Origin of the sequence: Ancylobacter mangrovi, assembly GCF_024752335.1 — a bacterium.
Taxonomy (GTDB): domain Bacteria; phylum Pseudomonadota; class Alphaproteobacteria; order Rhizobiales; family Xanthobacteraceae; genus Ancylobacter; species Ancylobacter mangrovi.
Genome location: NZ_JANTHY010000001.1, coordinates 113,587 through 225,679 on the forward strand (window position 1 = coordinate 113,587; position 112,093 = coordinate 225,679).

General features: G+C 69.6%; 99 protein-coding genes, 1 tRNA gene and 2 riboswitches (2 of these 102 running past the window's edge). Of the genes, 56 read left to right on the forward strand and 44 right to left on the reverse strand.

Annotated features, from left to right (window positions below; genetic code table 11):
• From NVS83_RS00495 to pdxR, 3 genes are all read left to right on the forward strand, one after another.
• Window positions 1-615, forward strand: the 3' portion of a protein-coding gene (locus NVS83_RS00495) for an ABC transporter permease (protein WP_258737574.1). It extends 246 nt beyond the left edge of the window; the window shows 615 of its 861 coding nt (coding positions 247-861); its start codon lies beyond the left edge, outside the window; the stop codon is at window positions 613-615.
• A 2-nt stretch (window positions 616-617) separates the two neighbouring features.
• Window positions 618-1,439, forward strand: coding sequence for an ABC transporter permease (locus NVS83_RS00500; protein WP_258737575.1), 822 nt, complete (start codon window positions 618-620; stop codon window positions 1,437-1,439).
• 83 nt (window positions 1,440-1,522) lie between these two features.
• Entirely contained in the window at window positions 1,523-3,031 is a 1,509-nt protein-coding gene (pdxR, locus tag NVS83_RS00505) for a MocR-like pyridoxine biosynthesis transcription factor PdxR (RefSeq protein WP_258737576.1), read from the forward strand.
• Window positions 3,032-3,052: 21 nt separating this feature from the next.
• Here pdxR and NVS83_RS00510 read toward each other — a convergent pair whose 3' ends face one another.
• On the reverse strand, window positions 3,053-3,958 hold the full coding sequence (locus tag NVS83_RS00510) for a LysR substrate-binding domain-containing protein (protein ID WP_258737577.1): 906 nt from the start codon (window positions 3,956-3,958) through the stop codon (window positions 3,053-3,055).
• A gap of 190 nt (window positions 3,959-4,148) precedes the next feature.
• Between NVS83_RS00510 and NVS83_RS00515 the strand changes: the two genes are divergently transcribed.
• The 8 genes from NVS83_RS00515 to phnX all read left to right on the forward strand — a co-directional run bounded on the left by NVS83_RS00515 (window position 4,149) and on the right by phnX (window position 12,848).
• Window positions 4,149-5,351, forward strand: a complete 1,203-nt coding sequence (locus NVS83_RS00515; RefSeq protein ID WP_258737578.1) for a 2-aminoethylphosphonate--pyruvate transaminase — start codon at window positions 4,149-4,151, stop codon at window positions 5,349-5,351.
• Window positions 5,352-5,482: 131 nt separating this feature from the next.
• Window positions 5,483-6,844 carry a (R)-1-hydroxy-2-aminoethylphosphonate ammonia-lyase gene (gene pbfA, locus NVS83_RS00520; RefSeq protein ID WP_258737579.1) on the forward strand — a complete coding sequence of 454 codons (1,362 nt, stop codon included), beginning with the start codon at window positions 5,483-5,485 and terminating at the stop codon, window positions 6,842-6,844.
• Between the two features lie 43 nt (window positions 6,845-6,887).
• On the forward strand, window positions 6,888-7,898 hold the full coding sequence (locus tag NVS83_RS00525; protein ID WP_258737580.1) for an NAD(P)-dependent oxidoreductase: 1,011 nt from the start codon (window positions 6,888-6,890) through the stop codon (window positions 7,896-7,898).
• A 214-nt stretch (window positions 7,899-8,112) separates the two neighbouring features.
• Window positions 8,113-9,138 (forward strand): 2-aminoethylphosphonate ABC transporter substrate-binding protein, encoded by a 1,026-nt coding sequence (locus NVS83_RS00530; protein WP_258731371.1) that lies wholly within the window; start codon window positions 8,113-8,115, stop codon window positions 9,136-9,138.
• Entirely contained in the window at window positions 9,138-10,292 is a 1,155-nt protein-coding gene (locus NVS83_RS00535; RefSeq protein ID WP_258737581.1) for an ABC transporter ATP-binding protein, read from the forward strand. The genes NVS83_RS00530 and NVS83_RS00535 overlap by 1 nt, the downstream gene beginning before the upstream one ends.
• Window positions 10,285-11,172 carry a 2-aminoethylphosphonate ABC transporter permease subunit gene (locus tag NVS83_RS00540; RefSeq protein ID WP_258737582.1) on the forward strand — a complete coding sequence of 296 codons (888 nt, stop codon included), beginning with the start codon at window positions 10,285-10,287 and terminating at the stop codon, window positions 11,170-11,172. Before NVS83_RS00535 ends, NVS83_RS00540 begins: the two co-directional genes overlap by 8 nt.
• Window positions 11,156-11,953, forward strand: coding sequence for an ABC transporter permease subunit (locus NVS83_RS00545; protein ID WP_258737583.1), 798 nt, complete (start codon window positions 11,156-11,158; stop codon window positions 11,951-11,953). Before NVS83_RS00540 ends, NVS83_RS00545 begins: the two co-directional genes overlap by 17 nt.
• A 76-nt stretch (window positions 11,954-12,029) precedes the next feature.
• Window positions 12,030-12,848, forward strand: coding sequence for a phosphonoacetaldehyde hydrolase (gene phnX / locus NVS83_RS00550; RefSeq protein ID WP_258738451.1), 819 nt, complete (start codon window positions 12,030-12,032; stop codon window positions 12,846-12,848).
• Window positions 12,849-12,896: 48 nt separating this feature from the next.
• On the opposite strand, the gene NVS83_RS00555 is transcribed toward phnX, so the two are convergent.
• From NVS83_RS00555 to NVS83_RS00565, 3 genes are all read right to left on the reverse strand, one after another.
• A complete protein-coding gene (locus NVS83_RS00555; RefSeq protein ID WP_258737584.1) occupies window positions 12,897-15,593 on the reverse strand; it encodes a bifunctional diguanylate cyclase/phosphodiesterase in 2,697 nt (898 codons plus the stop codon).
• A gap of 35 nt (window positions 15,594-15,628) precedes the next feature.
• The gene (locus tag NVS83_RS00560; protein WP_258737585.1) at window positions 15,629-16,729 is read right to left on the reverse strand and encodes a TRAP transporter substrate-binding protein; all 1,101 of its coding nucleotides are present in this window, start codon (window positions 16,727-16,729) and stop codon (window positions 15,629-15,631) included.
• Between the two features lie 101 nt (window positions 16,730-16,830).
• Complete coding sequence (locus NVS83_RS00565) at window positions 16,831-17,607, reverse strand: sulfite exporter TauE/SafE family protein (RefSeq protein ID WP_258737586.1); 777 nt, start codon at window positions 17,605-17,607, stop codon at window positions 16,831-16,833.
• A gap of 288 nt (window positions 17,608-17,895) precedes the next feature.
• Here NVS83_RS00565 and NVS83_RS00570 point away from each other — a divergent pair, with 288 nt between their 5' ends.
• Window positions 17,896-20,223, forward strand: a complete 2,328-nt coding sequence (locus NVS83_RS00570; RefSeq protein ID WP_258737587.1) for a mechanosensitive ion channel domain-containing protein — start codon at window positions 17,896-17,898, stop codon at window positions 20,221-20,223.
• A 90-nt stretch (window positions 20,224-20,313) separates the two neighbouring features.
• On the opposite strand, the gene NVS83_RS00575 is transcribed toward NVS83_RS00570, so the two are convergent.
• On the reverse strand, window positions 20,314-21,006 hold the full coding sequence (locus NVS83_RS00575) for a GntR family transcriptional regulator (RefSeq protein ID WP_258737588.1): 693 nt from the start codon (window positions 21,004-21,006) through the stop codon (window positions 20,314-20,316).
• 197 nt (window positions 21,007-21,203) lie between these two features.
• Here NVS83_RS00575 and NVS83_RS00580 point away from each other — a divergent pair, with 197 nt between their 5' ends.
• The 6 genes from NVS83_RS00580 (at window position 21,204) to NVS83_RS00605 (ending at window position 28,659) form a co-directional block, all read left to right on the forward strand.
• Window positions 21,204-22,832: an ABC transporter substrate-binding protein gene (locus NVS83_RS00580; RefSeq protein WP_258737589.1), complete on the forward strand. Its 1,629-nt coding sequence runs from the start codon at window positions 21,204-21,206 to the stop codon at window positions 22,830-22,832.
• A 105-nt stretch (window positions 22,833-22,937) separates the two neighbouring features.
• On the forward strand, window positions 22,938-23,951 hold the full coding sequence (locus NVS83_RS00585; protein WP_258731358.1) for an ABC transporter permease: 1,014 nt from the start codon (window positions 22,938-22,940) through the stop codon (window positions 23,949-23,951).
• An 11-nt stretch (window positions 23,952-23,962) separates the two neighbouring features.
• Window positions 23,963-24,844, forward strand: a complete 882-nt coding sequence (locus NVS83_RS00590; RefSeq protein WP_258737590.1) for an ABC transporter permease — start codon at window positions 23,963-23,965, stop codon at window positions 24,842-24,844.
• Between the two features lie 12 nt (window positions 24,845-24,856).
• Window positions 24,857-26,599: a dipeptide ABC transporter ATP-binding protein gene (locus NVS83_RS00595; protein WP_258737591.1), complete on the forward strand. Its 1,743-nt coding sequence runs from the start codon at window positions 24,857-24,859 to the stop codon at window positions 26,597-26,599.
• Window positions 26,600-26,688: 89 nt separating this feature from the next.
• Window positions 26,689-27,669, forward strand: coding sequence for an HlyD family secretion protein (locus tag NVS83_RS00600; protein WP_258737592.1), 981 nt, complete (start codon window positions 26,689-26,691; stop codon window positions 27,667-27,669).
• Window positions 27,670-27,672: 3 nt separating this feature from the next.
• The gene (locus NVS83_RS00605; RefSeq protein WP_258737593.1) at window positions 27,673-28,659 is read left to right on the forward strand and encodes an FUSC family protein; all 987 of its coding nucleotides are present in this window, start codon (window positions 27,673-27,675) and stop codon (window positions 28,657-28,659) included.
• A 7-nt stretch (window positions 28,660-28,666) separates the two neighbouring features.
• On the opposite strand, the gene scpA is transcribed toward NVS83_RS00605, so the two are convergent.
• The 4 genes from scpA to NVS83_RS00625 are packed head-to-tail and all read right to left on the reverse strand — an operon-like array spanning window position 28,667 to window position 36,283.
• Entirely contained in the window at window positions 28,667-30,847 is a 2,181-nt protein-coding gene (scpA, locus tag NVS83_RS00610; protein WP_258737594.1) for a methylmalonyl-CoA mutase, read from the reverse strand.
• Entirely contained in the window at window positions 30,844-32,715 is a 1,872-nt protein-coding gene (locus NVS83_RS00615) for a methylmalonyl-CoA mutase family protein (RefSeq protein ID WP_258737595.1), read from the reverse strand. The genes scpA and NVS83_RS00615 overlap by 4 nt, the downstream gene beginning before the upstream one ends.
• Window positions 32,716-32,725: 10 nt before the next feature.
• Window positions 32,726-34,741, reverse strand: coding sequence for an acetyl-CoA carboxylase biotin carboxylase subunit (locus NVS83_RS00620; RefSeq protein ID WP_258737596.1), 2,016 nt, complete (start codon window positions 34,739-34,741; stop codon window positions 32,726-32,728).
• A 9-nt stretch (window positions 34,742-34,750) separates the two neighbouring features.
• Entirely contained in the window at window positions 34,751-36,283 is a 1,533-nt protein-coding gene (locus NVS83_RS00625) for an acyl-CoA carboxylase subunit beta (RefSeq protein ID WP_258737597.1), read from the reverse strand.
• Between the two features lie 250 nt (window positions 36,284-36,533).
• Here NVS83_RS00625 and NVS83_RS00630 point away from each other — a divergent pair, with 250 nt between their 5' ends.
• Window positions 36,534-37,967: a helix-turn-helix domain-containing protein gene (locus NVS83_RS00630; protein ID WP_258737598.1), complete on the forward strand. Its 1,434-nt coding sequence runs from the start codon at window positions 36,534-36,536 to the stop codon at window positions 37,965-37,967.
• A 55-nt stretch (window positions 37,968-38,022) separates the two neighbouring features.
• On the opposite strand, the gene glnT is transcribed toward NVS83_RS00630, so the two are convergent.
• The 5 genes from glnT to NVS83_RS00655 form a co-directional block, all read right to left on the reverse strand.
• A complete protein-coding gene (gene glnT, locus NVS83_RS00635) occupies window positions 38,023-39,327 on the reverse strand; it encodes a type III glutamate--ammonia ligase (protein ID WP_258737599.1) in 1,305 nt (434 codons plus the stop codon).
• A gap of 86 nt (window positions 39,328-39,413) precedes the next feature.
• Window positions 39,414-40,751 (reverse strand): FMN-binding glutamate synthase family protein, encoded by a 1,338-nt coding sequence (locus tag NVS83_RS00640; RefSeq protein WP_258731346.1) that lies wholly within the window; start codon window positions 40,749-40,751, stop codon window positions 39,414-39,416.
• 11 nt (window positions 40,752-40,762) lie between these two features.
• The gene (locus tag NVS83_RS00645; RefSeq protein ID WP_258737600.1) at window positions 40,763-41,488 is read right to left on the reverse strand and encodes a GltB/FmdC/FwdC-like GXGXG domain-containing protein; all 726 of its coding nucleotides are present in this window, start codon (window positions 41,486-41,488) and stop codon (window positions 40,763-40,765) included.
• Window positions 41,485-42,366, reverse strand: coding sequence for a class II glutamine amidotransferase (locus tag NVS83_RS00650; protein WP_258737601.1), 882 nt, complete (start codon window positions 42,364-42,366; stop codon window positions 41,485-41,487). The genes NVS83_RS00645 and NVS83_RS00650 overlap by 4 nt, the downstream gene beginning before the upstream one ends.
• A gap of 143 nt (window positions 42,367-42,509) precedes the next feature.
• Window positions 42,510-43,190 (reverse strand): helix-turn-helix domain-containing protein, encoded by a 681-nt coding sequence (locus NVS83_RS00655; protein ID WP_258737602.1) that lies wholly within the window; start codon window positions 43,188-43,190, stop codon window positions 42,510-42,512.
• Window positions 43,191-43,348: 158 nt separating this feature from the next.
• Here NVS83_RS00655 and sthA point away from each other — a divergent pair, with 158 nt between their 5' ends.
• Entirely contained in the window at window positions 43,349-44,743 is a 1,395-nt protein-coding gene (gene sthA, locus NVS83_RS00660; RefSeq protein WP_258731342.1) for a Si-specific NAD(P)(+) transhydrogenase, read from the forward strand.
• A 36-nt stretch (window positions 44,744-44,779) separates the two neighbouring features.
• On the opposite strand, the gene NVS83_RS00665 is transcribed toward sthA, so the two are convergent.
• Window positions 44,780-45,700, reverse strand: coding sequence for an SDR family oxidoreductase (locus tag NVS83_RS00665; protein WP_258737603.1), 921 nt, complete (start codon window positions 45,698-45,700; stop codon window positions 44,780-44,782).
• 86 nt (window positions 45,701-45,786) lie between these two features.
• Here NVS83_RS00665 and NVS83_RS00670 point away from each other — a divergent pair, with 86 nt between their 5' ends.
• Complete coding sequence (locus NVS83_RS00670) at window positions 45,787-46,398, forward strand: TetR/AcrR family transcriptional regulator (protein WP_258737604.1); 612 nt, start codon at window positions 45,787-45,789, stop codon at window positions 46,396-46,398.
• A gap of 187 nt (window positions 46,399-46,585) precedes the next feature.
• Here the strand turns inward: NVS83_RS00670 and folD are convergent, their stop codons facing one another.
• The 6 genes from folD to NVS83_RS00700 all read right to left on the reverse strand — a co-directional run bounded on the left by folD (window position 46,586) and on the right by NVS83_RS00700 (window position 53,591).
• Entirely contained in the window at window positions 46,586-47,464 is an 879-nt protein-coding gene (folD, locus tag NVS83_RS00675; RefSeq protein ID WP_258737605.1) for a bifunctional methylenetetrahydrofolate dehydrogenase/methenyltetrahydrofolate cyclohydrolase FolD, read from the reverse strand.
• An 11-nt stretch (window positions 47,465-47,475) separates the two neighbouring features.
• Entirely contained in the window at window positions 47,476-48,345 is an 870-nt protein-coding gene (gene purU / locus NVS83_RS00680) for a formyltetrahydrofolate deformylase (RefSeq protein ID WP_258737606.1), read from the reverse strand.
• A gap of 127 nt (window positions 48,346-48,472) precedes the next feature.
• A complete protein-coding gene (locus NVS83_RS00685) occupies window positions 48,473-49,066 on the reverse strand; it encodes a sarcosine oxidase subunit gamma (RefSeq protein WP_258737607.1) in 594 nt (197 codons plus the stop codon).
• Window positions 49,067-49,108: 42 nt separating this feature from the next.
• Window positions 49,109-52,081 (reverse strand): sarcosine oxidase subunit alpha family protein, encoded by a 2,973-nt coding sequence (locus NVS83_RS00690; RefSeq protein WP_258737608.1) that lies wholly within the window; start codon window positions 52,079-52,081, stop codon window positions 49,109-49,111.
• Window positions 52,078-52,341, reverse strand: coding sequence for a sarcosine oxidase subunit delta (locus NVS83_RS00695; RefSeq protein WP_258737609.1), 264 nt, complete (start codon window positions 52,339-52,341; stop codon window positions 52,078-52,080). The genes NVS83_RS00690 and NVS83_RS00695 overlap by 4 nt, the downstream gene beginning before the upstream one ends.
• The gene (locus NVS83_RS00700) at window positions 52,341-53,591 is read right to left on the reverse strand and encodes a sarcosine oxidase subunit beta family protein (RefSeq protein ID WP_258737610.1); all 1,251 of its coding nucleotides are present in this window, start codon (window positions 53,589-53,591) and stop codon (window positions 52,341-52,343) included. The genes NVS83_RS00695 and NVS83_RS00700 overlap by 1 nt, the downstream gene beginning before the upstream one ends.
• A 117-nt stretch (window positions 53,592-53,708) precedes the next feature.
• Here NVS83_RS00700 and NVS83_RS00705 point away from each other — a divergent pair, with 117 nt between their 5' ends.
• Window positions 53,709-54,698: a LysR family transcriptional regulator gene (locus NVS83_RS00705; protein WP_258737611.1), complete on the forward strand. Its 990-nt coding sequence runs from the start codon at window positions 53,709-53,711 to the stop codon at window positions 54,696-54,698.
• Here the strand turns inward: NVS83_RS00705 and NVS83_RS00710 are convergent.
• From NVS83_RS00710 to NVS83_RS00725, 4 genes are all read right to left on the reverse strand, one after another.
• Entirely contained in the window at window positions 54,686-55,900 is a 1,215-nt protein-coding gene (locus NVS83_RS00710; RefSeq protein ID WP_258737612.1) for a beta-ketoacyl-[acyl-carrier-protein] synthase family protein, read from the reverse strand. The genes NVS83_RS00705 and NVS83_RS00710 overlap by 13 nt on opposite strands.
• Window positions 55,900-56,205 carry an acyl carrier protein gene (locus tag NVS83_RS00715; protein ID WP_258731333.1) on the reverse strand — a complete coding sequence of 102 codons (306 nt, stop codon included), beginning with the start codon at window positions 56,203-56,205 and terminating at the stop codon, window positions 55,900-55,902. Before NVS83_RS00715 ends, NVS83_RS00710 begins: the two co-directional genes overlap by 1 nt.
• A 141-nt stretch (window positions 56,206-56,346) precedes the next feature.
• Window positions 56,347-57,771, reverse strand: a complete 1,425-nt coding sequence (locus NVS83_RS00720) for a GH1 family beta-glucosidase (RefSeq protein WP_258737613.1) — start codon at window positions 57,769-57,771, stop codon at window positions 56,347-56,349.
• Between the two features lie 17 nt (window positions 57,772-57,788).
• Window positions 57,789-59,120, reverse strand: a complete 1,332-nt coding sequence (locus NVS83_RS00725) for a GntT/GntP/DsdX family permease (RefSeq protein ID WP_258737614.1) — start codon at window positions 59,118-59,120, stop codon at window positions 57,789-57,791.
• Window positions 59,121-59,274: 154 nt separating this feature from the next.
• Between NVS83_RS00725 and NVS83_RS00730 the strand changes: the two genes are divergently transcribed.
• The gene (locus NVS83_RS00730; protein ID WP_258737615.1) at window positions 59,275-60,513 is read left to right on the forward strand and encodes a glycoside hydrolase family 5 protein; all 1,239 of its coding nucleotides are present in this window, start codon (window positions 59,275-59,277) and stop codon (window positions 60,511-60,513) included.
• Between the two features lie 15 nt (window positions 60,514-60,528).
• Here the strand turns inward: NVS83_RS00730 and NVS83_RS00735 are convergent, their stop codons facing one another.
• Window positions 60,529-60,804 (reverse strand): metal-sensitive transcriptional regulator, encoded by a 276-nt coding sequence (locus tag NVS83_RS00735; protein WP_258731534.1) that lies wholly within the window; start codon window positions 60,802-60,804, stop codon window positions 60,529-60,531.
• A gap of 75 nt (window positions 60,805-60,879) precedes the next feature.
• On the opposite strand from NVS83_RS00735, the gene NVS83_RS00740 reads away from it, so the two are divergent.
• The 3 genes from NVS83_RS00740 to NVS83_RS00750 all read left to right on the forward strand — a co-directional run bounded on the left by NVS83_RS00740 (window position 60,880) and on the right by NVS83_RS00750 (window position 64,944).
• Window positions 60,880-63,552, forward strand: coding sequence for a heavy metal translocating P-type ATPase (locus tag NVS83_RS00740; protein WP_258737616.1), 2,673 nt, complete (start codon window positions 60,880-60,882; stop codon window positions 63,550-63,552).
• Window positions 63,553-63,623: 71 nt separating this feature from the next.
• On the forward strand, window positions 63,624-64,073 hold the full coding sequence (locus NVS83_RS00745; RefSeq protein ID WP_258737617.1) for an RrF2 family transcriptional regulator: 450 nt from the start codon (window positions 63,624-63,626) through the stop codon (window positions 64,071-64,073).
• A complete protein-coding gene (locus NVS83_RS00750) occupies window positions 64,066-64,944 on the forward strand; it encodes an NAD(P)/FAD-dependent oxidoreductase (protein WP_258737618.1) in 879 nt (292 codons plus the stop codon). The genes NVS83_RS00745 and NVS83_RS00750 overlap by 8 nt, the downstream gene beginning before the upstream one ends.
• A gap of 52 nt (window positions 64,945-64,996) precedes the next feature.
• On the opposite strand, the gene NVS83_RS00755 is transcribed toward NVS83_RS00750, so the two are convergent.
• Window positions 64,997-66,292 carry a D-amino acid dehydrogenase gene (locus NVS83_RS00755; RefSeq protein WP_258737619.1) on the reverse strand — a complete coding sequence of 432 codons (1,296 nt, stop codon included), beginning with the start codon at window positions 66,290-66,292 and terminating at the stop codon, window positions 64,997-64,999.
• A gap of 90 nt (window positions 66,293-66,382) precedes the next feature.
• Window positions 66,383-66,512: riboswitch (glycine riboswitch) on the reverse strand.
• A 1-nt stretch (window position 66,513) separates the two neighbouring features.
• Window positions 66,514-66,615, reverse strand: a riboswitch (glycine riboswitch).
• 594 nt (window positions 66,616-67,209) lie between these two features.
• Here NVS83_RS00755 and NVS83_RS23515 point away from each other — a divergent pair.
• Window positions 67,210-67,434, forward strand: a complete 225-nt coding sequence (locus NVS83_RS23515) for a S24 family peptidase (protein WP_374115000.1) — start codon at window positions 67,210-67,212, stop codon at window positions 67,432-67,434.
• Window positions 67,435-67,443: 9 nt separating this feature from the next.
• Window positions 67,444-67,935, forward strand: coding sequence for a hypothetical protein (locus NVS83_RS00760; protein WP_258737620.1), 492 nt, complete (start codon window positions 67,444-67,446; stop codon window positions 67,933-67,935).
• A gap of 205 nt (window positions 67,936-68,140) precedes the next feature.
• Here NVS83_RS00760 and nadC read toward each other — a convergent pair whose 3' ends face one another.
• The 3 genes from nadC to nadA form a co-directional block, all read right to left on the reverse strand.
• Window positions 68,141-69,007 (reverse strand): carboxylating nicotinate-nucleotide diphosphorylase, encoded by an 867-nt coding sequence (nadC, locus tag NVS83_RS00765; RefSeq protein WP_258737621.1) that lies wholly within the window; start codon window positions 69,005-69,007, stop codon window positions 68,141-68,143.
• A gap of 108 nt (window positions 69,008-69,115) precedes the next feature.
• Window positions 69,116-70,645, reverse strand: a complete 1,530-nt coding sequence (locus NVS83_RS00770; RefSeq protein ID WP_258737622.1) for an L-aspartate oxidase — start codon at window positions 70,643-70,645, stop codon at window positions 69,116-69,118.
• 11 nt (window positions 70,646-70,656) lie between these two features.
• Window positions 70,657-71,718, reverse strand: coding sequence for a quinolinate synthase NadA (gene nadA, locus NVS83_RS00775; protein ID WP_374115001.1), 1,062 nt, complete (start codon window positions 71,716-71,718; stop codon window positions 70,657-70,659).
• Window positions 71,719-71,917: 199 nt separating this feature from the next.
• Here nadA and NVS83_RS00780 point away from each other — a divergent pair, with 199 nt between their 5' ends.
• Complete coding sequence (locus tag NVS83_RS00780; RefSeq protein WP_258737623.1) at window positions 71,918-72,352, forward strand: GNAT family acetyltransferase; 435 nt, start codon at window positions 71,918-71,920, stop codon at window positions 72,350-72,352.
• A gap of 154 nt (window positions 72,353-72,506) precedes the next feature.
• Here NVS83_RS00780 and NVS83_RS00785 read toward each other — a convergent pair whose 3' ends face one another.
• A complete protein-coding gene (locus NVS83_RS00785; RefSeq protein ID WP_258731323.1) occupies window positions 72,507-72,632 on the reverse strand; it encodes a hypothetical protein in 126 nt (41 codons plus the stop codon).
• A 166-nt stretch (window positions 72,633-72,798) separates the two neighbouring features.
• Window positions 72,799-73,851 carry an NUDIX hydrolase gene (locus NVS83_RS00790; RefSeq protein ID WP_258737624.1) on the reverse strand — a complete coding sequence of 351 codons (1,053 nt, stop codon included), beginning with the start codon at window positions 73,849-73,851 and terminating at the stop codon, window positions 72,799-72,801.
• A gap of 231 nt (window positions 73,852-74,082) precedes the next feature.
• Here NVS83_RS00790 and NVS83_RS00795 point away from each other — a divergent pair, with 231 nt between their 5' ends.
• On the forward strand, window positions 74,083-74,919 hold the full coding sequence (locus NVS83_RS00795; protein WP_258737625.1) for an aldo/keto reductase: 837 nt from the start codon (window positions 74,083-74,085) through the stop codon (window positions 74,917-74,919).
• 4 nt (window positions 74,920-74,923) lie between these two features.
• Here the strand turns inward: NVS83_RS00795 and NVS83_RS00800 are convergent, their stop codons facing one another.
• Entirely contained in the window at window positions 74,924-75,427 is a 504-nt protein-coding gene (locus NVS83_RS00800) for a MarR family winged helix-turn-helix transcriptional regulator (protein ID WP_258737626.1), read from the reverse strand.
• A gap of 63 nt (window positions 75,428-75,490) precedes the next feature.
• Between NVS83_RS00800 and NVS83_RS00805 the strand changes: the two genes are divergently transcribed.
• The 19 genes from NVS83_RS00805 to NVS83_RS00895 all read left to right on the forward strand — a co-directional run bounded on the left by NVS83_RS00805 (window position 75,491) and on the right by NVS83_RS00895 (window position 96,878).
• Window positions 75,491-75,982 carry a carboxymuconolactone decarboxylase family protein gene (locus NVS83_RS00805; protein ID WP_258737627.1) on the forward strand — a complete coding sequence of 164 codons (492 nt, stop codon included), beginning with the start codon at window positions 75,491-75,493 and terminating at the stop codon, window positions 75,980-75,982.
• A gap of 84 nt (window positions 75,983-76,066) precedes the next feature.
• The gene (locus NVS83_RS00810) at window positions 76,067-76,789 is read left to right on the forward strand and encodes an energy-coupling factor ABC transporter ATP-binding protein (protein WP_258737628.1); all 723 of its coding nucleotides are present in this window, start codon (window positions 76,067-76,069) and stop codon (window positions 76,787-76,789) included.
• Between the two features lie 13 nt (window positions 76,790-76,802).
• On the forward strand, window positions 76,803-77,426 hold the full coding sequence (locus NVS83_RS00815) for an energy-coupling factor transporter transmembrane component T family protein (RefSeq protein WP_258737629.1): 624 nt from the start codon (window positions 76,803-76,805) through the stop codon (window positions 77,424-77,426).
• A gap of 16 nt (window positions 77,427-77,442) precedes the next feature.
• Window positions 77,443-78,000 carry a biotin transporter BioY gene (locus tag NVS83_RS00820; protein ID WP_258737630.1) on the forward strand — a complete coding sequence of 186 codons (558 nt, stop codon included), beginning with the start codon at window positions 77,443-77,445 and terminating at the stop codon, window positions 77,998-78,000.
• Window positions 78,001-78,078: 78 nt separating this feature from the next.
• Window positions 78,079-79,518 carry a class I adenylate-forming enzyme family protein gene (locus NVS83_RS00825; RefSeq protein WP_258737631.1) on the forward strand — a complete coding sequence of 480 codons (1,440 nt, stop codon included), beginning with the start codon at window positions 78,079-78,081 and terminating at the stop codon, window positions 79,516-79,518.
• Window positions 79,519-79,687: 169 nt separating this feature from the next.
• Window positions 79,688-80,473 (forward strand): DeoR/GlpR family DNA-binding transcription regulator, encoded by a 786-nt coding sequence (locus NVS83_RS00830; RefSeq protein ID WP_258731311.1) that lies wholly within the window; start codon window positions 79,688-79,690, stop codon window positions 80,471-80,473.
• Between the two features lie 162 nt (window positions 80,474-80,635).
• Window positions 80,636-81,595 (forward strand): aldo/keto reductase, encoded by a 960-nt coding sequence (locus NVS83_RS00835; RefSeq protein WP_258737632.1) that lies wholly within the window; start codon window positions 80,636-80,638, stop codon window positions 81,593-81,595.
• Between the two features lie 48 nt (window positions 81,596-81,643).
• Window positions 81,644-83,380 (forward strand): adenine deaminase, encoded by a 1,737-nt coding sequence (gene ade / locus NVS83_RS00840; protein WP_258737633.1) that lies wholly within the window; start codon window positions 81,644-81,646, stop codon window positions 83,378-83,380.
• Window positions 83,381-83,459: 79 nt separating this feature from the next.
• A complete protein-coding gene (locus NVS83_RS00845; protein WP_258737634.1) occupies window positions 83,460-84,191 on the forward strand; it encodes a lysophospholipid acyltransferase family protein in 732 nt (243 codons plus the stop codon).
• The gene (locus tag NVS83_RS00850; protein WP_258737635.1) at window positions 84,188-85,414 is read left to right on the forward strand and encodes an NAD(P)/FAD-dependent oxidoreductase; all 1,227 of its coding nucleotides are present in this window, start codon (window positions 84,188-84,190) and stop codon (window positions 85,412-85,414) included. Before NVS83_RS00845 ends, NVS83_RS00850 begins: the two co-directional genes overlap by 4 nt.
• A gap of 92 nt (window positions 85,415-85,506) precedes the next feature.
• Window positions 85,507-86,418, forward strand: a complete 912-nt coding sequence (locus NVS83_RS00855; RefSeq protein WP_258731305.1) for a LysR family transcriptional regulator — start codon at window positions 85,507-85,509, stop codon at window positions 86,416-86,418.
• Window positions 86,419-86,558: 140 nt separating this feature from the next.
• Window positions 86,559-87,734, forward strand: a complete 1,176-nt coding sequence (locus NVS83_RS00860; RefSeq protein ID WP_309486162.1) for an ABC transporter substrate-binding protein — start codon at window positions 86,559-86,561, stop codon at window positions 87,732-87,734.
• Window positions 87,735-87,884: 150 nt separating this feature from the next.
• A complete protein-coding gene (locus tag NVS83_RS00865; protein ID WP_258737636.1) occupies window positions 87,885-88,928 on the forward strand; it encodes an ABC transporter ATP-binding protein in 1,044 nt (347 codons plus the stop codon).
• A gap of 41 nt (window positions 88,929-88,969) precedes the next feature.
• Complete coding sequence (locus tag NVS83_RS00870; RefSeq protein ID WP_258737637.1) at window positions 88,970-89,917, forward strand: ABC transporter permease; 948 nt, start codon at window positions 88,970-88,972, stop codon at window positions 89,915-89,917.
• 33 nt (window positions 89,918-89,950) lie between these two features.
• Window positions 89,951-90,751 carry an ABC transporter permease gene (locus tag NVS83_RS00875; RefSeq protein ID WP_258737638.1) on the forward strand — a complete coding sequence of 267 codons (801 nt, stop codon included), beginning with the start codon at window positions 89,951-89,953 and terminating at the stop codon, window positions 90,749-90,751.
• An 11-nt stretch (window positions 90,752-90,762) separates the two neighbouring features.
• A complete protein-coding gene (locus tag NVS83_RS00880; RefSeq protein WP_258737639.1) occupies window positions 90,763-92,214 on the forward strand; it encodes a gamma-aminobutyraldehyde dehydrogenase in 1,452 nt (483 codons plus the stop codon).
• A 176-nt stretch (window positions 92,215-92,390) separates the two neighbouring features.
• Window positions 92,391-93,509: an efflux RND transporter periplasmic adaptor subunit gene (locus NVS83_RS00885; RefSeq protein WP_258737640.1), complete on the forward strand. Its 1,119-nt coding sequence runs from the start codon at window positions 92,391-92,393 to the stop codon at window positions 93,507-93,509.
• A 9-nt stretch (window positions 93,510-93,518) separates the two neighbouring features.
• Window positions 93,519-96,593 (forward strand): efflux RND transporter permease subunit, encoded by a 3,075-nt coding sequence (locus NVS83_RS00890; protein WP_258737641.1) that lies wholly within the window; start codon window positions 93,519-93,521, stop codon window positions 96,591-96,593.
• Window positions 96,594-96,804: 211 nt separating this feature from the next.
• Window positions 96,805-96,878, forward strand: a tRNA-Gly gene (locus NVS83_RS00895).
• A 287-nt stretch (window positions 96,879-97,165) separates the two neighbouring features.
• Here NVS83_RS00895 and NVS83_RS00900 read toward each other — a convergent pair.
• The 11 genes from NVS83_RS00900 to NVS83_RS00950 all read right to left on the reverse strand — a co-directional run bounded on the left by NVS83_RS00900 (window position 97,166) and on the right by NVS83_RS00950 (window position 105,203).
• Window positions 97,166-97,675, reverse strand: coding sequence for an MgtC/SapB family protein (locus tag NVS83_RS00900; RefSeq protein ID WP_258737642.1), 510 nt, complete (start codon window positions 97,673-97,675; stop codon window positions 97,166-97,168).
• Window positions 97,676-97,747: 72 nt separating this feature from the next.
• Window positions 97,748-98,671 (reverse strand): non-homologous end-joining DNA ligase, encoded by a 924-nt coding sequence (ligD, locus tag NVS83_RS00905; protein WP_258737643.1) that lies wholly within the window; start codon window positions 98,669-98,671, stop codon window positions 97,748-97,750.
• Window positions 98,672-98,801: 130 nt separating this feature from the next.
• Entirely contained in the window at window positions 98,802-99,074 is a 273-nt protein-coding gene (locus tag NVS83_RS00910) for a DUF2188 domain-containing protein (RefSeq protein WP_258737644.1), read from the reverse strand.
• A gap of 248 nt (window positions 99,075-99,322) precedes the next feature.
• The gene (locus NVS83_RS00915; RefSeq protein ID WP_258737645.1) at window positions 99,323-99,766 is read right to left on the reverse strand and encodes a type II 3-dehydroquinate dehydratase; all 444 of its coding nucleotides are present in this window, start codon (window positions 99,764-99,766) and stop codon (window positions 99,323-99,325) included.
• A gap of 27 nt (window positions 99,767-99,793) precedes the next feature.
• Window positions 99,794-100,426 (reverse strand): glutathione S-transferase, encoded by a 633-nt coding sequence (locus NVS83_RS00920; RefSeq protein ID WP_258737646.1) that lies wholly within the window; start codon window positions 100,424-100,426, stop codon window positions 99,794-99,796.
• A complete protein-coding gene (locus tag NVS83_RS00925; RefSeq protein ID WP_258737647.1) occupies window positions 100,423-100,866 on the reverse strand; it encodes a GlcG/HbpS family heme-binding protein in 444 nt (147 codons plus the stop codon). The genes NVS83_RS00920 and NVS83_RS00925 overlap by 4 nt, the downstream gene beginning before the upstream one ends.
• Before the next feature lie 7 nt (window positions 100,867-100,873).
• Window positions 100,874-101,551 carry a DUF1028 domain-containing protein gene (locus NVS83_RS00930; protein ID WP_258737648.1) on the reverse strand — a complete coding sequence of 226 codons (678 nt, stop codon included), beginning with the start codon at window positions 101,549-101,551 and terminating at the stop codon, window positions 100,874-100,876.
• Between the two features lie 14 nt (window positions 101,552-101,565).
• Window positions 101,566-101,988, reverse strand: a complete 423-nt coding sequence (locus NVS83_RS00935; RefSeq protein ID WP_258731265.1) for a RidA family protein — start codon at window positions 101,986-101,988, stop codon at window positions 101,566-101,568.
• Between the two features lie 21 nt (window positions 101,989-102,009).
• Window positions 102,010-103,257 (reverse strand): acetylornithine deacetylase, encoded by a 1,248-nt coding sequence (argE, locus tag NVS83_RS00940; RefSeq protein WP_258737649.1) that lies wholly within the window; start codon window positions 103,255-103,257, stop codon window positions 102,010-102,012.
• Window positions 103,258-103,260: 3 nt separating this feature from the next.
• Window positions 103,261-103,752, reverse strand: a complete 492-nt coding sequence (locus NVS83_RS00945) for a flavin reductase family protein (protein ID WP_258731263.1) — start codon at window positions 103,750-103,752, stop codon at window positions 103,261-103,263.
• A complete protein-coding gene (locus tag NVS83_RS00950) occupies window positions 103,749-105,203 on the reverse strand; it encodes a 4-hydroxyphenylacetate 3-hydroxylase family protein (RefSeq protein WP_258737650.1) in 1,455 nt (484 codons plus the stop codon). The genes NVS83_RS00945 and NVS83_RS00950 overlap by 4 nt, the downstream gene beginning before the upstream one ends.
• Window positions 105,204-105,293: 90 nt before the next feature.
• Here NVS83_RS00950 and NVS83_RS00955 point away from each other — a divergent pair, with 90 nt between their 5' ends.
• From NVS83_RS00955 to NVS83_RS00985, 7 genes are all read left to right on the forward strand, one after another.
• Window positions 105,294-106,238, forward strand: coding sequence for a LysR family transcriptional regulator (locus tag NVS83_RS00955; protein WP_258731260.1), 945 nt, complete (start codon window positions 105,294-105,296; stop codon window positions 106,236-106,238).
• A gap of 202 nt (window positions 106,239-106,440) precedes the next feature.
• Window positions 106,441-107,031 (forward strand): HutD/Ves family protein, encoded by a 591-nt coding sequence (locus NVS83_RS00960; protein WP_258737651.1) that lies wholly within the window; start codon window positions 106,441-106,443, stop codon window positions 107,029-107,031.
• A gap of 230 nt (window positions 107,032-107,261) precedes the next feature.
• A complete protein-coding gene (locus NVS83_RS00965) occupies window positions 107,262-108,197 on the forward strand; it encodes a 2-hydroxyacid dehydrogenase (protein WP_258737652.1) in 936 nt (311 codons plus the stop codon).
• 60 nt (window positions 108,198-108,257) lie between these two features.
• Window positions 108,258-109,277 (forward strand): ABC transporter substrate-binding protein, encoded by a 1,020-nt coding sequence (locus NVS83_RS00970; protein ID WP_258731256.1) that lies wholly within the window; start codon window positions 108,258-108,260, stop codon window positions 109,275-109,277.
• A 67-nt stretch (window positions 109,278-109,344) separates the two neighbouring features.
• A complete protein-coding gene (locus tag NVS83_RS00975; protein WP_258737653.1) occupies window positions 109,345-110,202 on the forward strand; it encodes an ABC transporter permease in 858 nt (285 codons plus the stop codon).
• Between the two features lie 11 nt (window positions 110,203-110,213).
• Window positions 110,214-111,005, forward strand: a complete 792-nt coding sequence (locus NVS83_RS00980; protein WP_258737654.1) for an ABC transporter permease — start codon at window positions 110,214-110,216, stop codon at window positions 111,003-111,005.
• Between the two features lie 70 nt (window positions 111,006-111,075).
• Window positions 111,076-112,093 carry the 5' portion of an ABC transporter ATP-binding protein gene (locus tag NVS83_RS00985; protein WP_258737655.1) on the forward strand. Its footprint extends 89 nt past the window's final position, so the window shows 1,018 of its 1,107 coding nt (coding positions 1-1,018); its start codon is at window positions 111,076-111,078; its stop codon lies beyond the right edge, outside the window.

The window sequence follows — 112,093 nt, forward strand, 5'->3', positions numbered from 1 at the left end:
TGGCCGATCGCCTATGGCATCATCCTGTATGGCGGGCGCTACCGCCTGCTGCTCTCACTCGCCTTCGCCGTGCCGTTCCTCACCGGCGAGGTGCTGCGCATCATCGCGCTGCAGGGGCTGCTGGGGCCGATCGGCCTGCTCAACGGGGTGCTCATGTCGCTCGGCGCCGCGCCGCTGAGGGTGATCATGTACACCAACTTCGCCAGTGCCATCGGCCTCATCTACCTCTATCTGCCGATTGTCGTGACGGTGATCTATCTCTCGCTGCTCAATTTCGACCAACGGCTGATCGATGCCGCCAAGATCTTCGGCGCCAGTCCCGCGCGCGCCTTCTTCGAGGTCACCTGGCCGCTGAACCTGTTCGGCACGCTGATCGGCTTCGCCCTGTGTTTCATCCCCTGCCTGTCGGCGACGCTGGCGCCGCGCTTTCTCGGCGGGCCGAACGGCACGCTGTTCGGCATGGCGATCGCCCAGCAATTCGCCGAGAGCGGCACATGGGCGCTGGGGGCGGCGATGGGTGTCGTGCTGTTCGCCGTCTGCGTGCTGCTGGTCGCGGTCGTGGCGCGGCTGCTCGACCTGCGCCGCACCGGCTTCACCGGCTTCGGGAGGGGATGAGGATGCGCTTCAGGCCCGCAAGGACGCTGCTGCTGGGGACGGTGGCGCTCTGCTATCTCTTCCTCTACCTGCCGATCATCCACATCGCGCTCGCCAGCTTCGCGCGGAACTACACCTTTCCCTATCCGCCGAAATGGACGCTCACCATCATGGGGCGGCTGTTCTCCAACTCGCTCTACCAGGCGGCGCTGGGCAACAGCATCATCATCGGCCTGTGCGCAGCGGCGCTCTCGACTCTGCTCGCGGGGCTGGCGACCATCGGCCTCCTGCGCCATGCGGGCCGCCGCGCGCCGCTCTACCTCGCCCTGTTCGTCGCCCCGCTCTTCGTCTCGGAGGTGCTGCTGGGCATCTCCTCGCTCATCTTCAACGGGCTGTTCCTCGGCCTGCCGGGCAATCTCGGCTCGGCGATCCTCGCCAATGCGGTGCACTGCTTCAGCTACGCGCTGCTGATCATCGCCACCCAGCTCTACCGCTACGACTGGCGGCTGGACGATGCGGCGATGGTGTTCGGCGCCAGCCCGATGCGCACCTTCTTCGAGGTGACGCTGCCGCTGGTCTGGCCCGGCCTGTTCGGGGCCTTCATCGTCACCTTCATCATGTCCTTCAACAATCTGGAGATTTCCTTCTACCTGCTGGGGGCGACGCCGACCCTGCCGTCGGCCGCCTGGGGCGCGCTGCGCTACGGGGTGAAACCGGAGCTCTACGCGCTCGCCACCTGCGTCAACCTGGTGGTGTTCTTCCTGCTCGCGGTCATGTTCGTCCTCATGCTGACCGGCACCGTCACCTTCGGGCACCGGCCGGAGCGCGAACGCAGCGCCGTGTGAGAGGGGCGGAGAGGGCCGTCGTGGCGCGGGCAGGCGTGGCGCGAATCTTGCGTTTCGGCGGCCACCCAGATCGTGGAGGCGCCGTGCATCTCCTGGATTCGCTCGCTCTCGACATCGAGAGAGGCACCGACCTCCCGCTGCACCGGCAGCTCTATCACCGGCTGGTCGGCGAAATCTCCGCTGGATCGATCAAGCCGGGCGAGAAGCTCCCCTCGACCCGGGACTTCGCACGCCTGCTCGGCGTCTCCCGCAATACCGTGCTGCTGGCCTTCGACCACCTGATTTCCGAAGGCTTCCTGCAGCCGATGACGGGGTCGGGCACCTATGTCGTCCACGACCTGCCCGAGCAGCTTCCGGCCAAGGCGCCGGCGCGCATCAATCCCGCCATCGAGGCGGCCGGCAACATGAACCGCTGCTTCGCGCCGGATTCCGCGATCACCCACGCGCCCTCCACGCTGCGCCATATGCGCCGGCCGGTGCCGTTCCGCGCCAATTTCCCCGCCGTCGACACCTTCCCGGTCCGCCGCTGGGCAAGCCTCGCCGCCAATCTCTACCGCGAGCTCGATCCCGGCGCGGCCGGCGAACTGCTGGGGGAGGGCGACCCGCAGGGCTACGAGCCGCTGCGCGTCGCCATCGCCGAGCATGTCGCGCTCAGCCGCGGGCTGACCTGCCGGCCGCACAACATCGTCATCTTCGCCGGCGCCCAGCACGCGGTCGACCTCGCCTGCCGGATCCTGCTCACCCCGGGCGAGCAGGTCTGGTGCGAGGACCCCGGATATGACGGCATCTATGCCTCCGCGACTGCCGCCGGCGCGGTTCCCATACCGCTGCCGGTCGACGAGGAGGGCCTCGTTGTCGCGCAGGGGCTGGCGCGCGCGCCGAATGCCCGCCTCGCCTATGTCTCGCCCTCCAAGCAGTTCCCGCTCGGCATGGAGCTGAGCCTCGAGCGGCGCCACGCGCTGCTGCAATGGGCCAGCGCCGCCGGCGCCTGGATCCTCGAGGACGACTACGACACCGAGTTCCGCTATGGCGGACGGCCCATGCCGGCGCTGCACGCGCTCGACCGCGAAGGGCGCGTCCTCTATTTCGGCACCTTCAGCAAGATGCTGTTCCCGGGCCTGCGTCTCGGCTTCGCGGTGCTGCCCGACGCGCTGGTCGAAGCCTTCGTCTCCGCCCGCGCCATCGTCGGGCGCTATTCGCCGATGCTCGAACAGGCGCTGGTCGCGCGCTTCATGGATGACGGCTATCTCGCCGCCCATGTCCGGCGCATGCGCCGCCTCTACGCGCACCGGCAGGAGCATCTGCTGGACTGCCTGGAGCGGCGGCTGTCCGACTGGCTGCGGGCGACGCCGACCAATACCGGCATGGAGGTGATCGCCGAGCTCGCCGAAGGGCTGAGCGGGCGCAGGCTGGCGGAGGCGGCGGCGCGGCGCGGGCTCGAGATCCTGCCGATCTCGGCACTCGCCCGCGAGGCGCAGGTCGATCACCTGATCACGCTCGGCTTCAGCGCCTTCAGCGAGGAGCAGATGGACGAGGGGGTCGAGGTGCTGCGCTCGATCTTCACCCGCACGCCCGGCGCCTTGCGCGACTGACCGCGCGAAGGCCGGCCGGGGTCACGTGCCCGCGCGTCGGCGTGACGGCTGCGGGGCCTCGCGCGGCGCGAGCGTGCGCGCGAGGTCGAGGAAGGCGCGGATCGTCTTCGCCTGGCTGCGCTCGCTGAGGCAGATCAGCGCCTCTTCCATCAGCACCGGCTCGCCGCGAATCGGGATCTTGACGAGGCGCGGGTCGAGCCCGAACTCGGCTTCCGAGACGAAGCCGACGCCGAGGCCGGAGGCCACGATCTCGCGCACCGCCTCGCGGCCCTCGGCCTCGATCATGAAATTGAGCTGCACGCCGTCCCTGGCCGCGCTCTCCTCGAGGCGACGCCGGGTCTTGGAGCCGACCTCGCGGCCGACCAGCGGCAGAGTGGCGAGCTCGGCGAAGGAGAGCGCGTCGCGGCGGGCCAGCGGGTTGTCGCGCGCGGTGAAGGCGGTGATCGGGGTCGCGTCGAGGCGGATGATGTCGAACTCCCGGCTTGGATTGAGGTCGCCGAGCACACCGATATCGGCCTCGTAGTTCAGAAGGTTCTCGACCACGGTCTCGGTGTTGCCCGAGCGGATCGTGACCATTACGCCGGGATATTTCTCGCGGAAAGCGTGCAGGATGTGGAGGATGTGGTGCGCCGCGTCGGCGACGATGCGCAGCACGCCGGCGCGCAGCGCGCGCGATTCCGACAGCAATTCCAGCGCCTGGTTCTCGGCGTCGAACATGCGCCGCGTGATCTGCAGCAGGTTCTCGCCCGCGGGGGTTAGCGTGACCTGCTTGCGCTCGCGGTTGAACAGCAGGATGTCGTATTCGGATTCCAGCTTGCGGACCTGGTCGGAAATGGCCGGCTGGGTCAGGAACAGCTCGGCGGCAGCGCGCGAGAAGCCGCCGGAGATCGCGACATAGTGGAAGGCACGAAGCTGCACGTAGCGCATGGCGTCGCGGGCCTGTGCTGGGCGGCAGGAAGCCGCGGGTCGCGGGAAGGACGGTTCGCGAGCGTGCCGGCCGGATGACTGGCCGATCATCGCTCCAGTTTATATATGGATACAAAATAACGATTTCTCAAATGAAACCTGCGCACGCCATCATGACGGGACGATGAATGTCCTTTCGTGAGGCCCGGCCATGTCCGATGGCACGATTGACGACGCCGCGACGGCCTTCGAGCCGCCGATGCTGGGCGAGCCCTATCTTCTGACGCCCGGCCCGCTGACCACTGCGGCCACGGTGAAGCAGGCGATGCTGCGCGACTGGGGTTCATGGGACGGCGATTTCCGGGCGCTGACGGCAGAGCTGCGCCGCCGGCTTCTGGCGCTGATCGACGACCGCGACGGCGCTTTCGACTGCGTGCCGATGCAGGGCAGCGGCACGGCCTGCGTCGAGGCGATGCTGGGCACGCTGGTGCCGCGCGAGGGCAAGGTTCTCGTGCTCGCCAACGGCGCGTACGGGCTGCGGGCGGCGCAGATCCTGCGCTATCTCGGCCGCGCCCACACGCTGATCGACAAGGGCGACTACCTGCCTCCGCGCGGCGAGGAGGTGGCGGCGGCGCTCGACGCCGACTCGGCGATCACCCATGTGCTGGTCATCCATTGCGAGACCAGCTCGGGCATCCTCAATCCCGTCCGGGAGATTTCCGAGGCGGTCTACGCTCGCGGACGAAAACTGCTGGTGGATTCGATGAGCGCCTTCGGCGCCGTCCCGGCGGATGTGAACGCGCTGCGCTACGAGGCGCTCGTCTCCTCGGCCAACAAGTGCATCGAGGGCGTGCCCGGCTTCGGCTTCGTCATCGCCCGCAAGAGCGAGCTGGAGGCGGCGCAGGGCAACTGCCATTCGCTGAGCCTCGACCTGCACGACCAGTGGAAGGTGATGGAGAAGACCGGCCAGTGGCGCTTCACCCCGCCCACCCATGTCGTCGCCGCCTTCATCGAGGCGCTGCATCTGCATGAGGCCGAGGGCGGCGTCGCCGGCCGGGGCGCGCGCTATGCCAACAACCGCGACGTGCTGGTCGCCGGCATGCGCGCGGCGGGCTTCGAGACCCTGCTGGCGGAGCGCTGGCTCTCGCCGATCATCGTCACCTTCTTCTGCCCGGCGGACCCGAACTTCTCGTTCCCGCGCTTCTACGATTTGATGAAGGCGAAAGGCTTCCTGATCTATCCGGGCAAGCTGACGGCGGTCGAGAGCTTCCGCGTCGGCTGCATCGGCCATTTCGACGCGCATGTCATGCGCGCGGTGGTCGAGGCGGCGTGCCGCTCGCTGGAGGAGATGGGCGTCGCCTCGGCGGCGCCCGCGCCCCACGTTCTGGGCGAGCGCGCGCGGCTCGTCGCCTGATCGTCCTGAACGGGTGCTATCCACCTGCCGGTCCGTAAGGTTCGCCGCAGCGCCTTCGCACTGCCGCCGCACCGGCCGGCGCTCACATGAACAGTCGGCGCCCGCCGCGCGCCCTGCCAGGAGACGCCTGAATGCCGCCCCGCCCGCTGTCGCTGGTCCACACCGAAGGGGAATCCAACACCTCGGCCGCCCGCGCCGCGTGGACGGCGCGCCAGCAGGATGCCGCCACGCGCGACCTGCTGGCACGCGATTCCGACGCCTTCCTGCACCAGAGCCTGTCCAGCCCCTGCGTCGCCGCGATCGCCAAAGCCGAAGGGATCTGGATCGAGGACACGACCGGCCGGCGCTACATGGATTTCCATGGCAACAGTGTCCACCACATCGGCTACGGTCATCCGCGGCTGAAGGAGGCGATCAAGGCGCAGCTCGATGAGCTGTGCTTCGCGCCGCGGCGCTTCACCTGCGAGCCGGCGGTGGAACTTGCCGAGACGCTGGGCCGGCTGGCGCCGGGCACGCTCGACAAGGTGCTGTTCACCACCGGCGGCTCGGACGCGGTGGAAGTGGCGCTGAAGCTGGCGCGCGCCGCCACCGGCCGCTTCAAGACGCTGTCCTTCTGGGACGCGTTCCACGGCGCGGGCTTCGGCGCCTCCAGTGTCGGCGGCGAGGCGACGTTCCGCTCCGGCATCGCCGGGCCGCTGTTGCCGGGCGCCGAGCATGTCGCGCCCTGGGCCAGTCATGGCTGCGCCTATGGCCACGACAACCTCGAGGATTCCGCGCGCGCCTGCGCCAACATGATTTCCTACGTGCTCGGGCGCGAGGGCGATTTCGCCGCCTTCATCGCCGAGCCGATGCGCGCCACGCCGCTGGTGCCGGCGCCCGGCTTCTGGAAGGCGGTGCGCGAGGCCTGCGACCGGCACGGCACGCTGCTGATCTTCGACGAGATCCCGACCGGGCTCGGCAAGACCGGGCGGTTCTTCGCCTCCGAGCATGACGGGGTGACGCCGGACATCATCGTGCTCGGCAAGGCGCTGGGCGGCGGCATCCTGCCGATCGCCTCGGTGATCGCCCGCCACGACCTCGACGTCGCCGGCGACTACGCCATCGGCCACTACACGCATGAGAAGAACCCGGTCACGACCCGTGCTGCGCTCACCACCCTCGCCATCATCCGCGAGGAGGGTCTCGTCGAGCGGGCGGACGAGCTCGGCGCGCACGCGATGGGCCGCATGCGCGACCTGATGGCCCGCACGCCCCATATCGGCGACGTGCGCGGGCGCGGGCTGCTGTTCGGCGTCGAGATCGTCACCGACAGGGCCGAGCGGCGCCCGGACCTCGCGCTCGCCGAGACGGTCTATTACCGCTGCCTGGAGGCCGGGCTGAGCTTCAAGATCAGCCAGGGCAACGTGCTCACCCTGTCGCCGCCGCTGGTCATCTCGAAACAGGATCTCGACCGGGCGCTCGACATCGTTGAGTCCGCCATTCTGGCCGGCTGACCGCCTCTCCCGTCCCCCATCCGCCATTTCCGGAGCCACGCGCATGAAGGCCGTTCGTACCGATGCGGAGCTCGAATGTCCGGGCATCGACGCTGGGCTGCTCGCACGGGGCGTCGACCTCGTGACGCTGCCGGACGGCATCTGCGAGCAGGCGCTGGCGGAGGCGGTGGCGGACGCCGACCTGCTGCTCATGTGCTACACGCCGGTCACCGCGCGCGTCATCGCCGCGGCGAAGAAACTGCGCGGCATCGTCAAATACGGGGTGGGGATCGACGCGATCGACATCCCGGCCGCGATCGCGCGCGGCATCCCGGTCGTGAACGTTCCCGAATATGCCGAGGAGACAGTGGCCGAGGGTGCCTTCGCGATGATGATCGCGCTGGCCAAGCGGCTGCCCGAGATCGGGCGGGCGATGCAGGAGGAGGGCTGGATCTGGCCCGCCCAGCGCTGGCTCGGGCGCGACATCGCCGGCTCGGTGGTCGGTCTTGTCGGCGTCGGCAAGATCGGGCGCAGCATGGCGCGCATGGCCGGGCAGGGCTTCCGCGCGCAGGTGCTCGGCTTCGATCCGAATGTCGACCGGGAGACCATGGCGCGGGCCGGCGTCGAGAAGGTCGACGATCTCCACGCCATGCTCGCCGGCTGCGATTTCGTGTCGCTGCACTGCGTGCTGAACGCGCAGACGCGCCATTTGATCGGCCGGGCCGAGCTCGCCCGTCTCAAGCCCAGCGCGGTGCTGGTGAACGTCTCGCGCGGCGCGCTGATCGACGAAGCGGCGCTGGTGGAGGCGGTGCTCGCCGGCCGCCTCGGTGGGGTGGCGCTCGACGTCTTCTCCAGCGAGCCGCTGGCGCGCGAGGGGCACCTGATGAGCCCGCTGTTCGGGCGGGATGACGTGATTCTGTTCCCCCATCTCACCTTCTTCACCCACGAGGCGATGGCGCGGCTCGAAGAGGACACGCTGGCGCGCTGCTTCGAGATCATCGAGGGGCGGCCGGTCACCATCCGCTCGCGCGATCCGCGCCTGCTGGCGCAGTCCCGCGGCGTCGCCTTTGCCTGATGCTTCCCTAAGGGCTGTCTCCGGACCGACATGCAGCGGGCCGATGGTCGCGTGCGGCGATTCACGACCTATAAGCGTGACCTCTATGACCATAAGACGAATAGATTTTACTTATCGGCGACGCGGCAAGATCATTTTTTGGTCAGTTCGTAAGTCGCCTAATTAATGGTCGGAAGGCCGCCTCTCGCCTGGCACCCAAAAGGGAACCCGTTTGATGAAAGCCTCCATCCTTTCCGTGCTGCTCCTCGCGGCAGCCACGACGCCGTCCTTTGCGGATTCGGGCGTCGTCACGATCTACAGCGCCGACGGTCTCCACGACGGTTCGCCGAGCTGGTACGGCAAGCATTTCGACGCGTTCACCAAGGCGACCGGGATCAAGGTCCAGTTCGTCGAGGCCGGTTCCGGCGGCGTCGTCGACCGCCTGTCCAAGGAGAAGTCGAACACCCAGGCCGACGTGCTCGTGACCCTGCCGCCGTTCATGCAGAAGGCCGCCAGCGAAGGTCTGCTGCAGGCCTACACCCCCGCCGGCGGCGACATGATCGAGGCCCGCGACAAGGATGCCGGCGGCCTCTATGCGGCGATGATCAACAACTACCCGAACTTCATCTACAACGCCTCCGTGCTGAAGGAAGCGCCCGCGAGCTACGAGGCGCTGCTCGATCCGAAGTTCGCCAAGAAGCTCCAGTATTCGACGCCCGGCCAGGCGGGTGACGGCACCGCGCTGATGCTGCAGACCTTCCACGTCTTCGGCGGCAAGGAAGCGGGCCTCGCCTACCTCAAGAAGCTCGAGGCCAACAATCTCGGCCCCTCCGCTTCCACCGGCAAGCTGACCGCCCTCGTCAACAAGGGCGAGCTCTATGTCGCCAATGGCGACATGCAGATGAACCTGGCGCAGTCGGCCAGCAACCCGAACATCAAGATCTTCATTCCCGCCGGCCCGGACGGCAAGAAGAGCACCTTCGCGCTGCCCTATTACATCGGCCTCGTCGCCAACGCCCCGGACGCGGAGAACGGCAAGAAGCTGATCGACTTCCTGCTGAGCAAGGACGCGCAGGAAGACGTCAGCTCGGTTGCCGGCGGCTTTCCCGTACGCACCGACGTGAAGCCGGACGACGAGAACTTCAAGAAGCTCAACGCCATGCTCGACGGCGTCGAGATCTGGTCGCCGGACTGGACCAAGGTGCTGGACGGCCTGAAGGCCGACGTCGCCGCCTACAAGCAGGCGATCTCGGGCAATTGATGGTCGACATAACCGCCCAGGAAATCGAGCGATGCGCGCCCCTCGACGGGGTGCGCACTGCCTCCCGGACGTCGGGCAGCCGGATCGGATTCGAGGACGTCTCGGTCGCCTATGGCGGGCTGACCGTGCTCAAGTCGTTGACCCTGACGGTCCATCCCGGGGAGATCGTGGCGCTGATCGGCCCGTCCGGCTCGGGCAAGACCACGGCGCTGCGCGTCGTCGCCGGCTTCGTGCGGCCGAACTCCGGCCGCATCATGATCGGCGACCGCGACGTGACCGACCTCGCGCCCTATGACCGGCAGATCGGGATGGTGGTGCAGAACTACGCGCTGTTCCCGCATATGCGGGTCGAGGATAACGTCGCCTTCGGCCTCCAGGCGCAGGGCGCACCGCGGGACGTCGTCCGCCAGCGCGTGCCCGAATGCCTCGCCATGGTCGGCATGTCGGCCTATGGCAAGCGCTACCCGCGCGAGCTCTCCGGCGGCCAGCAGCAGCGCGTCGCCATCGCCCGGGCGCTGGCGCCCAAGCCCCAGGTGCTGCTGCTCGACGAGCCGCTCTCCGCACTCGACACCCAGATCCGCCGCGCCATGATCGACGAGATCGCCAAGCTGCATCACGACCTGCCGGACCTGACCGTGCTCTATGTGACGCACGACCAGACCGAGGCGCTGACGCTCGCCAACCATATCGGCATCATGCGCGACGGCGAGATGCAGGCCTTCGGCGAGGCGCAGGCGCTGTTCCGCCACCCGCCCACGCGCTTCGCCGCCGAGTTCCTCGGTCGGGCGAATCTCCTTTCCGTCGGCGGGCTGACGGCGGCCGGGCCGGGCGAGGCGCGGGTGCGGTTCGGCGGCGCCGAGCTGCTCGCGCGCAATCCGCACAACCTGCCCGAGGGCCGCGACTGCCTGCTCTGCGTGCGCCCGCATCACATGCGTTTCGCCGGCGAGGGCGAGGTGGCCAATGCGCTGACTGGCGTGGTGCAGAGCGTCCAGTGGCAGGGCGACGTGCACAACATCACGCTGACGGCGGAAGGCGAGAGCCTGCGCATGACCTGCGTGCCGATGGCGGTGCCTCCTGCGCTGGGCGATCAGCTGCGCGTCTGCTTCGATCCGTCCGAGGTGACGCTGGTGCCGGAGGACGCGCCCCGTGGTTGACCTCGCCGCCCACACCGTCGCATCCCCGCGCCCGGGGCGGAGCTTCCGGGCCGGCCTGCTATGGGTGGTGCCGCCGCTGCTGGTGCTGCTGGTCCTGTTCTTCTACCCGCTCAGCCTGATCGTGCGCGAGGCGCTGGCGCCGGAAGGCGAGGGCGCCTCGCTGCTTCACATCGAGACGGTGCTGCGCTCGCGCGAGTTCGTCAGCGGGCTCTACCACACGGTCGTCATCGCCGGCAGCGCGACCGCGGGCTGCCTCGTGCTCGGCTTCGTGCTGTCGCTGGTGATCGCGTTCATCCCGTTTCCCGGCGCGCCGATCGCCGGCCGGCTGATCGACATGATCATCGCCCTGCCGACCTTCCTGATGACGCTGGCTTTCACCTTCATCTACGGCTCGGCTGGCCTGCTGAACGGGCTGCTGGTGGACGCCTTCCATCTTGAACAGCCGCCGGTCGACTTCCTCTATTCCCAATGGGGCGTGATCCTCGCCGAGATCACCGTGTTCACCCCCTTCGTCATGCGCCCGCTGCTGGCGGCGTTCTCGACCATCGAGCCGGCCCAGCTCGAGGTGGCGAGCAGCCTCGGCGCGCGCCCGTTCCGCGTCATCCGCCAGATCATCCTGCCGGCCTCGCTGCCCGCGCTGCTCGCCGGCGGCAGCCTGTGCCTGCTGCTGACGGTGAACGAGTTCGGCATCGTGCTCTTCATCGGCGCCAAGGACGTCATCACCCTGCCGATGCTGGTCTACGCCAAGGCGATCCAGGAATTCGACTATACGAGTGCCTGCGTGATCGCGGTGGTGAATGTCGTGCTCTCGCTCGGGCTCTACGGCCTCTATCGGGCCATCATCTCGCATTTCGGAGGCGGCAATGCTGGCAGGGTCTAGGGCCTGGCGCCTCGCCGTCTGGGCGGTCGTGCTGCCGCTCTTCGCGGTGCTCTACGGGCTGCCGATCGCGGTGATCGTGCTGGCGAGCCTCGCGCGGACCTGGAACGGCGCCCTGCCGGGCGAGTTCACGCTCCTCCACTACGCCGAGGCGTTCCGCAGCGATTCGCTCGACGCCCTCGTCACCAGCCTGATGACCGGCGCCATCGCCAGCAGCGCCGCGCTCGCCTGCGGCACCTGGGCAGCGCTCGCGCTGCGCCGCCGCGTCAGGCTGCCCGCGCGGCTTCTCGAGGCGGTGTTCTTCGTGCCGAGCGCGGTGCCGTCCGTCTCGGTCGGGCTCGGCCTGCTGGTCGCCTTCAGCCAGCCGCCCTTCCTCTTGAACGGCACCCGCGCCATCGTGCTGATCGCCCATTTCGTGCTGGTGTTCGCCTTCACTTTCGGCAACGTCACCGCCGGCCTCGCCCGCGTGCCGGCCGAATGCGAGCAGATTGCCGAGAGCCTGGGCGCGCGGCCATTCTATCGCCTGCGGCGGGTGACGCTGCCGCTGCTGACGCCCTATCTCATCGCCGCCTTCAGCCTGAGCTTCGCGCTGTCGATGGGCGAGCTCGGCGCGACCATCATGGTCTATCCGCCCGGCTGGGTTACCATGCCGGTGCGGATCTTCGCCCTGTCCGATCGCGGCGCGATCTTCGACGCGGCGACGCTGACCACCATTCTCGGCGTCGCGACGCTGATCGTGCTGACCGTCCTGTCCCGCGTGTCGAGCAGGGCCATGCTGCGCTGAGGCGGGACGGATCTTCCTGCCGCGACGCCTCGAGGTCGGCTCAATGACCACCGGCGGCGCGGCGCTCTTCAACCGGATGAATGCCATGTCACTGTCCCACCTCAAGGCCATCGTCTTCGATTGGGCCGGAACCGTCGTCGATTTCGGCTCGCTCGCGCCGATGGGCGCCTTCGTCGAGGCGTTCGGCGAGTTCGACGTCGAGATCAGCATCGACGAGGCCCGCGTGCCGATGGGCATGGCCAAGCGCCCGCATGTGGCCGCGCTGCTCGCCATGCCGCGCGTCGCCGCCGAGTGGCAGAGGGTGCACGGCCACGCGCCGACGGAGGCGGACATCGACGCGGTCTATGCGGTGTTCGTGCCGAAGAACCTCGCGGTGGCGGCAAGCTTCGCCGACCTCATTCCCGGCGCGGCCGAGACGGCGGCGGCGCTGCGCGCGGCAGGCGTGAAGATCGGCAGCACCACCGGCTACACGCGCGAGATCATGGCGAAGATCACCCCGCGCGCGGCCGAGCAGGGCTTCGCGGCCGACGCCATGGCCTGCACCGGCGACGTGCCGGACGGGCGCCCCACCCCCTTCCTCATGTGGAAGGTGCTGACGGACCTACAGGTCTATCCGGCCTGGTCGGTGGTGAAGGTGGACGACACCGAGGTCGGCATCGGCGAGGGGCTGAACTGCGGCGCCTGGACCGTCGGCGTCGCCGTCACCGGCAACGTGTTCGGCCTGTCGCGCGGCGACACCGCGGCGCTGTCCCCCGAGGCCTTCGTCGAACGCCGCGCGAAGGCGGTCGAGAAGCTGACTTCGGCCGGCGCGCACTACGTGATCGACGGCGTCGCCGATCTCCTCCCCGTGCTGGCGGCGATCAGCGGGCGCCTGGCCCGCGGCGAGCGCCCCTGACGGGCGGCTGCGGCGCTCCATCGGCAAGCACGATCGTCCAGGCGCGGCTCAGATTGCCTTCGGCGCCTTGAAGCAGGGATGGTCGGGCAGGGTGGCGACGTGCAGCGCCCCCTCGATCGGCAGCGGCTTGCCCAGCAGGTAGCCCTGCGCCTCCGTGCAGCCGGAGGCGCGCGCCACCTCCCACTGATCGGTGGTCTCGATCCCCTCCGCCGTCGTCGTCATGCCGAGCCGCGAGGCGAGCCCGGCAATGGCCTCGACGATGACGGCGCTCTTCGAGCGCACGGTGCTGTCGCGCACGAACAGCCGGTCGATCTTGACCTTGTCGAGCGGGAACAGATGGAGATGGCTGAGGCTCGAATAGCCGGTGCCGAAATCGTCGAGCACGATCCGCACGCCCAGCAGCTTGAGCCGCCTCAGTACCTCGAGATTGCGCTGGTCGTTGCTGAACAGCGCCGTCTCCGTGATCTCGAGCTCCAGCCGCGTCGGGTCGAGCCCGGTGTCGCGCAGGGTCTGTGCCACGCTTTCGACGATGTCGCCGAAGGCGAGCTGGATCGGTGACAGGTTTATCGCGATCCGCAGTCCGTCCGGCAGGCGCAGCGCGTCGACGCAGGCCCGGTGCAGGATCCAGTTGCCGATCTCGACGATGAGCCGCGTGTCCTCGGCGACCGGGACGAACGCCGCCGGGCTGACCAGCCCGCGCGTGGGATGGTGCCAGCGCAGCAGCGCCTCGAAGCCGCGCAGCCGCCCCGAATTCAGATCGTAGATCGGCTGGTAGACGAGCTCGAACTGCTCGCCCGGCAGGGCGAGGAGCAGGTCGGCCTCGATGGCGAGGCGGTCGCGCAGATGCGCCTCCATGCCCGGCTCGAAGACGCAGAGCCGGGCGCGGCCCTTGCCCTTCGCCTCGTAGAGCGCGAGGTCCGCCTGCTTGAGCAGCCCGTCCGCGTCGTTGCCCTGCCGGTCGGCGACCGCGATGCCGATGCTCGCGCTCATGCCGATCGTGTGGCCGAGAATGTTGTAGGGCCGGCCGATCTCCTCGATGATCCGGGTGCTGAGGTCCTCGGCGCTTTCCGGCTGCACCTCGGCCAGGCTGACGACCGCGAACTCGTCGCCGCCGAGACGGGCGACGCGCTCGGGATCGTTGACGCAGGCGCTGAGCCTCGCCGCCACGGCCTGCAGCAGCGCGTCGCCCACCGGGTGGCCGAGCGTGTCGTTCACGTCCTTGAAGCGGTCGAGGTCGAGATAGAGCAGGGCGAGCTCCTCGCCCCGGGCCGCGGCGCGGTTGAGCGCGGAGGCGACGCGGTCGCGGAACAGCACCCGGTTCGGCAGCCGCGTCAGGTCGTCATGATGGGCGAGGAAGCGGATGCGGCTCTCGCGCTCGGTCAGCGCCGCGTTCTGGCGCCGTGCCTCGGCGGCCGCCTCGTTTGCCCGCCGATTGGCCTCGCCGAGCTCGCCCAGCATGGTCTTGAGCTGGGTGATATCGGTGCGCGTGCCGACGGTCCCGCCATCGGCCGTGCGCCGTTCCTTCATCAGCACCCAGCGTCCGTCGGGGAGCAGGCGCTCCTCCGAGCCGGTTCCCTCGGCGTGCAGCGCCAACATGCGCGCCACGAAGCCCTCGGCATCGCCAGCCGCTTCCGGATACTGCCCCTCCTCGACGCCCTTGCGGACGATCTCCTCGAAGGTCGAGCCGGCGATCATGAAGGGCGCGCTGATGCTGTAGAGGTCGCGATAGCGCTCGTTGCAGGTGACGAGGCGGTCATGCTCGTCCCACATGACGAAACCGTCCGACATGGCCTCGACCGCGTTGACCAGCACCGCCTGCGCGCGGGCACGTTCCGCATCGGTCTTCTCGCGCTGGCGCAGCGCCACCAGCAGCGCCGCGGAGAAGGCGGCGATCAGGAGGGTGCCGATCGTGGCGATCATGATGGTGGCGTCGCGGTCGCGCCGCCAGTCGGTCAGCATCGCGTCGAGCGGCGCGGTGAGCACCACTCGCGCATCGCCATAGAGCGAGGCGCGCACCACCGAGACCGTGCTCTGGCCGGTGGCGGCATTGACCGAGATGAACGCCCTGCCGTCCGGCGCGCTTCTTCCGAGAGCTGAAGGACGTATGCGGCCGGTCTCGAGCTCGTCATGCGGCAGCGAGGCGATGAGCTGCCCGTTGGGGCGCTCCAGCAGAAGCCGGACACCCGGCAGCGTACCGGTCTCGGCGAGCAGCTTCATCAGCGTGGGAATGGGCACCTCGGCGACCGCCGTCACCCCGTTCCAGCCGGAAATGGAGCGGGTGACGTAGATCGACCAGTCGCCGGTGATCGCATTGCGGACCGGCCCGACCAGCGCGGTCGGGCCCTGCTTCAGCTCATCGGCGTCGAAGGGAAGGTGCCGGCCCACGGGACGCTGGCGGGCCGATCCGAGGATCGTGCCCTGGGAATCGACCAGCAGCAGGTCGCGATAGGCGAGGGTCTGGAAGTTCAGCCCGCTCAGCAGGTCGTCGACCACCACCGGGTCCATGGGCGTGACCCTGGCGGCCCTGAACAGCGTGGGCAGACTCGCGAGCGCGCCATGGACCTGGAGGAGCTGGCGGTTCAGCGCGTTCTCGACCGCCTGGGCCGAGCGCTCCAGCGAGATCTCGACCGTCGCCGTCGCCGTCCGCTCGGCGCGGTCGAGAAGCGCGGCCGTTCCCGCCACGATAATCAGCAGGATGATCGCCGTCCCGCTCGCGACAATCAGCTTGAGACGGTGCCAGATCATGGGCTGTCATCGACTGCTAGGGCTACGCGCAAGGCTCACTCGGCGGATACCGTTATGGAATGGGTGGGGGCGAGATAGGTGTTCCAGGCCTGGACGCAGGCGAGGCCGCAGCGCGCGATCCAGCGCGGTAGCACGACGTCCTCGAGGAGATGCCGGCGCCGCGACGCGTCGGCCTTCGACAGCGGCACGATGGTCATGGGCTCGCTCGGCGGCTCGCCACAGGAGGCGGCTCCGGCATTGCAGCTGAGCCCGCGCTCGGTGTCGGCGCCCGCCTGCAGCCAGATGCGGCGTTCGAGCTCGGCCACGCCCGAGCGGATGGTCGAACGCACGTCCGCAGGCAGGCCGTTCCATGTCGTCCGATTGGCGCCGAACACGGAAAGCCCCCAGCTGATCGCCATGTCATGCACATGGGTGGTCACGTCCGGCAGCCCGATCTCGTAGCCGCTGAGCGTTCCGGTGATCGCGCAATCCGTGACGCCCTCGCGCAGCGCCGGCACGATCTCGGCGAACGGGACCAGCACCGGAATCGCGCCGAGCGCCGCCATCAGCTCCGACTGACCGACCGAGGAGGTGCGCACCTTGCGCCCGACCAGGTCGTCGAGCCCTTTGAACGCGCTTTTGCAGAAGAGCACCTGCGCCGGGTAGGTGTAGACGCCGAGAAGCTCGATGTCGTAGCGCGTGCGCAGCACGTCGGCGAGATGCTGGCGGAACGCCGCCACCGTGCGGCGCAGGGTGGCGATGTCGGGGTTGAGCACCGGCAGGTCGATGGCGTTCAGCTCCGGCTCGTCCCCGGCGACGACCGAGAGCAGCGCGGTCCCGAACGAGACCACGCCGAGACGCAGGAGCTGCAGCATCTCCTGGCCGCGCAGCCCGCCGCCGTCGAGCGGGCGGATGGTGGCGGAGATGCGCCCGTTGGACATCTCGGCGATCTCGGACTGCCAGAAGGGCTGCTCGAGCTTGGTGTACTGGGTGAGGCCCGCGAGGCCGCCGACGACGTTGAGCTTCACCGTGCCGCCGGCGGTGGATTGCGCCTGCGCGGCGCCTGCATACAGGCCGATCAGGCCGGCGACCACGATCGCGCGAAACCGGTTCCTTTCCGGCCGTTTGACGGGAGCATCGCCCGATTGCCCTGCCATGCGCCTGCCTTCACGCTTCAGTTGACCCGACGATAATCGCGATCGCAGGCGGGCGGAATGCCCTCCGTCATAACAACGTTACCCTAAAAGTCGGAGAAAACTCAGCGCAGTAGCAGCTTGATACCGGCAATCAGCAGCACGACGGTGATCAGGACCCGTACCAGCCGGTCGTCGAGGCGCGAACAGGCCAGGGCGCCGATGGCGACGCCGGGGATCGAGCCGATGAGGAGCAGGCCGAGCAGGGCGAGGTCCACATTGCCGAGGAAAAGATAGCCGATCCCGCCGATGATGGTCAGCGGCACGGCGTGGGCCGTGTCGGTCCCCGCGATCTGCCGCGCGGCGAGGCCGGGATAGAGGGCGATGAGGAACACCGCCCCGAGCGCGCCGGCGCCGACCGAGGTCAGGGTCACCAGCCCGCCGACGAGGCAGCCGCACAGCACCGTGCCGGCGTCGCGGAAAAGGGTGAGACGATCGAGCCGGTGGCTGTTGCGGGCAGCGGCCCGGCGGATGCGCTCGCGAAACATCATGGCGATCGATGTCGCCACCAGCACCGCGCCGAGGATCCGCGTCGTGATCGCGGGATCGAACGCCAGCTGCGAGTGGTACAGGCTGGCGATGACGATGATCGAGGTCGGAATGCTGCCGAGCCCGAGCAGCATCGCGATGCGCAGATCGAGGCTGCCGAAGCGGTGATGAAAGGTCGAACCGACGATCTTGGTAACTGCCGCGAACCACAGATCGGTGCCGATGGCGGTGGTCGGGGCCACCCCGAAAAGCAGGATCAGCATGGGCGACATCAGCGAGCCGCCGCCCACCCCGGTGAGGCCCACCAGGGCGCCGACGAGAAACCCCGAAAGTATATAGGTAAAATCGATCATTTGCGTGCAGGCACCCCGGAGCGGCCGTTCCCGGGACGTCATTGAACACCAGTCGCGGCGCCTTGCCGAGGCCCGCCGTGCGGCCGGCCACAATTCCACGACGGTAGAGACCGGGGCAGGGGAGGAACCTGCCCTGCGTCCGGGCGGGTTGCCGCATCGCGGCAAATCTGGAACCCTTGGGAGGAACAAGCGCCGGCGTGCCGCGTTGGCGATGGCCCGCCTCCTGCCGCTCGCCCGTGACATGCGTTGCGACTCGGGCGCTCGTGATCAAGAACGACGGGATCTCTTATGCCGCCGCGCGCGTTACCCAGCCTTCTCCTGCTCGCCTTCTGCCTTCTCTTCACCGCGCCGGCCTTCAGCCAGGTGCCGGCTCCCGCCGCTTCGACGCCCGCCTCGACCACTGCGACGGAGACGACGCCCAATCTGCGCGCGCTGCTCGATACGTTGAGCAACGATGCAACCCGCAAGGAGTTCCTCGACAAGCTGCGCGCACTGGTCGACAGCGGCGCCGTCGCCGAGGAGCCGGTCAAGCGCGAGGACTGGCTGTCGGGCGCCACCGAATCGCTCGGAGCCTTCTCCGGGGCCGTGCTCGGCATCCTGAGCGAGATCGAGACGCTGCCCACCGAGGCGATGCAGCTCTTCGAGAATCTCACCGACCCGTTCGTGCTTCAGCGCATCGGCTGGGCGGTGAGCATGGTGATCGCGGTACTGGTGGCGGCGATCTTCGCCGAATACGCCGCCAAATGGCTGCTGTCGCGCCCGCGGCGCGCCATCGAGGCGAGGGCGACGCATTCCTTCATCGCCAAGCTGCTGATGCTCATCATGCGCACCATACTCGACGTGGTGCCGATCGCCGTCTTCGCGGCGGTGGCCTATGGCGTGCTGGCGCTGGTCGAGCTCAGCTTCATCGTCCGGCTGGCGGTGGTGACAGTGATCAACGCCAACGTCCTGGCGCGGCTGGTGATCGTCGCCGCGCGGGCTGTGCTGACGCCGGATGCGCCGCAGATGCGGCTGTTCAGGCTCGACAATGAAAGCGCGGCCTATGGCTATCTCTGGGTCCGGCGCTTCACCCACACGGCGATCTACGGCTACTTCATCCTGCGCGCGGCCTGGGTGCTCGGGCTCTCCCGCGCGGCCTACGTGTTCTTCGGCGACCTGCTCGCCCTGCTGCTCGCGGGCATGAGCGTGGTCCTGATCCTCCAGGTCAGGAACGGCGTCGGTCGGCGCCTGCGCAGGCTCGGCTCGCGCGATAGCAAGCTCGCCCGGGTGCGCGATACCGTCGCCGAGTTCTGGCACGTGCTGATGATCGCCTACATCTCCGTGGCGTATCTGGTGTGGGTGCTCGACATCGGCCGCGGCTTCGATTTCCTCGCCCGCGCGACCCTGCTCTCCATCCTCGCCGTGACGATCGCGACGCTGGTCGGGATGGGGCTCATCCGCGCCTTCGACCGGGTGTTCCGGCTCAATCCGGAGCTGCACGCCCGCTTCCCGCTGCTCGAGGTGCGCGCCAACCGCTACATCCCCATCCTCCGCACCGTGCTGAAATGGGTGTTCATCGCCTTCGTCTTGCTGGTGCTGCTGGAGATCTGGGGCGCGCAGCCCTTCGTATGGCTGGCCTCGGAGTCCGGGCAGGGGCTTGTCGGCCGGATGATCTCGATCGGCATCGTGCTGGTGATCGGGCTCGTCCTGTGGGAGATCGCGGCCGCCTTCGCCGAGCGGCTGCGCCTCACCAACCCCAATTCGACGCGGCTGAAGACGCTTCTGCCCTTCGTGCAGAACGCGTTCCGCGTCGTGCTGCTGACGCTGGGCGGACTGATCCTGCTGTCGGAGGTTGGCGTCGACATCGCCCCGCTGCTGGCCGGTGCCGGTGTCCTCGGCCTCGCCATCGGCTTCGGCGCCCAAACTTTGGTCAAGGACGTCATCACCGGCGTGTTCATCCTGATGGAGGACACGCTGTCGGTGGGCGACGTGGTCGAGGTGGGCACTCATGCCGGGCTGGTGGAGAAGATCACCATCCGCACCGTCCACATGCGCGACTTCGACGGCAATGTGCACTCGATCCCGTTCGGCGAGGTGCAGACCATCAAGAACATGTCGAAGGACTTCGCCTATGCGGTGGTCGACGTCGACATCGCCTATCGCGAGAACATCGACGATGCGCTGGCGCTGATGGCCGAGGTCGCGGCGGACATGGCCTCCAAGGGGCCGCTGGCGGAGACCATCGTCGAGCCGTTCGAGGTGGTGGGCGTCGAGGGACTGAAGGAGTCCAGCGTCTGGCTGCGCGGGCGCTTCAAGACCCGACCGCTCGGCCAGTGGAACGTCAAGCGCGAGTTCTACCGGCGCATCAAGGCGGCGTTCGAGGCGAAGGGGATCGAGATCCCGTTCCCGCATCGCACCATCTACATGGGATCCGACAAGAAGGGGCTGGCGGCACCGCTGCGCGTCGTCAACCAGCGTCCCGAGGATATCGAGATGCCCGCGCGCCGCCGCGCCGACGCCGCCCGCGCGGCGCGCACGCCCGGGCCCCTCATCGAGGAGCATCCTGGTGCGCGCGAACGTTCGGACGATGAGGACGGGTCGATGCTCCCCACGATCGAAGAAAAGGACCCGTCCTGACGCGCAACGAGCAGGGCTGGCGGCAAGCTTCGGCGGCGATGGCGACATCCATGGCCGTCGAACGTCCCCGCCATTCGCTTTGGGAGACGGTCAGCCGGCCTTCGCCCGGTGGGGGGGAGAGCCCGGCGCTTCCATCGCCGTCGCGACGAGCTGCTCGAAGGCGTCCTCGACCAGACTGACATGGTGCAGCATGGCGGCGTGAGCCGCGGTGGCATCGCCGCCGAGCACGGCACGCACTACCGTCCCATGCTCGGCATGGGACAGGGCGAGCCGGCCCGGGGCGCGGAACTGCGCCCGCCGGAACGGCCCGACGCGCCGGCGCAGCCCGGCCGTCATCTCCGCCAGCACGGGATTGTGGGTCCCGGCATAGAACATGGCGTGCAGCGCCGTATTGGCGGCGGTGTAGGCGGGGACGTCGTCCTGCGCCACCATCTCGCCCATGGAATCGTAGAGCGCGCCGAGGCGCCGGCGCTCGATCGGCGTCATGCTCATGGCGGAGAGCCGGGCGCAGGTCGCCTCCAGTTCGCCCATGGCGACGAACAGCATCTCGAGTTCGTCCGAAGTCACCTGCGCGACGATGGCCCCGCGGCGCGGGCGCAATTCGATCAGCCCGGTGGTCGCGAGCTGGCGCAGCGCCTCGCGGACCGGGGTGCGCGAGGTGCCGTAGCGGGCGGCCAGCATATGCTCGTCGAGGCGGCTGCCGGGCGCCAGCGTGCCGTCGAGAATGGCATCGGCGATCTCGCTCGCCAGCTTCTCGGTCCGCGTCTGCCGGTCGTCCGACATGGGTGGGCGCCTATCCTGCTGCATTCGCCGAAAGAACACCGCCTATCCTTGCCATGAATCGAGAATTGCATACAGGCCAGAATTTGAGCAAGCGTGAAAACAATTTGAGCACGCAAATTCACGAAATTGCATGCACAGTATCGGCCAGAGAATGCAGGGGTACCTTCCATCCGACATTGCCCGGAGCTCGGCCTTCCATGAACCGTCGTGAATTTCTGAAGTCCGCCACCGTTGTTTCCTCCGCCGCCGCTACCGGCGTCGCCGCCCCGGCCGTGTGGTCGTCGGCGAGCGCGCAGTCGGCGCGGCAGGAGACTCTGCTGCTGGTCAGCGAGTCCGGTCCGAACAATCTCGACATCCATGGCGTGGGTACCAACCGTCCCGGCTACGAGGTGGCGTGGAACTGCTACGACCGCCTGATGAGCTACGGCACCAAGACGATGCCGGACGGCACCCAGAGCTACGACCGCGACAAGCTGGTGCCGGAGCTTGCCGAGGAGTGGGACCTCAAGCCGGACTCGGTCACCTTCAAGCTGCGCAAGGACGCGACCTTCCACGACGGCTCGCCGGTGACGGCGCAGGACGTGAAGTGGTCCTTCGACCGCGCGGTGTCGGTCGGCGGCTTCCCGACCGTGCAGATGAAGGCCGGCTCGCTGGAGAAGCCGGAGCAGTTCGTGGCGGTCGACGACCACACCTTCCGCGTCGACTTCATCCGCCCCGACCGGCTGACCATGCCGGACCTCGCGGTGATCGTGCCGTCGGTGTTCAACTCCAGGCTGGTGCAGTCCAAGGCCACCGAGCAGGACAAGTGGGGCCTCGAATACACCAAGCAGAACACGGCCGGCGGCGGCGCCTACAAGGTGACGAAGTGGCAGTCCGGCACCGAGGTGCTGTTCGAGCGCAACGATTCCTGGAAGTGCGGCCCGATGCCGGCGCTGAAGCGCGTGGTGTGGCGCATGGTGCCTTCCGCCGGCAACCGCCGGGCGCTGATCGAGCGCGGCGACGCCGACATCTCCTTCGACCTGCCGGCCAAGGACTTCGTGGAGCTCGACAAGGAAGGGAAGGTGAAGGTCATCTCCAACCCGATCTCGAACGGCATCCAGTATATCGGCATGAACGTCACCAAGCCGCCCTTCGACAAGCTCGAGGTGCGCCAGGCGGTGGCCTATGCGCTGCCCTACCAGAAGATCATGGACGCGGTGCTGTTCGGCCTCGCCAAGCCGCTCTACGGCGCCAAGTCGAACACGGTCAGCGAGCCGGTCTGGCCGCAGGCCCACGCCTACGACACCGACATCGCCAAGGCCAAGGAACTGATGGCGAAGGCCGGCTATGCCGATGGCTTCGAGACCACGCTGTCCTTCGACCTCGGCTCGGCGGCGATCAACGAACCGCTCTGCACGCTGGTGCAGGAGAGCCTCGGCCAGATCGGCATCAAGGTGACGCTCAACAAGATCCCGGGCGCCAACTGGCGCGGCGAGCTGATCAAGAAGGAGATGCCGCTCATCTCCAACTTCTTCTCGGGCTGGCTCGACTATCCCGAATACTTCTTCTTCTGGTGCTATCATGGCCAGAACACGCTGTTCAACACGATGAGCTACAAGAACCCGGCCATGGACAAGCTGATCGACGGCGCCCGCGCCGCGGCGGCGGCGGCCGACTGGCCGACCTACAACAAGGACGTCGACGGCTTCATCGACATCGCCTTCGCCGACGTGCCGCGCGTGCCGCTCTACCAGCCCTATCTCAGCGTCGCGATGCAGAAGCCGATCACCGGCTACCAGTACTGGTTCCACCGCCAGCTCGACTATCGGACCCTGAAGAAGGGCTGAGGGTAGCGCGACGCGCGCCGGCGGCGGCGCGGCGATGTGCGGACCACGGCGACGGCCGCCGTGGTCCGAAAGGACGGTCGTACTCTCAACCGCGGAGGGTTGCGCGTGCTTGCCCAGATAGCCAGGCGTCTTGCGACGGCGATACCGAGCATCATCGGGGTCATCATCGTCACCTTCCTGCTGACCCGGGTGCTGCCGGGCGACACGGCGGCCTATTTCGCCGGCCCGGCGGCGACGCCGCAGGCGATCGAGGAGATCCGCGCCAAGCTCGGCCTCGACAAGCCGCTGCCGGTGCAGTTCGTCGCCTATGTGAAGGACCTCGCCACCGGCAATCTGGGCAATTCGCTGACCACCGGCCAGCCGGTGCTCGACGATCTGCGCGCGCGCCTGCCGGCCTCCGCCGAACTGACCCTGCTCGGTCTGCTGCTCTCGATCCTGATCGCCGTGCCGCTCGGCATCCTCGCCGCCGTGCGGCAGGGCTCGTGGATCGACCATCTGTGCCGGATTGTGGCGACCGCCGGCGTGTCGCTGCCCGTCTTCTTCACCGGCCTGCTGCTGGTTTATGTCTTCTATTTCCGGCTCGGCTGGGCGCCGGCGCCGCTGGGGCGGCTCGATTTCTTCTATTCCGCCCCGCCGGACATCACCGGCTTCTATCTGATCGACAGCCTGGCGACCGGCGATTTCGAGACCTTCCGCGCAGCCTTCTCGCAGATCTGGCTGCCGGCGGTGACGCTCGCCATCTTCTCGCTGGCGCCGATCGCGCGCATGACGCGCGCCTCCATGCTCGCCGTGCTCGCCTCCGACTTCGTGCGCACGGCGCGCGCGAGCGGGCTGAAGCCCTCGAAGATCGTGCTCGGCTACGCCTTCCGCAACGCGCTGCTGCCGGTCATCACCACGCTCGGCATGGTGTTCTCCTTCCTGCTCGGCGCCAACGTGCTGGTGGAGAAGGTGTTCGCCTGGCCGGGCATCGGCTCCTATGCCATCGAGGCGCTGATCACCTCCGACTATGCGCCGGTGCAGGGCTTCGTGCTCGCCATGGCGATCCTCTACGTGCTGCTCAACCTCGCCATCGACATTCTCTACGGCCTCGTCGATCCGCGCGTGCGCATCGAAGCGTGAGGAGATCCGCCATGAGCCTCGCCACCGCGACCGACGCCCCGCCCGCCCGGGACAACCTGTTCTCCCATGCGCGCCACATCATGGCCGAAAACCCGGTCACCGGGATCGCCTTCGCGCTGTTCGCGCTGCTCGTCGTCGCGGCGCTGATCGGCCCCTATGTCGTGCCGTACGACCCGCTGGCGAGCGACACCGCCGCCGCGCTGCAGCCGCCGAGCGCCGCGCACTGGTTCGGCACCGACCAGCTCGGGCGCGACATCTTCTCGCGCGTGGTGGTGGCAACCCGGCTCGACATGACCATCGCCGTCGCATCCGTCGCGCTGGTGTTCGTGGGCGGCGGTTTCGCGGGCCTCGCGGCCGGCTATTTCGGCGGCTGGACCGACCAGATCGTCGGGCGCGTCTCCGACACCATCATGGCCTTCCCGCTGTTCGTCCTCGCCATGGGCATCGTCGCGGCGATGGGCAACACGGTGACGAACATCATCATCGCCACCGCGATCATCAACTTCCCGCTCTATGTCCGCGTCGCCCGCGCCGAGGCGAACATCCGCCGCGAGGCCGGCTTCGTGCAGGCGGCGCGGCTGACCGGCAATTCGGAGCTGCGCATCCTGCTCGGGCAGATCGCGCCCAACATCCTGCCGATCATGATGGTGCAGGTCTCGCTGACCATGGGCTACGCCATCCTCAACGCGGCGGGCCTGTCCTTCATCGGCCTCGGCGTGCGCCCGCCCACGCCCGAATGGGGCATCATGGTCGCCGAGGGGGCCTCCTTCATCATCTCCGGCGAATGGTGGATCGCCTTCTTCCCGGGCGTGACGCTCATGCTCGCGGTGTTCTGCTTCAACCTGCTCGGCGACGGCCTGCGCGACCTCGTCGATCCGCAGCGGCGCACCTGAGGAGAGCGGGCCATGAACATCCGCACCGACATCGCGCACGGGGCCAACCACATGCAGCCGCCGCTTCTCGACGTGCAGGACCTCACCGTCGAGTTCGCCACCCGGCGCGGCGCGGTGCGGGCGGTGGAGAAGGTGAACCTCACCCTCGGCCGGGGCGAGACGCTCGGCATCGTCGGCGAATCCGGCTCCGGCAAGTCGGTCACCTCCTACACCGTGATGCGCATCCTCGACCGCGCCGGACGCATCGCCGAGGGCACGATCACCTTCGGCGGCGTCGATGTCGGCAACGCCTCGGAGAGCACGGTGCGCGCCCTGCGCGGGCGCGAGATGTCGATGATCTTCCAGAACCCGCGCGCGGCGCTGAACCCGATCCGCAAGGTCGGCAAGCAGATCGAGGACGTGCTGATCGAGCACGTGCAGGCGCAGCCGAGCGATGCCCGGGAGAAGGCGATCGAGGTGCTGAAGGCCGTGCGCATCGCCCGGCCGGAGGAGCGCTACCACGCCTATCCGTTCGAGCTGTCGGGCGGCATGTGCCAGCGCATCGTGATCGCGCTGGCGCTCGCCTGCCGGCCGCAGCTCCTCATCGCCGACGAGCCGACCACCGGCCTCGACGTCACCACCCAGAAGGCGGTGATGGACCTCGTGGTCGAGCTCGCGCGCGAGCGCAACATGGCGACCATCCTCATCACCCACGATCTCGGGCTGGCGGCCGCCTATTGCGACCGGGTGATGGTGATGGAGAAGGGCAAGGTGGTGGAATCCGCCACCGCCGAGGCGATCTTCCGTGCCCCCCAGCACGTCTATACCCGCAAGCTGATGCGCGCGACGCCGCGTCCCGGCATCGGCCTGCGCGACCTGCTGCCGGAGGGCACGGTGCCCGAGGCGGCGCCGCCCATGCCCGCGGCGACGCCGGCAAAGACGGGCGAGCCGCTGCTGGTCGTCGAGAATCTCGTGAAGGAATATCCGCGGCAGGGAAACGGCGGTGGGCTGGCCAAGCTGTTCGGCAGGAGCGCGGACGCCGAGGCGGACGCACCCTTCCGCGCGGTGGACGGCATCAGCTTCGAGGTCGCGCGGGGCGAGAGCCTCGGCCTTGTGGGTGAATCGGGCTGCGGCAAGTCCACCACCTCGATGATGGTGATGCGCCTCGCCGACCCGACCTCCGGGCGGATCCTGTTCGACGGCGAGGACATCGGCGCCATGCCGGCGCGCCGCTTCGCCCGCTCGTCCTTCCGCCCGCGCATCCAGCTCGTGTTCCAGGACCCGACCGACAGTCTCAACCCGCGCTTCACCGCCGCCCGCGCCATCGCCGATCCGCTGATGCGCATGGGCACGGGGCTCGGCGGCGGCGCCCTGCGCGCGCGGGTGGAGGAACTGGCCGGGCTGGTCGGCCTTCCCACGCAGTTTCTCGACCGCTTCCCGCACCAGCTCTCCGGCGGGCAGAAGGCGCGCGTGGGCATCGCCCGGGCGATCGCGCTCGATCCCGATCTCGTCGTGCTCGACGAGCCGACCGCCGCGCTCGACGTCTCGGTGCAGGCCGTGGTGCTCAACCTGCTGCAGGATTTGAAGGTACGGCTCGGCATGAGCTACATCTTCGTCAGCCACGATCTCGAAGTGGTGCGCATGCTGTGCGACCGCGTCATCGTCATGCGCGCGGGGCGTATCGTGGAGGAGGGCCGCACCGCCGAGGTGATGGCGGCGCCGAAGGCGGACTATACGCGCGAGCTTCTGTCCTCGATCCCGCATCCGCCGCTGTGAAGAGCGCGTGCGGGACGGATTGAGGACCGCCCGCAAAACCGCGATGATGCCGGTAACCGCCGCGCGGGATGCGGGAGATTCGTGGTTACATGCTGAGCCGCCTGCTGCGCCATCCGGTGACGCTGATCGTGGGCGTGGCGATCGCGCTTTTCGCGCTCTACGAGATCAGCGTCCGCTTCTTCGCCTACACCTCCGACGCCTATGTGATGAGCGACATCGTCGTCATCTCCTCGCAGATCGAGGGCCCGGTCTCCCGCCTCGCGGTGCAGAACGACCAGCCCGTCGCGGCGGGAGACCTGCTGTTCGAGATCGAGCGGACCCCGTTCCAGCTCAAGCTCGAGGAGACGCAGGCCGCGCTCGCGCAGGCGAAGGCCGATCTGGAGCTCGCCCACGACGAGGTGACGGCGGCGAAGGCGAACGTCACCTCGGCCGAGGCGGTGCAGACCAATGCCCAGGCGACGCTGGGGCGGGTGAAGTCGCTCTCGACCGAGGGCTTCTCGACCGAGGCCAATCTGGACGTCGCCACCCGCGACGTCGCCACCGCCGGCGCCAATGTGCTGATGGCGCAGGCCCAGCTCAGCGTGGCCGCGCGCCGCGTGACCGTGGCGCAGGCGAACATCGCCGCCGCCAATGCCGCGCTCGACAAGGCGCAGTACGATCTCTCCAAGACCACCGTGTCCGCACCCGAGCCGGGGCATGTGGCACCCTTCACCACAAGGCAGGGCGACTATCTCGAGCCCGGCACCAAGGTGCTGGCGTTGGTGACGGAGCGGCGCCGTCGCATCGTCGCGAACGTCGCCGAGCGGCATCTCGCCCGGCTGCAGGTCGGCCAGAAGGTGTGGCTGACGCTCGGCTCCGACCCCTGGGTCATCCATGAAGGCCATGTCAGTGGCATCGCCACCGGCGTGGCGCGCTCGCCGGACGTGCCGGAGGTGGTGCCCTATGTGGCGCCGACGACCGACTGGGTGCGGCTGCCACGGCGCTTCCCGGTCGAGGTCACGCTCGACGACTGGCCCGAGGGCCTGCGGCTGTTCAACGGCGCGGATGCCCGCGTGCTGATCTGGTTCTAGGCGATGGACGACGTCGCCCGACAGGCCTTCGCCACTGCCTCGGGCGTACTCGTCGCGGTCTACATCGCCCTGTGGATGGGGCTGGCCGAGCCCTACTGGGCCGCGCTCAGTGTGATGATCATCGCCAACACCGATCGCGACGCGCTGTTCACCAAGGGCGTGCTGCGGGTGACGGGCACGCTCATCGGCGTGACGCTCGGCTATTTCGTCGGCCAGTGGATGGAAGGGCTGCCGGTGCAGCAGGCGGTGCTGGTCACCGCCTCCGCCGCCCTCGGCACCTATGGCCGCCAGCGCAGCGCCTATGGCTATGCCTGGTTCTACGGTGCGCTGACCTTCATGCTGGTCATGCTCTACACCATGGTCCAGCCGCAGGACCTCTACGACTTCGCCTTCGACCGCTGCTACGAGATCATGATCGGCGTGGTCTGCGGCACGCTGTCCAACTGGGCGCTCGGCCCGCGCGCGGGCGAACTGCCGGCGCATCTGGTGGCGCAGCCGAGCGCCGCCACCCCCGAGAACGCGCTGCGCCAGGCGCTGATCGCCGGGCTCGGCACCATCATCATCGTGCTGATCTGGGCCTATTTCGACCTGCCGCAGCTCCCCCAGGTGCTGATCTCCAGCCTGATCGTGGTCGACAGCGACCCGATGGCGACGCGGCACCGGGGCTTCCAGCGCATTCTCGGCTGCATCATCGGCGGGACGGCGGGGCTCATCGTCATCGGCATCGACGCCTCCGACCCCTGGTGGTGGACCGCCGCGCTGTTCTTTGGCGTGTTCACCTTCGCCCGGCTGCACCTCGCCAAGTCGCCGAACGCCTATATCGGCACGCAATCGGCGATCGCCTATCTGGTGACGCTGGTGGGCGCGGGGCCGCCGACCTCGCTCGACCCGCCGGTCGACCGGCTGGTCGGCATCGTGATCGGGGTGAGCATCATGACCGTGCTGGTCTGGGCGTTCAATCCGCTCAAATCAGCCCAGAAGCCGGCCTGAGGCGGCGCTATTCCGCCGCCTGCTTGTGGCCGAGACGGCCGGAGAGCTTGGCGAGCAGCTCGGCCGCCGCGTCGGCGATGACGGTGCCCGGCGGGTAGATCGCCTCCGCGCCGGCCGCGTGCACCGCGTCGTAGTCCTGCGGCGGGACGACGCCGCCGACCGCCACCATGATGTCCGGCCGGCCCTCCGCCGCCAGCGCCGCCTTCACCTGCGGCACGAGGGTGAGGTGCCCGGCGGCGAGCGAGGAGATGCCGATGACGTGCACGTCGTTCTCCACCGCCTGGCGGGCGGCTTCCTCGGGCGTGGCGAAGAGCGGGCCGATATCGACGTCGAAGCCGAGATCGGCGAAGGCCGAGGCGATCACCTTCTGCCCGCGATCGTGCCCGTCCTGCCCGACCTTGGCGACCAGGATGCGCGGGCGCCGGCCTTCCTCGTGCTCGAACATGTCCACCATGGCGCGGACGCGGCTCACCTTGTCGGTCATCGCTTCGGCCTCCCGGCGATAGACGCCGGAGACCGCGCGGATTTCGGCGCGGTGCCGGCCGAAGACGCGCTCCAGCGCGTCGGAGATTTCCCCCACCGTCGCCTTGGCGCGGGCGGCGTCGATGGCGAGCGCGAGCAGGTTGCCCTTGCCCGCCGCACCATTCTCCAGCGCGGTCAGGGCGGCCTCCACCGCCTTCGGGTCGCGCTCGGCCTTCAGGCGCCTCAGCTTCTCGAGCTGGGCGGCGCGCACGGCCGAATTGTCGACCCTCAGCACGTCGATCGGGGTCTCGCGCAGGGGCCGGTACTTGTTGACGCCGACCACGCTCTGCGCGCCGCCGTCGATCCGCGCCTGGGTGATGGCGGCGGCTTCCTCGATGCGCAGCTTCGGGATGCCGGCCTCGATCGCCTTGGCCATGCCGCCGAGCTCCTCGACCTCGGCGATGTGGCCGAGCGCGCGGCGGGCGAGATCGGCCGTCAGGCGCTCGACGTAATAGGCCCCGCCCCAGGGGTCGATGGCGCGCGTGGTGCCGCTCTCCTGCTGCAGCAGGATCTGCGTGTTGCGGGCGATGCGGGCGGAGAAGTCGGTCGGCAGCGCCAGCGCCTCGTCGAGCGCGTTGGTGTGCAGCGACTGGGTGTGGCCCTGGGTTGCCGCCATCGCCTCGACCATGGTGCGCATGACGTTGTTGAACACGTCCTGCGCGGTCAGGCTCCAGCCCGAGGTCTGCGAATGGGTGCGCAGCGGCAGCGACTTCTCGCTCTGCGCGCCCAGTTCCTTCATCAGCTTTGCCCAGATGAGGCGGGCGGCGCGCAGCTTGGCGACCTCCATGAAGAAGTTCATGCCGATCGCCCAGAAGAAGCTGAGCCGCGGCGCGAAGCTGTCGACCGGCAGGCCCGCCTCGCCGCCCGCGCGCACATATTGCACGCCGTCGGCCAGCGTATAGGCGAGCTCGAGGTCCTGCGTCGCCCCGGCTTCCTGCATGTGGTAGCCGGAGATCGAGATCGAGTTGAAGCGCGGCATCTCCTTGGAGGTGAAGGCGAAGATGTCGGAGATGATGCGCATCGAAGGGCCGGGCGGGTAGATGTAGGTGTTGCGGACCATGAACTCCTTGAGGATGTCGTTCTGGATGGTCCCGGAAAGCTGGGCCGGCTTCACGCCCTGCTCCTCCGCCGCGACGACATAGAGCGCGAGCACCGGCAGCACCGCGCCGTTCATGGTCATGGACACGCTCATCCGGTCCAGCGGGATGCCGGAGAACAGGGTGCGCATGTCGAGAATGGAATCGATCGCCACCCCCGCCATGCCGACATCACCGGCGACGCGCGGATGGTCGCTGTCATAGCCGCGATGGGTGGCGAGGTCGAAGGCGACCGACAGGCCCTTCTGACCCGCCGCGAGGTTGCGGCGGTAGAAGGCGTTGGAATCCTCGGCGGTCGAGAAGCCGGCATATTGCCGGATCGTCCACGGCCGGGTCGCGTACATGGTGGGATAGGGCCCGCGCAGGAACGGCGCGATGCCCGGATAGGAATCGACGAAGCCGAGGCCCTCGATGTCGTGCGGTCCGTAGACCGGCTTCACCGCGATGCGCTCGGGCGTCTGCCACGCCTCGGCGGCGGCCGCCGGCGTGGGAGGCCGGGGTGCCGTCCATTCGATGGCGGAAAAATCGGGGATGCGGCTGGCGCCGCCGGTCGTCCTGCCCGTGCTCATGACGTGACCTCCCGTGTGGCATCGATGCCGAGCCGGCGGTGGGCATCGGCGAGAAAGGCGATGAGATCGTCGCCCGCCGCGAGGAAGACCTCGACCCCGGCGGCGCGCCAGGCGTCCTCGTGCTCGCCCGGGCGTCCGGCGAGATAGAGCGTGCCGGCACCGGCCGCGTGCAACGCCCGCGCCGCCTCGACCGCTGACGTGGCGTAGACCTCGTCCGAGGAGCACAGGCAAGCGATGCCCGCACCGGAGGCCCGGAAGGCCTCGGTGAGCGCGCTCCAGTCGGTGAAGCCGTCATTGGAGAGGGCGGCGATGCCGCCGACCTCGAAGGCGGCGCGGGCGAAGCCCGAACGCGCGGTGAAATCGGACGGCGTGCCGAGATTGGCGAGGAAGACGCGGGGCGCCGGCTTCGCCGCTTCGCCCGCGGCACGGAGCCGCTCGAACGGTTCGGCGAGGCGATGGCCGGCGAGCGGCTCGCAGCTCAGCGCGCCCTCGCCCCCCGGGGCGGGCACGGGGCGCGGCGGCGCCAGGACCGGCGGCACGCTCTCGCCGAGCAGCGGGAATTCCGAGGTGCCGGTGAGCGGCAGGCGCCGCGTCGCCACTTCCTTCGCCCGCACGGCGCTCGCGGTGGCGAGACGGCGCTGCCAGGTGCCGGCGGTGAGGGCTTCCACCATGCCGCCCTCGCGCTCGACGTCGCGGAAGATGTCCCATGCCGCCGCGGCGAGCTTCTCGGTGCGTTCCTCGATCGCGCCCGCCCCGGCGCCGGGATCGGCGACGCGGTGGATGTTCGATTCCTCGATCAGCAGGATCTGCGTGTTGCGGGCGAGCGGGCGCGCGGCGTCGTCCGGCAGGCCGAGCGCTTGGGTGAAGGGCAGCACGGTCAGGCTGTCGGCGCCGCCCGTGCCCGCCGCGAAGGCGGCGACCGTGCCGCGCAGCAGGTTCACGTAAGGATCGTGCCGGGTGAGCGTGCGCCACGCGGTCTCCATGTGAATGGCGACCGGAACCGCCTCCGCGCCGCAGGCGCCGAGCATCGCCGCCCAGAGCTGGCGGAAGGCGCGGGGCTTGGCCTGCGTACCGAACTGGTCGACGTCCGCGGTCAGCGTCACTTCGATCGCGGCGGCCGCCTCCTCGAGCGTCAGGCCCGCGGCCTCCAGCGCGCGCAGATAGGCCGTCGCCGTCGCGAGCACGGCGGCGAGCTCCTGCGCGTCCGTGGCGCCGGCATCGTGATGGATTCGCCCGTCCGCGCGCAGCATGGGCGAGGTGAAGCCGCGCCCGCGCAGCGTGCCGGCGGTCTGGCCGAGCCGGGCGGCGAGCGCGTCCCACTCGATCGGCGCGCTGCCGAGCGCTGCCAGATCGCCGATCGGGTCGAGGCCGAAGCGCAGGTCGAGCCGCGCCGGGTCGTGCTTCTCGAACAGCCGAGCGAGGGCGAGGGCGATGTCGCGCCCCTGGAACTGGCCCGCCTCGACCCGCAGGGTGATCAACTCCGGCATCACCCCCTTCAGCACCGCCACCAGTTCCTCGTGGCGCACGGGCAGGCCGAAGCCGCGGGCGGAGGGGGCGGAGGCGAAGACGAGGCCGATGCCGTCGGCCCCGCCGTCGAGATCTTCCAGAATCTGCTCGTGGGCAAGGGCGGGGTTGTCGTGGTCGATCCGGGAGACGATGTGCCATGGCGCGCCGGCCGGCCGTCCGGCGAGCGGCACCGCATCCCGGCGCCGCTCGGGCAGGGCGTCGAGCGTGTAGCCGTCGGGGGTGCGCGTCACCATCCGCCTGTCATAGGGCGCGCCCTTCAGCACGCCCTCGACCAGCTTCAGCCAGTCCGCCCGGCTCGCGGGCGGGAAGGAGGCGAGGTCGAGATCGGTGAGCGCATCCATGAGGCCCTCCTCAGGCGAATTCCAGGATGACGGCGTCCACGGCGAGACTGTCGCCGGCCTTGGCGAGGATACGGGCCACGGTGGCGTCGCGTTCCGCCCGCAGCACGTTCTCCATTTTCATCGCCTCGACCACGGCCAGCGCCTCGCCGGCCTTCACCTCCTGGCCCTCGGCCACGGCGATCGAGACCACGAGGCCGGGCATCGGGCAGAGCAGCTGCTTGCCGCTGCCGGCCTCCAGCTTCACCGGCATCAGCGCGGCGAGTTCGGCCTCGCGATGGGTGTAGACGAGGGCATCGACCGCGACCCCGCGATGGGCGAGGCTAACGCCGTTGAGGCGCGGGCGCACCTGCACGCTGATCGCCTCGTCGTCGAACACGCCGTTCCACACCGGCTCGCCCGGCTGCCAGCCCGAGCGCAGCTCGTGCGTGTCCTGCGGCTTCCCGTCGGCGCCGAGGAAGGTGACGATGAAGCCGCCCGCGGCGCGGTCGACCTCGCAGGGGATGGCGAGTTCGCCCAGCCGGACCATGCGCTGGTGCTCGAACATGACCGGCCGGCCGGCGATCTGGCCGCTGATGCCGCGCTTGCGGGCATTGCCGACATTGTCGATCACCGCCGCCACGGCGGCGAGCCGGCGCGCCAGCACCGGGCTCGGTGCGGTGGCGTGGAAGCCGTCCTTGTACTCTTCGGCGATGAAACCGGTGGAGAGACGGCCCTCGCGCCAGCGCGGATGCGCCATCAGAGCGGAAAGGAACGGGATGTTGTGCTGGATGCCGTCGATGGCGAAGGCGTCGAGCGCGTCCGCCTGTGCCTCGATCGCCTGCTCGCGGGTGGGCGCGTGGGTGATCAGCTTGGCGATCATCGGGTCGTAATAGAGCGAGATCTCCCCGCCCTCGTAGACGCCGGTGTCGTTGCGCACCGTGACGCCGTCCTTCATCGCTTCCGCCGGCGGGCGGTAGCGCGACAGCCGGCCGATGGAGGGCAGGAAGTTGCGGTAGGGGTCCTCGGCATAGACGCGGGATTCGACCGCCCAGCCGTTCAGCTTCACCTCGGCCTGGGTCATGGCCAGCTTCTCGCCGGCGGCGACGCGGATCATCTGCTCGACGAGGTCGATGCCGGTGACGAGCTCGGTGACCGGGTGCTCCACCTGCAGGCGGGTGTTCATCTCGAGGAAGTAGAACGAGCGGTCCTGCCCGGCGACGAATTCCACCGTGCCGGCGCTGTCGTAGTTCACCGCCTTCGCCAGCGCCACGGCCTGCTCGCCCATCAGCCGGCGGGTCGCCTCGTCCAGCAGCGGGGAGGGGGCTTCCTCGACCACCTTCTGGTTCCGGCGCTGGATCGAGCATTCGCGCTCGCCGAGATAGATGACGTTGCCGTGCTTGTCGCCGAGCACCTGGATCTCGATGTGCCGGGGATCGACGATGAACTTCTCGACGAAGACGCGGTCGTCGCCGAAGGAGGACTTCGCCTCCGAGCGCGCGCGGTCGAAGCCGTCCTTCACCTCGTCGCGCGAATAGGCGATGCGCATGCCCTTGCCGCCGCCACCGGCCGAGGCCTTGATCATCACCGGATAGCCGATCTCGTCGGCGATCTTGGCGGCATGGTCGGCATCCTCGATGACGCCGAGATGGCCGGGGACGGTCGAGACGCTGGCGGCGGCCGCCGCCTTCTTCGACTCGATTTTGTCGCCCATGGCCTCGATCGCGCCCGGGTTCGGGCCGATGAAGACGATGCCCGCCGCCGCCAGCGCCTCAGGGAAGGAGGCGCGCTCGGACAGGAAGCCGTAGCCGGGATGCACCGCCTCGGCCCCGGTCTGCCGGCACGCCTCGATGATCTTCTCGGCAAGCAGGTAGGACTGCGCGGCGGGCGCGGCGCCGATAGGCACCGCCTCGTCCGCCATGGCGACGTGGAGCGCGTCCTTGTCGGCGTCGGAGAAGACGGCGACGGTCTTGATGCCCATCTTCCGCGCCGTCTTGATGACGCGGCAGGCGATCTCGCCCCGGTTCGCGATGAGGATCTTCTTGAACATGCGTGAGCCTCACAGCGGCAGGTTGTCGTGCTTCTTCATCGGCGCCTCGATCTTCTTCGAGGCGAGCAGGGCGAGCGCCCGGGCGATGCGCTTGCGCGTCGAGCGCGGCGTGATCACCTCGTCGATATAGCCGCGCTCGGCCGCCACGAAGGGCGAGAGGAAGCGCGCCTCGTATTCCGCGGTGCGCTCGGCGATCTTAGCCGGGTCGTCGATGTCGGCGCGGAAGATGATCTCCACCGCGCCCTTGGCGCCCATCACCGCGATCTGCGCCGTCGGCCAGGCATAGTTCACGTCGCCGCCGATATGCTTGGAGGCCATCACGTCATAGGCGCCGCCGAAGGCCTTGCGGGTGATGATGGTGACGAGCGGCACGCTCGCTTCCGAATAGGCGAAGAGCAGCTTGGCGCCGTGCTTGATCAGCCCGCCATATTCCTGCGCCGTGCCGGGCAGGAAGCCGGGCACGTCGACGAAGGTGACGATCGGGATTTCGAACGCGTCGCAGAAGCGCACGAACCGCGCCGCCTTGCGCGAGGCGTCGGCGTCGAGCACGCCGGCGAGCACCATGGGCTGGTTGGCGACCAGCCCGACGGTGCGCCCCTGTATGCGGCCGAAGCCGGTGATGATGTTGCGCGCGAAGGCTTCCTGGATCTCGAAGAAGTCGCCCTCGTCGACGGTCTTCGCGATCAACTCCTTCATGTCGTAGGGCTTGTTGGGATTGTCCGGCACCAGCGTGTCGAGCGAGGCGTCGAGCCGCTCGGCATCGTCGAAGCTCGGCCATTCCGGCACGCCGTCGCGGTTGTTGGCCGGCAGGAAGTCGATCAGCCGGCGCATCTGCAGCAGGCACTCGACGTCGTTGTCATAGGCGCCGTCGGCGACCGAGGACTTGGAGGTGTGCACCTTGGCACCGCCGAGCTCCTCCGAGGTCACGCTCTCATTGGTGACGGTCTTCACCACGTCCGGCCCGGTGACGAACATGTAGGAGGTGTCGCGGACCATGAAGATGAAGTCGGTCATGGCCGGCGAATAGACGTCGCCGCCGGCACAGGGACCCATGATGACCGAGATCTGAGGGATGACGCCGGAGGCGAGCACGTTGCGCTTGAACACCTCGCCATAGCCGCCGAGCGCGGCGACGCCCTCCTGGATGCGCGCGCCGCCGGCGTCGAACAGCCCGATGACGGGCGCGCGGGTCTTCAGCGCCATGTCCTGGATCTTGGTGATCTTGGCCGCATGCGCCTCCGAGAGCGAGCCGCCGAAAACGGTGAAGTCCTTGGCGAAGACGAAGACCTTGCGCCCGTTCACCGTGCCCCAGCCAGTGACGACGCCGTCGCCGGGGGTCTTGGTCTTCTCCATGCCGAAATCGGTGCAGCGGTGTTGCACGAAGGTGTCGAACTCCTCGAAGGAGCCGGTGTCGAGCAGGAGTTCGATGCGTTCGCGGGCGGTGAGCTTGCCGCGCTTGTGCTGCGCGTCGATGCGCCGCTCGCCGCCGCCCATGCGGGCGCCGGCGCGGCGCTGTTCGAGCTCATCGAGAATGTGCTTCATGGCGGTCCCTCGAACGCATCGTCTCGTCGTGGCGGCAGCGGCGTACCGGCCGCAGTTCGCCCTCGGCTTCATGCCCCGGGCGCCCGACGGGAAGCCGCCGGCGATGCCCGTCATCGCGCGCCGCGTTCGCGCATCCTGCACGTCTTCCCGGCACACGTCGTGTCTTAGGCGCTTGCGGGACAAAAGATAAGCTGTGAAAATGCGGATCGTGAAATTGTAAAATTTTCACAAAATCGAAGGTCCGCCGTTCATGTCGAAGAAGGTCTATGCCGGTCACGCGGTGCGCAACGTGCGCGAGCGGCTCGGCCTGACGCAGATCGACTTCGCCCGTCGCCTGTCCCTGTCGCCAAGCTACATCAATCAGATCGAGAGTAACCAGCGTCCCGTGACGGCCGCCGTGCTGCTCGCGATCAGCCGCACCTTCAATCTCGACATCGCCCATTTCGGCGCTGACGATCTCGACCGCGTGGTGACGGATCTGCGCGAGGCGCTGGCGGATCCCGTCTTCAAGGGACTGGAGCCGAGCCTCCAGGACCTGAAGAACGCGACCACCCACGCCCCCGCCTTCGCCCATGCCTTCCTGCGGCTCTACGGTGCGCTGCGCCGGCTCGAGGAGCGCCGCGCCGCCCATGACGACGCGGTGACGTCGATCGCCACCGAGCTCGACGGCGAGGCGCGCAACCTCGCCCCCTATGAGGAGGTGCGCGACCACTTCCACTACATCGACAACTATGTCGACGGGCTCGACCGCGCGGCCGAGGAGCGCAGCGCCGCGCTCGACCTGTTCGCGCGCGACGACGCCCCCGCCGTGCTGGTCGAGCATCTGCGCCGGCACCACGGCATCACGGTCGATGCCGCGCCGGCCGACCAGCCCGACGCGCCGCTGCTGCATTTCGACCGCCACCGGCGGACCGCGACGCTCTCGCGCACGCTCGATCCGGCGAGCCGCAGCTTCCGCCTCGCGGCGCTGATCGCCCGCTTCGAACAGAGCGAGCTGATCGACCGGCACGTGCTGGATGCGGGCTTCCGCAGCGCGGCGGCGCGCGAAGTGTGCCGGCTGTCGCTGCAGAACTATTATGCCGGCGCGCTGATCCTGCCCTATCGCCGCTTCGCCCGCCTGGCGCGCGAGACGCGGCACGACCTCGACCTCCTCGGCGCCATGACCGGGGCGAGCCTGGAGCAGGTCTGCCATCGGCTCTCGACCCTGCAGCGGCCGGGCGAGAAGGGAGTGCCGTTCTATTTCCTGAAGGTCGACCGCGCCGGCAACGTCATCAAGCGCCACAGCGCCACGCGCTTCCAGTTCGCGCGCTATGGCGGCGCCTGTCCGGTGTGGAACGTCCACGAGGCATTCGAGCAGCCCTCGCGCATGCTGATGCAGCTCGGCGAGATGCCGGACGGGGTGCGCTATCTGTGCCTCGCGCGCAGCACCTGGAAGCCGCCGACGCGCCACGGCCAGCGCGAGCGCCGCTATGCGCTCGGCATCGGCTGCGAGGTCTCCTATGCGGGCGAGGTCGTCTATGCCGACGGGATGGACCTGAAATCGGCCAGCGTGTCGCCGCTCGGCGTCAATTGCCGCATCTGCCCGCGCGTCGCCTGTCCCGAGCGCGCCTTCCCCCCGCTGGACCGCGAGATCATGCTCGATCCGGACCGGCGCGGCGTGGTGCCGTTCACCGTGCGCGATTGAGAAAGGGCGCGAGCGGCCGGGTCAGTCCCCGGCCGCTGCTGTCGTCGGGCGCCGCTCAGATGTCGAGCGTGTTGGCGCGTTCCCATTCGGTCAGGTGGTGGGAATAGGCGTTCCACTCCTCGGTCTTCAGCTTGATGTAGCCGTCGATGAGCGGGGCGCCGAGCGCGCTGCGCAGGATGTTGGACTTCGCCAGCGCACGGGTGGCGTCGAGCAGGTTGAGCGGCAGCTTCTTGGCGCCGCGCACCTTGTGCCCGTCCGTGTACATGTTGATGTCGAGCCGCTTGCCCGGATCGCGCTGGTTCTGGATGCCGTCGAGGCCGGCGGCGAGCACGGCGGCGGGCATCAGATAGGGATTGGCCGAACCGTCCGGCAGGCGCAGCTCCAGCCGCCCCGCATCGGGGATGCGGATCATGTGGGTGCGGTTGTTGCCGGTGTAGGTGACGGTGTTGGGGGCCCAGGTGGCGCCGGAGATCGTGACCGGCGCGTTGATGCGCTTGTAGGAGTTCACCGTCGGGTTGGTGAAGGCGCACATCGCCTCGGCATTGTGGATCAGGCCGCCGATGAAGCTGTAGCCGAGATCGGACAGGCCGAGCTCGCCGTCCTCGTCCTCGAACAGGTTGACCCCGTCCGGGCTCCACAGCGAGGTGTGCATGTGGCAGCCCGAACCGGTGAGGTCGATGAAGGGCTTGGGCATGAAGGTGGCGCGCAGCCCGTGCTTCTCGGCGATCGCCTTGACCATGTACTTGAAGAAGACGTGGCGGTCGGCGGTGACGAGGGCGTCGTCGAAGTCCCAGTTCATCTCGAACTGGCCGTTCGCGTCCTCATGGTCGTTCTGGTAGGGCCCCCAGCCGAGGGTCAGCATGCAGTCGCAGATCTCCCTGATGACCTCGAAGCGGCGCATCAGGGCGGACTGGTCGTAGCAGGGCTTGGTCGCGTCGTCGGCGGCGTCGGAGATCTTCAGGCCGTCGGGCGTGGTGAGGAAGTACTCGCACTCGACGCCGCTCTTCATCTGGTAGCCGAGCGAGTCGGCGCCGAGCATGGTGTTCTTGAGGACGTTGCGCGGGGCCTGCGCCACCAACTCGTCATTCATGACGAGGTCCGAGGCGAGCCAGCCGACCTCGGGTTTCCAGGGGAGCTGGATCAAGCTCTCGGGATCGGGAACCGCGAACAGGTCCGGGTCCGCCGGCGTCATGTCGAGCCAGGTGGCGAAGCCGGCGAAGCCCGCGCCCGCCTTCTGCATGCCGCCGATCGCGGCGGCCGGCACCAGCTTGGCGCGCAGCGCGCCGAACAGGTCGACATAGGAGATGAGGAAGTACTTGATGCCGAGTTCTTTGGCGGCGTGAGCGAGATCGTTTGCCATCTGCAATCCGTGCTGTTCCCCGACCCTTCCGGGTTCTTTGCGCGATGATCAAATGCAAACCCCGCGCCGAGGCGCGGGGTGCGGGTTCAGAATCGTCCATCCCGACCGGGAATCCAGTCGGTGCCGGCGAGCGGTACGTTGGCCATCGCCGCCGCCTCGATGGTCAGCGCGACAAGGTCCTCCGGCTCGAGATTGTGGACGTGGCTCTTGCCGCAGGCGCGGGCGATGGTCTGGCACTCCAGCGTCAGAACCGCGAGGTAGTTGGCGAGGCGACGGCCGGCGGCGACCGGGTCGAGCCGCTTCATCAGCTCGGGGTCCTGGGTGGTGATGCCGGCCGGGTCGCGTCCCTCGTGCCAGTCGTCATAGGCGCCGGCGACGGTGCCGAGCGCCTCGTATTCCGCCTGGTAGTGGGGATCGTTGTCGCCGAGCGCCACCAGCGCCGCCGTGCCGATGGCGACCGCGTCGGCGCCGAGCGCCAGCGCCTTGGCGACATCCGCGCCGTTGCGGATGCCGCCGGAGACCACGAGCTGCACCTTGCGGTGCATGCCGAGGTCCTGCAGTGCCTTCACCGCCTGATGCACCGCGGCGATGGTCGGGATGCCGACATTCTCGATGAACACTTCCTGCGTCGCGGCCGTGCCGCCCTGCATGCCGTCGACGACCACGACGTCGGCGCCGGACTTCACCGCCAGCGCGGTGTCGTAATAGGGGCGCGCCGCGCCGACCTTCACATAGATCGGCTTCTCCCAGTCGGTGATCTCGCGCAGCTCCTCGATCTTGATTTCGAGGTCGTCGGGGCCGGTCCAGTCGGGATGGCGGCAGGCCGAGCGCTGGTCGATGCCGACGGGCAGGGTGCGCATGGCCGCGACGCGCTCGGTGATCTTCTGGCCGAGCAGCATGCCGCCGCCGCCGGGCTTGGCGCCCTGGCCGACCACCACCTCGATGGCGTCGGCGCGCTTCAGATCGTCCGGGTTCATGCCGTAGCGCGAGGGCAGGTACTGGTAGACGAGCGTCTTGGAGTGCCCGCGCTCCTCATTGGTCATGCCGCCGTCGCCGGTGGTGGTCGAGGTGCCCATGGTCGAGGCGCCGCGCCCGAGCGCTTCCTTGGCATTGGCCGAGAGCGAGCCGAAGCTCATGCCGGCGATGGTGACCGGGATCTTCAGCTCGATCGGCTTCTTGGCGAAGCGGGTGCCGAGCACGACCGAGGTGTCGCAGCGCTCGCGATAACCCTCCAGCGGGTAGCGCGACATCGAGGCGCCGAGAAACAGCAGGTCGTCGAAATGGGGAACCTTGCGCTTCGCGCCGGCGCCGCGGATGTCGTAGATGCCGGTCGCGGCGGCGCGGCGGATCTCCGAGAGCGTGTACTCGTCGAAGGTGGCCGAGACGCGCGGCTTGGTGCGCGGGGTGTGGGTCATGTCGTTCATCGCGCCCGCCCTCAGTAGCTCGACACGTTGTCGATGTGGAAGTGGTAGAGCGAGCGGGCCGAGCCGTAGCGGCGGAACTCGGAGATATCGACCTCGCCGAGAATGCCGGCGGCGTCGAGCTTGGCGGCGAGCAGCGTCCTGTGCTCGTCGCGCATCTCCTTCTCCACGCAATCGGCGCCGAGACCGGCCACCGAGCCGCGCACGAACAGCTTCGCCTCGTAGAGGCTGTCGCCCAGCGCCTCACCCGCGTCGCCCAGCACGGTGAGGGTGCCGGCCTGCGCCATGAAGGCGCTCATATGGCCGACCGAGCCCTTCACCACGATGTCGACGCCCTTCATCGAGATGCCGCAGCGCGCCGAGGCGTTGCCGTCGATGACCAGCAGGCCGCCATGGGCGGTGGCGCCGGCGGACTGGCTGGCGTCGCCTTTCACATGCACGAAGCCGCTCATCATGTTCTCGGCGACGCCGACGCCGGCATTGCCGTTCACGATCACGCTCGCCTGCTTGTTCATGCCGGCACAGTAATAGCCGACGGGACCGTCGATCTCGACCGTCACCGGCACGTCGAGCCCGGCTGCGACCGCGTGGCGTCCGGCGGGGTTGGCGATCCGCCAGTAGGTCTCGTTGGTGTCGGGCGTCAGCTTGTGGAGCGCCGCGTTCAGCTCGCGCAGCGCGGAGCTGGCGAGATCGACATTGACGGCCCGTTCGGCCGCCGCAGGGGTCAGGGAGAGTTTCATGCGGCGCGATCCCAGAAATAGACCTTGGCCGGCTCCGGCTCGAACACGCGGGCCGTATCGATGCCCGGCAGGCCGGCGAGGGCGCGGTATTCGGAGCCGAAGGCGACATAGCCGTCGGTCTCGGCCATGACGGCGGGCTTGCAGGCGATGGGGTCGCGCAGCACGCCGAAGCCGCTCTCCGTGCCGACGACGAAGGTGTAGAAGCCGTCGAGGTCGTCCAGCGAATGGGTCAGCGCCTCGCCCAGCGAGTCGCCCGAGCGCATGCGGTAGGTGAGGTAGGCGGCCGCGACCTCGCTGTCGTTCTCGGTATCGACGCTCACGCCCTCGCGCGCCAGCCGGCGACGCACGCCCGCATGGTTGGAGAGCGAGCCGTTGTGCACGAGGCACTGGTCCGGGCCGGTGGAGAAGGGGTGGGCGCCGTCCGTCGTCACCGCGCTCTCCGTCGCCATGCGGGTATGGCCGATGGCGTGGGTGCCGGACATGGCGTCCAGCTTGAAGCGGCGGGCGACGTCGGCGGGCAGGCCGACCTCCTTGTAGAGCTCCATGCGCGAGCCGGCGCCGACCACGCGGATATCCGGCGCGATGCGGGCCAGGGCGGTGCGCGCGGCCATCTCCTCGGCCGCGGGCACGCTCAGCACCGCATGGGTGTCGCGCGGGGTGACGAGATGGCCGATCTCGGCGCCGATCTTCGCGAAATCGGTGCCGGCCGGGCCGCGCAGGGTCAGCTTGACGAAACCGGGAGCACCGGCGCCGTACACGGCGAAGCCGGCCGAGTCCGGCCCGCGGTCACACATCACGTCGAGCATCTGCGCCAGCATGGCGCCGAGCTCGGGTTCGAGTTTGGGGTCCTTGAGGAACAGCCCGACGATGCCGCACATGGCGGAGCTCCTGGCACAAATCCGGGGGAGGCGATGTCACGCTCCTTCTTAGGTGCGTGCCGGCGGGCCGTCAATGCTGGAGAATAAATTTTTCTTCTGAGGAAATCGTGGGGCGAGGGTTGCGGGGGAGCGGGCGTCCGCGCTCAGCTCGGCGCACGCGGATAGACGATGATCGACAGATAGGTCATCGGCCGCACCAGAAGTTCCTCCGGCCCGTGCGTGGCGGCGGAATCGAACATCAGCGAATCGCCCGGCCGCAGATGGTAGGTGCGGTCGCCATGGCGGTAGATCACCTCGCCGGAGAGCATGTGGATGAACTCGATGCCCACATGGTGGAAGCCGGTATAGGGCACCGCCTCCTCGCTGAGCGTGATCAGGTAGGGCTCGACCGCCACTTCGCCGCCGAGCGCGTGGCCGAGCAGCTCGTATTGGTGCCCGACCTTGGTGCCGCGCCGCTCGATGTGCACGCCCTGCCCGGCGGGCACGAAGGAGCAGTCGCGCTTTTCCTCGAAGGAGGAGAACAGCGTCGACAGCGGCACGTTGAGCACGCTCGAGATCGCCTGCAGCGTGGCGAGGGAGGGCGAGATCAGCCCGTTCTCGATCTTGGAGAGCATGCCGACCGAGATGCCGGCGGCGCTGGCGAGATCGGAGACGGTGAGGTCGAGGTCGCGGCGGGTGGCGCGGACCTGGAGGCCCAGCGCCTGCTCCAGTGTGCGCTCATTGGCGACCGGCGCGCCCGAGCCGGTGCTGAGCTCTTCCGCGCCCGTCTCGGCTCCCTTCGCCGCCTGCGCCTTGCCCGATGTCTCCTGCCTGCGATCAGCCACGCCTGCCACCTCTTCCCTGTGTCCTGCCCCGTGACGCCGCAGCCTCGCGGCCGCGCCCGATATCCTGCCGCCGGACGGCGGTCGTCATCGGACCTTGGCATTCATCGTGCATCGAAAGCCCGGGCGTCCATCCCGCCATCAGAACGGTTCAGCTTTCAATGTACGACTTCGACATGATTGTCATCGGCAGCGGCCCGTCCGGGCGGCGTGCCGCGGTGCAGTCCGCAAAAATCGGCAAGTCGGTGCTGGTGATCGAGAAGGGCCGGCGCGTCGGCGGGGTCTCTGTCCATACCGGTACGATTCCCTCCAAGACCCTTCGCGAGACCGTGCTCAACCTGTCGGGCTGGCGCGAGCGCGGCTTCTACGGGCGCTCCTACCGGGTGAAGCACGACATCGGGGCGGGCGATCTGATGAGCCGGCTGCACAAGACGCTCGACCACGAGGTCGAGGTCCTCGAGCACCAGTTCGCCCGCAACGGGGTGAAGAACGCGCGCGGCGAGGCCCGCTTCACCGATCCGCACACGATCGAGGTCACCAATGACGATGGCGACGTCGACGTCTTCACCGCCGCCCACGTCCTGATCGCCTGCGGCACCCGCCCGTTCCGCCCCGACTACGTGCCCTTCAACGGCATGACCGTGTTCGACAGCGACGAGATCGTCGACCTGCCCAAGCTGCCGCGCAGCCTCGCGGTGATCGGCGCGGGCGTCATCGGCGTGGAATACGCCACCATCTTCAGCGCCCTCGACGTGGCGGTGACGCTGATCGAGCCGCGCAGCAGCTTCCTCGACTTCATCGACAAGGAGCTGATCGACGAGTTCGTGCACGAACTGCGCGACCGGAACGTGGGGCTGAGACTCGGTTCCGCCGTCACCTCGATCGAGCTCGACGGCGACGAGCGCCCGGTCTGCAAGCTGGCCGACGGGCGCACCGTGCAGTCCGACATGCTGCTCTTCGCCGCGGGGCGCGTGGGCGCGACCGACCGGCTGAACCTCGACGCGGCCGGGCTCGCGGTCGACCATCGCGGGCGCATCGCCGTCGAGCCCAAGACGCTGCAGACGAACGTGCCGCACATCTACGCGGCGGGCGACGTGATCGGCTTTCCGAGCCTCGCCTCGACCTCGATGGAGCAGGGACGTGTCGCCGCCTGCCACGCCTTCGGGCTGGAGCCGCCGCCGCCGCCGGAATTCTTCCCCTATGGCATCTATTCGGTGCCCGAGATGTCCACGGTCGGCATGAGCGAGGAGGAGGTGCGCCGGCGCGAGATTCCCTATGAATGCGGCATCGCCCGCTTCCGGGAGACCTCGCGCGGCCACATCATGGGGCTGAACAACGGGATGATGAAGATGATCTTCTCGGTGAAGACCCGGCGCCTGCTCGGCGTCCACATCGTGGGCGAGGGCGCCACCGAGCTGATCCACATCGGCCAGGCGGTGCTGAACCTCAAGGGTACGATCGACTACTTCATCGAGAACACGTTCAACTACCCGACCCTCGCCGAGGCCTACAAGATCGCCGGCCTCGACGCCTGGAACCGCCTGCCGCGCGTGTAGCCGGCGCCGCTCTCCAGCGGCCGGCGGGCAATTGCCTCAGGCCGGGAATGAAACGCCTGTAAGGCTTTCGGAAATCTCCCAAAGTTGCGCCGCAACTTTCTTGTCATGAGCCTGCGGCATTGCCTTCGCGAGCTTCGGCGGTCCTTTGAGTTCGTAGATCCCGTCCGGTCCGTAATAGGCTCCACCGCGCGCGTCCGGTGAGGTCGCGGCAAACAGGGTGGGCAGCGCGCCCTCGGCGGCGGACTGGCTGGCGAACGGCCGGAGAAAGCCGGTCAACTTGAAGAGCCAGCGGTCGGTGCCCGGCCCATTGGCGATCAGCTCGGTCCGCGCGTAGCCCGGGTGGGCGGCATTGCTCATCAGGCCCCAGCCGCCGGCATCGCTCCGCCGTTGCAGCTCGAAGGCGAACATCAGCATCGCCAGCTTCGATTGACCGTAGGCCGCCCAAGGCCTGTACGAGCGCTGCCATTGCAGATCGTCGAAATGGATGGCACCCCCGCGATGGGCGAGGCTGCTGAGATTGACGACACGAGGTGCGCGTGCCTTCCGCAGGAGCGGCAACAGTCGTCCCGTCAGCGCGAAATGGCCGAGATAATTGGTGCCGAATTGAAGCTCGAAGTCGTCCGAGGTCGTCTTTCGGCTTGGCGGCGTCATCACCCCGGCATTGTTGACCAACAGATCGAGAGACGTATCTCCGGCGAGCATCTGGCCGGCGAAGTCCTCGACCGAGGCTAGACTGGCGAGATCGAGCCGTTCGAAGGCGATCTTCGCCGCCGGCACCTCTGCCCTGATCCTGGAAACCGACTCCGCACCCTTTTCCGGATTGCGGCCGGCCAGAGTTACGTCCGCTCCGGCACGGGCGAGAGCCAGCGCCGTCTCATAGCCGAGCCCGCCGGTTCCGGTAACGACCGCGCTGCGGTCCTGCTGAGAAGGGATATCGGAAAAGGTCCAACCTGCCATCTGTCCGCTCTCCAAGACGTCTAAATGAACATATTGCACTGAGTGCAACATTGCAAAGAGGGCAAATTTCGGGCAGGCTACCTGCGATGAGTGGCAGACAGACAAGGGCGGATCGGCCCGAGGGATTGCGTGAGCGGAAGCGGCGGCTGACGCGACAGCGTATTGCCGAGGTTGCCCTGCGGCTGTTTCTCGAGAAGGGATACGACGAGACGACGCTCAACGAGATCGCGTTCGCCGCGGACATCTCCCGGCGGACGGTATTTCACTACTTCGATTCCAAGGACGCTATCCTGCTCGCCTGGCAGAGCGGGGCCGAGGGCATCTTCCACACAGCCCTGGCCGATGCGTCGCCCGACAGCGCTCCGATCGACGTCGTCCGGGATGCTTTGCTCACGATGGTTTCGAGATATGAGACGGGCGAAGCTATCGCCATCGATCGGTTGCTTCGCTCCACCGAGGCGCTGCGCGCTCGCAAGCAAGCCGATTACAAGCGCCAGGAAGAAGCGCTGTTCGCCGCCCTTGTGCAAAAATGGCCTGCACCCGAAAACCGCGTTCGACTTCGCGTCGTCGCTATGATGGGCATCGGCGCAATGCGGATCGCCGCAGAGGCATGGAGCGCCGAGCAAGGCGCACGCTCGCTCGACGCGCATCTACAGGAGGCGTTCGCCGCGCTTACCGACCGGGCGCCTCAAGAGTAACGCGGACGGGCCTGGATTCCCGATCCCTCTCGCCTCGAACAGGGGCACCGAGACGGCGTTCCCGGCCCTTGCCTGCAACGTGATCGGCACCATCAGCCTGCGAGCAGGAACGGGCTGGAACGATGCCGCCTACCGAGCAAGACACGCACCCCGCCAGGACAGGGCGTCTATGTTCCCACGCGGCCTCTCACGCGCCGCCGGCCACCTGCCGGCGGGCGGCGGTCAGCGTGTTCTGCAACAGGCAGGCGATCGTCATCGGCCCGACCCCGCCCGGCACCGGCGTGATGGCGCCGGCAATGCCCTGCGCCTCGTCGAAGGCGACGTCGCCGACCAGCCGCGTGCCGCCGTCCGGCTTCGCCACCCGGTTGATGCCGACGTCGATCACGGTGGCGCCCTGTTTGATCCAGGCGCCACGGATCATTTCCGGGCGGCCGACCGCGCCGATGAGGATATCCGCGCGGCGGCACACCTCGGGCAGGTCGCGGGTGCGCGAATGGGCGATGGTGACGGTGCAGTCCTCGCGCAGCAGGAGCTGCGCCAACGGCTTGCCGACGATGTTCGAGCGCCCGATCACCACCGCCTCCAGCCCGGCGAGCGAGCCCAGATGGTGCTTCAGCAGCAGGATGCAGCCGAGCGGCGTGCAGGGCACCAGCGCGTCGAGCCCGACGGCGAGCCGGCCGGCATTCACCACGTGGAAGCCGTCGACGTCCTTGGCCGGGTCGATGGTGGCGAGCACAGCCTGCGCGTCGATATGGGCGGGTAGGGGAAGCTGCACGAGGATGCCGTGCACGGCGGGATCGGCATTGAGCTGGCGCACCAGCGCGAGCACCTCGTCCTGCGAGGCCGAGGCCGCCAGCTTGTGCTCGATCGAGGCCATGCCGGCCTCGACGGTCTGCTTGCCCTTGTTGCGCACATAGACCGCGCTTGCCGGATCTTCCCCGACCAAGACCACGGCGAGGCCGGGCGTCACGGCCGTGCGGGCCCTGAACTCGGTCACCTCATCGGCGATCCGTGCGCGCAGGCCCTCGGCGAAGGCCTTGCCGTCGATCAGGCGGGTCTCGACCATGGGGGCTCTCCTCAGTCCCGGAACACGACCGTCTTGCGGCCATTGATCAGCACCCGGTCGTCGAGATGCCAGGCCAGCGCACGCGCCAGCACGCGCCGCTCGATGTCGCGCCCCTTGCGCACCAGGTCCTCGGCGCTGTCCTGATGGGTGATGCGCTCCACGTCCTGCTCGATGATCGGCCCCTCGTCGAGGTCGGAGGTGACGTAGTGCGCGGTGGCGCCGATCAGCTTCACGCCGCGCATATGCGCCTGGTGGTAGGGCCGTGCGCCCTTGAAGCCGGGCAGGAACGAATGGTGGATGTTGATGCAGCGCCCCAAGAGCTTCGCCGACAGCCCGTCCGAGAGCACCTGCATGTAGCGCGCCAGCACCGCGATCTCCGAGCCGGTCTTCTGGAACAGCTCCCAGAGCTGGGCCTCCTGCTCCATCTTGGTTTCCTTGGTGATCGGCAGGTGGTGGAACGGGATGCCGTCAAGGTCGAGATGGGCGTAGGTCTCGCGCGGGTAGTTGGCGGCGATGGCGGTGATGTCCATCGGGATCTCGCCGATGCGCCAGCGATAGATAAGGTCGGCGAGGCAGTGGTCGAAGCGCGAGACCAGCAGCATGACCTTGCGCTTGCGTGCCCGCGAGCGCAGGCGCCAGTCGAGGCCGAACTTCTCCGCCAGCGGCAGGAACTTCTCGCTCAGGCTCTCCAGCGTCTCCTCGCCCGACACGCGCTCGAAGGAGACGCGCATGAAGAAGCGCCCGCTCTCCGTGTCGTCGAACTGCTGGGCCTCGAGGATGTTGCAGCCGTGCTCGAACAGGAAGTTGGCGACGCCGGCGACGATGCCGGGACGGTCCGGGCAGGAGAAGAGCAGGATGTAGGTGTTCGACTCGTCGGTCATGGCGGCTCTCGTCGGGGCGCCCTGCGCCGCCGCCGATCCCCGAACGGGACCTTCAGGCGACGGGCGGTATGTGGGCGCGGGTTTTAGGGGAGATGAGGCGTCGAGGGAAGCGCGCAACACGCCGCGGTCAACCTCGACGGGCGAAGCTCAGTCCGTACTCGGCGCCCGAGGCGATGAGAAAGCGGGCAAAGCCCACCGCATGGCTGCGCCCGACCAGAAGGACATGGCGGTCCGGCGCCTCCCGCCACAGGGTGAGGTTGATATGGGCGACATTGGTCGTCGCCGCGCGGCCGGGCGGGAACGCCGACGGGTGGAGGTCGATCGTCACGCCCTTGGCGAGGAGTTCGTCCACGCGCGGGCCGGCGAGCGCGAAGGCGACGTACCCGTCGGTCTGCTCGGTGATCGCGGCATAGGCAGCGAGCGGGGCGAGGCGTCGGCTCATGTCACCGGGCGCATCGCCGAGCACGAACCACCGGCCCGGGCCGGTTCCGACGGCGCTCATGCCCTCGCTACGGGACACCTGCGGTCCGTCGACGAGGTCGAGGCCGAAGGCCTGCCGCGTCGCCGCGACCAGCTCGGCCATCTGCCCGCGCCGCGCGGCGAGGGTGGCGAGGCCCGGCGGGTCGGACATCTCGACCGTGATGCCCGGGTTCGTCTGCGGGCCGTATCGGCCGGCGGGCGGCATGCGGGTGACGGGGCCCAGTTCGAGCGCTGAGGTCATGGCAGGTACATCCCGGCGGACGGGGAGCACGATCGGGCAGGTTCACACACGCTGACGGCTCCCTTCCGGATCGATGAAGGCGGGCGAACAGATCTCGACCTCGATATCGCCGCCGCGGACCGGGTCATAGGCGCGCACGCGCTCGCCGATGCGCGCCGGCCCGTTCTTCAGCAGGCCGAGGCCGATCCACTGGCCGAGATGGGGCGAGAAGGCGACGGAGGTCATGTAGCCCTCATCATGGGCCATGTCGGCGGGCGCGCCGAGTGGCAGGAAATGCGCGCCGGCGCGCAGGCGCTGCGCCCCGTCCACCGGCCGGAAGCCGACGAAGGTCGGACGATCGGGATCGGCCAGGCCGGGGCGCGCGGCCAGGACGCGGCCGATATAGTCCTTCTTCGTCGAGGCCATGCGCCCGAGCCCGAGGTCGCCGGCCGTGGTCTGGCCGCTCAGCTCGTTGCCCGAGACGTGGCCCTTCTCGATGCGCAGCACGCCGAGCGCCTCGGTGCCGTAGGGCGTGATGCCGAAGGCTTCGCCGGCCGCCATCAGCGCGCGGGCCAGCGCCTCGCCCTGCCGGGCGGGCACGGCGATCTCGTAGCCGAGCTCGCCCGAGAAGGAGAGCCGGAAGATGCGCGCGGCGACGCCGCCCATCACCGTGGCCTCGACCGCTCCCATGAAGGGCAGGCCCTCATTGGAGACGTCGAGCGGGGCATCTACGATCTTCGCCAGCACCTCGCGCGAGCGCGGGCCGGCGAGGGCGATCTGCGCCCATTGCTCGGAGATCGAAGCGAGCGCCACGTCGAGCTCCGGCCACAGCACCTGCAGGCAGAATTCGAGGTGCTGGTAGACCTTGCCGGCATTGGCGGTGGTGGTGGTCATCACATAGTGGTCGTCGGCGAGGCGGGCGGTGGTGCCGTCGTCCATGACGATGCCGTCCTCCCGCAGCATCACGCCGTAGCGCGCCTTGCCGACGGCGAGCTTGGCGAAGCCGTTGATGTAGACGCGGTCGAGGAAGGTGCCGGCGTCGGGCCCCTGCAGGTCGATCTTGCCGAAGGTCGAGACGTCGATCAGCCCGACCGAGGCGCGCACCGCCTTCACCTCGCGGTTGACCGTTTCCAGCCAGTCGTTCTCGCCGGGGCGCGGGAAATACTGCGCGCGCAGCCAGGGGCCGGTCTCGGCGAACACGGCGCCCTGCTCCTCCGCCCAGCCATGGGTCGGGGTGAGGCGGGTGGGCCGGAAGTCCTTGCCGCGATGGTGGCCGCCGAGCGCGCCCAGCGCCACCGGCGTGTAGGGCGGGCGGAAGATCGTGGTGCCGGTCTCGATGATGCCGGCGCCGCTGAGCTCCGCCATGATGGCGAGGCCGGCCACGTTCGAGGTGCGCCCCTGATCGGTCGCCATGCCGAGCGTGGTGTAGCGCTTGAGGTGCTCGACCGCGCGGAAGCCCTCCTTGTGGGCGATGCCGACATCCTTGGCGGTGACGTCGTTCTGCTGGTCGACGAAGGCCGGACCCTTCGAGCCGTGCACCTGCCAGAAGGCGGTGATCGCAGCGGGCGTGTCCTTCGTCGCCGGCAGGTCGAGGGCGGCCGCGGCGAAGCCGAGATCGCCCGCGGCCTCACCGCCCAGCCGCGCCCCTTCCGCCAATATGCCGGACAGCGCGAAGGTGCCCCGTGCCGCGCCCGCCACCGTCATGTCGGGCGGCGCGCCGCCGGGCACGAAGGCGGCAATGGACGCGTCCCACACCGGCCTGCCGCGATGGTGGCAGGTGAGGTGGACGTTGGGCGACCAGCCGCCGGACATGGCGAGCGCGTCGCAGGCGAGTGTCTCGTTGCGCCCGTTCGCCCGGACCGAGACGCCGGTGAGCTCGCCGCCGACCAGCCGGCCGGCAGTGCCGGTCACCTGCCCGTCGAGGAGGGTGCGAAGGCCGAGCGCCTTGGCCTGCGCCATCAGCGAAGGGGCGACCTCGCGGCGTATGTCGACGATAGCCGCCACGGCGACGCCCGCCGCGGCGAGATCGAAGGCCGATGCCCACGCGCCGTCATTGTTGGCGAAGACCGCGACCGTGCTGCCGACGGCGACGCCGTAGCGATTGGCGTAGCTGCGCGCGGCGCCGGCGAGCATTACGCCCGGCCGGTCGTTGCCGCCGAACACGATCGGCCGTTCGGTGGCGCCGGCCGCGAGCACGGTGCGCTTCGCGGCGATGCGCCAGAGCCGCTGGCGGGGCTGGAACGGCGCGGGGACGGGCAGATGATCGCCGACCCGCTCCACGGCGCCATATTCGTCGTCATAGACGCCGAACACGGTGGTGCGCGTCATGATCCGCACGTTCGGCAGGCCCGAAAGTTCGGCGACGATGCCCGCCGCCCAGGCGCTTGCCGCCTTGCCGCCGATCTCGACGGCCTCGACATTGAGCCGCCCGCCCGGCAGGAAATCCTCGTCGGCGAGAATGACCCGCGCCCCCGCGCGCCCGGCGGCGAGCGCCGCCATCAGCCCGGCCGGGCCGGCGCCGATCACCAGCACGTCGCAGAAGGCGTTGGCCTTCTCGTAATGGTCGGGGTCGGCCTCCGCGGCGGCGCGGCCGAGGCCGGCGGCGCGGCGGATCGCCGGCTCGTAGAGCTTCTCCCAGAAGCCGGCCGGCCACATGAAGGTCTTGTAGTAGAAGCCGGCGCCGAGGAACGGTGACACCAGCCCGTTGACGCTGAGCGCGTCGAGCTTGAGGGACGGCCAGCGGTTCTCGCTCGACGCCTCCAGCCCGTCGAACAGCTCGGCGACGGTGGCGCGCGTGTTCGGCTCGCGGCGGGCGCCGGTGCGCAGCTCGACCAGCGCGTTCGGCTCCTCCGGCCCTGCCGAGAGGATGCCGCGTGGGCGGTGATACTTGAACGAGCGGCCGACGAGGCGGACGTCGTTCGCCAGCAGCGCCGAAGCGAGCGTGTCGCCGGCGAGGCCGGCATAGCTCACGCCGTCGAAGGTGAAGGAGAGGGGGCGATCGCGGTCGACGAGACCGCCCGTGGCGAGGCGGCTCATTCGGCGCCTCCCGCGAACCGCGCCTGCGAGACGACATGGGTGAGCGTGTCGCGCTCGACCTTCACCCAGCGGCGGCAGCCGGCGGCGTGGTACCACCATTCGGCATGGGCGCCGGCCGGATTGTCGCGCAGATAGACGTAGTCGTGGAACGCGTCCTGCGCGTCCGGCGCCTCGGGATCGGGACGGGTGGGCGTCGCGTCGCCCAGATAGGCGAACTCGGCGGAGTCGCGCGCGCCGCAATAGGGGCAGGGAATGCGCATCAGTGCAGGTTCGGCTGGGCGCCGACTCCCTTTTCGTCGATGAGGTGGCCGGTGCGGAAGCGGTCGAGCTTGAAGGCGGTGGCGGTCGCGTGGTCGCGGTCGGTCGCCAGCAGGTGGGCGAAGCACCAGCCCGAGGCCGGCGTCGCCTTGAAGCCGCCATAGCACCAGCCGGAATTGAGGTAGAGGCCGGGACGCGGCGTGCGGTCGATGATCGGCGAGCCGTCCATCGACATGTCCATGACGCCGCCCCACATGCGCAGCAGTCGCAGGCGGCCGATGCGCGGCATCAGCGCCATGCCGCTTTCGGCGACGTCCTCCACCACGGGAAGATTGCCGCGCTGGGCATAGGAATTGTAGCCGTCGATGTCGCCGCCGAAGACGAGCCCGCCCTTGTCGGACTGGCTGATGTAGAAGTGCCCGGCGCCGAAGGTGACGACGCCGTCGATCATCGGCTTCAGCCCTTCGGACACGAAGGCCTGCAGCACGTGGCTCTCCATCGGCAGGCGCAGGCCGGCGTGCTTCGCCACCCGCGAGGAGGAGCCGGCGACGGCGAGACCGACCTTCCCTGCGCGGATCGGCCCGCGCGAGGTCTCGACCCCGACGATGGCGTCGCCCTCGGTGAGGAAGCCGGTCACCTCGCAGTTCTGCACGATGTCGACGCCGAGCTGGTCGGCGGCGCGGGCATAGCCCCACACTACGGCATCATGCCGCGCGGTGCCGCCACGCCGCTGCAGCAGGCCGCCGCGGATCGGGAAGCGCGCATTGTCGAAGTCGAGGAACGGGTACATGGCCCGCACGCCCTCGCTGTCCAGCAATTCGCTGTCGGCGCCGGCGAGCCGCATGGAGTTGCCGCGCCGGGCGAAGGCGTCGCGCTGGGCGTCGGAATGATAGAGGTTGAGCACGCCGCGCTGGCTGACCATGGCGTTGTAGTTCACCGCCTGCTCCAGCCCTTCCCACAGCTTCATCGACCATTCGTAGAACGGTTCGTTGCCCGGCAGCAGGTAGTTGGAGCGGATGATGGTGGTGTTCCGCCCGGCATTGCCGGAGCCGATATAGCCCTTCTCGATTACCGCGATGTTGCGGATGCCATGCTCGCTGGCGAGGTAGAAGGCGGTGGCGAGGCCGTGGCCGCCCCCGCCGACGATGACGACGTCATAGGCGGGCTTCGGCGCGGCGTCGCGCCAGGCGGGTTTCCAGCCGGACTGGCCGGACAGGCCGTTCTTCAGGATGCTGAGGAAGGAGTAGCGCATCAGGGCCTCGCGCGATCATTGGATCGAGCTTTAGAACGTGCCCGTGCTGGTGATAATATAAGTTTTGGTTATAGCTGAGGATGCGCTCTTGGCGCGCCCACCGGTGGAAGGAAAACCATGGCCTCACCCGACGCGCTGCCCTTCGATCTGCGTGGCCTCGACATCTTCCTTGCCGTCTGCGAGGCGGGCACCATGGCGCAGGCCGCGCGCCGGCTCTCGCTCACCCAGCCGGCGGTGTCGCAGGCGGTGGCGGACCTCGAGCGGCGCATCGGCGTCCTGCTGTTCGACCGCAGCGCCCGCCCGCTCGCCCTCACGGCGGCCGGCGGCGCGCTGCGCCAGCGGGCGAGCGCGCTGCTCTCCGAGGCGCGGCAGATCGCGCCGCTGCTGCGCGAGGCGGAGCATGCCCGGCTGCCGCTGCTGCGCGCGGGCCTCGTCGACTCGCTCTCGCGCGCGCTGATGGCGCCGCTGGCGGGAAAGCTGGACGAGATGGCGGAGCAGGCCTCGGTGCTCTCCGGGCTCACCGCCTCGCATGCCGGGGCGCTGCTGACCCGCCAGCTCGACCTGCTGGTCGGCGCGGACGACCTCGACGAGATCGAGGGGCTGGAGCGCTGGCCGCTGCTGAGCGAGCCCTATGTGCTGCTGATGCCGGCGGACGTCGCCCCGCCGGCGCGGCCGGCCGATCTCGTCGCGCTGACGCAGACGCTGCCGCTGGTGCGCTTCTCCGCCCGCTCGAAGACCGGGATGGAGGTGGAGCGGCATCTGCGGCGGCTGCGCCTGGATTTGCCGCGACGTCTCGAATTCGACACCCCCTACGGCGTGACGGCGAGCGTCGCCGCCGGGGCGGGCGTTGCCATCACGACGCCGCTCTGCGTGTTCGAAGCCGCGCTGGCGCTGGACGGGCTCGCCTGCCGCCCGCTGCCGGGGCCGGGGCTGGTGCGGCATCTGACTCTGATCGCCCGCCGGCAGGAGCTCGGCCGGTTGCCGCGAGAAATCGCCGCCTTCTGCCGCGCGCAGCTCGCCGGCGTCATTCCCGCGCTCCGGGACCTTGCCGGCCCGGCGAGCGACGGCCCGCTCCACGTCGAGGGCGTCGGGCTTCAGCCCGGATAGCGCCGGACCGCCAGCACGGCATTGAGGCCGCCAAAGGCGAAGCTCGAGGAGATGGCGACCTCTGGCGAAGCGGCGCGCGAGGCGTTCGGCACGCAGTCGACGTCGCATTCCGGGTCGGCCTCGTTGAAGCCCATGGTCGGCGGCAGGAAGCCTTCGCGCAGCGCCAGCACGGTCGCCACCATGTCGAGCGCGCCCGAGGCGCTCAGCGTGTGGCCGTACATCGACTTGGTGGAGGAGACCGGCAGCGCCGCCAGCCGGTTGCCGAACACGAGCCGCATGGCGGCGCTCTCGGTCTTGTCGTTCAGCGGAGTCGCAGTGCCGTGGGCGTTCACATAGTCGACCGCCTCGGGCGCGATGCCGGCGTCTTCCAGCGCGAGGCTCATCGCCCGCGCGCAGCTTTCCGTGTCCGGCGCGGTCATGTCGATCCCGTCGGAGCTCATGCCGAAGCCGGTCATCTCGGCGAGGATGGTGGCGCCGCGCGCGCGGGCCTGCTCCAGATTCTCCAGCACCACGACGGCGGCGCCTTCGCCGAGCACGAGGCCGGAACGGTCCTTGGAGAAGGGATGGCAGCCTTCCGGCGAGAGCACGCGCAGCGCCTCCCAGGCCCGCAGCATGCCCGGCGTCATCGACGCCTCGGCGCCCCCGGCAACGGCCACGTCGAGCATGCCCGAGCGCACCATGTGGAACGCCGTGCCCATGGCGTGGCTCGCCGAGGAGCAGGCCGAGGCGATGCCGAAGGCCGGGCCGTGGATGCCGAGATCCATGGTCACGACACTCGCCGTGCCGCTCGGCATGGCGCGCGGAACGGTGAAGGGATGCGGGCGCGGGGCCTTGTCGAGATAGAGCTTCTGGTAGCCCTCCTCCATCGTCCAGTAGCCGATGGAAGCCGAGAAGATCGCGCCGGCCCGGTGCAAGGCCACCCCCTCGAGCGCCCCGCTGGACTGCGCCACCGCCTCGCGCGTCGCGATGAGGCCCATTTGCGAGCTGCGGTCCAGCAGGCCGAGCTGGCGCGGCTCGAAATAGGCCTGCGGGTCGAATTCCGGCACCTCGGCGCCGATCTTCGAGCGCAGAGTCGTCGCATCGACCCGGCGGAGCGGCGCGATGCCCACCGTGCCCGCCTTCAGCCCGGCGAGATGGGAGGCGACGTCGAGGCCCAGCGCCGAGACGGCGCCGAGACCGGTAATCGCGACGCGTGCGCTCATCAGGCGGTCTTCGCCGAGGGGCCGGCGGCCCCGGGCGCCGCGCTCTTGGCGTTCTTGGCCGCGAGTAGGCCGGCGACATGCTCGACCAGCGTACCGACGGTCACGTCGTTGCCGTTCAGCGGCCCGTCATTGGGGATCTCGATGCCGAACCGGCTTTCGAGCTTGAAGATGGTCTCGATGAGGTCGAGCGAGGAAATGCCGAGCTCCGCGACGGGGGTCTCGGGCGTCAGCAGGCTCGAATCGACCCCGACTTCGCCGGAGATGAACGCGATGATTTCAGCGACGGCGGGATCGTCTGTCTGCATGCAACTGCTCGGTTTTGCGGGTCCCGCCGGTTGGCGGGGACATCTCTGATTTAACGCTTGGTAGCACAGGAAAGGGTGTTCTCGAACCAGCGTCAAATGACCGACATATGTGTCTGGCGCATGTCACGCGTGCGAAGCACCTTACGGTGCGGCGGAAGCCGGCTGCGCCCGCATCAGCCCGGAAAGGAACTGCAGCGAGGCTTTCGGGGTCCGCTCCAGCGTGTCGAAATCGACCCGCACCACGCCGAAGCGCCGGCGCTCGCCTTCCGCCCACTCGAAATTGTCGAGCAGCGACCACACGAAATAGCCGTTGAGCGCGCAGCCCTGGCGGATCGCGGTCGCGCAGGCCTCGAGATGTTCGCGGATATAGGCGACGCGCTCCGGGTCCTGCACCACGCCGCCGGTGGGTGCGGGGTCCTCGTAGCAGGCGCCGTTCTCGGTCACGTAGACGGGCGGGTTGCCGTAATGGTCGCGCAGCCGCGCCAGCACCTTGACCAGCCCGTTGGCCTCGATCGGCCAGCCGAGCAGGGTGCGCGGCGTGCCCGGCGGCACCGCGCCGTAGCCGGCCTGCGCGAGGAAGGCGCCGGGATCGTGCTTGATGTAGGACGGCCCGTAATAGTTCACGCCGAGGAAATCGACCGGCACGCGGATCGTCGCCATGTCGTTGGCCGCGGTGAGCGGGGCGAAATAGCGCTCGAACTCGGCCGGGTAGCGGCCGTGGAACAGGGGATCGAGGTTGATCGTGTTCCAGCAGGCGTCGAACCGGCCCGCGGCGGCGACGTCCTGCGGCGTGTTGCTGGCGGGATAGATCGGCTGCAGCGAGAATACGGTGCCCAACGCAAGGTCGCGGCGTTCGGCGCGGATGGCGGCAATGCCGGTGCCCTGTGCGAGGTTCTGGTGGTGCTGCGCGGTGACGTAGCTCGCCCAGCCGGTGAGGCCCGGCGCGTGGTTGCCGAATCCGTGGCCGAAGATGGCGTGGACCGAGGGCTCGTTCAGCATCGCCCAGGGCCGGACCCGGTCGCCGAGCCGGGCGACCGCCGCCCGGGCATAGTCCGCGAACCAGTTGGCGATGTCGCGATTGTGCCAGCCGCCCCGGTCCTGCAGCGCCTGCGGCAGGTCCCAGTGGTAGAGGCAGGCCATGGGCGCGATGCCGCGCTGGAGCAGGCGGTCGACCAGCCGGTCGTAGAAGTCGAGTCCGGCGGCGTTCACCGGCCCGGTGCCCTGCGGGATCACGCGCGGCCAGGCGATGGAGAAGCGGTAGGCGCGAAAGCCGGCATCGGCCATCAGGTCGACATCGGCCGCGTAGCGATTGTAGTGGTCGCAGGCGATGTCGCCATTGGTGCCGTCGGCGATCCGACCGGGCGTATGCGAGAAGGTGTCCCAGATCGAGGGCGCGCGCCCGTCCGCCTTCACCGCCCCCTCGATCTGGTAGGCCGAGGTCGAGGCGCCCCAGATGAAGCCGGAGGGCAGTTTCGGCATCGGCGCCTGCGCCCGCGCCGGGCCGGGAAGCGCCGGCAGCGCGGTGGCCGCGGCGGCGCAGGCGAGGAAGTCACGGCGGCGGAGCATCGGCGGTCTCCCTGGCCTCAGGATGCGATGAGCCGGATCAGCATCAGCACGGCGACGGCGAGCGCTCCCTGAAGCAGCGTGCCGAGCGAGAGCCGCGCCAGCAGCGCGCCGGGGGTGAAGCGGCCCGCATTCGCAACCAGCCAGAAAAATCCGTCATTTATATGCGGCGCGCACATCGCCCCCGCCCCGACCGCGAGCGCGGCGAGCGTGCGGCCGGCGGGATCGCCGAGGCCGAGCGGGCCGACGAGTTCCATCACCATGCCGGAAGCGGTGATCGCCGCCACCAGCGAGGAGCCCTGCAGCGTCTTCACCACCGCTGCCAGTGCGAAGGGCAGCAGCAGGGCGAGCGGCCCGGCGGGCGCGAGGCCGATCAGGCGCTCGGCATTCATCTCCGCCATGCCGGTCTCCTGCGCGATCTTGGAGAGGCCGCCGGCGGCGCCGATCAGCAGCAGCAGGCCGGCGGCGCGGGTGAGTGCCAGGCCGACCCATCCTTCCTCGGACAGACCGCCCGGCGGCCAGAACCAGCTCAGCAGCAGCATCAGGCCGGTTCCGACCATGAGCAGGATCGCCGGCCGGCCGAGCGCCAACAGGAATTCGCGGTTCGAGCCGCCGCCCAGCGGCTCGCTCGCGATGTCGCCCAGCGACTGCGTGATGAGCATCGCCACAAGCACGAGGCTGACCGCGACGAGGGCGAAGCTGGCCCGGCGCGGCGCGTGCAGGCGCTCGCCATCGACAAGCTCGGCGGTCGGCGCGGGAACAGTCCCGCTCGCCGTGGTCGTCCTCGCGAGCACGGTGCCGAGGGCGCCAAGGAGGAGGGCCAGCGGCAGGCCGATCTGTGCCGCCAGCATCCAGTCGGCGCCGAGGATGGTGGCGCTCGCCAGCATCACCGGCGCGGGGATGAGCACGCCGTGGCTGGCGGAGAGGCTCAGCCCCAGCACCAGCGCGGAGCGCGGGCTGTCACCGCTTATCGCCCGGCGCAACGGGTTCAACACCGCGAAGGCGGCCGCCGGCGTCGAGCCGAGGCCGGCGAGGAGGCCGATGATCGCCAGCGGCACCGAGCGCGTGCGCCAGCCGCGTGCTTTGGCGGCGAGGAAATCCGTGGCGCCCGCGCCGTCGGCGATGGCCGCGATGAGGGCCGCTGCGATGATGGTGAGGCCCGGCGTGTTGACGGCCTGTGCGAAGCCGAGGCCGAAGGCCTTGCCGACATAGGAGGTCGACATGCCCGCCGCATAGCCGAAGCCGATGGCGACGAGCGTCAGCGCGAGGAAGGTCTGCACCCGCCCGCGCCGGACCATGAGCACGAACAGGATCAGCGCGACGAGGAGGTAGGCAGCCTGATGAAGCGACATGGATGACGGAGGTCGAGGGCGGGAGCCGACTCGATTAGCGCGCGGCGGGCGCGCTGTCACCGTGCGTCTGGCGGTGCAGCGGCGATACGCCATCCCCCGGCACCGCGCGACGGCCCATTGCTCCGCTCTCGCGGCTCACATAGCGTGCCGCCTCATGAGGCCCGCCCCGTTCCGCCTGTTCCACATCCTCCTGCTTGCCGCGCTGCTGGCGGTGCCCGGCGTCTGCGCCCGGGCGCAGGACGGCTTCGTGCGGGCGGAGGGCACGCGCTTCGTCAATCCGGACGGGTCGACCTTCCACATCAGGGGCACGAGCTTCGGCAACTGGCTGCTGCCGGAAGGCTACATGTTCAAGTTCGAGGTCCAGCGCGCGCCGTACCAGATCGAGGATGTGATCGAGTATCTCGCCGGCCCGGAGGAAGCGGCGCGGTTCTGGCACGATTTCCGCGACGTCTATGTGCGCGAGGACGATATCGCCTTCCTCGCGGCGGCCGGCTTCACCACGGTGCGCATCCCGCTGCACTGGAAGTTCTTCCTCGACCCGGCGAACCCCTCGCGGGTCGATCCGCAGGGCGAGGGCTGGGCGCTCATCGACCGGGCGGTGGGCTGGGCAAAGGCGCATGGCATCAAGGTCATCCTCGACATCCACGCCGCGCCCGGCGGCCAGACCGGCGTGAACCACGACGATGGCGTCGGCTACCCGCTGACCTTCTACGTGCCCGAGTTCAAGCGCCGCACGATCACGCTGTGGCGGGCGATCGCCACCCGCTACCGCGACGAGACGGCGGTGCTGGGCTATGAGCTGCTGAACGAGCCGATCTCGCCCTACAGCGACATGGACTATCTCAATCCGCGGCTCGAGCCCTTCTACGAGCAGATCACGACGGCGATCCGCGCCGTCGACCCGAACCACCCGGTGATCCTGGCGGCGGCGCAGTGGAGCACGAATTTCGACGTGTTCGGCCCGCCCTTCGCCGACAACCTCGCCTACACCTACCACAAGTTCTGGGCCAGCCCCGAGCGGCGCGAGGTGCAAGCCTATGTGAACTTCGCCAATCGCTGGGGCGTGCCGATCTTCCTCGGCGAGACGGGCGAACTCACCGATGCGTGGAACGCCAAGTACCGCGCGCTGAACGAGCGCTTCGGCATCGGCTGGAGCTTCTGGACCTACAAGAACCTCGATTCCCGCTCCACCATCGCCTCGATCGTCAAGCCCGAGGGATGGGACGCGATCGCCCGCTTCGGCAGCGTGCCGCGCAGCGCCTGGGCCGGGATGGAGAAGCCCTCGCGCGAGGCTGTCGCCGCCACGCTGCGGGCCTATATCGAGAATGCGCGTTTCGCCAATTGCCGCATCAACCGCAGCTACGTCGCCTCGCTGGGGCTGAAGGCCCCCTGAGCCCTGGCCCGGCGCTCAGGCGTTCAGTTTGCCGAGCACCGTCATCAGTTCGGAGACCTTGCGGCGCTGCTCGTCGGCGTCGCCGGAGGCGATGGCGTGCTCGACGCAATGGGCGACATGGTCCCGCAGGACCTCTTCCTCGACCTTCTTGAGCGCCGCCCGCACTGCCGCCACCTGGGTTACGATGTCGATGCAGTAGCGCTTGTCCTCGACCATGCGCGCGATCCCGCGCACCTGACCCTCGATCCGGTTCAGGCGTTTCAGACAAGCATCGCGCGTATCGTCCTGCATGCTTGCCATATACCCATGCGGGGTATATATGGCAAGAGCTACATACCCATATGGGGTATATGAGAGGAGATCGTCATGGCGGAGCATGGTCACGGGCCGAAGGAGACGGGCGGGTCCTGTTGCGGCGGCCACGATCATTCACATCATGACGCCGGCCATGCGCATTCCCATACGCATGATCACGCAGGCGCCGCGGGCACGGCCGGCCAGATGGTGAAGGACCCGGTCTGCGGCATGGACGTCGATCCCGCGACGGCGAAGCACCGGGCGGATCACGACGGCACGACCTATTATTTCTGCTCGGCGGGCTGCCGGTCCAAGTTCGTTGCCGACCCGCAGAAATATCTGCCGGCCGATGGTGCGGGCGGCTCCTGCTGCGGCGGCCATGGTCACGGCGATCACGGCCACGGCAGCCATGGCCACGACCATGCGGGCACGGATGCCGGCGAGACGGTGAAGGACCCCGTCTGCGGCATGGACGTCGATCCCCATACCGCGCAGCACCGCGCCGAACATGGCGGGCGGACCTATTATTTCTGCTGCAACGGTTGCCGCACCAAGTTCGTGGCCGACCCGCAGAAATATCTCGAGCCGCGCGCGGCCGAGCCGGTGCCGGAAGGCACCGAATATACCTGCCCGATGCATCCCGAGATCCGGCAGATCGGCCCCGGCACCTGCCCGATCTGCGGCATGGCGCTGGAGCCGATGCTGGTGAGCCTCGACGACGGGCCCAATGAAGAGCTGGTCGACATGACCCGTCGCTTCTGGGTTGGCCTCGCCCTTGCCGTGCCGGTCTTCGTGCTGGAGATGGGTGGGCATCTGTTCCCCGCGCTCCACCACCTCGTGCCGGGTCCGGTGTCGGTCTGGGTGCAGCTTGTGCTGGCGACGCCGGCGGTGCTGTGGGCCGGCTGGCCGTTCTTCGTGCGCGGCTGGCAGTCGGTCGTCACCCGCAACCTCAACATGTTCACGCTGATTGCCATCGGCACCGGCGTCGCCTATCTCTACAGCCTCGCCGCGGTGCTGGCGCCGGGCCTGTTCCCGCCCGCCTTCCGCGCGGCGGACGGCACGGTGCCGGTCTATTTCGAATCGGCGGCCGTCATCACCGTGCTGGTGCTGTTCGGCCAGGTGCTGGAGCTCAGGGCCCGCGAGCGGACCTCGGGCGCGCTCAAGGCGCTGCTGGACCTCACCCCGAAGACCGCCATCCGCCTGCGCGGCCGCGACGGCGAGGCCGACGAGGACGAGGAGGAGGTCCCCGTCTCGGAGATCGTGGTCGGCGATCGGCTGCGCGTGCGCCCCGGCGAGAAGGTGCCGGTCGACGGCACGGTCGAGGATGGTCGCTCGGCGCTGGACGAGAGCCTCGTCACCGGCGAGGCGATGCCGGTGACCAAGCAGACGGGCGACGCGGTGATCGGCGGCACGCTCAACCGCTCCGGTTCGCTCGTCATCGTCGCCGAGAAGGTGGGGCGCGACACCATGCTCTCGCGCATCGTGCAGATGGTCGCCGATGCGCAGCGCTCGCGCGCGCCGATCCAGCGCCTCGCCGACCAGGTGGCGGGCTGGTTCGTGCCGCTGGTCGTCGCCTGCGCCGTGCTCGCCTTCATCGCCTGGGCCGCCTTCGGGCCGGAGCCGCGCTTCTCGCATGCGCTGCTGGCGGCGGTCGCGGTGCTGATCATCGCCTGCCCCTGCGCGCTCGGCCTCGCCACCCCGATGTCGATCATGGTCGGCGTCGGGCGCGGGGCGGGCATGGGCGTTCTGATCAAGAACGCCGAGGCGCTGGAGCGCATGGAGAAGGTCGATACGCTGGTGGTCGACAAGACCGGTACGCTGACCGAGGGCGCGCCCTCCGTCACCGCCATCGTCACTGCCGAGGGCTTCAACGAGGCCGAGGCGCTGCGCCTCGCCGCGGCGGTGGAGCGGCTCTCCGAGCATCCGCTCGCCCGCGCCATCGTGAGCGCGGCGCAGGACCGCCGGATCGATATCCCGAAGGTGCGCGGCTTCGACAGCCCGGTCGGCAAGGGCGCCTACGGCCTCGTCGAGGGCAAGCGGGTGACGCTCGGCAGCGCCGCCTTCCTGACCGAGATCGGCATCGACGCCTCGGCGCTCACCGGGCCGGCGGACGAACTGCGCCGGGAAGGCGCGAGCGCCATTCTGATGGCGGTGGACGGCAAGGTCGCGGCGGCGGTTGCCATTGCCGACCCGATCAAGGCGACCACGCCGCAGGCGCTGAAGGACCTCGCCGCCGAAGGCATCCGCGTGGTGATGCTCACGGGCGACAACCGCACCACGGCCGAGGCGGTGGCGCGCCGGCTCGGCATCGCCGAGGTCGAGGCGGAGGTGGTGCCCGAGCAGAAGGCGGCCGTCGTCGAGCGGCTGAAGAAGGAAGGCCGCGTGGTGGCGATGGCCGGCGACGGCGTGAACGACGCGCCCGCGCTCGCCAGCGCCGATGTCGGCATCGCCATGGGCTCGGGCACGGACGTCGCGATCGAGAGCGCCGGGCTGACCCTGCTGCGCGGCGACCTCGGCGGCATCGTCCATGCGCGGCGGCTGTCGCAGGCGACGATGCGCAACATCCGCCAGAACCTGTTCTTCGCCTTCATCTACAACGCCGCGGGCGTGCCGATCGCGGCGGGCGTGCTCTACCCGGTGTTCGGTCTGCTGCTCTCGCCCATGGTGGCCGCGCTCGCCATGTCGCTGTCCTCGGTGAGCGTGATCTCCAACGCGCTGCGGCTCCGCGCCGTGAAGATGTAGGACGCGGACAAGGCCGGCCGTTCCCACGGCCGGCCTTGTCTTTTGTCCTGTTACGTAATAATTGAAGTTACATGAAACGCGACAGCCGCCTCTCCTCGGTGCTCCACGCCCTGCTGCACATGGCGGGGAGCGAGGAGCCGATGACCTCCGAAGAACTTGCCGCCTGCATGAACACCCACCCGGTGGTGGTGCGCCGGACTATGGGCCTGCTGCGCGAGGCCGGGCTGGTGCGCTCGGCACGCGGGCATGCGGGCGGGTGGCGGATTTCCGCCGACCTCGGCAAGGTCACCCTGCGCCAGCTTCACGCCATTCTCGGCGAACCGGCGATCTTCGCCATCGGCAACCGCAACGAGACGCCCGACTGCCTCGTCGAGCAGGCGGTGAATGCCGCGCTGGACGACGCCTTCGCCAAGGCCGAGGCGGTGCTGCTGGAGCGCTTCGCTGACATCACACTGGCCGATCTCGCGGCCGACTTCGCCCGCCGCATGGCGGCGCGCCGGGAAGGACATCCCCATGCATGACGTCATCATCATCGGCGGCAGCTATGCCGGCATGGCCGCCGCTCTCCAGCTCGTACGGGCGCGGCGACGGGTGCTGGTGATCGACGCGGGGAGGCGGCGCAACCGCTTCGCCGACGCGTCGCACGGGTTCCTCGGCCAGGACGGTGCCGACCCGGCCGAGATCGCACGCACGGCGCGGGATCAGCTTTCCGCCTACCCGACGCTCGACTGGATCGAGGGCACGGCCACGGGCGCCTCGGGAACGCGCGACGCCTTTCACGTCACGACGGCGGACGGTGCCCGCTATGAGGGACGGCGCCTGCTCTTCGCCACCGGCGTGAGCGACGCGCTGCCTTCCATCGAGGGTCTGGCCGAGCGCTGGGGACGCAGCGTGTTCCACTGCCCCTATTGTCATGGCTACGAGCTGGACCGCGGGCGGATCGGCGTGATCGCCACCGGGCCGATGTCGGTCCACCAGGCGCAGATGGTGGCCGAATGGGGCGAGACGACGCTGTTCACCAATGCTTCCGTCGCGCCCGATGCCGCCGAGCGCGCGAACCTCGCGGCGCGGGGCGTCGCGCTGGAGGAAACGACGATCGCCCGGCTCGACGGCGCGGCCGGGGTGGTGCTGGCGGACGGGCGGCGGCTCGACTTCGCCGGGCTGTTCACCCTGCCGGCCAACGCGCCGGCGACCCCGGTCGCGACGACGCTCGGCTGCGAACTGGCTGAGATGGCGTTCGGCACCCAGATCCGCACCGACGGAGCGAAGGAGACCAGCGTGCCGGGCGCCTTCGCCTGCGGGGACGTGGCGCGCATGCCGCATTCGGTCTCGCTGGCGGTGGCCGACGGCGCCTTCGCCGGCATGGCGATCCACCGCTCGCTGGTGTTCTGACCTCGGCCCGGCGGACCGGCCCGGGGTTAGAGGCGGGCCGTTCGCCCGCCGCTCACTCGGCCGCCATGCGGAGCATCGGCGCTTCCGTCTCCACCGGCATGGCGCCGGCGACGGTCTCGGCGATGATCTGCGCGGTGGCGCAGGACAGCGTCCAGCCCAGATGCCCGTGGCCGGTGTTGTAGAACACGCCCGGCTTCGCGCCGGCGGCGACGCGCGGCATCATGTCCGGCATCATCGGGCGCAGGCCCGCCCAGGGCACGCAGCGCTCGGTCGAGACCTCCGGGAACAGCTTGCGTACCCAGTCGGTGAGCGGGCGGATGCGGTCGGCGCGGATGTCGCGGTTCTCGCCGTTGAATTCGGCGGTGCCGGCGACGCGGAAGCGGTCCTTGCCGAGGCGCGAGGTGACGATCTTGGTCTTGTCGTCGAGCAGGCTCACCCAGGGGGCGCCGTTCCGGCTCGCCTCGTCGTCGAGCATGACGGTGATCGAATAGCCCTTCACCGGATAGATGTTCACCCGGTCGCCGAGCCCGGAAGCGAGGGCGCGCGAGCCGATGCCGGCGCAGACCACCACGCCGTCGAAGGAAAGCGTCTCGCGCACCGGCGCCGCGTCCTCGGAGGCAGGCGCCACGGTAAAGGCGATCTCGACCCCGGTCTCCTCCGGCCCCTTGCCGGTGTGGGTGACGCGCTCGACGCTCGCCTCGTTGACGAAGCGCACGCCGCGGGCGCGACACACCTCGGCGAGGCCGAAGGTGAACTTGTGGATGTCGCCGGTGGAATCGGACGGGGTGTATAAGCCGCCATAATAGGAGCCGTGCAGGGTCGGCTCTATGGCGCGGATCTCGGACGGGGTGACGGCGCGGCGCTCCAGCCCGCCGGCGGCGTAGAGCTTCGACACCTGCGCCGCGGCGTCATAGGCCTTGCGGTCGCGGTAGATGTGCAGGATGCCGCGCGTCTCGTGGTTGAAGTCGATGCCTTCGCGGCGGGCGATGTCGAACATGTAGTCGCGCGCCGAGATGGCGAGGCGCGTGGTCTCGATCGTGTTCGCCTTGTAGTTCGGGATGTTGGCGAGGAACTCGGCCATCCAGGAATATTTGTGCCAGGAGGGCTTGGGGTTCATCAGCAGCGGGGCGTCGGGGGTGAGCATCCACTTGATGCCCTTCATCACCGTGGCCCAGGAGTTCCACACCTCGGCATTGGAGGCCGAGAGCTGGCCGCCATTGGCGAAGGAGGTCTCCATTGCCGCATAGCGCTGGCGGTCGATGACGGTGACGTCGTAGCCCTTCTCGGACAGGGCGTAGGCGGTGGTGATTCCGGTGATTCCGGCTCCGACAACGGCAATCTGGCGCATGGGATGCTCCCGCGCTTGAGGACGACGAAACCGGCGCCCGTCATGGGCGTGCCCGCGAGAACCCTCGCGGGCGTTCCGGTCGGCTGTCCCCAATCTGTCGCGGTACCTGAGAGCTCGCCCCGAGACGGAACGGCGACATGCCGCTTGCCTTCCCGGGCTTCCCCTTCGGTGGACGTCCTGACGCCCGGAACGGCCGGCGCCGACGCCTCTCTCCAGATTGTCCTGACTATGCGGTCCGTGGTGCCTGAGAGTTTCCTGGGGGGTTGCTCCGTCGGCGCCGACACCTGTCCGGGAGGACTGTCGATCTCTCCCGCATAATCACTAGCAGACGCCTATATGCATCGCACAAAAGCATGCCCGATTCAAGGGCAGAGACGCCGTTCCGCCCTTCGTGAACGCCCTCTTTACCGTTCCAGCACCAAACCCCCGCGCCCCTCGCGGGGCCGGGCGGATGACGGCACGGAGCGCCCTTCAGGAGGGCGCGCGGGGCGCCGGGGCGGAACGCTCCGGCGGTCGCCTGCACCATGTGGGAAAAGGTGGTGCAAGCCTTTAGTCAACCGTCCGACGCGCCGCTCCCGGCGCCCCGCACGCGGTGTTTGAGGCTTGCTCCCTGCGGCCCCCGGAGGACTTACCGTTGCTATCCTCCGCTGTGGTACGGCACGCCGGCGAACCGGCACGCCGCCCGGTGGACCGCGGTGATGCGGCCCGGGAACGCAAGGCTTGGGCCGCCACGGGGCGAGGGTGCGTTATCCCTTTTCCCATGGCCACCGCCCCCGTCCCGCGCGAGCCGGCCGCTCCGGTTGCGCCCCCTTGCCGGGACAGGTGCGGGCATTATCGCCCCGCTCTTGGGGGGTGCGGATAAGTTTTTCCGGGAGGGGGATGGGAGGCCGGAGCGGCGGCTCTCCGACGGGTGAGGGATGGGAGATTGGTCCCTGCCACCGGACGCCCGCACGAGGATCGCCGATGACGCAATCTACGCCTTCACGATCGGCGACGAGGCGTTCATCAAAAGGTTGCGGCGCGAGCCGGGCCAACTGATGATGGTATCCGACAACGCCCAGCACTTCCCGGCCCGGCCAGTGCCGGCGGGGGAGCCGTTCCAGATCATAGGGCGGATATGCTGGGGCGCTCGCGAACTCTAAGGTGTTGCTATGCTGCGTATTTTGATGGCTTCCTGCATGTTCCTGGCCGTGACCGCCGGCACGGCGGCGGCGCACGAGGCGGACAAGTTCATGCGGGTTTTCTGTGCTGGCTCTGCGGATGAGATCGCCGAGTGCGAAGCCGAAATGGCCAAGTTCCGCAAGCTCTACAAGCGCGCATTCGAGAATGACTACCAAGCCCAGCGCAATCTTGCTTACACCTTGTGGAAGGGCAACAGCGTCGTCCTGAGCGACCGCAAGACGAGCTGCGCCTGGCGCGTCGCCATCATCTGGCTCGGCTCGTCGAAGGTCGATACCTCGGACCGCGGCAACATGAATACCTACTGCGGAATGCTTTTCCCCGATCAGCGGCCCGAGGCGCTCGAACTGGGCAAGGTCATCGGCCGCCGCGTCCTCGCCGGCGGCAAGATCGACGAGACAGTTGTGGTGCACAAACCGGACCCGACACTGGACGGCACCGCGGAGCCTCTCACCGCCGACTGATTAATCGGCCGCTACCCGTTTCTAAAGCGCCTCCCATGATCCGCTGACCGGCCCGGCGCTCGTCTGCAATATCAACTATCGCGCCCCGCCTTTTCTTCGCGTCTCTGCAAGACCGCCCGCCCGCCGCTGCGGAAACGCCGTCCCCTGCGAAACCCCTCCATATCGATGGCTCGTCCCGCTTCCGGCCCGCGGGCGGCCCCCTCCCTCACGCGCTCGCCGCGTCGAGGCCGAGGTCGAGGATGGGGGCGGAGTGGGTCACCCAGCCGACCGAGATCAGGTCTACCCCGCTCGCGGCGATCGGGCCGACCGTCTCCCGCGAGACCCGGCCCGAGGCCTCGGTGAGCGCCCGCCCGCCGACCATGGCGACGGCGCGGGTCAGCGTCGGCGGGTCCATATTGTCGAGCAGCACCGCATCGACGCCCTCGGCCATCGCCTCCTCGAGCTGGGCCAGCGTGTCGACCTCGACCTCGATCTTCACCATGTGGCCGGCATTGGCCTTGGCGGCGCGGATGGCGGGGACGACGCCGCCCGCCACCGCGATGTGGTTGTCCTTGATCAGCACCGCGTCATCGAGGCCGAAGCGGTGGTTGGAGCCGCCGCCCGCGCGCACCGCGTGCTTCTCCAGCGCCCTCAGCCCCGGCGTGGTCTTGCGGGTGCACACGATGTGCGCCTTGCCGTGGGCACGGGCGATCTCGACCAGTCCGGCGGTGGCGGTGGCGACGCCCGACATGCGGCAGGCGATGTTGAGCGCCACCCGCTCGGCGGTGAGGATCGCGCGGGCCGGACCCTCGAGCCGCATCACCGTGTCGCCGGGCGCGACGGCGCTGCCGTCGCCGCGCTCGACAACGATGCTCAGCGTGGGGTCGATCAATTCGAACGCGATCACCGCCGCGTCGATGCCGGCGAGGACGCCCGTCTGCCGGCTGGCGATGACGGCGGTGAAGCGGGCATCGGCGGGAACGACGGAATCCGTCGTCACGTCGCCCGCGCGGCCGAGATCCTCAAGGAGAGCGGCGCGCACGACCGGCTCGACCAGCAGGCGGGGAAGCGGGGGAAGGGAAGGCGTGTTCATGGCGTCCATCCGGAAGGGCATGGCCGGCCGCGCCGGCCGGGACCGATGAAGGGTAAGGTCTCCCGGCGGCGGGGCCGGGAGACGGGTTGGAAGGCGCGGGCGGCCGGGTCAGGCCACCTGCCGCACCGCGTCGGCACTGGCGTCCGGCGCGGCGATTGGCGCGGCGAAGGGCGCGGTGCGCGAATGGAGCGCCTGCGCGGCCGGCTCGGGATGGTCGGCGCGGAAATGCCCGCCCCGGCTCTCGGTGCGCGCGAGCGCCGCCTCGGCCACCAGCCGCGCGACCAGCGCGAGGTCGTCCTCGCCGCCGGCCGACAGCTCGGCGAGGCGGGCGATGGCGCTCTCCAGCCCCGCCGCCTCGCGCACCACGCCGACCTGGCGCTCCATCAGCGCGCGGATCTCCGCCCGCGCCGGGGAGGGCCGCGCCGGGGCGCCGGGAGCGGCCAGCCGGCCAAGAGCGTGCATGGGCGAGCCGGCGATGTCGGCGGCGATGGCGCGGGCGCAGACCAGCGCCTCCAGCAGCGAGTTGCTGGCGAGCCGGTTGGCGCCGTGCAGCCCGGTCGAGGCGACCTCGCCGCAGGCCCACAGGCCGGCGACGCTGCTGCGCCCCGCCGCGTCCACCTCGATGCCGCCCATGTGGTAATGCGCCGCCGGCCGCACCGGGATCGGCGCCTCGGCCGGGTCGAGCCCGTGCGCGCGGCACAGCGCGACCACGCCGGGGAAGCGGCGGGCGACGCCCTCGAAGCGGGCGTCGAGCACCACCGGCCGCCGGCCGGCCGCGATCTCCGCGAAGATGGCGCGGGCGACCACGTCGCGCGGGGCGAGCTCGGCGCCGGGGATGGCGGCCATGAAGCGCTCGCCACGCGCATTATAGAGCCGCGCGCCTTCCCCGCGCAGCGCCTCGGTGGCGAGCGGCATGGGATCGGCGCCGGCGGCGATGGCGGTGGGGTGGAACTGCACGAACTCCATGTCGCGCAGCACAGCGCCGGCGCGGGCGGCCAGCGCCAGCCCGGAGCCGGTGGCGCCGAGCGGGTTGGTGGTGGCGGCGTAGAGCCCGCCGAGCCCGCCGGTCGCCAGCACCACGGCGCGCCCGGCGAGGGCGGCGACGCGCGCGTCGCGGTCCTGCACGCCGACCCCGGCGACGCGGCCCTCGGCGTCGGTGAGCAGGCGGATGGCGCGCTGGCCGGCGAGGACGTGGATCGAGGGGCAGGCGAGGGCGGCCTTCGCCAGCGTCTCCAGCACCACCCGGCCGGTGCCGTCGCCCTCGGCATGGACGATGCGCCGGCGCGAATGGGCGGCTTCCAGTCCCAGCGCGAGGGCGCCCGTGCCGTCCCGGTCGAACGGCGTGCCGAGCGCGACCAGCCAGTCGATGGCACCCGGCGCGGCCTGCGCGATGCGGCGGGCGACCTCCGGCTCGGTGAGGCCGGCGCCGGCGTCGAGCGTGTCCTGCGCGTGCAGCTCGGGCGCGTCGTCCGGGCCGATGGCGGCGGCGATGCCGCCCTGCGCCCAGCCGGTGGCGGCCTCCGCCCCGAGCGGGGCGGCGACCACCAACGTGACCGGGAGCGGGGCGAGGGCGAGCGCCGTGGCGAGGCCAGCGACACCGCCGCCGACGAGGATGACGTTCTCGGGCGAATGGTCCACCGGGTCGCTCCTCAGCGGATGGCGAGCATGCGCTCGACGGCAAGGCGCGCGCGGTCGGCGACGAGCGGGTCGATCTCGACCTGGTGGGTCATGGTCTCCAGCGCGCGGCGGATGTTCGGCAGGGTGATGCGGCGCATGTGCGGGCACAGGTTGCACGGGCGCACGAACTCGACCTCCGGGTGGCTGACGGCGACGTTGTCGGCCATCGAGCACTCGGTGATGAGCACCACGCGGGCCGGCTTGTGGTCGCCCACATAGTCGGCCATGGCGGCGGTGGAGCCGGCGAAGTCGGCGGCCTCGACCACCTCGGGCGGGCATTCGGGATGGGCGAGCACGACGACGCCGGGATGGCTCTCGCGCAGGTCGCGTATGTCGGTCGGGGTGAAGCGCTCATGCACCTCGCAATGGCCCTTCCAGGCGATCAGCTCGAGCTCGGGCACCTCCTTCTGCACATTTTGCGCGAGGTACTCGTCCGGCAGCATGAGGATGCGGTTGACGCCCCATTCCTTCGCCACCGCGCGCACCACCTTCACCGCGTTGCCCGAGGTGCAGCAATAGTCGCTCTCGGCCTTCACCGCGGCCGAGGTGTTGACATAGGTGACCACCGGCACGCCGGGATAGTGCGCGCGCATGAGGCGCACATCCTCGGCGGTGATGGATTCGGCGAGCGAGCAGCCCGCCTCCATGTCCGGCATCAGCACGGTCTTGGAGGGGTTCAGGAGCTTGGCGGTCTCGGCCATGAAATGCACGCCGGCCATGACGATGACGTCGGCATCGACAGTCACCGCCTCGCGGGCGAGCGCCAAGCTGTCGCCGACGATGTCGGCCACCGTGTTGAAGATCTCCGGGGCCTGGTAGTTGTGGCCGAGCACCACGGCGTTGCGCTGGCGCTTCAGCACCTCGATGGCTTCGACGTCGCGCACGATGAGCGGCCATTCGGCCGGGGTGACGTGCGCCGACACCCGCTTGTAGAAATGGGCGAGCGGCATCTCGCGGGGCGCCTGGTCCGGCGCGAAGCCGGTGGTGGCGGTGTTGGCGTGGTCGGCACGGGCAGCGACGTCGAACTCCAGCATCGCGACCTCCCTTATGCTCGTTTTGAGTATATCCTGGGCCAAAGAATGCCGGGCATCCAGCCCGGCGTCTCGGAGGTTATGCTAGAACTGAGTATAAGTCGGTGTCAACAGTCTGTCACAAATACGGTGATCGGCTTCGGCGATCGCCGGCGCGGGCAGACGCAGGCCGGCGCGGGCACAGCAACGAGGGAAGGCGCGAATGACTTTGGCGATCGGGGCGGCCACGCCGGAGGACGAGAGGGCGGTGGTGCATCTGTGGCGGGCCTGCGGGCTCACCGTGCCCTATAACGATCCCGCGAGCGATTTCCGCTTCGCGCTCGGCAAGGCGGCCTCCGACGTGCTGGTGGCGCGGCTGGAATGCGGGCGGGTCGGCGCGAGCGTGATGGTGGGCTATGACGGGCATCGCGGCTGGCTCTACTACGTCGCGGTCGACCCGATGATGCAGCGCCAGGGCGTCGGCGCGCTGATGGTGGAGGCGGCCGAGGCCTGGCTGCGGGAACGCGGCATCGTCAAGGCGCAGCTCCTCGTGCGCGAGACCAATGCCGGCGTGGTCGCCTTCTACGAGAAGCTCGGCTTCGAGACCGCGCCGCGCGTGATCATGTCGAAATGGCTCGACGGGCGCGACCCGTCGTGAGGCCGAACTGTTCAGGTGAGACTATCTGGAAGGGTTTGTCCGCGCTGCTTGCGCGGTGACGGCGGGCGAGGAAGCGGGCGATCCCGGCCTTGCGGCCGGGCCGATGCGGCCTTCGCCGCGAACCGGCGGGCCCGCTCCCCGACGCCCCCGTTCGTCAGCCGATCTGTTCGATGACGATGGCGCGGATCTGCTCGCGCGTCAGGCCGCACGGCTCCGGCTTCCAGTCGGCGCTGGAGCGGATGGCGGGCTTGGTGGTGGTGATCTGCTTCTTGGTAGACATGAATCCTCGGTGCCGCGGCGACGCAATGTCGGCGGCTGACGCTGATGCGCCTGTATGATGAGAGAAAGGCCTGCATCGTTGGCGATGCCGGCTCGGCCGCCCGATCGGCGACGATGCCAAACTAACCGGCCAATGCGTCCCTAATGTGACGTAATGGAAGCGGCGCCTATCGCCGCCCGAGCCCGCCGGGCAGGCGCACGCCCGGGGCGGGGCGCTCCAGCAGCACCTCGCGGCGGAAGCGCACCAGCCGGGCCGGGCGCCCGCCGGTCTCGGTGGTGGTCTCGCCGGTCTCCTCGACCAGGCGCTGCTGCTCGATCAGCCGGCGGAAATTGCCCTTGTGCAGCCGGACCCCGGCCAGCGCCTCCACCGTGCGCTGGAGCTGCAGCAGGGTGAAGCCCGGCGCCATCAGCTCGAACACCACGGGGCGGTACTTGATCTTGCCGCGCAGCCGGGCGATGGCGAGCGCCAGCATGCGCCGGTGATCCTCGCGCATCTCCACCCCAGAGGGGCCGGGGGCGGGGCGGGCCGAGCCGCGCTCGCGCAGCGCCTCGGCGACGAGGCCGGCCTCGTAGAGCAGCTCGTAGCGCTCCAGCACCCGCTCTTCGTTCCAGCCCGCCTCGTGCCCCGCGCCGGAGCCGCCGAAGCACAGCGTCACCCGCTCGGCCCGCATCTCGCCCATGCGCGGATTGGCGGCCGCCGCCGCCCAGGCGCGCAGGCCCGGCTCCAGCGCGTCGAGCACCGCCGGGCGCCCGTCGCGCCAGTCCTCCCAGGGGAAATAGCGGTACCAACTCTGCCATGCCGCATCCGCGTCGCCGGCCGGGCGCGCCTCGCGCACCAGGGCGAGATAGGCGAGGGAGAGCGCGCGCCGGCCGTCCTCGCCGCGGTCGCGGTCGCCGAAGGTGTAGAGCTGCTCGACATAGCCGAGCTTCTGCAGCGTCTGGCGCTCGACCCAGGAGCGCAGGCCGGTCTCCAGCGTGCGGTGGCCGCGCTCCAGCGGGCCGGAGGGCAGCGCCTCGCGCCCGTCCGCATGGCGGATGGCGAGCACCTTCGGGTCGTCGCCCGTGACCGCGACGATCACCGCCGACAGGCCGATGGCCGGGCCGGGCTCCGGCCCGTCGGGCGCGGCAAGATCGGGCGCAGAGGGGGCGGGCGCAGAGGTGTCGGGCGCCGGCGTGCGGGGCGTGTCGTCGGAGGGGCTTGTCAGGGTCGAGGCGGCCATCGGTTGCGGTCGGACGGGACGGGACAAGTGGGATCGCCCCCGAAAAGGGGAGCCGCCCCATAGATAGCACGGCCCGGCGCCGCTGGCGCCCGCCAATGGCGCGGCGCGTCCCGCAAGACGGGCCGACAGGGCCGGAAGGGAGTGATAGGGGCGGGCGCGATACCGGGCGGGGCCTTGCATCGCCGGGGCGGCGGTGGCAATCGGGCAGGGGAACGTCAAGCGAGGTGGATGATGAGCTCCAAGGTGGTTCTTCCCGGCGGCGAAAAGGTGCCCCAACTCGGCATCGGCACCTGGATGATGGGCGAGCGCGCCAGCGCCCGCAAGGAAGAGATCGAATCGGTGCGCCTCGGCGTCGAGCTCGGCATGAAGCTGGTCGACACCGCCGAGATGTATGGCGAGGGCGCCTGCGAGAGCTTCCTCGGCGAGGCGCTGGCCGGGCTGCGCGACGAGGTGTTCCTGGTCTCCAAGGTCTACCCGCACAATGCCAGCCGCGCCGGCGTGATCGCCGCCTGCGAGCGCAGCCTGAAGCGGCTGAACACCGACCGGCTCGACCTCTATTTGCTGCACTGGCGCGGCGGCACGCCGCTGGCCGAGACCATCATCGGCTTCGAGCACCTGAAGACCGAGGGCAAGATCCGCCACTGGGGCGTGTCGAACTTCGACACCGACGACATGAACGAGCTCTACGAGACCCCGGGCGGGGAGGGCTGCGCGGTCAACCAGGTGCTCTACAACCTGACCCGGCGCGGGCCGGAATTCGACCTGCTGCCGTGGCTGGAGGAGCAGGCGATCCCGCTGATGGCCTACAGCCCGATCGAGCAGGGGCGCATCAAGACCTCGGGCGTGCTGGCCGAGATCGCCGCCCGCCATAGCGTCACGCCGTTCCAGGTCGCGCTGGCCTGGGTGCTGCGCAACCCGAACAACATCGTCATCCCCAAGGCCTCGCGGCCCGCCCATATGCGCGAGAACGCCGGGGCGCGCGAGGTGAAGCTCGACACGCAGGACTTCGCCGCGCTCGACGCCGCCTTCCCGCCGCCGAGCCGCAAGCGCTCGCTGGAGATGCTGTGAGGGGTTAGGGCGGTTCTGGGCTGGAGCTTCGGGGGGCGGCGTCGGCCGCGCCCCGCGCCAGCCCCGCCAGCCAATGCCGGATCACGGCCCGATGCTCGTCGGCGAGGCCGGCCATCAGCCCGTCCTCCCAGTCCGCCACCCGCGCTTTGGCCGCCTCGAGCCGGCCGCGGCCCTCGGCGGTGAGCGCGATCTGCCGGATGCGCCCGTGCACCGCATGGGCGCGCCGGGCGATCAGCCCCGCCTTGAGCAGGTTGGCGACGATCACGCTCATGGTCTGCGGCGTCAGCAGGGCGAGGCGGGCGAGGTCGGCATTGGAATGGCCGGGATAGGCCTCCAGCATGGTGAGCACGGTGAATTGCGGCGCGGTGAGCCCGAGCTCGCCGAGCCCGGCCTCCAGCCGCTGGCGCTGGACGTGCGCGGCCTGCCGCAGCAGGTAGCCGATATGCCCGTCGACGCCGCGCTTGCCCTCGCCGGGGGCGGGGAGCGGGGCAGGCTCGTCCCTGTTCATTATCAGAGCCCTGATATAATGTTCGTGCTCTGATACTAACCGTGACCGTGGACCGAGACCATCATGAATGCGCACAATCCCGCCGACCCGCATGTTTCCCCAGACCCCGCGCCGTTCGCCTTCGCCGAGTTCCAGCAGCTTGTGCCGGAGGCGACGCCCGCGCTGAGGGCGCTCAGCCGGGCGGCGAATGCCGGGCTCGATCACGGCACGGTCGAGCTGGTGAAGGTGCGGGTGTCGCAGATCAATGGCTGCGCTTTCTGCACCGCGCTTCACCTCGAGGCCGCGCGCAAGCTCGGCGTCGCGCCGGCCAAGCTGGATCTCGTCGCGGTGTGGCGCGAGGCCGGCCTGTTCGACGCGCGCGAGAAGGCGATCCTCGCCTTCGCCGAGGCGCTGACCGCGATGGGCCGCGCGCCGCTGCCGGAGGATGCGCTGGCGGGGATCGCCGCGCATCTGTCGCGGGCGGAGATCGCCCATCTCGCCGCCGCGATCGCCACCATCAACGCCTGGAACCGCATCGCCGGCGGCCTGCGCTTTCCCGTGACCACCGCGCCGTGAGCGGTGGAGGGGCGACAGCGGGAGCGGATCGGCTATAGGAAGGGCGAAACGTTCCCGCCCTCCCGTCCGCCGGATGCCGCGCCCGTGCCAAGCCCTTCCCCCGACCCGCTGATCCGCCTCGACAAGGTCACGCTGCGGCGTGGCGGGCGGGTGGTGCTCGACGCGCTCTCGCTCGAGCTCGCCGAGAAGCGGATCGGGCTGATCGGCACCAACGGCTCGGGCAAGAGCTCGCTGGTGCGCCTGTTCAACGGGCTGCTGAGTGCGGACGAGGGGCGGGTGGTGGTGCACGGGCTCGACGCCACCGGCAAGGCGGCGGAGCTGCCGCGCAAGGTCGGCTTCATCTTCCAGAATCCCGACCACCAGATCATCTTCCCGACCGTGGCCGAGGAGGTCGCCTTCAGCCTCGAGCAGGCCGGGCGCCCGCGCCGGGAGGCGGCGCGCGAGGCTGTGCCCGCGCTGGCCCGCTTCGGGCGCGCGCACTGGGCCGAGCGGCCGGTGCACACGCTCTCGGAGGGCGAGAAGCAGCTCGTGTGCATCATCGCGGTGCTGGTGATGGAGCCGGCGGTGCTGGTGTTCGACGAGCCGTTTTCCAGCCTCGACCTGCCGACGAGGCGCCGGCTGGAGGCGCTGATCGCCACCCTGCCGCAGCAGGTGGTGATGATCGCGCACGAGCTCGACGCCTTCGGCGCCTATGACCGGGTGATCTGGCTCGACGAGGGGCGCGTGCGCATGGACGGGCCGCCCGGCGAGGTGGTCGGCGCCTATCGCGCCTTCGCCGAGGCGGTGAGCGCGGAGCCGTTCGCGTGAGGGAGTTGGCCGCGTGATCTCGCTCTACCTCGCCGAGCGCACCTGGCTGCATGGCGTGCCCGCCGGCTGGAAGCTCCTCGCGCTGGCGCTGGTGAGCCTCTTCGTCGCGCCGTTCGACGCGCTGGCGCCGATGGCGGGGCTGCTCGCGGCGACGCTCGCCCTCTATGCGACGCTCGGCCGGCCGGCGCTGCGCCAGATCGCGCTGCTGCGGCCGATGTGGCCGCTGATCGCGATCCTGCTCGCCTTCCACTGGTGGCGCGGCGATCCGATGCTGGGCGTCGCGGTGGCGCTGCGCCTCCTCGCCATGGTGCTGCTGGCGAATGCGGTGACGATGACCACGCGCATGGATGCGATGATGGACGCGGTCGAGCCGCTGCTGCGCCCGCTGGCGCTGGTGGGGGTGTCGCCGCGCGCGGTGGCGCTGGCGGTGGCGATGATGATCCGCTTCGTGCCGCTGCTGTTCGCTCTGTGGGAGGCGCTGGGCGAAAGCTGGCGCGCGCGCACCGGCCGGCGCGGCGGCTGGCGCCTTCTCGCGCCGTTCTGTATCCAGACGCTGAGACTGTCCCACCACACCGCCGAGGCGCTGGCCGCGCGCGGCGGCGTGCCGGGCACCCTGCCGCGCACGCGCCGCCAATGAAGGATCGGAACCGCCGATGAAGGATCGTTCTCTCGTCCAGATCGCGCTCTACGCCGCGATCTTCGCCGTGCTCGGCCTGCTGCCGAAGTTCGACCTCCCGTTTGCCGGCGGCGTGCCGATCACCGCCCAGAGCATGGGCGCGATGCTGGCCGGGGTGATGCTGGGCGCCTGGCGCGGGGCGCTGTCGATCGTGCTGCTGCTGTTCGTGGTGGCGCTCGGCGCGCCGCTGCTGGCGGGCGGGCGCGGCGGGCTCGGCGTGTTCTTCACCCCTTCGGTCGGCTTCATCTTCGGCTGGGTGGCGGCGGCCTTCGTCACCGGCTGGCTGATGCAGGCGATGCGCCGGCAGTCGGTGCTGGCCTCGGCCCTGATCGCCTCGGTGATCGGCGGCATTGTCGTCGAATACGCCTTCGGCATCGTCGGCCTGTCGCTGAAGGCCGGGCTGTCGCTGGCAGACGCCACCAAGGCCTGCCTGATCTTCATTCCCGGCGACGCCATCAAGGCGGTGCTGGTGGCGCTGATCGCCCAGACCGTGGCGCGCGGCATGCCGGACGCGCTGCTCTCGCGCCATGTCTGAGTGCGCCATGTGTGAGTGCGCCATGCGTGAACGCGCCATGCATCAGTGCATCCGCGTGGCCGCGTGAAGGCCGGGCCGGTGGCCGCCGCGACCATTGCGCAGACGCTCCCGGCGCTGGCGGCGGCCGATCCGCACGCGCCGGCGCTGCTCTGTGATGATGAGCGGCGCAGCCGGGCGGAGCTCGCCGCTCGGGTCGGCGGGCTTGCCGCCTGGCTCACCGGGCGCACGCCGCCGGGGGCGGGGATCGCGCTCGCGCTCGACAATGGCCCGGCGCTGGTGGAGCTGTTCCTCGCCTGCGCGGTTTCGGGCCGGCAGGCGCTGGTCTACGACCCGGCCTGGCCGCCTTCCGGGCGCGCCGCGATCGAGGCGGCGCTGGCGCCGGAGCTGACGCTCGAGGCCGCGCCCGACGTGCCGGCGGCGCCCTTTCCCCCGCCGCCGACGCCGCTCGCGCCGTTCTATGTCGGCTTCACCTCGGGCACGACCGGCACGCCCAAGGGCTACCGGCGCAACCACCGCTCCTGGATCGACAGCTTCGCGGTCAGCGAGGCCGAGTTCGGGCTCGGACCGGACGACGTGGTGCTGGCGCCGGGCGGGCTTGCCGCCTCGCTGCACCTCTACGGCGTCGTCCATGCGCTGCATGCCGGCGCGCCGGCGGTGATGAGCCGCCAGTTCAACCCGGAGCGGCTGTTCGCGCTGATCGCGCGCCATGGCGTCACCGCGCTCTACGCCACCCCGACCCAGCTTCAGATGCTGGTGCGCATGGCCGAGGGCGCGCGCTTCGAGCGGGTGCGCGCGCTGATGATCAGCGGCGCCAAATGGCACGAGGCGATGCGCGCGGGCACCCGGGCGCTGTTTCCCAATGCGCGGATCTTCGAGTTCTACGGCGCTTCGGAGATGAGCTTCGTGACCATCGGCCATCCGGACGAGCCGGTGCCGGAGGGCTCGGTCGGGCGGGCCGCCGGCGGGGTGGAGATCCGCATCCGCGACGGCGAAGGCCGCGACCTGCCGGCCGGCGAGACCGGCACCATCTGGGTGGCGAGCCCGATGCTGTTCGACGCCTATGCCAGCGGCGGCGGCACGGAGACGCGCCGCGCGGGCGCGTTCCTCACCGTCGGCGATCGCGGGTGGCTCGACGCGCAGGGCTACCTGTTCCTCGCCGGGCGCGAGAAGCGCATGCTGGTGACCGCCGGGCAGAACGTCTATCCCGAGGAGATCGAGGCCGCGCTGATGGCGCTCGAAGGCATCGAGGAGGCGGCGGTGTTCGGCCTGTCCGACCCGCTGCGCGGGGTGCGGCTGGTGGCGGTGCTGCGCCGCCGCGACGGGGCCGCACGGGCCGACGAGCCGGCGTTGCGGGCGGCGCTGAAGAGCCGGCTCGCCGCCTACAAGATCCCGCGCCGCTTCCTTGTCGTCGCCCGCTGGCCGCGCACCTCCGGCGGCAAGGCCGACCTGCCCGCGCTCCAGCGCCTCGCCGAGCGCCTGCTCGCCGAGGAACGGGACGCCGCGGGGCCGGCCGCATGAGCCGCGCCACCGGCGGGACGGCGGGCGTATGGCCAGCTACGCCGGCTGCGCGTTTGCCCGGCGCGCGCGCCATGGTGCAGGATCGGCGCGATCCTCACCGCGCGAATCCGTTCGCGCGACCTCGCGTCGGCGCGCTGCGCCGACCCGCACCGGGAGCGGGCCTCGATCCATGAACACCATTTCCTCACGCCAGCAGGACATCGTGATGCTGGCCCGCGCGCAGGGACGGGTGAGCGTGGAGGATCTCGCCGCCCGCTTCGAGGTGTCGCCGCAGACGATCCGCAAGGACCTGAACGATCTGTGCGCGCGCCGGCTGATGTCGCGCGTGCATGGCGGGGCGATGGTCACCTCCGGGGTGGAGAACCTCGCCTATGAGGCACGCCGCGCCCTCGCCCAGGGCGCCAAGCGGGCGATCGCCGAGGCGGCGGCCGGCATCGTGCCCAACCGGGCCTCGCTGTTCATCAATATCGGCACCACCACGGAGGAGGTCGCTCGCGCGCTGGGCGGGCACGAGGACCTTCTCGTCGTGACCAACAACCTGAACGTCGCGGTCGAGCTCTACCGCCACCCGAAGATCGAGCTGATCATGGCCGGCGGCCCGGTGCGCCGCGCCGACGGCGCCGTGATCGGCTCGGTGGCGGTGGACTTCGTGCGCCAGTTCCGGGTCGACTATGCGGTGATCGGCGCCTCCGCCATTGAGGAGGACGGCACGCTGCTCGATTTCGACTACCGCGAGGTGCAGGTGGCGCGCGCCATCATCGACAATGCCCGCCAGGTGATCCTGGTCGCCGACCATTCGAAGCTGGAGCGCTCCGCGCCGGTGCGGATCGGGGCGATGGAGGAGGTCGACATCTTCGTCACCGACCAGGTGGCCTCGCCGGCGCTGCGCGAGGTCTGCGCGCGCCATTCGGTGGAGCTGATCGAGGTCGGCCGGCGCGAGGAAGAGGATTTCTAGCGCCGGCCCGACGCGCGCAAGCGCCGCGGCGACCCTTCGTAAGCTCTTCGTCCGGCGGCGGTTTCGTCGTGGCGTGATCCGGCGAAGGTACAACACTGGGGTGGTTAGCAGCCGGCGCCGGCTGGCCTAGACTGGCGCCCCCGCGAAGCAGGAGGAATGCACATGGCACTGCGCCGGCTCGGCCGCTCCGATATCCTCGTACCCCCGCTGTGCTTCGGCGGCAACGTGTTCGGCTGGACCGCGGACGAGGCGACCTCGTTCCGCCTGCTCGACGCGCTGGTCGAGGCGGGGTTCAACTTCATCGACACCGCCGACGTCTATTCGCGCTGGGTGGACGGCCACCAGGGCGGCGAATCCGAGGCCGTGATCGGCAAGTGGATGAAGGCGCGCGGCAACCGCGCGAGCCTCGTCATCGCCACCAAGGTCGGCGCCGACATGGGGCGCGGCAAGGTGTGCCTGAAGCCGGACTACATAAAAAGCGCGGTCGAGGCGTCGCTGAGCCGGCTTCAGACCGACTATATCGACCTCTACCAGTCGCACTGGGACGACCCGGACACGCCGTTCGAGGAGGTGCTGGGCGCCTATGAGGAGCTGATCCAGGCCGGCAAGGTGCGGGTGATCGGCGCCTCCAACCTCTCCGCCTCGCGGCTGTTCGAGGCGCTGGCGGTGGCCGCGCGCGAGAAGCTGCCGCGCTACGAGACGCTGCAGCCGGAATATAATCTGTGCGAGCGTGCCGGCTACGAGGCCGAGCTGGAGCCGCTGTGCAGCCGCAACTCGCTGGGCGTGATCACCTATTTCTCGCTCGCCGCCGGCTTCCTGACCGGCAAGTACCGCGTGCCCGCGGATGCGGGCAAGAGCCCGCGCGGCGGGGGCGTGGTCGACAAATATCTCAACGACAAGGGCCGGGCGATCCTCGCCGCGCTCGACGAGGTGGCGGCGGCGCACCAGGCGAGCCCGACCAGCGTGGCGCTGGCCTGGATCATCGCCCGCCCGAGCATCACCGCCCCGATCGCCAGCGCCTCGAAGGTCGAGCAGCTCGGCGAATTGCTGGCGGCGGCCGAGTTGAACCTGACCTCCGGCGAGATCGCCAAGCTCGACGCCGCGAGCGCCTGGAAGGCATGATCGGCCCGGCCCGGGCCCGACAACAACGAGGCGAGAGGAGATGAGCCGATGAGCACGCTGACGCCCGCCGAGATCGGCCATTTCATCGACGCCGGGCGCGGGGTGGTGCCCGCCGACCTGGTGATCAAGGGGGTGCGGCTGCTCGACGTCATCACCGGCACCATCACCCAGACCGACATCGCCATCGTCGGCGACCGCATCGTCGGCACCTATGACAGCTACGAGGGCACGCGGCAGATCGACGGGACCGGGCTGTTCGCGGTGCCGGGCTTCATCGACACCCATCTGCACGTCGAATCCTCGCTGGTCACGCCGCTCGAATTCGACCGCTGCGTGTTGCCGCGCGGGGTGACGACGGCGATCTGCGATCCGCACGAGATCGCCAACGTGCTTGGCGTCGAGGGCATTCGCTACTTCCAGCGCTGCGCCGAGCACACGCTGATGGACCTTCGGGTGCAGCTCTCCTCCTGCGTGCCGGCGACCGCGTTCGAGACCGCCGGGGCGGAGCTGACCGCCGCCGACCTCGTGGCGCTGCGCGGCCATCCGAGCGGGATCGGGCTCGCCGAGTTCATGAACTTCCCCGGCGTGCTGTTCAAGGACGAGGGGTGCCTCGCCAAGCTCTCGGCCTTCTCGGACGGGCACATTGACGGGCACTGCCCGCTGCTGAAGGGGCGCGACCTCAACGGCTACATCGCCGCCGGCATCCGCACCGAGCACGAGGCGACCGCGCTCGCCGAGGCGCGCGAGAAGCTGATGAAGGGCATGACGGTGCTGATCCGCGAGGGCTCGGTCTCCAAGGACCTGCACGCGCTGATCCCGCTCATCACCGCCGACACCTCCGCCTTCCTCGCCTTCTGCACCGACGACCGCAACCCGCTCGACATCGCCGAGGAGGGCCATCTCGACTACATGATCCGCGAGGCGATCCGCCACGGCGCGCCGCTGCACCATGTCTACCGGGTGGCGAGCTGGTCGGCGGCGAACGCGTTCGGGCTGAAGGACCGCGGGCTGATCGCGCCGGGCCGGCGGGCCGACATCGTGCTGCTGGAGAACCTCGAGAGCTGCACCGTGCGCCAGGTGATCTCGGCCGGGCGGCCGGTGACGGCCGAGCTGTTCGCCGAGCGCGGCACGGTGGAGCCGGTGGGCCTCGCCTCGATGAAGGCCGAGAAGGTCGAGCCGGACGATTTCCGCATTCCCGCGAGCGAGAGCGCGACCCGGGTGATGGGCGTCGTGCCCGGGCGCATCATCACCGAGGACGTGACGCTCGACCTTCCGGTGGTGGACGGCGAGAAGCAGGTGGACCTCGCCAAGGACGCGGTGAAGGTGTGCGTGGTCGCCCGCCACGGCAAGAACCGCAACATCGGGCGCGGCTTCGTGCACGGCTTCGGCATGAAGCGCGGCGCCATCGCCTCCTCGGTCGGCCATGACAGCCACAATATCTGCGTGGTCGGCGCCGACGAACTCGACATGGCGGTGGCGGTGAACCGGCTGATCGAGCTGAAGGGCGGCTTCGTGGTCGCCAATGACGGAGCCGTCACGGCCGAGCTCGCCCTGCCGGTGGCGGGGCTGATGGCGACGACCTCGTTCGAGGAGGTGCATGCCGGGCTGATCCCGCTGCGGGCGGCGGCGAAGGCGCTCGGCGTGGTGCTGCCCGAGCCGTTCCTGCAGGTCGCCTTCCTGCCGCTGCCGGTGATCCCGCACCTGAAAATTACCGATTTCGGCATGTTCGACGTCGACGCGTTCGCGCTGGTCGAGGCGGCGACGCCGGAAGGGGTGCAGGGGTGAGCGGCCGCCCGGCCCTCCCGCCGGCGGGCGCGATCTGCTAGACCGCGCCCGTCATCCGTTCGAGGTCCCGCGTCCGCCGATGTCCCGCCTGCGCTCCTCCGCCTTTCTCGTGCTGCTGGTCCTGTGGACGGTGCTGCTGGCGCCGTCCATTCCCTGGTACGCGCTGCGGCGTGAGCCGAAGGCGATCCGGCGCTTCTCGCGCTTCTGGGTCGGGGGGGTGACGGCGATCCTGCGGCTGGTCGGCCTCGGCTACCGCACCATCGGCGAGGAGAACCGGCCGGACGGGCCGGCGCTCTACGTCGCCAACCACCAGTCCGCCTTCGAGACCATCGCCGCCGCCGCGCTGGTGCCGGATGTCGCCATCGTGCTCAAGGAGGAGCTCTACCGGATCCCGGTGTTCGGCTGGTTCCTCAAGGTCTCGCCGATGATCGCCATCGACCGGGCGGCGGGCGGGGCGGCGATGAAGAAGATGTTCCGCGAGGGCCGCGCGGCGAGCGCCGAAGGGCGCAGCCTGCTGATCTTCCCGGAAGGCACGCGCCGGGCGGTGGACGAGCGCGCGGCGTTCCAGCGCGGCGTGGTGCTGCTCTACAAGGCACTTGGCCTGCCGGTGGTGCCGATGGTGAACAATGCCGGCATGTTCTGGCCGGCGCGCAGCTTCGCGATCCGGCCGGGCGAGATCACCGTCTCGTTCCTGCCGCCGATCCCGCCCGGGCTGAAGGACGAGGAGTTCCTCTCCCGAGTCACGCAGGCCATCTATGACGAGCGCGACCGGCTGGTGGCGCAGGCGCGCGGCGAGGAGGGAGCGCGATGAGCGGGGATGCGGGCATCGTGATCGTCGGCGCGGGGCAGGGCGGCTTCCAGCTCGCCGCCTCGCTGCGCGAGATGGGTTTCGCCGGGCCGGTGACGCTGGTCGGCGACGAGCCGGGCCTGCCCTATCAGCGCCCGCCGCTCTCCAAGGCCTATCTGAAGGGCGAGGCGGGGATCGAGCAGCTCGAGCTGCGCCCCGCCGCCTTCTATGCCGACCACGCGATCACGCGGGTCGAGGCGCGCGCCGTCGGAATCGACCGCCAGGCGCGGCGGCTCCTGCTGGAGGGCGGGGCGAGCCTGCCCTACGCCCATCTCGTGCTCGCCACCGGCGCGCGCAACCGGCCGCTGCCGGTGCCCGGGCACGAGATGGGCGGCGTGTTCTACCTGCGCACGCGGGCGGAGGCCGACGCGCTGAAGGCGGGGCTCGCCGGGGCGCGCCACGTGGTGGTGGTCGGCGCCGGCTTCATCGGGCTCGAATTTGCCGCCGTCGCCCGCGCCCTCGGCCATGAGGTGACGGTGCTGGAGGCGGCCGCGCGGCCGCTGGCGCGCGCCGTCTCGCCGCAGATGTCCGCCTTCTTCGCCGAGGCCCATGAGGCGATGGGCACGAAGCTGCGGCTCGGCGCCGGCGTGGTCGGGCTGGGCGGCGAGGGCGGGCGCGTGACCCATGTCGAGGCGACGGACGGGCAGGCGCACCCGGCCGACCTCGTTCTGGTCGGCATCGGCGTGACGCCCAATGTCGAGCTCGCCGCCGAGGCGGGGCTCGAGGTTGCCAACGGCATCGTGGTCGACGAGGAACTCTCGACCGCCGACCCCGACATCTCCGCGCTCGGTGACGCGGTGGCCTATCCGAGCGTGCATGCGGGGGCGATGGCGCGGCTGGAATCGGTGCAGAACGCGGTCGATCAGGCGCGCTGCATCGCCGCCCGGCTCACCGGCAAGGCGGCGCATTACTGCGCCGTGCCGTGGTTCTGGAGCGACCAGGCGGATCTGAAGCTGCAGATCGTCGGCCTTTCCGGGCCGACCGACACGGCGGTGCTGCGCGGCGACCCGGCGAGCCGGCGCTTCTCCGTGTTCCGCTTTCACGAACGACGCCTGACCGCGATCGAGAGCGTGAACCGGGCGGCCGACCACATGCTCGGGCGCCGCCTGCTGGCGGGGCGGCCGAGCCTGACGCCCGAAGAGGCGGCCGACGAGAGCTTCGAGCTGAAGAGCCTGCTCGCGCGGTAGGCGCGAGGCGAGGGGGCGCGGCTTGGCGAGCTGCTTGGCGCGGTGCGGGCGAGGCGGCATAGTGGCCGCTCCGTCACCCTTCGGTTTCGCCGATGGCCTTCTCGCTGCGCCAGCTCCAGTATTTCGTCGCCGTGGCCGAGAACGGCTCGGTGTCCTCGGCCGCGCATACGCTTTCCATCTCGCAGTCGACCGTGACCGAGGCGCTGCGCGAGCTGGAGCTCGACCTCGGCTTCCGGCTGCTGGAGCGCCATGCGCGCGGGGCCGACCTGACGCTGAAGGGCCACCATTTCCTGCGCCACGCCCGCAAGATCCTCGGCGACGTCGCCGATGCGCGCCGCTCGCTCGCCGGGCCGCAGGCGAGCGCGCCGGAGGGGCGGCTGTCGGTAGGAGTGACGCCGCTGGTGGCGGGCTATGTCTATGCCGACCTGCTGGCGCGCTTCTCCCGCGCCTTTCCCGGCATCGCGGTGGAGGCGGTGGAGGACGCGGCGGACTATCTGGAGCACCTGCTGGTGGGCGGCGAGCTCGACGTCGCGGTGATGGTGCTGCCGCCGGGCCGGCGCTCCGCGGCGCTGCACACCGAATCGGTCGAGGTCTCGCCCTATCGGGTGTGGATGCCGCTCGGCCACCGTGCGCTCGCCGAGGAGCGGGTGAGCCTGACTGACCTTGCCGGCGAGCCGCATGTGCTGCTGACCATCGATGAGATCGCCGAGGCCTCGCAGGTGGTGTGGCGCCGGCTCGGCATCCGCCCGCCGGTCGCCTTCCGCACCCGCTCGGTGGAGGCGGTGCGCTCGCTGGTGGCGACCGGGGCGGGGGTCGCGGTACTGCCGGACCTCACCTATCGCCCCTGGTCGCTGGAGGGCGACAAGATCGAGGCGCGGGCGCTGGTCGACGAGGTGCCGGCGGTGGAGGTGGCGACCGCCTGGCGGCGTGGCTCGCCGCTCTCGCCCGCCGCGGCCGGCTTCGTCTCGGTCGCCGCCACGCGGCACGGCGCGCGGGGCAGGTAAGGGGAGGGAGCGATCCGGCCCCTTTCCATCGGATTTTCCGATGGCTGCGTTCTTTTCTTTGGTGTGGCGAAGGAGCCGACGCAGCGGCACACTCGCTTCCAAAGGGGCCGCTAGCGCCCGCAGACAGAGGGAATCCGATCATGCCGACGTCGCGTGTCACCCGTTATCTGCACCTGCCGGCGCTCGCCGCCTGCGCCTCGCTCATCGTCCAGCCCGTCCTCGCCGCCGAGATGACCGAGCTCGGCAAGGGCGAGGGGCAGGTCGATATCGTCGCCTGGCCCGGCTACATCGAGCGCGGCGAGACCGACAAGGCCTATGACTGGGTCTCCAGCTTCGAGAAGGACACCGGCTGCAAGGTCAATGTGAAGACCGCCGGCACTTCGGACGAGATGGTGGCGCTGATGAACGAGGGCGGCTTCGACCTCGTGACCGCGAGCGGCGACGCCTCGCTGCGCCTCATCGCCGGCAAGCGGGTGGCGCCGATCAACACCAAGCTGATCCCGAGCTGGTCCAGCGTCGACGAGCGCCTGCAGAACGCGCCCTGGCACACGGTGGACGGGGTGCATTACGGCGTGCCCTACCAGTGGGGCTCCAACGTGCTGATGTACAATACAGAGGCCTTCAAGGGCGCGACGCCCAAGAGCTGGAGCGTGGTGTTCGAGGAGCAGACCCTGCCGGACGGCAAGTCCAACAAGGGCCGGGTGCAGGCCTTCGACGGGCCGATCTACATCGCCGACGCCGCGCTCTACCTGATGGCGCACAAGCCCGAGCTCGGCATCAAGGACCCGTACGAGCTCAACGAGGAGCAGTACAAGGCGGCGCTCGACCTGCTGCGCGGGCAGCGCAAGATCGTGCAGCGCTACTGGCACGACGCGATGATCCAGGTCGACGACTTCACCAATGAGGGCGTCGTCGCCTCCTCCTCCTGGCCGTTCCAGGTGAACCTGCTGATCAGCCAGAAGCAGCCCGTCGCCTCCACCATTCCCGAGGAGGGCGCGACGGGGTGGGCCGACACCACCATGATGCATGTCGACGCCCCGCACCCGAACTGCGCCTATAAGTGGATGCAGCACTCGCTCGATCCCAAGGTGCAGGGCGACCTCGCCTCCTGGTTCGGCTCCGTCCCCTCGGTCCCCGCCGCCTGCAAGGACAACGAGCTGCTCGGCGCCGAGGGGTGCAAGACCAACGGCATGGACGATTTCGAGAAGATCCACTTCTGGCGCACGCCGGTGGCGAAGTGCCCGACCCAGGAGGCGGGCTGCGTGCCCTATTACCGCTGGGTGTCGGACTACATCGCCGTGCTGGGCGGGCGCTGAGGCCGGCCCCCACCTGACGGGCGGCCGCGCCGCCGCCCGTCCCGCCGGAAGATATCCGCGCGCCACCCCGTCCGGCGCCGCGTTGCGAGGGCCGTCCGGTTGGGCGCCGCCCGCAGCGCGGCCCGCCGCCCGCAGAAAGCCGTCCTGCCCATGCACGCCACGCTCGACACCGTCCCCGCCACACCGGCCGTCCGCTTCCAGGGCGTGGCGCGCCATTTCGGGGCGATCCGGGCGGTGGACGGGGTGGACCTGTCGATTGCGCCGGGCGAGTTCTTCGCCATGCTCGGCCCTTCCGGCTCGGGCAAGACGACCTGCCTGAGGCTGATCGCCGGATTCGAGCAGCCCGATGCCGGCCATATCGAGATCTTCGGCGAGACGGTGGAAGGCCTGCCGCCCTACCGGCGGGCGGTCAACACCGTGTTCCAGGACTATGCGCTCTTCCCGCACCTCTCGGTCGGCGACAACGTCGCCTATGGCCTGCGCGTGCGCGGGGTCGCCCGCGCCGAGAGGGCGCGGCTGGCGCGCGAGGCGCTGGCCCTCGTCAAGCTGGCGGGCATGGAGACGCGCCGGCCGGCGCAGCTCTCCGGCGGCCAGCGCCAGCGGGTCGCGCTTGCTCGCGCGCTGGTGGTGCGGCCCAAGGTGCTGCTGCTCGACGAGCCGCTCGGCGCGCTCGACCTCAAGCTGCGCGAGGAGATGCAGAGCGAACTGAAGGGGCTGCAGCGCGCGCTCGGCCTCACCTTCGTGTTCGTCACCCACGACCAGGGCGAGGCGCTCTCCATGGCCGACCGGGTGGCGGTGTTCAACGAGGGGCGGATCGTGCAGGTCGGCCCGCCCGAGGCGGTCTATGAGCGCCCGGCGACCCGCTTCGTCGCCGGCTTCGTCGGCTCGGCCAACGTGCTGGAGCCGGCAGAGGCGGCGGCACTGGGCGGGGCGGCGCGGGTCTCGAGCCTGCGGCCGGAGAAGATCGTGCTGCTCGCCCCCGGCGCGCCGGCGCCCGAGGGCACGGGCGTGGTCGAGGCGAGCGTCACCGACGTCTCCTATCAGGGCCCGGTGCGCCGGGTGGCGGTGCGCGGCGCGCGCGGGCTCGCCCTCGTCGTCGCGGTGCCGGCCGGGGCGGGCACGGTCGAGCCCGGGCAGGCGGTGCGGCTCGCCGTGCCGGCGGGTGCGCTGCAGCCGATGGAGGGCGAGCCATGAGCTTTGGAGCCACGGGCCCCGGAGCCATGAGTTCTGGAGCCATGAGCCCCGCCGGCTTCGACCTGCCCGCGCCGCGCGAGGGGATCGGCCGGCGCCTTTCCGACGCGCTGACACGCCACGGCCGGCTGCTCACCCTGCTGCTGCTGACCCCGCCGCTGCTGTGGCTGGGGCTGATCTATCTCGGCAGCCTGTTCGTGTTTCTCGCCCAGTCGATCTTCTCGATTGACCCGTTCTCCGGGATGATCGTGCGCGAGCCGACCACGGCGACGCTGATCGAGCTGTTTCGGCCCGCCAATTTCGACATCGTCCGGCGCACCGTTCTGGTGGCCGCCGCGGTGACGGGGCTGTGCGCGCTGCTGGCCTTTCCCATCGCCTATTACGCCGCGCGCTATGCCGGACCGAAGGTGAAGGCGGGATTCTACCTCGCGGTAATGATGCCGCTGTGGTCGAGCTATCTCGTCAAGGTCTATGGCTGGAAGCTGCTGCTCGCCAAGGAGGGCGCGATCGGCTGGTTCGCCGGCCGGCTCGGGCTCGGAGGCGCGCTCGACGCCTGGCTGGCGCTGCCGGTGGTCGGCGGCCCCTCGCTCTCGGTCAGCTATACCGGCATGGTGCTGACCTTCACCTATCTGTGGCTGCCCTTCATGATCCTGCCGATCCAGGCGGCGCTGGAGCGGGTGCCCCCGCACCTGATCGAGGCGGCGGGGGACCTCGGCGCCTCGCCGGGGCTGGTGTTCCGCACCGTGATCCTGCCGCTCGCCATGCCCGGCGTGGTGGCGGGGGCGATCTTCACCTTCTCGCTGACGCTGGGCGACTACATCGTGCCGCAGATCATCGGCACCTCGGCGCTGGTGCTGGGGCAGGCGGTCTACACGCTGCAGGGCACGGCCGGGAACATCCCGCTCGCCGCCGCCTTCTCGCTGGTGCCGATCCTCGTCATGGCGCTGTTCCTCACCATCGCCCGGCGCACGGGGGCGTTCGATGCGCTGTGATCCTCGCCCGTTGGCAATGAGGAGCGCCGCGCAATGACCCGCGCCTCGCTCGCCCTCAAGGCCGCGGCATTGGGCGGGCTCGCCTTCCTGCACGTGCCGCTGATCTTCATCCTGCTCTACTGCTTCACCACGGAAGAGCGCAGCTACGCCTTTCCCCCGCCCGGCTACACGCTGAAATGGTTCGCCGTGGTGTGGGACCGCGCCGACATCTGGGCGGCGATCGGGCTCTCGCTCAAGGTCGCGGTAGCGGCGACGGCGCTGGCGCTGGTGCTCGGCACGCTTGCGGCCGGGGCGCTGGCGCGGGCGACGTTCTTCGGGCGCGAGCCAATCTCGCTGCTGCTGGTGCTGCCGATCGCGCTGCCGGGCATCGTCACCGGCATCGCGCTGCGCCAGGCGTTCGGACTGATGGACATCCCGTTCTCGTTCTGGACCATCGTCATCGGCCACGCCACCTTCTGCATCGTCGTCGTCTACAACAACGCGGTGGCGCGGCTGCGCCGGCTCTCGCCCTCGCTGATCGAGGCCTCGATGGACCTCGGCGCCGACGCCTTCCAGACCTTCCGCCTCGTCGTGCTGCCGAACATCGGCACCGCGCTGCTGGCCGGCGGCATGCTGGCCTTCGCGCTCTCATTCGACGAGGTGATCGTGACCACCTTCACCGCCGGGCAGCAGTCGACGCTGCCGATCTGGATGCTGTCCGAGCTGATCCGCCCGCGCCAGCGACCGGTGACCAACGTGGTCGCGGTGATGATCATCCTCGTGACCTTCCTGCCCATCCTCGCCGCCTATTACCTGACCCGCGAGGGTGAGGCGGTGGCCGGCTCAGGCAAATAGGAGACGCCTCCATGACCGCGCTTTCCGATACGCAGATGCTCATCGGCTCCGACTTCGTCGCCGGCACGGAGACCGCCGAGACGGTGCTGAACCCGAGGACCGAGGAAACGCTGATCGAGCTGCCCGAGGCTTCGCCCGACCAGATCGAGGCGGCGGTGAACGCGGCCGAGAAGGCGTTCGCGGGCTGGTCGCGCACCACCCCGGCCGAGCGCTCCACCCTGCTGCTCAAGCTCGCCGACCGGATCGAGCAGGAGGCGGAGGCGTTCGCGACTCTGGAGGCGCTGAACTGCGGCAAGCCGCGCCATGCGGTGCTGAACGACGAACTGCCCGGCGTGGTCGACTGCTTCCGCTTCTTCGCCGGGGCGGCGCGCACCCAGCACGGCATGGTGGCGGGCGAGTACCTGGCCGGCCACACCTCGATGATACGGCGCGACCCGATCGGCGTCGTCGCCTCCATCGCGCCGTGGAACTACCCGCTGATGATGGCGGCGTGGAAGCTCGCCCCGGCGCTGGCTGGCGGCAACACGGTGGTCATCAAGCCTTCCGAGCAGACCCCGCTCACCATGCTGAAGCTGGCCAGGCTGATCGCCGACATCTTCCCCGAGGGGGTGGTGAACGTGGTAGTGGGGCGCGGTGAGAGCGTGGGCAATGCGCTGATCAACCATCCGAAGGTGGCGATGATCTCGCTGACCGGCGACATCGCCACCGGCAAGAAGGTGCTGACCGCCGCCGCGAAGACGGTGAAGCGCACCCATCTCGAGCTCGGCGGCAAGGCGCCGGTGATCGTGTTCGACGACGCCGACATCGAGGCGGTGGTCGAGGGGGTGAAGATCTTCGGCTACTACAATGCCGGCCAGGACTGCACCGCCGCCTGCCGCATCTATGCCGGCGGCAAGGTCTACGAGAAGCTGGTGGCGGACCTGGCCTCCGCCGTGTCGGGGCTGAAGTTCGGCGAGGCGGACGATTCGCTCAACGACATCGGCCCGCTGATCTCGGCGCGCCAGCGCGCGCGGGTCGCCTCCTTCGTCGAGCGGGCGGCCGAGCTCAACCACATCGAGATCGCGACCGGCGGCAAGGCGGCCGGCAGCCCGGTCTCCGGCAAGGGCTTTTTCTACCAGCCGACCGTGGTCGCCGGGGCGTTGCAGTCGGACGAGATCGTGCGGCGCGAGGTGTTCGGGCCGGTGGTCTCGGTGACGCGCTTCAACGATGTCGACGAGGCGGTGGGCTGGGCCAACGACAGCGACTACGGGCTCGCCTCCTCGGTGTGGACCCGGGACGTCGGCAAGGGCATGGCGACCGCTTCGCGCCTGCAATATGGCTGCACCTGGGTGAACTGCCATTTCATGCTGGTGAGCGAGATGCCTCATGGCGGGCTCAAGCAGTCCGGCTACGGCAAGGACCTCTCCGCCTATGCGCTGGAGGACTACACGGTGGTGCGTCACGTCATGGTGAAGAACGGCTGAACGGCGCCGTTTTGCGGCCCGCGCGCGGTCGATGGTGGCCGGCGCGCCACGCCTTGCCGATTTGTGATGCCGGAAGGTCAATTATGACGGATAATTAAATTGGAATTTCCGGCGTCTTCTGCTGTGTCGCAACATGGATATCCCATGCTTCGGGCGCAGCTTGGCGAGGACCCTTCATGCGACGCAGGACCGGCATCGTGCTGGGTTTGGCCATTCTCGCTGGCGCGGGGGTCCTCGCGCAGCAGAAGGGCTGGCTCGATGCGGGGCTGAAGGAGGGGCTGGCGGCGATTGAGGGTGAGGCCCGCGCCGCGCCCGAGCCCGGCGGCGGCGCCAGCCGGCGGGTGCCGGTCGAGGTGGCCCCCGCGCGCTCCTCGCAGGTGACCACCGACATACGCTCCATCGGCAGCCTGCAGTCGGACGAATCGGTGAAGGTGGCCTCCGAGCTCGACGGGCGGATCGAGCAGATCGCCTTCCGCGAGGGCCAGCACGTGAAGGCGGGCGACGTGCTGGTGCAGCTCGACGCGGCGCTGGTGAAGGCCTCGATCGAGGAGACCGAGGCCCGGCTCGAGCTCGCCAACGCCAATTACGACCGCGCCCAGAAGCTGCAGAAGAGCGGCTCGGGCACCGCGCGCGCGCTCGACGAGGCCCGCGCCGAACTCAACACCGCCAACGCGCTGCTGGATTCGCAGCGGGTGCAGATCGCCAAGCACACCATCACCGCCCCGTTCGACGGCGTGGTCGGCCTGCGCTCGGTCTCGGTCGGCGCCTACATCACCGCCGGTACCGAACTGGTGAACCTCGAGAAGATCGACGTGCTCAAGGTCGACTTCAAGATCCCCGAGATATACCTGCGCAGCGTCGCGGTGGGACAGCAGGTGGAGATCGCCGTCGACGCCATGCCGGGCGAGACCTTCTCCGGCGAGGTCTACGCCATCGACCCGCTGATCGACGTCAACGGGCGCGCGCTCAGCGTCCGCGCCCGGCTGCCCAATCCCGGCCTCGTGCTGCGCCCCGGCCTGTTCGTGCGGGTGCTGCTGAAGGGCCGCGACACCCGCACCGCGATCTTCGTGCCCGAGAGCGCGATCGTGCCGCGCGGCCAGGAGCGGCTGGTGTGGACGGTAGACGACGGCAAGGCGGTCGAGCGCAAGGTGACGCTCGGCGAGCGCCGCGCCGGCGAGGTCGAGGTGGCGAGCGGCATCGATCCCGGCGCCACGGTGGTCACCGCCGGCCAGGCCCGGCTGCGGGCGAACGCCCCCGTCGACGTGGTGAGCACGCCCCCGGACCCGCAGAGCTGAGCCGCGACCATGGGGCTCTCCGAGATCTGCATCCGCCGTCCGGTCTTCGCCACGGTGCTCAGCCTGCTCATGGTGCTGATCGGCATCGTCTCCTACACGCGCCTCACCGTGCGCGAATATCCCAATATCGACGAGCCGGTGGTCTCGGTGGTGACCACCTATTCCGGCGCCTCGGCGAGCATCGTCGAGAGCCAGGTGACCCAGGTGCTGGAAGGCTCGATCGCCGGCATCGAGGGCATCGACGTGCTGGAATCGACCAGCCGCTCCGAATCGAGCCGCATCACCGTGCGCTTCCGCTCCAATGTCGATCCCGACGTCGCCGCCAGCGACGTGCGTGACCGCGTGAGCCGGGTGCGCAAGCGCCTGCCCGACGAGATCGACGAGCCGGTGATCTCCAAGGTCGAGGCCGACGCCCAGCCGGTGATGTTCATCGTCTTCAGCTCCGACCGCATGAACGCGCTGGAGCTGACCGACTACATCGACCGCTACGTGGTCGACCGCTTCAAGAACCTGACCGGCGTCGCCGACGTGCAGATCTATGGCGAGCGGCGCTACGCGATGCGGATCTGGATCGACCGCGAGCGCCTCGCCGCCTACAAGCTCACCGTTCAGGACATCGAGGACGCGCTCAGGGCGCAGAACGTTGAGATCCCCTCGGGCCGCATCGAGAGCGCCGACCGCGAGTTCACCGTGCTCTCGCGCACCGCTCTGGCGACCGTCGACCAGTTCAACGACATCGTGGTCAAGAGCGTCGACGGGGCGCAGGTGCGGCTCGACGAGGTGGCGAAGGTCGAGCTCGGCGCCGCCGACGAGCGCCGCTCCAGCCGCTTCAACGGCGGGCAGGCGGTGATCCTCGGCATCATCAAGCAGGCGGTCGCCAACCCGCTCGACGTCTCGACCGGGGTGCGCGCCGTGCTCCCCGCGGTCAATGAGAGCCTGCCGGACGGCATGACCGCCGCCATCGGCAACGACAACGCCGTGTTCATCGACCGCTCGATCGAATCCGTCTTCCACACCATCCTCGAGGCGGTGGTGCTGGTGGTGCTGGTGATCGTGGTGTTCCTGCGCTCCTTCCGCGCCTCGATGATCCCGATCGTCACCATCCCGATCTCGCTGATCACCACCTTCGCCATCATGTACGCGCTCGGCTTCAGCGTGAACACGCTGACGCTGCTGGCACTGGTGCTCGCCATCGGCCTGGTGGTCGACGACGCGATCGTGGTGCTGGAGAACATCTTCCGCCACATCGAGCACGGCATGAAGCCGATCCCCGCCGCCATCAAGGGCGCGCGGGAGATCGGCTTCGCGGTGGTGGCGATGACGCTGACGCTCGCCGCGGTCTACGCCCCCGTCGCCTTCGCGCCCGGCCGCACCGGGCGGCTGTTCCTCGAATTCGCGCTGACGCTCGCCGGCGCGGTGCTGATCTCCGGCTTCGTCGCCCTGTCGCTGACGCCGATGATGTGCTCGCGCCTGCTGAAGCACGAGGCCAAGCCCGGCCGGCTCTCCGCCTTCATCGAGCGCGGGCTCACCGGGCTCGAGAACGGCTACCGCCGCCTGCTCGGCCTGACGCTGAAGGTGCGCCCGCTGGTGCTGCTGGTGGCGGTGCTGGTGGCGAGCGCCAGCGGCATCCTGATCTACGCGCTGCCCTCCGAGCTCTCGCCGGTGGAGGACCGCGGCGTGGTGCGCGTGAACGGCAGCGGGCCGGAGGGCTCGACCCTCGCCTATACCACCCGCTACACCAACCAGGTGGAGGGCATCCTCGACAAGATTCCGGAGATGGACAGCGTGCTGATCATCAACGGCCTGCCCGAGGTGCACCGCTTCCTGATCATCGGCCGCCTGAAGGACTGGTCCGAGCGCGACCGGCGCCAGCAGGAGATCGTCGCCGATACCGCCCCGAAGTTGCGCCACATCGCCGGGGTCAGCGCCTATGCCAACAACCCGGCCTCGCTCGGCGTCTCCAACAATTCGCGCCCGATCGAGTTCGTGCTGCAGACCTCGGGCACCTATGAGGAGCTCGACGAATATGTCGACCGCTTCCTCGACCGGATCGAGGACTATCCCGGCCTCGCCAGCATCCAGAGCGACCTCAAGCTCAACAAGCCGGAGATTTCCCTCACCATCGACCGCGCCAAGGCGGCGGATCTGGGCATCGACGTCTCGGTGCTCGGGCGCACGCTGGAGAGCCTGCTCGGCGGGCGGCAGGTGACGCGGTTCGAGGTCGGCGGCGAGCAATACGACGTCTATGTGCAGCTCGACGCCAGCGACCGCGCCTCGCCGGCGACGCTCGACACCATCTTCCTGCGCTCGTCGAGCGGGGAGATGGTGCAGCTCTCCAACCTCGTCAGCGTGCGCGAGACGGTGGCCCCGCAGGAGCTCAAGCGCTTCAACCAGCTGCGCTCGGCGACCATCTCGGCCAACCTCGCGCCCGGCTTCTCGCAGGGCGAGGCGCTGGCCTATCTCGACCGCACCGCGCGCGAGGTGCTGCCGCGCACGGTGCAGACCGACGTTTCCGGCCAGAGCCGCGAGTTCCGCGCCGCCGGGCAGAGCCTGGTGCTGGTGTTCCTGCTGGCGCTGGGCTTCATCTATCTGGTGCTCTCGGCCCAGTTCGAGAGCTTCCGCGACCCGGTGATCATCATGCTCACCGTGCCGCTCTCCATGACCGGGGCGCTGGCGGCGCTGTACTTCTCCGGCGGCTCGCTCAACGTCTATTCGCAGATCGGCCTCGTCACGCTGGTGGGGCTGATCACCAAGCACGGCATCCTGATCGTCGAGTTCGCCAACCAGCAGCAGGAGGCGGGGCTCGACCGCCGGGCGGCGGTGATCGAGGCGGCGACGCTGAGGCTGCGCCCGATCCTGATGACGACCGGCGCCATGGTGCTGGGCGCCGTGCCGCTGGCGCTCGCCACCGGCGCGGGGGCGGAGAGCCGCACCCAGATCGGCTGGGTGATCGTCGGCGGCATGTCGCTCGGCACGCTGCTGACGCTGTTCGTGGTGCCGACGGTCTACTCGCTGATCGGGCGCGTGCATCACACCGCGCATGCGGAGATCGCCGCGGGCATCGTGCACGGCCCGGCGGAGTAGGTGGGGCGGGGGAGAAGCTGCGCGATAAGACCGCCAGATGGTATCCGAAGTCGGCACTTGTCAGCGGGTCGGACGACAGTTTCGGGAGGGCCTCGTCCGGGCCGGATGTGCGCGCGGAATCCGGTACGGGATGACGGCGCCAATCGGCGCGGCGGGGGCTTGAAGTAGCCTCGCCCGCCCCCTAATGTGCGCCGGCCTGACGGCATGTCGGGCGGGCGTAGTTCAATGGTAGAACGGCAGCTTCCCAAGCTGCATACGAGGGTTCGATTCCCTTCGCCCGCTCCAGCTTTCCAAAATCATATGTCTACCGTTCCGCCGCAGGGTTCTGCGTGGCGAGGGTTTGCCGTGGGCGCTTCGGCAGGGGTAGCGGGTCCGGACCGGCAGGTCGGGTTGGGGTGTCGGGTTCGCCTTGATCGGCCCGCTTCAGCGCGTCGCGCGAGCGGTGGTGCCCATTTCGTCGCCGGCACATAGGTGCCCGGCGTCCTGACCACGCCCCGTTCGGTCCCTTCTTCCAGACGCTTTTCACCCTCCAGACTGCTCCCTCCGCGCCGCTCGCCCCCTGCCGCCCCCACTCACTCCTTCTTCTCCGGTCCCTCGCCGGCGGGTGGGGCGGGCTCGTCTTCCTCGGACCAGTTCTCCAGGCGGCGCTCCAGCGGGTGGAGGACGGCCAGGAGCAGCAGCGTGATCAGCAGCGCGCCGACGATGAGGTGCCAGCTCGCGAGCGCGCAGGCGACGCCGAGCGCGGCGGTCACCCACACCGTCGCCGCCGTGGTGAGGCCGTGCACCTCGAGCTGGCGGCGGTTGCGCAGCACCACGCCGGCGCCGAGGAAGCCGATGCCCGTCATCACCCCCTGGATGATGCCCTGCACCACGCGGCTGGTGGCGTCGGGATGGCCGGCGATGCCGTCGACCCGCATCGCGGTGAGGGAGATCAGCGCCGCGCCCATGCACACCAGCCCCAGCGTGCGCATGCCGGTCGGCTTGCCGCGCAGGTCGCGGTTGACGCCGATCATCATGCCGCAGGCCGCCGCCACGAGCAGGCGCAGCAGATGCTCGATGTCGCGCGGGGAGAAGATGTCCACCTTAAATTCCTTGCCGCCTGTCGTCCTATCCTGCCCGTTCGCGGCGCCCGCGTCTGCCGGCTTTCGCCGCGCTCATGCGCCCTCCGGCAGTGCGGCCGCGGCGGCGTGGAAGCCGGCCCAGGGGTCGCGCGCGGGCCCCGCCGAGATGGCGTCGAGGCGGGCGGGGGCGTTGGCGAGGATGAACTGCGCCGCGCCGTCGAGCCGGTCGAGCTCTTCCCACGCCACCGGCATGGCGACCGGCGCGCCCGGGCGGGCGCGGGTGCCATAGGCGACGATGGCGGTGGCGCCGCGCGCATTGCGCAGATAGTCGACGAAGATGTGCCCGCCGCGCCGGGCCTTGGCGGCGGCGGCGATGTAGCGGCCGGGGCTGTCGGCCTCCATCGCCTCGGCCACGCCGTGCGCGAAACGCTTCGCCGCCTCCCATCCCGCGCCCGGAGCGAGTGGGACTACGATATGGAAGCCCTTGCCGCCGGAGGTCTTCACGAAGGCCGGCAGGCCGGCCCGCTCCAGCCGCGCGCGAACCTCGCGGGCACCCTCGACCACCGCCGGCCAGGCGACGTCCTCGCCCGGGTCGAGGTCGAACACCAGCATGTCGGGATGCTCGCGGTCGGCGAGCGGCGCGCCCCAGGGATGGATCTCCAGCGCGCCGGCCTGCACCAGCGCCATCAGCCCGTCGACATCGTCGATCGAGAGGATCTCCTCGCCGTCCCGGTCCCGCGTCACATGGACCGCCCGATGCATGCCGGCCCAGGCGTGCTTCTGGAAGAAGCGCGGCCCCTCGATGCCGTCCGGGCAGCGCACCAGCGCCAGCGGGCGGGCGAGGAGGAAGGGGGCGATGAAGGGCCAGACGCGCGCATAATAGTCCGCGAGGTCCTGCTTGGTGATGCCCTCGCGCGGCCAGTAGACACGGTCGGGATGGGCGAGCGCGACCGTACTCGCGGGCCGCGCGGGCTGAGGCGGCGTAGTTTGAGGCGGCTGGGGGCGATGTTCGGCCATGGTCGACCTTCCGGGCCGGGCGGCTGCATCGGGCCGGTGCGCGGGGCGCGCCGGGCGGGCAGCATGGCGCGGATCGGCCGGGCGCGTCCAGTGGCGCGCGGCGGGAGCGGCCGTGGTCGTCGTGGCCCTGTCAGCGGGTCCTGGGCGGGAGCGGATCGGAGGCGTCGTCCTCGACCTCGGCCTCGGGCCGGTCGGTGCCCTGCGCGGTCTCCTCGTGCCAGCGGCCGGCGCTGTCCTGGTAGAGGATCGGGCGGGTCTCGCCCGAGAGCGACTGGCGCGCCGCCGCCTCGCGCGCGGCGTCGAGCGCGCCCTGATGGGTGGGGTGCGTTTCGGAGAAGACGTCGCCGAGCTTGTAGGCCCAGCCGCCATTATGCTGGACGATCTCGTAGCGGATATGGGTCATCTCGGTCCTCCTGTGCCCAGAACGCCCGGCCGCGCGGGGCGGTTCCGGCCGGGGACGCGCGCGTGCCGAATGCCGCGTGACGCCGTCCCGGCCGAAAGGGTGCATGGGCGCGGGACGATCTCAAGCGGGCGCACGCATTCGTGTGCGCGTGGCATGCTGGCAGGTGCGGCGCCGGCGGGCTTTTCCGCCCCCACGGCGTCGCGGCGCAAGATCGTGGCTCGGGAGGCGGGAAGCCCGGCGGCGCCGGGTCAGCCGCGGGTCAGCTTGGCGACCAGCGCGTCGACGGCCATCTCGTAGCCCTCCGGGCCGAGGCCGATGATGCAGCCCGTGACCACGCTCGACAGCGGCGAGTGGTGGCGGAAGCCCTCGCGCTTGAACACGTTGCTGACATGCACCTGCACCGCCGGCAGGGCGACGGCGGAGAGCGCGTCGAGGATGCCGATCGAATGGTAGGACAGGCTGCCGGCATTGATGACGAGCCCGTCGGCCTCGGTGCGCGCGGCCTGGATCCAGTCGATCAGAACGCCCTCATGGTTGGACTGGCGGAAGTCGAGGCTGGCGCCGAGGCTTTCCGCCCGGGCGCGGCAGCGCTCCGCGATGTCCTCGATGGTGAGGTTGCCATAGGGCCCGTTGGGGTCGAGGCCGTAGAGATTGGTGTTGGGCCCGTTGAGGACGAGAATGCGGACGCTCATGCGCGAGGGGTTCCGGTACTGGTGGGGTCAGGCGACGTGTTCGCGCGGGCGCGTGGCGGCCATGGAGGGACGCTCGTCGAAGGCGGCGAACCATGCGGCGGCGGCCGGCCGGCCCTGCCGCCAATTGAGATCGGCATAGCGGAAGTCGAGATAGCCGAGCGCGCAGCCGATCGCGATCGCCCCGATGGTGGGCGGCGCGTCCAGATCGGCGGAGAGGGCGGGCGCAAGCTTCTCGATCTCGTCGAGCGCGCCCGCGACCTTGGCGAGCTGGGCGTCGGTCCAGCCCTGCCAGCGCTTGTCCTCCGGGCGCAGCAGCCGCTCGTAGCGGTTGGCGATGGCGGCGTCGAGCAGCCCGTCGGCGAGCGCCTGCCGGGTCAGCGCGGCCCAGCGCGCGGGGCCGGCGGGCGGGAAGATCGTCGCATCGCCGGCGGTGGCGGCGAGATATTCGCAGATCACCGGGCTGTCGTAGAGCGTCGAGCCGTCGTCGAGGATCAGCGCCGGGATCTTGCCCAGAGGATTGTGGCCGACCAGCGCCGGGTCGCGCTGCAGCGGGCTCGCGCCGTTGAAGGCGATCTCGATCCGGTCGGCGAGGCCGGTCTCGTGCGCGACGGCCATCACCTTGCGCACGAAGGGGGAGGTGGGGGCGTGGATCAGCTTCATGGCGTCTGGTCCTGCGCGCCGATGGCCCTGAGCCCCGCCCGGGCGACCTCGACATCCTGCTCGCCGGTGCCCGAGCCGACGCCGATGCCGCCGAGGCACTGGCCGTCGACGATGATCGGCAGGCCGCCGACGAGGTTGGTGAGGCGCTGGCCGGCGGCGTGCTGGAGGTTGGGCGCGTCGACCGGGTTGAGGCGCCCGCTCGGCTGGCGGTGCGAGGCGGCGGTGATCGCCTTGGAGAGCGAGGTCTCGCGCGAGAGCAGCCGGGCGCCGTCCATGCGCACGAAGGCGACGAGGTTGCCGCCCTCGTCGACGATGTTGATGTTCTGCGGCACGCCGAGCTCGTTCGCCTTGGCAAGCGCGGCGGCGAGCATCGCCAGCGCGCCTTCATGGGTCAGCTTGAGGGCGGGCCGGGTCGGGGCCGTCGCGGGCTTTTCGGGCATCGTCACCTCATTCATCGCCGGGAACGCCATAGGAGGGCGCGGTGGAGGGGTCGAGGGCGCGGGTCACATAGGCGTCCATCTGCGGCACCCAGAGCTGCCACAGCGCCTCGAGCTCGGCCATGACGTCGCCTTCCGACCAGTCGATGCGCAGGTCCGCGACCGACCACGCCACCTTGTCGACCAGCAGCATGCCGACCGAATGCACCGGGCCTTCTTCGCCGCCGGCGGCCACCGCCGCCTTCATCGCCGCCACGAGACGGTCGCCCAGATGCGCCTCGGGCATCGCGGCGAAGCTGTCGACCATCGCCTGCGGCACCTTGTCGGAGGCGAGCAGATTGCCCGCCGCCGCCACGTCCGGCCCCCGCGCGATGGCGTAGGTGCCGAGCGTCTTGGTGCCGGAATGGCCGGCGGAGCGCCCGAGCGTGTCGAGCACCACCACCTGCCGGTAGTCGAAGAACGGAGCCTCGGCTTCGAAGCGCGCCATCACCTCGTCGGGGGAGAGCCCCCCGGCGAGCAGGTCGAGCCCCTTGGGGCCGAGGGTCGGGTCGGTGATGTTCTGCGTGGCCACCACGCCCACGCCGGCGCGCGCATGGGCGCAGCGCGCCGCGACCGCCGGCGAGGAGGACGAGACCGCGATGCCGAACATGCCGGTGCGCGCGCAGCGCGCGGAGATGGAGAAGGTCACGCCGTGCCTCCCGCTCAGGCTGCGTCGGGGATGACCGCGGTCACCTCGATCTCGACCAGCCATTCCGGCCGCGCGAGCGCGGGCACGACGAGGCCGGTGGAGCAGGGGAACACGCCCTTCATCCACTTGCCCATCTCCTGATAGACCGCCTCGCGGTAGCGGATGTCGGTGACGTAGACGACGATGCGGCAGATGTGGCTCATCTCGCTGCCGGCTTCCTCCAGCAGCATCTTCACGTTCTGCATCGCCTTCTCGGTCTGCTTGCCGGCGTCGCCGACATGCACGCTCTCGCGGCTATCGAGGTCCTGGGCGACCTGGCCGCGCAGGAACACCATGGTGCCCTTGGCGACCACGCCCTGGGAGAGGTCGTTGTCGAGCTTCTGCTCGGGATAGGTTTCCTTGGTGTTGAAGGGACGCAGACGCTTGTGCACGACCATGGAAGGAGCCTCGCTGGGGGGTCAGAAGAGCGGTTCGGAAGGGGTGTCGCCGAGGGCGCGCGCGAGGGCGCGCATCAGCCGCTCGGCGCGGGCGAGCTCGTCGAGCCCGACCCATTCGTCGGCCTTGTGGGCGCGGGCGATGTCGCCGGGCCCGCAGACCAGGGTCGGGATGCCGGCCTCGAAATAGAGCCCCGCCTCGGTGCCGAAGGCAAGCGTGACCGGCGCCTCGTTGGAGCCGGTGAGGCGGGCGAGCCGCGCGGCGGCGGGAAGGTCGGCCGGGGTGTCGAGGCCGGGATAGGCGCTGATCGGCTCGACCGCTATGCCGGCCTCGGGCGCCTGCGCCTTCAGCTCCGCATCGACCCGCGCGACCAGCGCGTCGATCTGCGCCCGGATGGCGCCGGCATCGGCGCCGGGCACGGTGCGCACCTCATATTCCAGCACCGCGCGGTCCGGCACCAGGTTGAGCGCGACGCCGCCGTGCAGCGAGCCGACATGGACGGTGGTGAAGGGCGGGTCGAACGCCTCGTCGAGGGTCTGCGCGAGGCTGGCGCCGATCGCCTCCAGCCCGCAGGCGATGCGCGCCGCCGCCGCCACGGCATTGGCGGCGCGGTGGGGCAGGGCGGAATGGCCGCCCTTGCCGGTGACGACGAGGCGCTCGGCGAACTTGCCCTTATGGGCATGCGCCACCTTGAGCGAGGTCGGCTCGCCGACGATGCACAGCGCCGGCGGCACCGGCAGGGCGGCGGTGGCGGCGACGAGGTCGGGCGCGCCGGCGCAGCCCACCTCCTCGTCATAGGAGAAGCACAGATGCACCGGGCGCGCGCTCGCCTGCGCCACGAAGTCCGGCACCGCCGCCAGCACCACGGCGAGGAAGCCCTTCATGTCGGTGGAGCCGCGCCCGTAGAGGCGCCCGTCGCGGAGGGTGGCGGCGAAGGGCGGGCTCGACCAGTCTTGCCCCTCGACGGGCACCACGTCGGTATGGGCGGAGAGCGCGAGCCCGGGCCGGTCGGCCGGGCCGATGGTGGCGAGGAGCGAGGCCTTGTCGCCGGCCGCGTTCGGGATCAGACGGCTTTCGACGCCATGCGTGCGCAGATAGTCGGCGATGAAGGTGACGATCGGCAGGTTGGAGCGCGCGCTCACCGACTCGAAGCCGATGAGCGTGGAAAGAAGCTCGACGAGCCCGGCGGAGGGCCCGTCCTGCGCGCCTTCCGCCGGGCTCTTCGCGTCCAGGCTCTTCGCGCCGTCAGGCGCGCACGCCGTATCGCTCATGCCTCAGGCTGCCTGCAGCTTGTGATAGCCCCGGTTGGAATAGACGAGCGGCTTCCTCTCGGTCGATTCCAGCGCCATCACCTCGCCGGCGATGATGTGGTGGGTGCCGAACTCGAACACGCCGGCGATCCGGCAGTCGAAGCGGCACAGCGCGCCGCGCAGGATCGGCGAGCCGGTGTGGAGCCGGTCCCATTCGGCGACCTTGAAGCGGTCCTCGCGCAGCTCCGGGATCAGGCCGGCGAAGCTGTCGGCCACCCGGTGCTGGTCGTGGGCGAGGATGTTGGCCGCGAACACGCCGTTGCCCAGCAGCGTCGGAAGCATGCGGCTGCCCTTGTTGAGGCAGAACAGCACCGAGGGCGGCTCCATCGAGAGCGAGCACAGCGAGGAGACCGTCACGCCGCCGCGCCCGGTCTCGCCGTCGGTGGTGATGACGGTGACGCCGGAGGCCGTGCGGCCCATGGCCTCGCGGAACTGGGCGATGTCGATCTGGCTCATTTTCCGGTTCCCATCACCTTGTCCGACAGGCCCGCCGCCTTGCGCACGAAGTCGAGCGGACCGGAGAAGTCGAACGAGTTGTAGACGGCGTTGAGGTGGTTGAAGTGCGGCGCCTGGGCGAACTGCACGAAGGTCAGCCGGTGGCCGGCATAGTCCGAGTTGAGCAGGTCGCGGGCGAAGGCGAGCAGCTTGCGGCGGTCCTCCGCCTCCCACTGCTTGTTCAGCGTGTAGAACTTCTGCAGCCACTCGCCCGAGCCGGTGTTGTGGAACGAGGAGGCGTTCGGGGTGACGCAGATCTGGCCGCCGCACAGCTCGCGGGCGATGTGCATCATCGCCGGCAGGTTGGCGCAGGCGTGCACGCGCCCGGCATAGAGCAGCGACTGGTTCGGCATCAGCAGGCCGCCGGGGCTGGTCTGCGCGGTGGCGATGGCCGCGGTGAGATGCGCGTTGATGCCCTCGCGGTAGCACACCAGGTCGGCGAGCTTCTCGCGCACCGCCTGCAGCTTGTCGAGGCCGGTCTGCTTGGCGTTCCACATCGCCGCGCCGATCATCATGTCGGCGACGTAGAGCAGGCGGTGGACATAGGGGAACGCCGAGTAGCGGTGCAGCGTCGCGCGGATGTACTGGGCCGCCTTGGTGTGGCGGTAGAAGAACACGTTCTCCCAGGGGATCAGCACGTTGTCGAAGATGACGAGGGATTCGACCTCGTCGAACTTGTTGGCCAGCGGGTAGTCCTGCGGGTCGGTGCGGCCGGCGAAGGACGAGCGGCAGATCTGCTTCACGCCCGGCGCGCCCATGTCGATGATGCCGCCGACCGCGTAGTCGGACAGCGTCTCGTTGGTCCACGCGCCGACGGTCGGCTTCAGGAACGCCTGGTCGGCATAGGCGGCGGCGGTCTCGTACTTGGCGCCGCGGATGACGATGCCCGCGTCGGTCTCCTTGACGACATGGACCATCATGTCGGGATCCTGGTCCTGGGGCGGAAGGGAGCGGTCGCCCTTGGGATCGGTGTTCGCCGAGATGTGGAAGATGTCGTTGTCGAAGATGTTCTGGACGTGCCGATCGACATTGTCGGCGAAGCGGGGGTCGAACTCCGCCAGAACGTCACGTCCGTCGATGAGAGACCAGACTTCGCCGATCGTCTCGTCACCGACGCGGGTCACGACGCCGCCGATGTCCTTCATCACCGTGTCGACCGCCTCGACCTTGTCGGTCCAGTCCTTGGTTTCGCGGGGCGGCTTGTAGAAAATGGTGTTGCGCTTGTTGTCCTCGACGTAGGTCAGGCGGTCCTGATACTGCGCCTCGTGCGCCATGTCGTACATGCGGGCCCGGACATCGACGATCGGCTTGAAGGCCGGGTGGCTGGTGACATCCTTCACCCGCTCGCCGTCAATCCAGACTTCGCGACCGTCCTGAAGCCCCTCGCGATACTGCTCGCCTGTACGGATCATTGCTGCTTCCTTTTTCCTGCGAGGAAATATTGCGCCGGCCCGATGGATCGGTAAAATATTTTCGATTGGGTTTTGGGATCGAAAATTCCGATGAACGTGTCTCTCCGCGCGCTGCGCTACGTGGTTGCCACCGCTGATTTCGGCAATCTGACCGAAGCGGCGAAGCATCTGAACGTCTCGCAGCCCTCGATTTCGGCGGCGATCGCGCAGTTCGAGGCGGATTGCGGCGTGCAGGTGTTCGTGCGCCACCATGCAAAGGGCGTGACCACCACCATCGCCGGCACCCGCATCGTCAACGAGGCGCGGCTGCTGCTCAACCATGCGCGCGATTTCGGCCAGAACGCGCGCGCCATGTCCGACGAGGTGCGCGGCGAGATCGCGGTGGGCTGCTTCTGGACCATCGCCACCCATTTCATGCCGAGCCTGCTCTCCGCCTTCGCCGAAAGCCATCCCGGCATCACGGTGAGCCTCGACGAGGGCGACCAGCAGCAGATTCTCGAGGGCATCATCTCCGGGCGCACCGAGCTGGCGCTGTCCTACGAGTTCGCCCGCCCCGACGAGGTGGTGGCCGAGCCGCTGGCCGAGCTGCCGCCCTATGCGGTGCTGCATCCCGACCACCCGCTGAGCCAGCGCGAGCGCATCAGCCTCGCGGACCTGCGCGACGAGCCGTTCATCCTGCTCGACCTGCCGCATTCGCGCGATTACTTCCTGAGCCTGTTCCAGACCGTGGGCGTCGAGCCGCAGATCGCCTTCCGCTCCAAGGCCTATGAACTGACGCGCGGGCTGGTGGGGCACGGGCGCGGCTACACGATCCAGAACGTGCTGCCGCGCAGCCTGAGCACCCATGATGGCGGGCGCGTCGCCGCCGTCCCGCTGACCGACAAGCTGCCGCCGGTGCGCCTCGTCAGCCTCAAGCTGCGGCGGCAGGCGCCGCGCCCGGCGGTGGAGGTGTTCGCGCGCCACCTCAAGGCATGCTTCTCGCCCGGCGGCATCTTCGAGCCGGGCACGCTCTCCCCGCGCGTGACGCTGCGCTGAGGCCGGGCGCCTTACCTGGGTCCGGCATCGCGGCGCGACGGGTCGGCGGGCGCCTTCATAGGCGGGAACTATCCTCTCCATCGGCAAACTGTTTCCTGCGCCGATGCGCTGCCGATTGCCGCGCTCGGCGGGCGCTCGGTAGTCTCCGGCCTCTTTGGCTGAGGGAGCGGTGCCGGCCCGGCCGGGCGCCGGGCAGGGTGCAATGAGCTGGATCAAGGTCCTCACGACGTCCGACTACAAGGTCACGCCGTGGAAGAATGGCGGCGGCGTGACGCAGGACGTGCTGCTGCTGCCCGAAGGCGCGACGCAGGAGGATTTCGACATCCGGCTCAGCTTGGCGCCGATCGTCGCCGAGGGGCCGTTCTCCTCCTTCCCCGGGGTCGATCGCCATATCACCCTGCTGACGCGCGAGCGCCTCTCGCTCGTCTTCGGCAGCGAGACGCGCGAGTTGAACCGGCTCGAGCCGCTCTATTTCGACAGCGTCCAGCAGCCGCGCTCGCTGCTGCCCGACGGGGCGGTGCGGGTGTTCAACGTGATGACCCGGCGCGGGCGCTGGAACGCGCAGGTCATGCCCGCCTCCGGCGCCACCGAGCCGCTGCTCGCCGCGCCCGACGGGGGCCTGCTGGTGCTGCACGCGGTGAGCGGCACCTGGCAGGTCGGCCACGCGCTAGGCTCGGTTGTGGTGCGCCCCGGCGAGACGCTGGTCTCGAGCGAGGAGGCGACGCTGCGTGCGAGCTGCGAGCCCGCGGGCGAGGCCGTGGTGGCCTTTCTGGCGCCGACCGGCCCGCGCTGAAACACGGATTGGAATTTCCTATCTTGAAGACTGGCTAAAAGTATTTTTCTATCCATCCTGATGCGGCAACATTTCCTGACAGGAAAAACGATTGAGGCACGGAGCGGGCTGATGAGGCTTTTTCAGGCGCGGCGGCACGATCGCGCTCCCGCGCGGCGGCAAGTGCGCGGCGCGATGGGGAAAGCTCGTCCCTTCTCCCGCGTCCCGGCCGCGTGCCGCATGGCGGCGTCATGAGCGCCGACGCGCTGGTCTTCTACAGCCCGGTGGACAGCGCCGCCGGCTGGCAGGAGGCGATGGCGGCCGAGCTGCCGGACCTCGACTTCCGCGTCGACCCCGAGGTCGGCAATCCCGAGGAGGTGGCCTATGTGCTCGCGTGGCTGCCGCCCAAGGGGTTCTTCTCCCGCTTCCCGAACCTCAAGCTGGTGACCAATCTCGGCGCCGGCGTCGACGCGCTGGTGAACCGGGACGATCTGGCGCCGGTGAAGTTCTCGCGCCTGTCGGACCCCGGCATGGTGGCGATGATGACGAGCTACGTCGTGTTCGCCGTCACCCGCTACGCCCGCGACATGCACATCTTCGAGCGCGCCACCCGGCGCGGGGAGTGGGAATATGTCCACCCGCGCCCGCTGGCGGACATCAAGGTGGCGGTGCTCGGCCTCGGCGAGCTCGGCGGGCCGGCGGCGCGCACCCTCGCCTTGATGGGCTTCACCGTCACCGGCTGGTCGCGCTCGCCCAAGCAGATCCCGGGCGTCGCCTCCGAGACCGGCGCCGACGGGCTGGAGCGGGTGCTGGCGGGCAACGAGATCATCGTCAGCCTGCTGCCGCTCACCCCGCAGTCGCGCCACCTGATCGGCGCGCGCGAATTCGCGCTGATGCCGAAGGGCGTGAAGTTCATCAACGCCTCGCGCGGGGCGGTGGTGGACGAGGCGGCGATGATCGCGGCGCTGCGCTCCGGCCAGATCGGGGAGGCGACGCTCGACGTGTTCGAGACCGAGCCGCTACCCGCCGGCCACCCGCTCTGGTCGTTCGACAACGTTCTGATCACGCCGCACATGGCGAGCATCACCGTGCCGGGCCTGGCGGCGCGCGACGTGGCGGAGAGCATCCGGCGCGTGAGGCAGGGGCTGGCGCCGCTGCACGAAGTCGACCCCGCCCGCGGCTACTGAGCCGGCCGGGCGCGTGAAGATCCGGGCGGCTGAAGCCGTCCCAAATAAAGAGGTGGAACGATGAAGAAGCTGTGCATCGCACTGGGCGCCCTGGCCGTGATGGCCACCGGCGCATCGGCTCAGGATAAGCTGGTCATCAGCACCTGGGGCGGCAACTGGAAGGAAGGCGTCCAGATCGTCGGCAAGGAATTCACCAAGCGCACCGGCGTCGAGGTCGAGTACATCACCGGCGGTACGCTCGACCGGCTGGCCAAGGCCAAGGTCGCGAAGGACAATCCCGAGGCCGACCTCGTGAACACCACCGGCCAGGTGGGCTATCTCTACCATGCCGACGGGCTGATGGAGAAACTCGACTGGTCGAAGATCCCCAACGCCGCCAAGCTCTACCCGATGGCGAAGCGCTCCGACTACACGGTCTCCGACTATGTGTACGTCTACACGCCCGCCTTCCGCACCGACCTGATGCCCAAGGGCTTCAAGATCGATTCGTGGAGCACGCTGTGGGGCGACGAGGTGAAGGGCAAGCTGGCGCTGCCGGACTTCGACCCGAGCCACATCATCATCGCCGCCACCAAGCTCGCCGGCGTGACGCCCGAGCAGTGGGACCAGGTGAAGCCGAAGCTGCTGGAGCTGAAGAAGAACATCAAGACCTTCTACCAGTCGGACGCCACCAGCCAGAACCTGATGCGCACCGGCGAGAGCCCGGTGCAGGTGCTGCTCAACATCAATGGCTACCACCTGCAGAAGCTCGGCATGCCGGTCGAGATCGACGTGCCGAAGGAAGGCGCGGTGGTCGGCGTGGACGTCTGGGGCATCGCCAAGAACACCAAGCACAAGGACTGGGCCGAGCAGTTCCTGAACATCGCCCTCGAGCCGGAAATGCTCGCCAAGCTCTGCAACTTCCACAAGTGCTCGCCCATGAGCCCGGAAGCCAAGCTCGATCCGGAGATCGCCAAGCTGCCCGGCATCTTCACCAGCCAGGAGCAGATCGAGAAGGAAGCCATCGTGCTCGACGACAAGACCTATGCCACCCTGCTGCCGCAGTGGAAGGTGTGGTTCACCGAGAACATGATGCACTGAGCCTGAGGCCCAACAGGAGAACCGTCCGGCCCGGCGCTCCCGCGCCCGGGCCGGATGGAGACGTGACATGACCCGACGCTGCCCGTTCTTCGTCACCTTTCTCGCGCCCGCGGTGGTGACGGCCGTGATCCTGGCCGCCGCCATCCTCGAGGTGCTGCAGTACAGCGTGCGGGAGTTCATCCCCGGCTCGCTGGACGTCGGCGGCTTCACCCTCGAGAATTTCGTGCGCATCAACCGGCCGATCTACTGGCTGGTGCTGCTCGACACCTTCTACATCAGCCTGCTCACCGCGGTGTTCTCGCTGCTGCTGAGCTACCCGGTCGCCTTTGCGCTGGTGCGGGCCAGGCGCGACTGGGTGCGCTCGCTGCTGATCTCGCTGTCGATCACCCCGCTCTTCACCGGCGAGATCGTGCGCACCCTGTCGTGGATGCTGACGCTGGGCGCGGACGGCTTCGTCAACTCGATCCTGCGCAAGCTGTCGATCATCGATATGCCGATCCAGCTCATGTACACCCGCTTCGGCGTGGTGGTGGCGCTGGTGCAGTTCTCCATGCCGGTGATGATCATCCTGCTCGCCACCGCGATCAGCCATGTCGACCGCGACTGCGAGAAGGCGGCCGCCAATCTCGGCGCCAGCCCGACCGCCGTGTTCTGGCGCATCACCCTGCCGCTGACCATGCCCGGCATCCTCTCCGGCGTGGTGGTCATCTTCGCCTGGACCATGAGCGCCTTCTCCACCCCGCAGCTGATCGGCGGCGGCAAGGTGCTGATGATCTCCAACCTCGCCTATCTGCAGGGCTTCTCCGTGCTCAACATGCCGTTCGCGGCGACGCTGAGCCTGATCGCGCTCGTCGCCGCGCTCGGCAGCCTCGCCTTGATGAAGTCGGCAACCGGGCGCCTCGAGAAGCGCCTGGCGATCCACTGAGGATTTGAGCGATGCGCGTCTTCGCCTTCTGGAGCCTGGTGACGGCGATCCTCGTCTACATGACGCTGCCGACCATCGTGGTGCTGATGACCTCGGTCAACCCGACCGAGATCCTCGCCTTCCCGCCCGAGGGCATCTCGTTCCAGTGGTACCAGAAGGCGGTTACCTATCCCGACTTCCAGTCCGCCTTCTGGAACGGGATCGTCGTCACCAGCTTCGCCTCGACGCTGGCGCTCATCGTCGGCTCGACCTTTGCCTGGCTGGTCAACCGCTACGAGTTCGCCGGGCGCGGCGTGCTGGAGGCGGTGCTGTGGTCGCCGCTCATCATCCCGCACTTCACGCTCGGCTTCGGCTTCCTGCTGCTCGGCGGCGCGTTCCGGCTGCAGCAGGGTTACGTGATGGTGGTGCTGGCGCACATGGTGCTGGTGATGCCGTTCGTGACGCGGGCGGTCTATGTCAGCCTCGCCAATGTCGACAGCGACCTCTCCCGCGCGGCGGCCAATCTCGGCGCCTCGCCCTTCCACGTGCTGACGCGGATCGAGCTGCCGCTGGTGCTGCCCGGCATGGCGGGCGGCTGGCTGATCGCGGCGGTGATCTCCTTCACCGAGTTCACAGCCTCGCTCTATGTCACCGGCAGCCGCACCCAGACCCTGCCGGTCGCCATGTACAACTACATTCGCGAATATGCCGACCCGACCGTGTCGGCGATCTCGGCGATGCTGATCATCGCCACCACCCTCCTCATGTTCATCGCCGACCGCGCCTTCGGGCTGCGGCGCGTGCTGGCGATCGACACCCACTAGCGCCGTCTGCCCCGGGTTCGCCCCGGAAGGCGGGCGCGCTGCCCATCACGACGTGCCGGAGAGCTGACGCATGAACCCGAGCAACCCCGCCGATCCCGCCGTCGAGATCGTGCGCGTCCGCAAGGACTATGGCAGTGCGGTGGGCGTCGCCGACGTCTCGCTCACCGTCGGCCGGGGCGAGTTCGTCACCCTGCTCGGCCCGTCCGGCTGCGGCAAGTCGACCCTGCTCGGCATGATCGCCGGCTTCGTCGACCCGACCGCCGGCAAGATCATCGTCGACGGCGCCGACGTGACGCAGGTGGAGCCCTATCGCCGCGACATCGGCATGGTGTTCCAGAGCTACGCCCTGTTCCCGCACATGAACGTCTACGACAACGTCGCCTTCGGCCTGCGCATGCGCAAGCTGTCGAGGGCCGAGATCGACGCCGAGGTGCGGCGCGTGATCGAGATGATGAAGCTGGGCGGGATGGAGGAGCGCCGGGTGCGCCAGCTCTCCGGCGGCCAGCAGCAGCGCGTGGCGCTGGCCCGCGCCATCGTCATCCGCCCCAAGGTGCTGCTGCTCGACGAGCCGCTCTCCGCGCTCGACAAGAACCTGCGCGCGCAGATGCAGGTCGAGCTGTCGGACCTGCACCGCAAGACCGGGCTGACCACCATCTTCGTCACCCACGACCAGGGCGAGGCGCTCAGTCTCTCCGACCGCATCGTGGTGATGAATCGCGGCGAGGTGCAGCAGGTGGCGCCGCCGATCGAGCTCTACCGCACGCCCGCCAACGGCTTCGTCGCCTCCTTCATCGGCGAGATCAACGCCCTGCCGGCGGGGCGCTACGAGATCGCCGGCGGCGAGGCGGCGCTGGTGCTGCCGGGCATCGGCCGGCTGACCGCGCCGGCGCGGCCGGAATGGCGCTTCGGCCACGGCACCGAGGTGCGCGCCTTCCTGCGCCCCGAGCACGTGCAGCCCACCGGCGCGCAGCCCGGTGACGGCGCGAACCGGATCAGCGGCGTGGTGGCGGCCCATGTCTATCAGGGCTCGCACACCATCACCCGGGTGACGGTGGAGGGGATCGGTCTGGTGGAGACGCGGGTGACGG

What these genes read in the sequence shown, in the direction of transcription:
- NVS83_RS00670 (WP_258737604.1), top strand. Translation starts at nt 45,787, where the DNA reads ATGAGTGGCAGACAGACAAGGGCGGATCGGCCCGAGGGATTGCGTGAG.
- ligD (WP_258737643.1), bottom strand. Translation starts at nt 98,671, where the DNA reads ATGGCCGAACATCGCCCCCAGCCGCCTCAAACTACGCCGCCTCAGCCC.
- NVS83_RS00790 (WP_258737624.1), bottom strand. Translation starts at nt 73,851, where the DNA reads ATGGCCGCCTCGACCCTGACAAGCCCCTCCGACGACACGCCCCGCACG.
- NVS83_RS00665 (WP_258737603.1), bottom strand. Translation starts at nt 45,700, where the DNA reads ATGGCAGGTTGGACCTTTTCCGATATCCCTTCTCAGCAGGACCGCAGC.
- NVS83_RS00625 (WP_258737597.1), bottom strand. Translation starts at nt 36,283, where the DNA reads ATGAAGCACATTCTCGATGAGCTCGAACAGCGCCGCGCCGGCGCCCGC.
- NVS83_RS00730 (WP_258737615.1), top strand. Translation starts at nt 59,275, where the DNA reads ATGAGGCCCGCCCCGTTCCGCCTGTTCCACATCCTCCTGCTTGCCGCG.
- NVS83_RS00600 (WP_258737592.1), top strand. Translation starts at nt 26,689, where the DNA reads ATGCTGAGCCGCCTGCTGCGCCATCCGGTGACGCTGATCGTGGGCGTG.
- NVS83_RS00820 (WP_258737630.1), top strand. Translation starts at nt 77,443, where the DNA reads ATGAAGGATCGTTCTCTCGTCCAGATCGCGCTCTACGCCGCGATCTTC.
- NVS83_RS00945 (WP_258731263.1), bottom strand. Translation starts at nt 103,752, where the DNA reads ATGAGCCAGATCGACATCGCCCAGTTCCGCGAGGCCATGGGCCGCACG.
- phnX (WP_258738451.1), top strand. Translation starts at nt 12,030, where the DNA reads ATGAATGCCATGTCACTGTCCCACCTCAAGGCCATCGTCTTCGATTGG.
- NVS83_RS00915 (WP_258737645.1), bottom strand. Translation starts at nt 99,766, where the DNA reads ATGAGCGTCCGCATTCTCGTCCTCAACGGGCCCAACACCAATCTCTAC.
- NVS83_RS00650 (WP_258737601.1), bottom strand. Translation starts at nt 42,366, where the DNA reads ATGTGCGGCATCGTCGGGCTGTTCCTCAAGGACCCCAAACTCGAACCC.
- nadA (WP_374115001.1), bottom strand. Translation starts at nt 71,718, where the DNA reads ATGCTGGAGTTCGACGTCGCTGCCCGTGCCGACCACGCCAACACCGCC.
- NVS83_RS00805 (WP_258737627.1), top strand. Translation starts at nt 75,491, where the DNA reads ATGAATGCGCACAATCCCGCCGACCCGCATGTTTCCCCAGACCCCGCG.
- NVS83_RS00645 (WP_258737600.1), bottom strand. Translation starts at nt 41,488, where the DNA reads ATGAAACTCTCCCTGACCCCTGCGGCGGCCGAACGGGCCGTCAATGTC.
- NVS83_RS00970 (WP_258731256.1), top strand. Translation starts at nt 108,258, where the DNA reads ATGAAGAAGCTGTGCATCGCACTGGGCGCCCTGGCCGTGATGGCCACC.
- NVS83_RS00955 (WP_258731260.1), top strand. Translation starts at nt 105,294, where the DNA reads ATGAACGTGTCTCTCCGCGCGCTGCGCTACGTGGTTGCCACCGCTGAT.
- NVS83_RS00745 (WP_258737617.1), top strand. Translation starts at nt 63,624, where the DNA reads ATGAAACGCGACAGCCGCCTCTCCTCGGTGCTCCACGCCCTGCTGCAC.
- NVS83_RS00545 (WP_258737583.1), top strand. Translation starts at nt 11,156, where the DNA reads ATGCTGGCAGGGTCTAGGGCCTGGCGCCTCGCCGTCTGGGCGGTCGTG.
- NVS83_RS00720 (WP_258737613.1), bottom strand. Translation starts at nt 57,771, where the DNA reads ATGCTCCGCCGCCGTGACTTCCTCGCCTGCGCCGCCGCGGCCACCGCG.
- NVS83_RS00890 (WP_258737641.1), top strand. Translation starts at nt 93,519, where the DNA reads ATGGGGCTCTCCGAGATCTGCATCCGCCGTCCGGTCTTCGCCACGGTG.
- glnT (WP_258737599.1), bottom strand. Translation starts at nt 39,327, where the DNA reads ATGGCAAACGATCTCGCTCACGCCGCCAAAGAACTCGGCATCAAGTAC.
- NVS83_RS00860 (WP_309486162.1), top strand. Translation starts at nt 86,559, where the DNA reads ATGCCGACGTCGCGTGTCACCCGTTATCTGCACCTGCCGGCGCTCGCC.
- NVS83_RS00575 (WP_258737588.1), bottom strand. Translation starts at nt 21,006, where the DNA reads ATGTCGGACGACCGGCAGACGCGGACCGAGAAGCTGGCGAGCGAGATC.
- pbfA (WP_258737579.1), top strand. Translation starts at nt 5,483, where the DNA reads ATGCCGCCCCGCCCGCTGTCGCTGGTCCACACCGAAGGGGAATCCAAC.
- NVS83_RS00980 (WP_258737654.1), top strand. Translation starts at nt 110,214, where the DNA reads ATGCGCGTCTTCGCCTTCTGGAGCCTGGTGACGGCGATCCTCGTCTAC.
- NVS83_RS00755 (WP_258737619.1), bottom strand. Translation starts at nt 66,292, where the DNA reads ATGCGCCAGATTGCCGTTGTCGGAGCCGGAATCACCGGAATCACCACC.
- NVS83_RS00740 (WP_258737616.1), top strand. Translation starts at nt 60,880, where the DNA reads ATGGCGGAGCATGGTCACGGGCCGAAGGAGACGGGCGGGTCCTGTTGC.
- NVS83_RS00875 (WP_258737638.1), top strand. Translation starts at nt 89,951, where the DNA reads ATGACCCGCGCCTCGCTCGCCCTCAAGGCCGCGGCATTGGGCGGGCTC.
- nadC (WP_258737621.1), bottom strand. Translation starts at nt 69,007, where the DNA reads ATGAACACGCCTTCCCTTCCCCCGCTTCCCCGCCTGCTGGTCGAGCCG.
- NVS83_RS00640 (WP_258731346.1), bottom strand. Translation starts at nt 40,751, where the DNA reads ATGAACGACATGACCCACACCCCGCGCACCAAGCCGCGCGTCTCGGCC.
- NVS83_RS00510 (WP_258737577.1), bottom strand. Translation starts at nt 3,958, where the DNA reads ATGCGCTACGTGCAGCTTCGTGCCTTCCACTATGTCGCGATCTCCGGC.
- NVS83_RS00555 (WP_258737584.1), bottom strand. Translation starts at nt 15,593, where the DNA reads ATGATCTGGCACCGTCTCAAGCTGATTGTCGCGAGCGGGACGGCGATC.
- NVS83_RS00845 (WP_258737634.1), top strand. Translation starts at nt 83,460, where the DNA reads ATGTCCCGCCTGCGCTCCTCCGCCTTTCTCGTGCTGCTGGTCCTGTGG.
- NVS83_RS00920 (WP_258737646.1), bottom strand. Translation starts at nt 100,426, where the DNA reads ATGAAGCTGATCCACGCCCCCACCTCCCCCTTCGTGCGCAAGGTGATG.
- NVS83_RS00870 (WP_258737637.1), top strand. Translation starts at nt 88,970, where the DNA reads ATGAGCCCCGCCGGCTTCGACCTGCCCGCGCCGCGCGAGGGGATCGGC.
- NVS83_RS00975 (WP_258737653.1), top strand. Translation starts at nt 109,345, where the DNA reads ATGACCCGACGCTGCCCGTTCTTCGTCACCTTTCTCGCGCCCGCGGTG.
- NVS83_RS00535 (WP_258737581.1), top strand. Translation starts at nt 9,138, where the DNA reads ATGGTCGACATAACCGCCCAGGAAATCGAGCGATGCGCGCCCCTCGAC.
- NVS83_RS00735 (WP_258731534.1), bottom strand. Translation starts at nt 60,804, where the DNA reads ATGCAGGACGATACGCGCGATGCTTGTCTGAAACGCCTGAACCGGATC.
- NVS83_RS00580 (WP_258737589.1), top strand. Translation starts at nt 21,204, where the DNA reads ATGAACCGTCGTGAATTTCTGAAGTCCGCCACCGTTGTTTCCTCCGCC.
- purU (WP_258737606.1), bottom strand. Translation starts at nt 48,345, where the DNA reads ATGACCGACGAGTCGAACACCTACATCCTGCTCTTCTCCTGCCCGGAC.
- NVS83_RS00615 (WP_258737595.1), bottom strand. Translation starts at nt 32,715, where the DNA reads ATGGATGCGCTCACCGATCTCGACCTCGCCTCCTTCCCGCCCGCGAGC.
- NVS83_RS00865 (WP_258737636.1), top strand. Translation starts at nt 87,885, where the DNA reads ATGCACGCCACGCTCGACACCGTCCCCGCCACACCGGCCGTCCGCTTC.
- NVS83_RS23515 (WP_374115000.1), top strand. Translation starts at nt 67,210, where the DNA reads ATGGGAGATTGGTCCCTGCCACCGGACGCCCGCACGAGGATCGCCGAT.
- NVS83_RS00725 (WP_258737614.1), bottom strand. Translation starts at nt 59,120, where the DNA reads ATGTCGCTTCATCAGGCTGCCTACCTCCTCGTCGCGCTGATCCTGTTC.
- NVS83_RS00515 (WP_258737578.1), top strand. Translation starts at nt 4,149, where the DNA reads ATGTCCGATGGCACGATTGACGACGCCGCGACGGCCTTCGAGCCGCCG.
- NVS83_RS00925 (WP_258737647.1), bottom strand. Translation starts at nt 100,866, where the DNA reads ATGCCCGAAAAGCCCGCGACGGCCCCGACCCGGCCCGCCCTCAAGCTG.
- sthA (WP_258731342.1), top strand. Translation starts at nt 43,349, where the DNA reads ATGTACGACTTCGACATGATTGTCATCGGCAGCGGCCCGTCCGGGCGG.
- NVS83_RS00750 (WP_258737618.1), top strand. Translation starts at nt 64,066, where the DNA reads ATGCATGACGTCATCATCATCGGCGGCAGCTATGCCGGCATGGCCGCC.
- NVS83_RS00700 (WP_258737610.1), bottom strand. Translation starts at nt 53,591, where the DNA reads ATGCGCTACTCCTTCCTCAGCATCCTGAAGAACGGCCTGTCCGGCCAG.
- NVS83_RS00785 (WP_258731323.1), bottom strand. Translation starts at nt 72,632, where the DNA reads ATGTCTACCAAGAAGCAGATCACCACCACCAAGCCCGCCATCCGCTCC.
- NVS83_RS00630 (WP_258737598.1), top strand. Translation starts at nt 36,534, where the DNA reads ATGTCGAAGAAGGTCTATGCCGGTCACGCGGTGCGCAACGTGCGCGAG.
- NVS83_RS00885 (WP_258737640.1), top strand. Translation starts at nt 92,391, where the DNA reads ATGCGACGCAGGACCGGCATCGTGCTGGGTTTGGCCATTCTCGCTGGC.
- NVS83_RS00880 (WP_258737639.1), top strand. Translation starts at nt 90,763, where the DNA reads ATGACCGCGCTTTCCGATACGCAGATGCTCATCGGCTCCGACTTCGTC.
- NVS83_RS00560 (WP_258737585.1), bottom strand. Translation starts at nt 16,729, where the DNA reads ATGGCAGGGCAATCGGGCGATGCTCCCGTCAAACGGCCGGAAAGGAAC.
- scpA (WP_258737594.1), bottom strand. Translation starts at nt 30,847, where the DNA reads ATGAGCACGGGCAGGACGACCGGCGGCGCCAGCCGCATCCCCGATTTT.
- NVS83_RS00530 (WP_258731371.1), top strand. Translation starts at nt 8,113, where the DNA reads ATGAAAGCCTCCATCCTTTCCGTGCTGCTCCTCGCGGCAGCCACGACG.
- NVS83_RS00855 (WP_258731305.1), top strand. Translation starts at nt 85,507, where the DNA reads ATGGCCTTCTCGCTGCGCCAGCTCCAGTATTTCGTCGCCGTGGCCGAG.
- NVS83_RS00935 (WP_258731265.1), bottom strand. Translation starts at nt 101,988, where the DNA reads ATGGTCGTGCACAAGCGTCTGCGTCCCTTCAACACCAAGGAAACCTAT.
- NVS83_RS00500 (WP_258737575.1), top strand. Translation starts at nt 618, where the DNA reads ATGCGCTTCAGGCCCGCAAGGACGCTGCTGCTGGGGACGGTGGCGCTC.
- ade (WP_258737633.1), top strand. Translation starts at nt 81,644, where the DNA reads ATGAGCACGCTGACGCCCGCCGAGATCGGCCATTTCATCGACGCCGGG.
- NVS83_RS00965 (WP_258737652.1), top strand. Translation starts at nt 107,262, where the DNA reads ATGAGCGCCGACGCGCTGGTCTTCTACAGCCCGGTGGACAGCGCCGCC.
- NVS83_RS00795 (WP_258737625.1), top strand. Translation starts at nt 74,083, where the DNA reads ATGAGCTCCAAGGTGGTTCTTCCCGGCGGCGAAAAGGTGCCCCAACTC.
- NVS83_RS00830 (WP_258731311.1), top strand. Translation starts at nt 79,688, where the DNA reads ATGAACACCATTTCCTCACGCCAGCAGGACATCGTGATGCTGGCCCGC.
- NVS83_RS00760 (WP_258737620.1), top strand. Translation starts at nt 67,444, where the DNA reads ATGCTGCGTATTTTGATGGCTTCCTGCATGTTCCTGGCCGTGACCGCC.
- NVS83_RS00570 (WP_258737587.1), top strand. Translation starts at nt 17,896, where the DNA reads ATGCCGCCGCGCGCGTTACCCAGCCTTCTCCTGCTCGCCTTCTGCCTT.
- NVS83_RS00685 (WP_258737607.1), bottom strand. Translation starts at nt 49,066, where the DNA reads ATGACCTCAGCGCTCGAACTGGGCCCCGTCACCCGCATGCCGCCCGCC.
- NVS83_RS00850 (WP_258737635.1), top strand. Translation starts at nt 84,188, where the DNA reads ATGAGCGGGGATGCGGGCATCGTGATCGTCGGCGCGGGGCAGGGCGGC.
- NVS83_RS00565 (WP_258737586.1), bottom strand. Translation starts at nt 17,607, where the DNA reads ATGATCGATTTTACCTATATACTTTCGGGGTTTCTCGTCGGCGCCCTG.
- NVS83_RS00800 (WP_258737626.1), bottom strand. Translation starts at nt 75,427, where the DNA reads ATGAACAGGGACGAGCCTGCCCCGCTCCCCGCCCCCGGCGAGGGCAAG.
- NVS83_RS00525 (WP_258737580.1), top strand. Translation starts at nt 6,888, where the DNA reads ATGAAGGCCGTTCGTACCGATGCGGAGCTCGAATGTCCGGGCATCGAC.
- NVS83_RS00690 (WP_258737608.1), bottom strand. Translation starts at nt 52,081, where the DNA reads ATGAGCCGCCTCGCCACGGGCGGTCTCGTCGACCGCGATCGCCCCCTC.
- NVS83_RS00910 (WP_258737644.1), bottom strand. Translation starts at nt 99,074, where the DNA reads ATGACCCATATCCGCTACGAGATCGTCCAGCATAATGGCGGCTGGGCC.
- NVS83_RS00835 (WP_258737632.1), top strand. Translation starts at nt 80,636, where the DNA reads ATGGCACTGCGCCGGCTCGGCCGCTCCGATATCCTCGTACCCCCGCTG.
- NVS83_RS00695 (WP_258737609.1), bottom strand. Translation starts at nt 52,341, where the DNA reads ATGCGCATTCCCTGCCCCTATTGCGGCGCGCGCGACTCCGCCGAGTTC.
- NVS83_RS00715 (WP_258731333.1), bottom strand. Translation starts at nt 56,205, where the DNA reads ATGCAGACAGACGATCCCGCCGTCGCTGAAATCATCGCGTTCATCTCC.
- NVS83_RS00605 (WP_258737593.1), top strand. Translation starts at nt 27,673, where the DNA reads ATGGACGACGTCGCCCGACAGGCCTTCGCCACTGCCTCGGGCGTACTC.
- NVS83_RS00705 (WP_258737611.1), top strand. Translation starts at nt 53,709, where the DNA reads ATGGCCTCACCCGACGCGCTGCCCTTCGATCTGCGTGGCCTCGACATC.
- NVS83_RS00950 (WP_258737650.1), bottom strand. Translation starts at nt 105,203, where the DNA reads ATGATCCGTACAGGCGAGCAGTATCGCGAGGGGCTTCAGGACGGTCGC.
- NVS83_RS00590 (WP_258737590.1), top strand. Translation starts at nt 23,963, where the DNA reads ATGAGCCTCGCCACCGCGACCGACGCCCCGCCCGCCCGGGACAACCTG.
- NVS83_RS00960 (WP_258737651.1), top strand. Translation starts at nt 106,441, where the DNA reads ATGAGCTGGATCAAGGTCCTCACGACGTCCGACTACAAGGTCACGCCG.
- NVS83_RS00595 (WP_258737591.1), top strand. Translation starts at nt 24,857, where the DNA reads ATGAACATCCGCACCGACATCGCGCACGGGGCCAACCACATGCAGCCG.
- folD (WP_258737605.1), bottom strand. Translation starts at nt 47,464, where the DNA reads ATGGTCGAGACCCGCCTGATCGACGGCAAGGCCTTCGCCGAGGGCCTG.
- argE (WP_258737649.1), bottom strand. Translation starts at nt 103,257, where the DNA reads ATGAGCGATACGGCGTGCGCGCCTGACGGCGCGAAGAGCCTGGACGCG.
- NVS83_RS00710 (WP_258737612.1), bottom strand. Translation starts at nt 55,900, where the DNA reads ATGAGCGCACGCGTCGCGATTACCGGTCTCGGCGCCGTCTCGGCGCTG.
- NVS83_RS00620 (WP_258737596.1), bottom strand. Translation starts at nt 34,741, where the DNA reads ATGTTCAAGAAGATCCTCATCGCGAACCGGGGCGAGATCGCCTGCCGC.
- NVS83_RS00780 (WP_258737623.1), top strand. Translation starts at nt 71,918, where the DNA reads ATGACTTTGGCGATCGGGGCGGCCACGCCGGAGGACGAGAGGGCGGTG.